Origin of the sequence: Bacillus sp. FDAARGOS_235, assembly GCF_002073415.2 — a bacterium.
Lineage (GTDB): Bacteria > Bacillota > Bacilli > Bacillales > Bacillaceae_G > Bacillus_A > Bacillus_A toyonensis.
This window is the reverse complement of the sequence record NZ_CP020437.2, coordinates 2,920,001-3,035,343: the sequence shown is the minus strand read 5'-3', so window position 1 is coordinate 3,035,343 and position 115,343 is coordinate 2,920,001. Positions and strand designations below refer to the sequence as shown.

Annotated in this window: 108 protein-coding genes, 4 tRNA genes, 1 pseudogene and 1 riboswitch (2 of these 114 running past the window's edge); of the genes and pseudogenes, 36 read left to right on the top strand and 77 right to left on the bottom strand. The window is 35.1% G+C overall.

The window, feature by feature from the left end; translation table 11 throughout:
• Positions 1 to 469: the 3' portion of an octanoyl-[GcvH]:protein N-octanoyltransferase gene (gene lipL, locus A6J74_RS17565; RefSeq protein ID WP_000071937.1), read on the top strand. Its footprint begins 377 nt before the window's first position; the window shows 469 of its 846 coding nt (coding positions 378-846); the start codon falls outside the window, past its left edge; its stop codon occupies positions 467 to 469.
• A gap of 49 nt (positions 470 to 518) precedes the next feature.
• On the opposite strand, the gene pta is transcribed toward lipL, so the two are convergent.
• Positions 519 to 1,490, bottom strand: a complete 972-nt coding sequence (pta, locus tag A6J74_RS17560; RefSeq protein ID WP_000067215.1) for a phosphate acetyltransferase — start codon at positions 1,488 to 1,490, stop codon at positions 519 to 521.
• A gap of 279 nt (positions 1,491 to 1,769) precedes the next feature.
• Between pta and hemQ the strand changes: the two genes are divergently transcribed.
• From hemQ to gerQ, 4 genes are all read left to right on the top strand, one after another.
• Complete coding sequence (hemQ, locus tag A6J74_RS17555; RefSeq protein WP_001287596.1) at positions 1,770 to 2,513, top strand: hydrogen peroxide-dependent heme synthase; 744 nt, start codon at positions 1,770 to 1,772, stop codon at positions 2,511 to 2,513.
• 203 nt (positions 2,514 to 2,716) lie between these two features.
• The gene (locus A6J74_RS17550) at positions 2,717 to 3,988 is read left to right on the top strand and encodes a serine hydrolase (protein WP_000722859.1); all 1,272 of its coding nucleotides are present in this window, start codon (positions 2,717 to 2,719) and stop codon (positions 3,986 to 3,988) included.
• Between the two features lie 328 nt (positions 3,989 to 4,316).
• The gene (gene cwlJ, locus A6J74_RS17540; protein ID WP_000538166.1) at positions 4,317 to 4,739 is read left to right on the top strand and encodes a cell wall hydrolase CwlJ; all 423 of its coding nucleotides are present in this window, start codon (positions 4,317 to 4,319) and stop codon (positions 4,737 to 4,739) included.
• 27 nt (positions 4,740 to 4,766) lie between these two features.
• Positions 4,767 to 5,195, top strand: a complete 429-nt coding sequence (gene gerQ, locus A6J74_RS17535) for a spore coat protein GerQ (protein WP_000068641.1) — start codon at positions 4,767 to 4,769, stop codon at positions 5,193 to 5,195.
• A 32-nt stretch (positions 5,196 to 5,227) separates the two neighbouring features.
• Here the strand turns inward: gerQ and A6J74_RS17530 are convergent, their stop codons facing one another.
• The 3 genes from A6J74_RS17530 to A6J74_RS17520 all read right to left on the bottom strand — a co-directional run bounded on the left by A6J74_RS17530 (position 5,228) and on the right by A6J74_RS17520 (position 6,956).
• Positions 5,228 to 5,596: a DUF423 domain-containing protein gene (locus A6J74_RS17530; protein WP_000688311.1), complete on the bottom strand. Its 369-nt coding sequence runs from the start codon at positions 5,594 to 5,596 to the stop codon at positions 5,228 to 5,230.
• 64 nt (positions 5,597 to 5,660) lie between these two features.
• Positions 5,661 to 5,957 carry a YwdI family protein gene (locus tag A6J74_RS17525; protein ID WP_001167342.1) on the bottom strand — a complete coding sequence of 99 codons (297 nt, stop codon included), beginning with the start codon at positions 5,955 to 5,957 and terminating at the stop codon, positions 5,661 to 5,663.
• Positions 5,958 to 5,963: 6 nt separating this feature from the next.
• Positions 5,964 to 6,956, bottom strand: coding sequence for a potassium channel family protein (locus tag A6J74_RS17520; protein ID WP_000994012.1), 993 nt, complete (start codon positions 6,954 to 6,956; stop codon positions 5,964 to 5,966).
• A gap of 95 nt (positions 6,957 to 7,051) precedes the next feature.
• Between A6J74_RS17520 and A6J74_RS17515 the strand changes: the two genes are divergently transcribed.
• The 3 genes from A6J74_RS17515 to A6J74_RS17505 all read left to right on the top strand — a co-directional run bounded on the left by A6J74_RS17515 (position 7,052) and on the right by A6J74_RS17505 (position 9,890).
• Positions 7,052 to 8,335, top strand: coding sequence for a purine/pyrimidine permease (locus A6J74_RS17515; RefSeq protein WP_000847016.1), 1,284 nt, complete (start codon positions 7,052 to 7,054; stop codon positions 8,333 to 8,335).
• Positions 8,336 to 8,563: 228 nt separating this feature from the next.
• Positions 8,564 to 9,385 carry a Cof-type HAD-IIB family hydrolase gene (locus A6J74_RS17510; RefSeq protein WP_000221386.1) on the top strand — a complete coding sequence of 274 codons (822 nt, stop codon included), beginning with the start codon at positions 8,564 to 8,566 and terminating at the stop codon, positions 9,383 to 9,385.
• 211 nt (positions 9,386 to 9,596) lie between these two features.
• Positions 9,597 to 9,890 (top strand): DUF3817 domain-containing protein, encoded by a 294-nt coding sequence (locus tag A6J74_RS17505; protein WP_000953396.1) that lies wholly within the window; start codon positions 9,597 to 9,599, stop codon positions 9,888 to 9,890.
• A 109-nt stretch (positions 9,891 to 9,999) separates the two neighbouring features.
• On the opposite strand, the gene A6J74_RS17500 is transcribed toward A6J74_RS17505, so the two are convergent.
• From A6J74_RS17500 to A6J74_RS17480, 5 genes are read right to left on the bottom strand one after another with little or no spacing between them, the layout of a single operon-like run.
• The gene (locus tag A6J74_RS17500) at positions 10,000 to 10,677 is read right to left on the bottom strand and encodes a uracil-DNA glycosylase (protein WP_000432532.1); all 678 of its coding nucleotides are present in this window, start codon (positions 10,675 to 10,677) and stop codon (positions 10,000 to 10,002) included.
• 19 nt (positions 10,678 to 10,696) lie between these two features.
• Entirely contained in the window at positions 10,697 to 11,689 is a 993-nt protein-coding gene (locus A6J74_RS17495) for an ABC transporter permease subunit (protein ID WP_001206471.1), read from the bottom strand.
• Complete coding sequence (locus A6J74_RS17490; RefSeq protein ID WP_000207726.1) at positions 11,682 to 12,599, bottom strand: ABC transporter ATP-binding protein; 918 nt, start codon at positions 12,597 to 12,599, stop codon at positions 11,682 to 11,684. The genes A6J74_RS17495 and A6J74_RS17490 overlap by 8 nt, the downstream gene beginning before the upstream one ends.
• Positions 12,596 to 13,477, bottom strand: a complete 882-nt coding sequence (locus A6J74_RS17485) for an SGNH/GDSL hydrolase family protein (RefSeq protein WP_002109204.1) — start codon at positions 13,475 to 13,477, stop codon at positions 12,596 to 12,598. The genes A6J74_RS17490 and A6J74_RS17485 overlap by 4 nt, the downstream gene beginning before the upstream one ends.
• Before the next feature lie 10 nt (positions 13,478 to 13,487).
• On the bottom strand, positions 13,488 to 14,465 hold the full coding sequence (locus tag A6J74_RS17480) for a LacI family DNA-binding transcriptional regulator (RefSeq protein ID WP_000181952.1): 978 nt from the start codon (positions 14,463 to 14,465) through the stop codon (positions 13,488 to 13,490).
• Between the two features lie 98 nt (positions 14,466 to 14,563).
• Between A6J74_RS17480 and A6J74_RS17475 the strand changes: the two genes are divergently transcribed.
• The gene (locus tag A6J74_RS17475; protein WP_000943407.1) at positions 14,564 to 15,190 is read left to right on the top strand and encodes a YczE/YyaS/YitT family protein; all 627 of its coding nucleotides are present in this window, start codon (positions 14,564 to 14,566) and stop codon (positions 15,188 to 15,190) included.
• A 170-nt stretch (positions 15,191 to 15,360) separates the two neighbouring features.
• Here the strand turns inward: A6J74_RS17475 and A6J74_RS17470 are convergent, their stop codons facing one another.
• The 3 genes from A6J74_RS17470 to A6J74_RS17460 form a co-directional block, all read right to left on the bottom strand.
• A complete protein-coding gene (locus tag A6J74_RS17470; RefSeq protein ID WP_000659113.1) occupies positions 15,361 to 16,656 on the bottom strand; it encodes a homoserine dehydrogenase in 1,296 nt (431 codons plus the stop codon).
• Positions 16,657 to 16,797: 141 nt separating this feature from the next.
• Positions 16,798 to 17,703, bottom strand: a complete 906-nt coding sequence (metA, locus tag A6J74_RS17465) for a homoserine O-acetyltransferase MetA (RefSeq protein ID WP_001121528.1) — start codon at positions 17,701 to 17,703, stop codon at positions 16,798 to 16,800.
• Positions 17,687 to 18,985 carry a bifunctional O-acetylhomoserine aminocarboxypropyltransferase/cysteine synthase gene (locus A6J74_RS17460; RefSeq protein ID WP_000504768.1) on the bottom strand — a complete coding sequence of 433 codons (1,299 nt, stop codon included), beginning with the start codon at positions 18,983 to 18,985 and terminating at the stop codon, positions 17,687 to 17,689. The genes metA and A6J74_RS17460 overlap by 17 nt, the downstream gene beginning before the upstream one ends.
• A 92-nt stretch (positions 18,986 to 19,077) precedes the next feature.
• A riboswitch (SAM riboswitch) is annotated at positions 19,078 to 19,182 on the bottom strand.
• A 312-nt stretch (positions 19,183 to 19,494) separates the two neighbouring features.
• Here A6J74_RS17460 and A6J74_RS17455 point away from each other — a divergent pair.
• Positions 19,495 to 20,724: a chloride channel protein gene (locus tag A6J74_RS17455; protein ID WP_000185592.1), complete on the top strand. Its 1,230-nt coding sequence runs from the start codon at positions 19,495 to 19,497 to the stop codon at positions 20,722 to 20,724.
• Positions 20,725 to 20,767: 43 nt separating this feature from the next.
• On the opposite strand, the gene A6J74_RS17450 is transcribed toward A6J74_RS17455, so the two are convergent.
• Positions 20,768 to 21,463, bottom strand: a complete 696-nt coding sequence (locus A6J74_RS17450) for a YjjG family noncanonical pyrimidine nucleotidase (RefSeq protein WP_000760209.1) — start codon at positions 21,461 to 21,463, stop codon at positions 20,768 to 20,770.
• Positions 21,464 to 21,569: 106 nt separating this feature from the next.
• On the opposite strand from A6J74_RS17450, the gene A6J74_RS17445 reads away from it, so the two are divergent.
• Entirely contained in the window at positions 21,570 to 22,241 is a 672-nt protein-coding gene (locus A6J74_RS17445) for a transcriptional regulator YeiL (protein ID WP_000868705.1), read from the top strand.
• Between the two features lie 59 nt (positions 22,242 to 22,300).
• On the opposite strand, the gene A6J74_RS17440 is transcribed toward A6J74_RS17445, so the two are convergent.
• The 3 genes from A6J74_RS17440 to A6J74_RS17430 form a co-directional block, all read right to left on the bottom strand.
• The gene (locus A6J74_RS17440) at positions 22,301 to 22,927 is read right to left on the bottom strand and encodes an FMN-dependent NADH-azoreductase (protein WP_000246728.1); all 627 of its coding nucleotides are present in this window, start codon (positions 22,925 to 22,927) and stop codon (positions 22,301 to 22,303) included.
• Between the two features lie 191 nt (positions 22,928 to 23,118).
• Complete coding sequence (locus A6J74_RS17435) at positions 23,119 to 23,766, bottom strand: response regulator (protein WP_000695807.1); 648 nt, start codon at positions 23,764 to 23,766, stop codon at positions 23,119 to 23,121.
• A 20-nt stretch (positions 23,767 to 23,786) separates the two neighbouring features.
• Positions 23,787 to 25,358 (bottom strand): GAF domain-containing sensor histidine kinase, encoded by a 1,572-nt coding sequence (locus A6J74_RS17430; protein WP_000488134.1) that lies wholly within the window; start codon positions 25,356 to 25,358, stop codon positions 23,787 to 23,789.
• A gap of 134 nt (positions 25,359 to 25,492) precedes the next feature.
• Here A6J74_RS17430 and pdxK point away from each other — a divergent pair, with 134 nt between their 5' ends.
• Positions 25,493 to 26,317 (top strand): pyridoxine/pyridoxal/pyridoxamine kinase, encoded by an 825-nt coding sequence (gene pdxK, locus A6J74_RS17425; protein WP_000174255.1) that lies wholly within the window; start codon positions 25,493 to 25,495, stop codon positions 26,315 to 26,317.
• An 87-nt stretch (positions 26,318 to 26,404) separates the two neighbouring features.
• On the opposite strand, the gene A6J74_RS17420 is transcribed toward pdxK, so the two are convergent.
• The 8 genes from A6J74_RS17420 to A6J74_RS17380 form a co-directional block, all read right to left on the bottom strand.
• A complete protein-coding gene (locus A6J74_RS17420) occupies positions 26,405 to 27,460 on the bottom strand; it encodes a diguanylate cyclase (protein ID WP_000942910.1) in 1,056 nt (351 codons plus the stop codon).
• Positions 27,461 to 27,607: 147 nt separating this feature from the next.
• Positions 27,608 to 27,811, bottom strand: a complete 204-nt coding sequence (locus tag A6J74_RS17415) for a YbdD/YjiX family protein (RefSeq protein ID WP_000914411.1) — start codon at positions 27,809 to 27,811, stop codon at positions 27,608 to 27,610.
• On the bottom strand, positions 27,804 to 29,879 hold the full coding sequence (cstA, locus tag A6J74_RS17410; RefSeq protein ID WP_000854304.1) for a carbon starvation protein CstA: 2,076 nt from the start codon (positions 29,877 to 29,879) through the stop codon (positions 27,804 to 27,806). The genes A6J74_RS17415 and cstA overlap by 8 nt, the downstream gene beginning before the upstream one ends.
• Before the next feature lie 122 nt (positions 29,880 to 30,001).
• Positions 30,002 to 30,718 (bottom strand): LytR/AlgR family response regulator transcription factor, encoded by a 717-nt coding sequence (locus A6J74_RS17405; RefSeq protein ID WP_000698261.1) that lies wholly within the window; start codon positions 30,716 to 30,718, stop codon positions 30,002 to 30,004.
• A 141-nt stretch (positions 30,719 to 30,859) separates the two neighbouring features.
• Positions 30,860 to 32,059, bottom strand: coding sequence for an MFS transporter (locus A6J74_RS17400; RefSeq protein WP_000521084.1), 1,200 nt, complete (start codon positions 32,057 to 32,059; stop codon positions 30,860 to 30,862).
• A 151-nt stretch (positions 32,060 to 32,210) separates the two neighbouring features.
• On the bottom strand, positions 32,211 to 32,951 hold the full coding sequence (locus A6J74_RS17390; RefSeq protein ID WP_000290753.1) for a WecB/TagA/CpsF family glycosyltransferase: 741 nt from the start codon (positions 32,949 to 32,951) through the stop codon (positions 32,211 to 32,213).
• Positions 32,952 to 32,966: 15 nt separating this feature from the next.
• Positions 32,967 to 34,067, bottom strand: a complete 1,101-nt coding sequence (locus tag A6J74_RS17385) for a glycosyltransferase family 4 protein (RefSeq protein ID WP_000865927.1) — start codon at positions 34,065 to 34,067, stop codon at positions 32,967 to 32,969.
• Between the two features lie 77 nt (positions 34,068 to 34,144).
• Positions 34,145 to 35,563 carry an O-antigen ligase family protein gene (locus A6J74_RS17380; protein WP_000943143.1) on the bottom strand — a complete coding sequence of 473 codons (1,419 nt, stop codon included), beginning with the start codon at positions 35,561 to 35,563 and terminating at the stop codon, positions 34,145 to 34,147.
• A gap of 271 nt (positions 35,564 to 35,834) precedes the next feature.
• Between A6J74_RS17380 and A6J74_RS17375 the strand changes: the two genes are divergently transcribed.
• The 3 genes and pseudogenes from A6J74_RS17375 to A6J74_RS30715 all read left to right on the top strand — a co-directional run bounded on the left by A6J74_RS17375 (position 35,835) and on the right by A6J74_RS30715 (position 37,898).
• On the top strand, positions 35,835 to 36,467 hold the full coding sequence (locus A6J74_RS17375; protein ID WP_000924369.1) for a trimeric intracellular cation channel family protein: 633 nt from the start codon (positions 35,835 to 35,837) through the stop codon (positions 36,465 to 36,467).
• A gap of 129 nt (positions 36,468 to 36,596) precedes the next feature.
• Positions 36,597 to 37,094: pseudogene (locus tag A6J74_RS30720) on the top strand (protoglobin family protein); the annotation flags it as partial.
• Positions 37,095 to 37,196: 102 nt separating this feature from the next.
• Positions 37,197 to 37,898 (top strand): methyl-accepting chemotaxis protein, encoded by a 702-nt coding sequence (locus A6J74_RS30715; RefSeq protein ID WP_370115450.1) that lies wholly within the window; start codon positions 37,197 to 37,199, stop codon positions 37,896 to 37,898.
• Positions 37,899 to 37,967: 69 nt separating this feature from the next.
• Here the strand turns inward: A6J74_RS30715 and A6J74_RS17365 are convergent, their stop codons facing one another.
• Entirely contained in the window at positions 37,968 to 39,281 is a 1,314-nt protein-coding gene (locus A6J74_RS17365; RefSeq protein WP_001015670.1) for an ArnT family glycosyltransferase, read from the bottom strand.
• A gap of 321 nt (positions 39,282 to 39,602) precedes the next feature.
• Here A6J74_RS17365 and A6J74_RS17360 point away from each other — a divergent pair, with 321 nt between their 5' ends.
• The 3 genes from A6J74_RS17360 to A6J74_RS17350 all read left to right on the top strand — a co-directional run bounded on the left by A6J74_RS17360 (position 39,603) and on the right by A6J74_RS17350 (position 42,870).
• Complete coding sequence (locus A6J74_RS17360; protein ID WP_000412115.1) at positions 39,603 to 40,115, top strand: acyl-CoA thioesterase; 513 nt, start codon at positions 39,603 to 39,605, stop codon at positions 40,113 to 40,115.
• 451 nt (positions 40,116 to 40,566) lie between these two features.
• Positions 40,567 to 42,021: an oligosaccharide flippase family protein gene (locus A6J74_RS17355; protein WP_002040054.1), complete on the top strand. Its 1,455-nt coding sequence runs from the start codon at positions 40,567 to 40,569 to the stop codon at positions 42,019 to 42,021.
• A 27-nt stretch (positions 42,022 to 42,048) separates the two neighbouring features.
• Positions 42,049 to 42,870 (top strand): glycosyltransferase family 2 protein, encoded by an 822-nt coding sequence (locus A6J74_RS17350; RefSeq protein ID WP_000672689.1) that lies wholly within the window; start codon positions 42,049 to 42,051, stop codon positions 42,868 to 42,870.
• 47 nt (positions 42,871 to 42,917) lie between these two features.
• Here A6J74_RS17350 and A6J74_RS17345 read toward each other — a convergent pair whose 3' ends face one another.
• Positions 42,918 to 43,853, bottom strand: coding sequence for an SDR family NAD(P)-dependent oxidoreductase (locus A6J74_RS17345; RefSeq protein ID WP_002046064.1), 936 nt, complete (start codon positions 43,851 to 43,853; stop codon positions 42,918 to 42,920).
• Between the two features lie 56 nt (positions 43,854 to 43,909).
• Positions 43,910 to 44,482, bottom strand: coding sequence for a TetR/AcrR family transcriptional regulator (locus A6J74_RS17340; RefSeq protein WP_000075002.1), 573 nt, complete (start codon positions 44,480 to 44,482; stop codon positions 43,910 to 43,912).
• Positions 44,483 to 44,651: 169 nt separating this feature from the next.
• Between A6J74_RS17340 and A6J74_RS17335 the strand changes: the two genes are divergently transcribed.
• Together A6J74_RS17335 and A6J74_RS17330 are read left to right on the top strand one after the other, a co-directional pair.
• Positions 44,652 to 46,205 (top strand): ABC-F family ATP-binding cassette domain-containing protein, encoded by a 1,554-nt coding sequence (locus A6J74_RS17335; protein ID WP_000055386.1) that lies wholly within the window; start codon positions 44,652 to 44,654, stop codon positions 46,203 to 46,205.
• 94 nt (positions 46,206 to 46,299) lie between these two features.
• Positions 46,300 to 47,757: a glycosyltransferase family 39 protein gene (locus tag A6J74_RS17330; protein ID WP_001191900.1), complete on the top strand. Its 1,458-nt coding sequence runs from the start codon at positions 46,300 to 46,302 to the stop codon at positions 47,755 to 47,757.
• Between the two features lie 74 nt (positions 47,758 to 47,831).
• Here A6J74_RS17330 and A6J74_RS17325 read toward each other — a convergent pair whose 3' ends face one another.
• On the bottom strand, positions 47,832 to 49,292 hold the full coding sequence (locus A6J74_RS17325; RefSeq protein WP_001048187.1) for a glycosyltransferase family 39 protein: 1,461 nt from the start codon (positions 49,290 to 49,292) through the stop codon (positions 47,832 to 47,834).
• Between the two features lie 324 nt (positions 49,293 to 49,616).
• On the opposite strand from A6J74_RS17325, the gene A6J74_RS17320 reads away from it, so the two are divergent.
• Together A6J74_RS17320 and A6J74_RS17315 are read left to right on the top strand one after the other, a co-directional pair.
• Complete coding sequence (locus tag A6J74_RS17320; RefSeq protein WP_002092954.1) at positions 49,617 to 50,000, top strand: GtrA family protein; 384 nt, start codon at positions 49,617 to 49,619, stop codon at positions 49,998 to 50,000.
• A 36-nt stretch (positions 50,001 to 50,036) separates the two neighbouring features.
• Positions 50,037 to 51,008 (top strand): glycosyltransferase family 2 protein, encoded by a 972-nt coding sequence (locus A6J74_RS17315; RefSeq protein ID WP_000413116.1) that lies wholly within the window; start codon positions 50,037 to 50,039, stop codon positions 51,006 to 51,008.
• A 30-nt stretch (positions 51,009 to 51,038) separates the two neighbouring features.
• On the opposite strand, the gene A6J74_RS17310 is transcribed toward A6J74_RS17315, so the two are convergent.
• Complete coding sequence (locus tag A6J74_RS17310; RefSeq protein ID WP_000659604.1) at positions 51,039 to 51,911, bottom strand: TetR/AcrR family transcriptional regulator; 873 nt, start codon at positions 51,909 to 51,911, stop codon at positions 51,039 to 51,041.
• 152 nt (positions 51,912 to 52,063) lie between these two features.
• Between A6J74_RS17310 and A6J74_RS17305 the strand changes: the two genes are divergently transcribed.
• On the top strand, positions 52,064 to 55,180 hold the full coding sequence (locus A6J74_RS17305; RefSeq protein WP_001033538.1) for an efflux RND transporter permease subunit: 3,117 nt from the start codon (positions 52,064 to 52,066) through the stop codon (positions 55,178 to 55,180).
• Between the two features lie 28 nt (positions 55,181 to 55,208).
• Here the strand turns inward: A6J74_RS17305 and msrB are convergent, their stop codons facing one another.
• From msrB to lytS, 6 genes are all read right to left on the bottom strand, one after another.
• Complete coding sequence (gene msrB, locus A6J74_RS17300; protein WP_080609546.1) at positions 55,209 to 56,174, bottom strand: peptide-methionine (R)-S-oxide reductase MsrB; 966 nt, start codon at positions 56,172 to 56,174, stop codon at positions 55,209 to 55,211.
• 91 nt (positions 56,175 to 56,265) lie between these two features.
• Positions 56,266 to 57,309: an AI-2E family transporter gene (locus A6J74_RS17295; protein WP_001166022.1), complete on the bottom strand. Its 1,044-nt coding sequence runs from the start codon at positions 57,307 to 57,309 to the stop codon at positions 56,266 to 56,268.
• A gap of 317 nt (positions 57,310 to 57,626) precedes the next feature.
• Positions 57,627 to 58,319 (bottom strand): antiholin-like protein LrgB, encoded by a 693-nt coding sequence (lrgB, locus tag A6J74_RS17290; protein WP_000168869.1) that lies wholly within the window; start codon positions 58,317 to 58,319, stop codon positions 57,627 to 57,629.
• A gap of 34 nt (positions 58,320 to 58,353) precedes the next feature.
• A complete protein-coding gene (gene lrgA / locus A6J74_RS17285; protein WP_000104898.1) occupies positions 58,354 to 58,785 on the bottom strand; it encodes an antiholin-like murein hydrolase modulator LrgA in 432 nt (143 codons plus the stop codon).
• A 132-nt stretch (positions 58,786 to 58,917) separates the two neighbouring features.
• On the bottom strand, positions 58,918 to 59,658 hold the full coding sequence (locus A6J74_RS17280; protein ID WP_000921837.1) for a LytR/AlgR family response regulator transcription factor: 741 nt from the start codon (positions 59,656 to 59,658) through the stop codon (positions 58,918 to 58,920).
• Positions 59,636 to 61,405 (bottom strand): two-component system sensor histidine kinase LytS, encoded by a 1,770-nt coding sequence (gene lytS / locus A6J74_RS17275; protein WP_000933603.1) that lies wholly within the window; start codon positions 61,403 to 61,405, stop codon positions 59,636 to 59,638. Before lytS ends, A6J74_RS17280 begins: the two co-directional genes overlap by 23 nt.
• Before the next feature lie 327 nt (positions 61,406 to 61,732).
• On the opposite strand from lytS, the gene A6J74_RS17270 reads away from it, so the two are divergent.
• Complete coding sequence (locus tag A6J74_RS17270) at positions 61,733 to 63,028, top strand: MFS transporter (protein WP_001028012.1); 1,296 nt, start codon at positions 61,733 to 61,735, stop codon at positions 63,026 to 63,028.
• Between the two features lie 59 nt (positions 63,029 to 63,087).
• Here A6J74_RS17270 and A6J74_RS17265 read toward each other — a convergent pair whose 3' ends face one another.
• Entirely contained in the window at positions 63,088 to 64,656 is a 1,569-nt protein-coding gene (locus tag A6J74_RS17265) for a BCCT family transporter (protein WP_001242403.1), read from the bottom strand.
• 365 nt (positions 64,657 to 65,021) lie between these two features.
• Complete coding sequence (locus A6J74_RS17260) at positions 65,022 to 66,092, bottom strand: nitric oxide synthase oxygenase (protein ID WP_000047638.1); 1,071 nt, start codon at positions 66,090 to 66,092, stop codon at positions 65,022 to 65,024.
• A gap of 215 nt (positions 66,093 to 66,307) precedes the next feature.
• Here A6J74_RS17260 and sodA point away from each other — a divergent pair, with 215 nt between their 5' ends.
• Entirely contained in the window at positions 66,308 to 66,934 is a 627-nt protein-coding gene (sodA, locus tag A6J74_RS17250) for a superoxide dismutase [Mn] (RefSeq protein ID WP_000094062.1), read from the top strand.
• Between the two features lie 88 nt (positions 66,935 to 67,022).
• Here the strand turns inward: sodA and A6J74_RS17245 are convergent, their stop codons facing one another.
• Positions 67,023 to 67,916: an NAD-dependent epimerase/dehydratase family protein gene (locus tag A6J74_RS17245; protein ID WP_000859782.1), complete on the bottom strand. Its 894-nt coding sequence runs from the start codon at positions 67,914 to 67,916 to the stop codon at positions 67,023 to 67,025.
• A gap of 94 nt (positions 67,917 to 68,010) precedes the next feature.
• Positions 68,011 to 68,601 carry an AmiS/UreI family transporter gene (locus A6J74_RS17240; protein ID WP_000542573.1) on the bottom strand — a complete coding sequence of 197 codons (591 nt, stop codon included), beginning with the start codon at positions 68,599 to 68,601 and terminating at the stop codon, positions 68,011 to 68,013.
• 372 nt (positions 68,602 to 68,973) lie between these two features.
• Between A6J74_RS17240 and A6J74_RS17230 the strand changes: the two genes are divergently transcribed.
• On the top strand, positions 68,974 to 69,375 hold the full coding sequence (locus A6J74_RS17230) for a hypothetical protein (protein ID WP_001128273.1): 402 nt from the start codon (positions 68,974 to 68,976) through the stop codon (positions 69,373 to 69,375).
• 167 nt (positions 69,376 to 69,542) lie between these two features.
• On the opposite strand, the gene galE is transcribed toward A6J74_RS17230, so the two are convergent.
• Positions 69,543 to 70,559 carry a UDP-glucose 4-epimerase GalE gene (gene galE / locus A6J74_RS17225; protein WP_000996154.1) on the bottom strand — a complete coding sequence of 339 codons (1,017 nt, stop codon included), beginning with the start codon at positions 70,557 to 70,559 and terminating at the stop codon, positions 69,543 to 69,545.
• Positions 70,560 to 70,780: 221 nt separating this feature from the next.
• Complete coding sequence (gene trhA, locus A6J74_RS17220; RefSeq protein WP_000995370.1) at positions 70,781 to 71,428, bottom strand: PAQR family membrane homeostasis protein TrhA; 648 nt, start codon at positions 71,426 to 71,428, stop codon at positions 70,781 to 70,783.
• Positions 71,429 to 71,592: 164 nt separating this feature from the next.
• Here trhA and A6J74_RS17215 point away from each other — a divergent pair, with 164 nt between their 5' ends.
• Positions 71,593 to 72,153 (top strand): DUF1836 domain-containing protein, encoded by a 561-nt coding sequence (locus A6J74_RS17215; RefSeq protein WP_000427895.1) that lies wholly within the window; start codon positions 71,593 to 71,595, stop codon positions 72,151 to 72,153.
• A gap of 42 nt (positions 72,154 to 72,195) precedes the next feature.
• Here A6J74_RS17215 and dbpA read toward each other — a convergent pair whose 3' ends face one another.
• Both dbpA and A6J74_RS17205 read right to left on the bottom strand, forming a co-directional pair.
• On the bottom strand, positions 72,196 to 73,641 hold the full coding sequence (gene dbpA, locus A6J74_RS17210) for an ATP-dependent RNA helicase DbpA (RefSeq protein ID WP_000037208.1): 1,446 nt from the start codon (positions 73,639 to 73,641) through the stop codon (positions 72,196 to 72,198).
• A 188-nt stretch (positions 73,642 to 73,829) separates the two neighbouring features.
• A complete protein-coding gene (locus A6J74_RS17205) occupies positions 73,830 to 74,861 on the bottom strand; it encodes an acyltransferase (RefSeq protein ID WP_000827026.1) in 1,032 nt (343 codons plus the stop codon).
• A gap of 240 nt (positions 74,862 to 75,101) precedes the next feature.
• Between A6J74_RS17205 and guaC the strand changes: the two genes are divergently transcribed.
• Positions 75,102 to 76,085, top strand: a complete 984-nt coding sequence (guaC, locus tag A6J74_RS17200; RefSeq protein WP_000432439.1) for a GMP reductase — start codon at positions 75,102 to 75,104, stop codon at positions 76,083 to 76,085.
• 137 nt (positions 76,086 to 76,222) lie between these two features.
• Entirely contained in the window at positions 76,223 to 78,040 is a 1,818-nt protein-coding gene (pepF, locus tag A6J74_RS17195) for an oligoendopeptidase F (RefSeq protein WP_000800001.1), read from the top strand.
• Between the two features lie 41 nt (positions 78,041 to 78,081).
• On the opposite strand, the gene A6J74_RS17190 is transcribed toward pepF, so the two are convergent.
• From A6J74_RS17190 to A6J74_RS17075, 24 genes are all read right to left on the bottom strand, one after another.
• On the bottom strand, positions 78,082 to 78,960 hold the full coding sequence (locus A6J74_RS17190) for a radical SAM/SPASM domain-containing protein (protein ID WP_000713626.1): 879 nt from the start codon (positions 78,958 to 78,960) through the stop codon (positions 78,082 to 78,084).
• 181 nt (positions 78,961 to 79,141) lie between these two features.
• Positions 79,142 to 79,621 carry a 23S rRNA (pseudouridine(1915)-N(3))-methyltransferase RlmH gene (gene rlmH, locus A6J74_RS17185; RefSeq protein ID WP_001027003.1) on the bottom strand — a complete coding sequence of 160 codons (480 nt, stop codon included), beginning with the start codon at positions 79,619 to 79,621 and terminating at the stop codon, positions 79,142 to 79,144.
• A gap of 59 nt (positions 79,622 to 79,680) precedes the next feature.
• The gene (locus A6J74_RS17180; protein ID WP_001052826.1) at positions 79,681 to 79,866 is read right to left on the bottom strand and encodes a CxxH/CxxC protein; all 186 of its coding nucleotides are present in this window, start codon (positions 79,864 to 79,866) and stop codon (positions 79,681 to 79,683) included.
• A gap of 53 nt (positions 79,867 to 79,919) precedes the next feature.
• Positions 79,920 to 81,095 carry a S1C family serine protease gene (locus A6J74_RS17175; protein WP_000008023.1) on the bottom strand — a complete coding sequence of 392 codons (1,176 nt, stop codon included), beginning with the start codon at positions 81,093 to 81,095 and terminating at the stop codon, positions 79,920 to 79,922.
• Positions 81,096 to 81,158: 63 nt separating this feature from the next.
• Positions 81,159 to 81,953 carry an MBL fold metallo-hydrolase gene (locus tag A6J74_RS17170; RefSeq protein ID WP_000061688.1) on the bottom strand — a complete coding sequence of 265 codons (795 nt, stop codon included), beginning with the start codon at positions 81,951 to 81,953 and terminating at the stop codon, positions 81,159 to 81,161.
• The gene (locus tag A6J74_RS17165; RefSeq protein ID WP_000383715.1) at positions 81,937 to 82,773 is read right to left on the bottom strand and encodes a two-component system regulatory protein YycI; all 837 of its coding nucleotides are present in this window, start codon (positions 82,771 to 82,773) and stop codon (positions 81,937 to 81,939) included. Before A6J74_RS17165 ends, A6J74_RS17170 begins: the two co-directional genes overlap by 17 nt.
• Positions 82,754 to 84,100: a YycH family regulatory protein gene (locus A6J74_RS17160; RefSeq protein WP_000061572.1), complete on the bottom strand. Its 1,347-nt coding sequence runs from the start codon at positions 84,098 to 84,100 to the stop codon at positions 82,754 to 82,756. Before A6J74_RS17160 ends, A6J74_RS17165 begins: the two co-directional genes overlap by 20 nt.
• Positions 84,097 to 85,938: a cell wall metabolism sensor histidine kinase WalK gene (gene walK, locus A6J74_RS17155; protein WP_000755358.1), complete on the bottom strand. Its 1,842-nt coding sequence runs from the start codon at positions 85,936 to 85,938 to the stop codon at positions 84,097 to 84,099. Before walK ends, A6J74_RS17160 begins: the two co-directional genes overlap by 4 nt.
• A 3-nt stretch (positions 85,939 to 85,941) precedes the next feature.
• Entirely contained in the window at positions 85,942 to 86,649 is a 708-nt protein-coding gene (gene walR, locus A6J74_RS17150; protein WP_000971864.1) for a cell wall metabolism DNA-binding response regulator WalR, read from the bottom strand.
• A gap of 283 nt (positions 86,650 to 86,932) precedes the next feature.
• Positions 86,933 to 87,005 (bottom strand) — tRNA-Phe (locus A6J74_RS17145).
• A gap of 41 nt (positions 87,006 to 87,046) precedes the next feature.
• Positions 87,047 to 87,122, bottom strand: a tRNA-Asp gene (locus A6J74_RS17140).
• Positions 87,123 to 87,143: 21 nt separating this feature from the next.
• Positions 87,144 to 87,215, bottom strand: a tRNA-Glu gene (locus A6J74_RS17135).
• Positions 87,216 to 87,228: 13 nt separating this feature from the next.
• Positions 87,229 to 87,304: transfer RNA gene (locus A6J74_RS17130), tRNA-Lys, on the bottom strand.
• Positions 87,305 to 87,444: 140 nt separating this feature from the next.
• The gene (locus A6J74_RS17125; RefSeq protein WP_000100232.1) at positions 87,445 to 88,734 is read right to left on the bottom strand and encodes an adenylosuccinate synthase; all 1,290 of its coding nucleotides are present in this window, start codon (positions 88,732 to 88,734) and stop codon (positions 87,445 to 87,447) included.
• A 216-nt stretch (positions 88,735 to 88,950) separates the two neighbouring features.
• On the bottom strand, positions 88,951 to 90,300 hold the full coding sequence (gene dnaB, locus A6J74_RS17120; protein ID WP_001286243.1) for a replicative DNA helicase: 1,350 nt from the start codon (positions 90,298 to 90,300) through the stop codon (positions 88,951 to 88,953).
• 27 nt (positions 90,301 to 90,327) lie between these two features.
• On the bottom strand, positions 90,328 to 90,774 hold the full coding sequence (gene rplI / locus A6J74_RS17115) for a 50S ribosomal protein L9 (protein ID WP_000864222.1): 447 nt from the start codon (positions 90,772 to 90,774) through the stop codon (positions 90,328 to 90,330).
• Complete coding sequence (locus A6J74_RS17110; protein ID WP_001113907.1) at positions 90,771 to 92,744, bottom strand: DHH family phosphoesterase; 1,974 nt, start codon at positions 92,742 to 92,744, stop codon at positions 90,771 to 90,773. The genes rplI and A6J74_RS17110 overlap by 4 nt, the downstream gene beginning before the upstream one ends.
• A gap of 78 nt (positions 92,745 to 92,822) precedes the next feature.
• Entirely contained in the window at positions 92,823 to 93,758 is a 936-nt protein-coding gene (locus A6J74_RS17105) for a YybS family protein (protein WP_000814850.1), read from the bottom strand.
• Between the two features lie 80 nt (positions 93,759 to 93,838).
• A complete protein-coding gene (rpsR, locus tag A6J74_RS17100) occupies positions 93,839 to 94,072 on the bottom strand; it encodes a 30S ribosomal protein S18 (RefSeq protein ID WP_000918874.1) in 234 nt (77 codons plus the stop codon).
• Between the two features lie 44 nt (positions 94,073 to 94,116).
• The gene (gene ssb, locus A6J74_RS17095; RefSeq protein ID WP_000981965.1) at positions 94,117 to 94,638 is read right to left on the bottom strand and encodes a single-stranded DNA-binding protein; all 522 of its coding nucleotides are present in this window, start codon (positions 94,636 to 94,638) and stop codon (positions 94,117 to 94,119) included.
• A gap of 26 nt (positions 94,639 to 94,664) precedes the next feature.
• Positions 94,665 to 94,955, bottom strand: coding sequence for a 30S ribosomal protein S6 (gene rpsF, locus A6J74_RS17090; RefSeq protein WP_001233781.1), 291 nt, complete (start codon positions 94,953 to 94,955; stop codon positions 94,665 to 94,667).
• Positions 94,956 to 95,146: 191 nt separating this feature from the next.
• The gene (ychF, locus tag A6J74_RS17085; protein ID WP_000524664.1) at positions 95,147 to 96,247 is read right to left on the bottom strand and encodes a redox-regulated ATPase YchF; all 1,101 of its coding nucleotides are present in this window, start codon (positions 96,245 to 96,247) and stop codon (positions 95,147 to 95,149) included.
• 114 nt (positions 96,248 to 96,361) lie between these two features.
• The gene (locus tag A6J74_RS17080; RefSeq protein ID WP_153580223.1) at positions 96,362 to 96,520 is read right to left on the bottom strand and encodes a DUF951 domain-containing protein; all 159 of its coding nucleotides are present in this window, start codon (positions 96,518 to 96,520) and stop codon (positions 96,362 to 96,364) included.
• 59 nt (positions 96,521 to 96,579) lie between these two features.
• Positions 96,580 to 97,461, bottom strand: a complete 882-nt coding sequence (locus A6J74_RS17075) for a mechanosensitive ion channel family protein (RefSeq protein WP_000365117.1) — start codon at positions 97,459 to 97,461, stop codon at positions 96,580 to 96,582.
• Between the two features lie 259 nt (positions 97,462 to 97,720).
• On the opposite strand from A6J74_RS17075, the gene yyaC reads away from it, so the two are divergent.
• Positions 97,721 to 98,317 (top strand): spore protease YyaC, encoded by a 597-nt coding sequence (gene yyaC, locus A6J74_RS17070; protein WP_001020736.1) that lies wholly within the window; start codon positions 97,721 to 97,723, stop codon positions 98,315 to 98,317.
• Between the two features lie 20 nt (positions 98,318 to 98,337).
• On the opposite strand, the gene spo0J is transcribed toward yyaC, so the two are convergent.
• From spo0J to rpmH, 10 genes are all read right to left on the bottom strand, one after another.
• Positions 98,338 to 99,189, bottom strand: a complete 852-nt coding sequence (gene spo0J, locus A6J74_RS17065; protein ID WP_001051819.1) for a stage 0 sporulation protein Spo0J — start codon at positions 99,187 to 99,189, stop codon at positions 98,338 to 98,340.
• On the bottom strand, positions 99,182 to 99,943 hold the full coding sequence (gene soj / locus A6J74_RS17060) for a sporulation initiation inhibitor protein Soj (protein WP_000516116.1): 762 nt from the start codon (positions 99,941 to 99,943) through the stop codon (positions 99,182 to 99,184). Before soj ends, spo0J begins: the two co-directional genes overlap by 8 nt.
• Before the next feature lie 188 nt (positions 99,944 to 100,131).
• Complete coding sequence (gene noc / locus A6J74_RS17055; protein ID WP_000799019.1) at positions 100,132 to 101,004, bottom strand: nucleoid occlusion protein; 873 nt, start codon at positions 101,002 to 101,004, stop codon at positions 100,132 to 100,134.
• Between the two features lie 105 nt (positions 101,005 to 101,109).
• Complete coding sequence (rsmG, locus tag A6J74_RS17050; RefSeq protein WP_001019628.1) at positions 101,110 to 101,829, bottom strand: 16S rRNA (guanine(527)-N(7))-methyltransferase RsmG; 720 nt, start codon at positions 101,827 to 101,829, stop codon at positions 101,110 to 101,112.
• A 21-nt stretch (positions 101,830 to 101,850) separates the two neighbouring features.
• Complete coding sequence (gene mnmG, locus A6J74_RS17045) at positions 101,851 to 103,740, bottom strand: tRNA uridine-5-carboxymethylaminomethyl(34) synthesis enzyme MnmG (RefSeq protein ID WP_000541048.1); 1,890 nt, start codon at positions 103,738 to 103,740, stop codon at positions 101,851 to 101,853.
• Positions 103,741 to 103,786: 46 nt separating this feature from the next.
• Positions 103,787 to 105,163 (bottom strand): tRNA uridine-5-carboxymethylaminomethyl(34) synthesis GTPase MnmE, encoded by a 1,377-nt coding sequence (mnmE, locus tag A6J74_RS17040; RefSeq protein ID WP_000393771.1) that lies wholly within the window; start codon positions 105,161 to 105,163, stop codon positions 103,787 to 103,789.
• A 225-nt stretch (positions 105,164 to 105,388) separates the two neighbouring features.
• On the bottom strand, positions 105,389 to 106,006 hold the full coding sequence (gene jag, locus A6J74_RS17035; protein ID WP_000111507.1) for an RNA-binding cell elongation regulator Jag/EloR: 618 nt from the start codon (positions 106,004 to 106,006) through the stop codon (positions 105,389 to 105,391).
• Positions 106,003 to 106,770 (bottom strand): YidC family membrane integrase SpoIIIJ, encoded by a 768-nt coding sequence (gene spoIIIJ / locus A6J74_RS17030; RefSeq protein ID WP_000727742.1) that lies wholly within the window; start codon positions 106,768 to 106,770, stop codon positions 106,003 to 106,005. Before spoIIIJ ends, jag begins: the two co-directional genes overlap by 4 nt.
• A 52-nt stretch (positions 106,771 to 106,822) precedes the next feature.
• A complete protein-coding gene (gene rnpA, locus A6J74_RS17025; RefSeq protein WP_000728890.1) occupies positions 106,823 to 107,170 on the bottom strand; it encodes a ribonuclease P protein component in 348 nt (115 codons plus the stop codon).
• A gap of 76 nt (positions 107,171 to 107,246) precedes the next feature.
• Entirely contained in the window at positions 107,247 to 107,381 is a 135-nt protein-coding gene (rpmH, locus tag A6J74_RS17020; RefSeq protein ID WP_000831901.1) for a 50S ribosomal protein L34, read from the bottom strand.
• Positions 107,382 to 107,945: 564 nt separating this feature from the next.
• On the opposite strand from rpmH, the gene dnaA reads away from it, so the two are divergent.
• From dnaA to gyrA, 6 genes are all read left to right on the top strand, one after another.
• Complete coding sequence (dnaA, locus tag A6J74_RS17015) at positions 107,946 to 109,286, top strand: chromosomal replication initiator protein DnaA (RefSeq protein ID WP_000428014.1); 1,341 nt, start codon at positions 107,946 to 107,948, stop codon at positions 109,284 to 109,286.
• A 178-nt stretch (positions 109,287 to 109,464) separates the two neighbouring features.
• Entirely contained in the window at positions 109,465 to 110,610 is a 1,146-nt protein-coding gene (gene dnaN, locus A6J74_RS17010) for a DNA polymerase III subunit beta (protein ID WP_001212897.1), read from the top strand.
• A gap of 127 nt (positions 110,611 to 110,737) precedes the next feature.
• Positions 110,738 to 110,950 carry a S4 domain-containing protein YaaA gene (yaaA, locus tag A6J74_RS17005; protein WP_000821369.1) on the top strand — a complete coding sequence of 71 codons (213 nt, stop codon included), beginning with the start codon at positions 110,738 to 110,740 and terminating at the stop codon, positions 110,948 to 110,950.
• Positions 110,951 to 110,962: 12 nt separating this feature from the next.
• Positions 110,963 to 112,090, top strand: a complete 1,128-nt coding sequence (gene recF / locus A6J74_RS17000; protein ID WP_000470741.1) for a DNA replication/repair protein RecF — start codon at positions 110,963 to 110,965, stop codon at positions 112,088 to 112,090.
• Positions 112,091 to 112,129: 39 nt separating this feature from the next.
• Positions 112,130 to 114,052 carry a DNA topoisomerase (ATP-hydrolyzing) subunit B gene (gene gyrB, locus A6J74_RS16995; RefSeq protein ID WP_000435980.1) on the top strand — a complete coding sequence of 641 codons (1,923 nt, stop codon included), beginning with the start codon at positions 112,130 to 112,132 and terminating at the stop codon, positions 114,050 to 114,052.
• An 88-nt stretch (positions 114,053 to 114,140) separates the two neighbouring features.
• On the top strand, positions 114,141 to 115,343 hold the 5' portion of the coding sequence (gene gyrA / locus A6J74_RS16990) for a DNA gyrase subunit A (RefSeq protein WP_001282862.1). The gene runs 1,269 nt beyond the window's last position; the window shows 1,203 of its 2,472 coding nt (coding positions 1-1,203); the start codon lies at positions 114,141 to 114,143; its stop codon lies beyond the right edge, outside the window.

The following is a 115,343-nucleotide window of genomic DNA, read 5'->3' as shown; positions in this document are numbered from 1 at the left end:
TTTAATTAAGGAAATGTTAAAAGATTACGACGTTATAATCGAGGCAAAAGAAATTGTTGGTTCTTATTGTCCTGGTAGCTATGATTTAAGTATTCGCGACCAAAAATTCGCAGGTATTTCTCAGCGCCGTATTCGCGGTGGGGTTGCTGTACAAATTTACTTATGTGCTACAGGAAGCGGATCGGAACGCGCTGCGCTTGTTCGCGACTTTTACAATGTAGCAATTCAAGGAGAAGAAACACGCTTCACGTATCCCGAAATTGTACCGAGTACAATGGCCTCACTCTCAGAATTACTTGGTGAAACAATTACAGTACAAGATTTAATGATGCGTCTTTTAAAAACATTACAGCAATTCGCTCCAAAGTTAACACCATCTCAATTAACAGTAGATGAAGTTCCTTTATATGAGACGAATTTACAGCGTATTATTGATCGTAATAATAAAGCACTTGGCTTAGAAAAATAAAAATGACCACCCTAAGGGTGGTCATTTTTCATAGCAATTCATTATAGAATTAAAGTGCTTGAGCTGCTGTAATTAAAGCTAACTTGTATACTTCTTCTTCGTTACATCCACGAGATAGATCATTTACAGGCATGTTTAAACCTTGTAAGATCGGTCCTACTGCTTCGAAGTTACCTAAGCGTTGAGCGATTTTGTAGCCAATATTACCAGCTTCTAAGCTTGGGAATACGAATACGTTAGCATCACCTTTAATTGTAGAACCTGGAGCTTTTTTCTCAGCTACAGATGGTACGAATGCAGCATCGAATTGGAATTCTCCATCTAAAGTTAATTCTGGAGCCATTTCTTTTGCAATGCGAGTTGCTTCTACAACTTTTTCTGTTTCTGGAGATTTCGCAGAACCTTTTGTAGAGAAGCTTAACATAGCAACGCGTGGGTCAATGCCAAATAGTTCAGCAGTTTTCGCACTTTCAATACCAATTTCAGCTAAATCTTGACTGTTTGGTGCAATGTTAATTGCGCAATCAGCGAATACATATTTCTCTTCTTCGCGTACCATGATGAATACGCCAGAAGTTTTTGTAACGCCTGGTTTTGTTTTAATAATTTGAAGTGCTGGACGAACTGTATCAGCTGTAGAGTGAGCTGCACCACTTACTAAACCATGTGCTTTGCCCATGTATACAAGCATTGTACCGAAGTAGTTTTCGTCTTTAAGGATTTTACGAGCGTCTTCTTCAGTTGCTTTACCTTTACGGCGTTCAACGAAAGATGCTACCATTGCATCCATTTCTTCGTATGTAGCTGGGTCATAAATATCAACGCCTGCTAATGTTAAATTCATGCTAGCAGCTTTTGCGCTAATTTCTTCTTTATTACCAACTAAAATTGGTTTTACTAACTCTTCTTTTGCTAAACGCTCTGCAGCGCCTAAAATTCTTTCATCAGTTCCTTCAGGAAGTACGATAGAAATGCCTTTTCCTTGAACTTTTTCTTTTACTGTTGTAAATAAGTTGCTCACGAATAAACCCTCCTACATATGTTAAAAAACTCTATCTTTAAGAATACTGCTTTTCCTCTATATTTTAAACTTATAGCTCCCAAAAAATAGATAAAATGAAAATGATTATATTTTCATAAAATTCAGCCGAAAAATATGTCCTACTTAAGCCTTATTTTCTCCCGATTTCTAATAAATATAAATGTGACAATTTTATGTGCCAGAACTTTATATAGATGATTTTAAAACTATATATGCTATAGTTAACGTGTAAAACTATCATTAACTGAGGTGAATAGAATGAGTGAAGCAACAACAACGTTAGATGGCTGGTATTGTCTACATGATTTACGTTCTATTGATTGGGCTGCATGGAAAACATTATCTAGCGACGAACGCGGACAAGCTGTGTCTGAATTTTTAAATGTCGTTGAAAAATGGAACGAAGTAGCTACTGCAAAAAAAGGTAGTCACGCAATGTATACAGTTGTTGGTCAAAAAGCTGATATTATGCTTATGATTTTACGTCCAACAATGGAAGAATTAAATGAAATTGAAACAGAATTAAATAAAACAACATTAGCTGAATATATGGTTCCTGCATATTCTTACGTATCTGTTGTTGAACTAAGCAACTATCTTCCAGCTGATGAAGATCCATACCAAAACCCACAAATTTTAGCTCGCTTATATCCTGAATTACCAAAAGCAAATCATATTTGCTTCTATCCAATGGACAAGCGTCGCCAAGGTGATGACAACTGGTACATGCTTCCTATGGAAGAACGTAAAAAAATGATGTACAGTCATAGTAAAATTGGTCGACAGTACGCAGGTAAAGTACGCCAAGTTATTTCAGGATCAGTCGGATTCGACGATTTCGAGTGGGGCGTAACATTATTCGCTGATGATGTTCTTCAATTTAAGAAACTTATATATGAAATGCGCTTCGATGAAGTAAGTGCTCGTTATGGTGAATTCGGAACATTTTTCGTTGGAAACATTTTACCGAACGAAAAAGTAGAAAAATTTTTACACATATAAATAGTGAAAAAGGAACGAATTTCGTTCCTTTTTTTATTATCCTCTATATTTCTCCTCAAAAAACTTCTTTTCTCCGCAAATTTGAACAAAAATCGACAAATTCTTTTCAAATTTCTTGTAAAATTGTAACCTTTTTATATATAAAATTATGCTAAAATGATACGAGCTATATGCTAAATACCGATGCGAAGGTGATAATCTATATGAAGAAAATCTTGTCTATTTTACTATTGCTTTTATTGTCAATTTCTTCCTTAGTAGTAACAACATCCCATGCGGAAGAAAAAATACATATTGAGGCAGCCGCTGCACTTCTATTTGATGCAGATACAGGAAAAATACTGCATGAGCAAAATCCAGATGAATTACTAGCTATCGCTAGTATGTCAAAATTAATTGTTGTTTATGCTGTTTTAGAGGCAATTAAAGAAGGGAAAATTACTTGGGATACAAAAGTAAATATTTCTGATTATGCTTATGAAGTCTCTCGTAATAACGAATTCTCTAACGTACCGTTTGAAAAAGGACGTCAATATACTGTAAAAGAATTATATCATTCTATCGTTATCTTCTCTGCGAATGGATCTAGTATTGCTTTAGCAGAACTTCTTGCAGGAAGCGAAAAAAACTTCTTAAATCTTGCAAATGACCATGCAAAAAAACTAGGGTTAAAGAAATATAAATTTGTAAACGCTACTGGGTTAAATAACGCTGATTTAAAAGGGAAACATCCTGAAGGAACTGATCCGAATGGAGAAAACTCCATGTCAGCTCGCGATATGGGTATTCTTTCAAAAACAATTATTACAAAGTATCCAGAAATGCTAGAGGATACAAAACAAAGATTTAGAAACTTCCCGGATAATCATCCGAAGCCAATTCGTATGGAAAACTGGAACTGGATGTTACCAGGTGCTGCTTTCGCTTATGAAGGGTCAGATGGTTTGAAAACAGGAAGTTCTGATACGGCTGGATATGGATTCACTATTACAGCAAAACGTGGTGATTTACGTCTTATTTCCGTTATTATTAAGACAAAATCAATGGACGAACGTTTCACAGAATCTCGTGCATTAATTGAATATGGATTTAATAGCTTCGAAAAACAAAAGCTGAAAATTGATAAAAATAATACAATCTCTGTAGTAAAAGGGAAAGCAGATCAAGTAACTGTTGCACCTGAAAAAGAAATAACAGTAATTGCGAAAAAGGGTGACAAGTCACCTTACAAAATTTCTACTGAAGCAGATAAGTCACTCGCTGAAGATGGACATTTAATTGCTCCTATTAAGAAAGATACAAAGGTGGGTTCCATCGTTTTAGAATCAACTGATAAATATGGTTTCTTAGATGGAAATAAGAGCATGAAGGTTGCTGCAAAAACGACAGAAGAAGTAGAAAAAGCAAATTGGTTCGTATTAACAATGCGTTCCGTTGGTGATTTCTTCTCAAACTTATGGTCCAAAATATTTTAATGATAAAAAGCTAGCACACGCTAGCTTTTTTATTTTCCTCTCTCAATGTAAAACTTCGTTTGGTTGTCATATCTGAGTCCTTTTCCTCATACGTATGAACTAGTAATTGTTCCACACTTCATCTAGAGATAAAGTGAAACTTTAATCAGTGGGGGTTTTGTTCATCCCCCACTGATTATTAGCCTTCACCAATCGAGCGTTTAGGGGCAGTTTGATCTCCCACCCACCTTCTTTGCTCCAGCCAAATTTCAAGGTGGGAGTCTTACTGCCCATTAATGCGGGATAAACCTCTTTCCAAAAGGTATTCCACAAAGAGAGGTGACACATAATGGGTGTTATTGCTTATAACGAAGAAGATGTAAAGTTATTAGCTAGACTGATGCGTGCTGAAGCCGAAGGAGAAGGGCAACAAGGAATGCTAATGGTCGGAAACGTTGGGGTAAATCGTGTCCGTGGAAATTGTTTAGATTTTAAAAGGATACGTAATTTACGTCAAATGGTTTATCAAAATCCTGGTGGTTTTGAGGCAACTCAAAAAGGATATTTTTATCAGCGAGCGAGGGAGCAAGATATCGCATTAGCAAGACGGACCATTCAAGGACAACGTTTTTGGCCCGCTAACTTTGCCTTATGGTTTTTTAGGCCTGAAGGTCCTTGTCCGCCAACTTGGTATGACCAACAAAATTCTGGTCGCTTTAAAAAGCACTGCTTCTTCCAGCCATCTGCCGGAGACTGTCCAAGCGTATATTAGGGAATGAAAATGAGGAGGGATTTTTGAATGGCACAGCAACAAAACCCGTACTATGGAACAGGTTTTTATCAACCATCAGGCACTTACGTACAACCGCAACAAATGACCGCGCAGCAACAGCAACAACAGCAAGCAATGCAACAACAAGCTGCTCAGGCTCAACTTGCAGTTTCTCAAGGGATGTTACCGCTCGAGCAATCATACATTGAAAACATTCTTCGCTTAAATAAAGGAAAGCAAGCTACAGTTGTAATGACTTATGAGCGTGGTAGCTCGCTCGGTACACAATCTTATACAGGGATTATCGAAGCGGCCGGACGTGATCATATCGTTATTAGTGAACCACAATCAGGGAAACGTTTTTTACTATTAATGATCTACTTAGATTATGTAGAATTCCCAGAAGAGATTACGTATTTACCTAGTCAACAAGCAACTTATGCTCCGAGACCATAAAAAAAAGCTGGCAAATGCCAGCTTTTGTTTTTTTATAACCCTTTTACTACTGCAGTTCCTACTAAAATCCACGCCACAATAAACGCTACACCACCAAGAGGTGTAATTGGACCAAAGAACTTAATACCTGTCGTACTTAGTGCGTAAAGACTACCTGAGAACATAATAATCCCAGCTACCATAAGCCAACCAGCAGTAGTTAAAAGTGATGATTGAATCTTATCCATCAATAGAGCAACTACGAATAGTCCACCTGCATGAAACATTTGATATGTAACGCCTGTTTTCCAAACTTCTAACATTTTCGCAGAAATTTTATTTTCTAAACCATGTGCCCCAAAGGCTCCTAACGCAACAGATAGCCCCGCTGCAATACAACCTAGTAAAAAGAAAATTTTCATCTTAATTCCCCTTTTTTACTTTTATCATAAGCAATTTTTTCATATAAGCCAAACGATTTAATCCTTAAAAATCAAATAAAGAATTACCATTTGCCCCTTCTTCTTTTATATACACAGGTTCTCCAGAAACCGGTATAACTGGTTGAACTGGTTGAACTGTTGTTATAGGCTGCGATCTAATTACTTGCGATTGAATTTGCGGCTCTCTATACGTAGAAGATTCAACCTGTTCATCTAATAGTAAATCGCATAAAGCACGCACAACTAATAAATGATCTTTTGATTTTTGTCCTTCACTACTTTTTGCCTTTGCAATTTCATTCGCCATTTTATTTAAAATCTTATCGCTCGATATTTGCATTCCTTATCACCTCGTACTTTGTAGTTCTTTCTCAAATTGCCCCAGCTTCTCTACTGAACCAAATACTATTATCATATCATGTTCTTGCAATTTTTCCTGCCCCGTCGGATTATGTATAATATCCCCACTTCTCAAAATCGCTAAAATTGTTACATCAAATTGATTTCTCACATCACTCTCTAGTAACGATTTATTGACTAAGATAGAATCGTTTCCGACTGAAATTTCTTCAATTACAAATGATTGCTCTATTCCATACAGTACTGTATCAATATAATGAACTGTTAGCGGATTCGCAATACCTTTTGCAATATGAATTCCTGCCATACTAGATGGATTAATAACCTTATTTGCACCAGCACGCCTTAATTTTTCTTCGGTTTCTTGCTTTTCCGCTCTTGCTACAATTTTAATTGCATCGTTTAATCCTCTTGCCGTTAATGTAATAAATACATTTTCAGCATCATTTGCAACAATAGCAACTAAACCAGCCGCTTTTGAAATTCCAGCATGATGTAAAACTTGATCCTCCGTCGCATCTCCATGTATATACAAAAGCTTTTCCTTCTCTAATATGCTTTCATCTTTATCGACAACAACAAATGGAATTTTCTTTTCTTGCAATTCATGTACAACTTGAAGCCCCACTCTACCGCAACCACATACTATAATGTGATTTTGTAACTGTGCTATTTGTTTATCCATCTTCTTCCTCCGCACTGCATGAAATAAATTCCCTTCAATAATTATAGCTGCCACTACTCCAATTGCATATGTAACAATACCAACACCAACAGGAATAATAAGGAGCGCAAATACTTTCCCTGCTTGCGTTACAGGAACGGCATCTCCGTATCCAACAGTCAATACAGTAATCATCGTCATCCAAAATGCTTGAAACAAACTAATCTCTTCAATTGTCATAAATCCTAGTGTTCCTAAAATTACAACAAAGGTCATACATACAACAGCTATCCATAATTGCTTACGTGCATTCATATCGTGTTTCAACTCTTTTCTCTATCTACAATCTTTGCCAGTGGAAATAAAATACGTATATACTAGATACGGAATCTATGAAAGAGGTTGATATAATGAAGACATTTCTTTCCGCCTTACAATGGGCACTATTTATTTTAGCAGGAAGCCTTATTGTACCAATTAGTGTCGCAACTAGTTATGGTCTTGATGGCGCTGAAGCTATCGCATTCATACAAAGAACATTATTTGTTCTAGGCTTTGCTGGTCTCTTGCAAGCTATATTTGGGCATAAACTTCCTATTCAAGAAGGTCCTGCTGGCCTTTGGTGGGGAATTTTCTCCCTTTACGCAAGTTTAGGCGTCATATTATTTGGATCAAGCAATGAGACACTTAAAGTTCTTCAATATGCTTTCTTATTAAGCGGTATTATTTGCATTATTCTTAGCGTTTTTGGACTCATTGATAAACTAGTTCGCTACTTTACACCGACAGTTATTGGAACATATTTATTTCTTCTTGTCACGCAACTCAGTGGCTCCTTCTTAAAAGGAATGTTTGGTCTTGATGGACAACATACAGAAGTACAACCAAAAGTATTTATTCTTTCACTCATTGTTATTTTACTATCCTTTTTCGTTATGAAGCTACCTATTATTGGACAATATTCCGTTCTCTTCAGTATTGTCTGCGGCTGGATTTTATTTGCATGCTTCGGATTATCTAATCCTGTAACACCTGTAACAGACATAATCCGGCTTCCATCTCTATTCGTTTTCGGAATGCCTCGCGTTGAATGGAACATGGCAATTACAGTCATTTTCGTTACACTATTACTTCTAACAAATATGTTAGCAAGTATTCGTGTTGTACAAAAGGTTGTTTCTAAATACGAAACAGATGCAGCTCCAGATCGCTTTAAACAAGCTGGCATTATAACGGGAATAAATCAATTGCTAGGCGGTCTATTTTCAGCTATTGGACCTGTTGCTATTTCTGGATCAGCAGGATTTATTGCAACGACTAATATTTATAAACGCCTTCCATTTATATTAGGATCAAGCTTTATTATTGCCGTTAGTATATTCCCAAAGATCACTTCATTCTTTGCAGCAATCCCAGTTGCAGTTGGTTATGCCGCTATTTATCCTGTATTCGCAAGCATGATTGGCCTCGCCTTTCGAGAATACGAAACTGTCCAGGATAAAGAACGATTATTTAAAGTAGCCGGTCTTTCCATCTTTACAGGAGTCGGGGTTATGTTTGTTCCAGCAGGAGCATATTCCACACTTCCACCATTTCTAGCATCTTTTTTAAGTAACGGTCTCGTTCTTGGATCTGTAATGGCAATCTTGCTAGAAATACTATTTTCTCGTTCCACAGCAAAACAACTATCGTAAATTGGAAAACTTACATTATTGCACTCTACCTTTAGAGTTGTTACGATAAAATCAAACTTTAATCATTGGGGTTTTATTCATCCCCAATGATTATTAACCAATATTATGAGCAACACACTCATAATAATTTATCTACTTCTTTTCAAAGAGGTTTGATGTCTTACTATTATTCCTCAACATCTTCATGAACATGTATTTTGATTTCAATTAAAGAAAGGAATTTTCTATATGACTTATAAAATGATTGTTTTAGATTTAGATGATACTTTATTACGTGATGACCATACTATTTCACCTCGTACGAAAGAAGCTTTAATGACTGCACAAGAGCAAGGGGTAAAGGTTGTACTTGCTTCTGGACGTCCAACGTTTGGTATGCGCAATGTAGCCAAAGAACTTCGTTTAGAAGAATACGGCAGTTTCATTCTATCTTTTAATGGTGCAAAAATTATTAACTGTAAAACAAACGAAGAAATCTTTAGTAGTACGCTATCTCCTGAAATCGTTCACAACCTATTTGAAATTAGTAAAACTGAAGATGTATGGATTCATACTTATATGGGCGATGATATCGTAACGGAAGAAAATAACCCTTATACTGAAATTGAGGGCGATATTACTGGTATGCCAATTGTTGTAGTAGATGACTTTAAAGCCGCAGTTAAAGAGCCGGTAGTAAAAGTATTAATGAATAAAGAGGCTGAACGTCTTGTTGAAGTTGAAAAGAAACTACAAAAACAACTAGAAGGCCAATTAAGCGTGATGCGTTCAAAACCATTCTTCTTAGAATTTACTGAATATGGTGTTACAAAAGGAACAAGCCTAAACCAACTCATCCAAAAACTTGGTATTAAACGCGAAGAAGTTATCGCAATGGGCGACAGCTATAACGACCAAGCGATGATTGAATTCGCAGGTCTTGGCGTTGCAATGGGTAATGCGCCAGATGATATTAAAGAAATTGCAAACTATGTAACAGATACAAATATGAACGATGGCGTTGCAAAAGTTGTAGAGAAATTCGTTTTAAAAACAGAAGTACTTATTTAATATTTTCATTCATAAAACCTATTTGAAGTCAAACACTTCAAATAGGTTTTTATTTAAATTCTCGTGCTTTTGTGACTATATTTTGAACTTTGCACTATTCTCGTAGTGTAAACTTTCTTTTTGTATATAATGAAACAAAATAGACTATTTTATTTTGAAAAAGAATACAAATTTACTATAAACAAGCATACGTTAAAGGAGGCTACTGTACATGTTATCTACACCAATCGGACGATTAAGAGCAATTGGACTAGTTGAAGGGATTTCTTTCCTATTACTATTATTTGTAGCAATGCCATTGAAATACTTCGCAGGATTTGCAACAGCTGTTAAAATTACAGGCATGGCTCATGGTGTTCTATTTATTCTATTCATCTTTGCAGTCATTCAAGTAACAATCGTACACCGTAAATCAATTTTATGGGCACTTGGGGCATTCGTTTCATCAGTTATCCCATTTGGTACTTTTGTACTAGATGCAAAATTAAAGAACGAGCAACAATGATAATAAAAAGGTAGTTAACGACTGTTAACTACCTTTTCTATTTACCCCGATTGGTGAGGGCTGATAATCAGTAGGGGGTGAACAAAACCCCACTGATTAAAGTTTCACTTTACAAATTTGGAATTTCCCAATCAATTTCTCTCTCATCCATATTAGCTAAAATCGTATTTACTTTAGAGTACGGCTTACTTCCAAAGAAACCACGTCTTGCTGACAATGGGCTTGGATGTACAGATTCGATAATATGATGATTTGGATTCGTAATTAACTTCTTCTTCGCCTGTGCATGGCGTCCCCACAATATGAAAATAACTGGTTTTTCACGTTCATTTAATAGCTCAATTACACGATCAGTGAAATACTCCCATCCTTTTCCTTTATGAGAATTTGCTTCACCTTGCCGAACTGTTAATACAGTATTTAATAATAAAACTCCTTGCTCTGCCCACTTTACTAAATAACCGTTATTTGGAATGTCATACCCATATTCATCTCGAAGTTCTTTATACATATTTAACAACGACGGTGGCGTTTTAATACCGGGTTGCACAGAAAAGCTTAAACCATGCGCTTGATCCGGTCCATGGTATGGATCTTGTCCTAAAATAACGACCTTTGTATTTTCATAACTTGTATACTCTAGAGCGTTAAAAATATCTTCTATCTTTGGATAAACAACATGTGTACTGTATTCTTCTTTCAAAAAATTAGCCAATTCGCGATAATATTCTTTCTCAAATTCTGGTGCCAATAACGGCCCCCAATCATTTTTTAAAACATTTTCCATACTGTCACTTCCTGTCTAATTAATTCAACATATCCTGTTTTGTAAATACTATGAACGAAATAATAAGGGAAACAACTGCCCAAACAGTTAAATTCATCAAAGAAAATCCCATCGATAAACCTTGTAATGCAGGTAATTTTCCTGATAAATAATCCGTTAATGATAGGTTCACACTAAAAATATATTTTGCGCCTTCCCAAGACGTTGCAAATGAACTTAAAATACCACCTGCAATTAATGCAGCTAACATAACACCCATACCAGCTGGTGTATTGCGAATTAAAACAGAAACCATAAACGATATAGTTCCGACAACGATAGCAACAAACCAAGCTAATCCGTACGCCATTAAAATATATTGCCACTGCGGAATAAGATGTACAAAATTCGTATTTAACGTTTCCTTATCAATGACAAATCCAGTTAAAACAGGTAAATTCCATCCCGAGTACCCAAATACAAGCCCTGATAATATGTAAGCAAACAAACCTACAAGAAACAGTATGAGCGAAATGAAAAATAACATCGTCACGTATTTACTAAGTAGTATTTTCCAGCGCCGAATCGGCCGCGTAAGTAACATCTTCATCGTCCCATCACTTCGTTCTCCCGAAACGATATCAATAGCGACAATCATCACGAGAAGCGGAATAAACAATGTAATTCCTTGTTCAATAAATGCTCTGACAAAAGTCGGTGCACCCGGTGCCATCGGGTTAATATCATGATCTAAATAATATTGTTGTTGCTCAACTCTTACTTTTAACCAATCACGCCATTCTTCTGGCAACCTAGAATTGTTCAACCGGTTCTGGGAATCAACAATTTGCTGTTGTAATGAAACTTTCCAATCCTTTGTACCGAGTCTTTTTTGTGTCGTTTCTATTTCACGATACTGCGCATACACAAAAAGCGGGATCAAGATTGCTAAAATAAGCATGACAACAAAAATACGTTTCTTACGGTAAATCTTTTCTGATTCATTTAAAACTAGATTCGCAAATTCACGCATGCTGCTCACCCCTTGTGAGTTCAATAAATAAATCTTCTAGCGTAAATACAAGCTCCTTAACGCTATGCACATCTATCTCATTTTCTACAAAGTGTTTATTCCAACTACTTATAGATGCAATATCCATGCGGCATAGTAATCGCTCGCCTTCTACACTCACTTCTCTTACTTCCTCGGCCGCTTCTAGCATATCTTTCGCCTTAGAAATTGGTGTAACAATCCATTCTACACGATCACTTGCTGTTTTAATTAACTCTTCAACCTTGGCAACTGTTATCATTTTTCCTTTATGAATAATTGCAACACGATCACATATCATTTGTACTTCACTTAGCAAGTGACTTGAAATAAACACGCTCATATTTTCTTCTTTCACAAGCGTATGTATAAATTCTCTAAGTTCTCTAATCCCGGCTGGATCTAAACCATTCGTTGGCTCATCTAATATGAGCAACTTCGGATTCCCAAGGAGCGCCTGCGCAATTCCAAGGCGCTGTTTCATACCGAGTGAGTACGTTTTTACCTTGTCATGAATTCTTTCATCCAAATGAACCATTTGAGCAATTTCAATAATACGTTCATCTGATATATCACCTAACATACGAGCAAATTGCTTTAAATTTTCCCATCCTGTTAAATATGTATACAGTTCTGGGTTTTCAACGATACTCCCAATTTGACGCATCGCTTCTCTGAAATTTTCCTTAATTGAATAACCACCGATAGAAATCGTACCTTCTGTCGCCTTAATCAATCCGACTAACATTCGAATGGTAGTCGTCTTTCCAGCACCATTCGGTCCTAGGAACCCGAACACTTCTCCTTGCTTTACATCAAAGGAAATATTCTCTACAAGAGTCTTCTTTCCAATTACCTTCTTCAAGTCTCGCACGGAAAGTATCGTCGTCATTTTACCCCTCCTTGTTCTAGTTTTAACTTACTCACAACATTTTGAACTAATCGTTCTGCCATATATGTGTACCCTACTTCATTCGGGTGAAAATGATCAGAGTATAATAAATCTTTTCCACGGTTTTGGAATAAATCAAATGTCGGTGTAATATATACATTTTTATCATTTAACGCTAACTTCTCTAAAGAAGCGTTCCAATCCACAACAATGTTTGAAGACCCTTTTAAATCTTCTACATCTTCAAAAGGATTATATAAACCTAGCCAAAAAATAGGGCTATCTGTATTTAACTTACGAATTTGTTCTATAATTTTCTTAGCTTCATTTTGGAACGTTTCCGTATCAGGACGGTATGTTTCTAAATCTATCTTTCCAAGCGATTCCCAGCCTGGAAATAAATCATTTCCGCCAATTGTTAAAACGATCACATCTGCTTGCTTAATTGAATATTGAGCACCGCTGCTTTCAATTTGTTTTAATAAATCAGGCATTTTCGCACCACTCACTGCCAAGTTAGTTAGTGCAACCTTTTGCTTATAATCTTTTTTTAAATCTTCTTTCATTCGTCCAATATAGCCAATGCCTTCTTTATCACCGACGCCGCGCGTTAACGAATCACCTAAACTAACGACTTGCAATGTTCCCGTTTTCTTTTTCTCTTTTGCTACTACATCCGTTTTCTTAATTAAACTTGAAGCTTTCGGATTTAATACATCATTTACACCTGAAACAAAGCCATATGCAAATAAACAAAAAGATGCAATTGTAATGAGTAGGATTACTTTTACTACTTTTGATCTCATGTCAAAACCCCTTTTAGCCCTCTTAGATTGTCCATAATTATACCAAACGAAATTTTGAAAAGCGATTTTCACACCTTCCCTATCACGTTGTTTCTCTATTTACTAACTTTGGTAATAACTCTATATGTTTCACATCTAATTTCTCTGCATTAATCTTTTCATATAATAATTCAAACGCTTTTATCCCGACATTTTTACTAGGATGAGAAATTGTTGTTATACCTAATATATCTGCTACCTCTTGATCGTCACATCCGATAATCGTCATATCTTCTGGAATTCGAATTCCTTGTTTTTTTGCTTCTGTTACCATTCCCGCTGCAATATGATTACAAGATACAAGAAACGCCGTCGGTTTTACAGACATACGAGCCCATTCTCTAATTACGTTACGTCCATCTTCCACCGTAAAACACTCTTCAAATTTCCAAGTCTCTAACGGTGTTACGGTACTCTGTTGAAGCGAATCTGCATACGCCTTTTTTCGTCTTTGGCTATTAATGCTATTACTTCTTCCAATGCAATATCCAATACGTGTATGACCGACATCTATTAAGCTTTTCATCCCATGCGAAAATACTTTGTAGTAATCAATATGCACACTTGAAATGCATTTCGAATCTATTTCTTCACACATAACAATCGGGCCGAATTTCGTATATTCTTCAAGTTTCTCCTTACTATTGGCACGGGAACATATAATAACCCCATCAAGCTTTTTCATTTTTAACATATGTAAAATTTCTAGTTCTCTTTCTTCGCTGTAATTTGTCTGGCAAAGCATCATATTATAATTATTCTTTGCCGTTTCTTTTGATATCCCCTCAATAATAGCACTATAATATTGATCATTTACGTGTGGCAATAAAACGCCAATTACATTCGTTTTTCCTTTCACTAAATGAATCGCGTTCACATTTTGCGTATAATTCAATTCCTCTATAATCGCTAAAATTTCTTTTCGTTTCTGTTCATTCACGTATGGATGATTATTTAGTACACGCGAAACGGTTGAAACCGATACCCCGGCAAGTTCAGCAATCTTTCTTATATTCGTCATCTCATTTTCCCCTTCCCCTCAAAAATTTTCACTTGACCTGGTAAGCTTTCCACAATATATCCTTTCCTAGCAAATACATTTAGAAAGGATATGCAACTATGCTTCGATTCAAATTAGAATATATATTTTTCATTGGCGGTTTACTCATTCTTGCCATCGGTATTAATATGATGACGACAATTACTTCCTTTGGACTTAGCCCTTACGATTCCTTCTTTATTGCACTATATCAAAATTTCGGGATAAGTATTGGTTTTTGGATTTTCATGATTAACTTTGCTTTTACACTTATCGTACTCTTTTGGAATAAAAAACAAATTACAATCGGCACAATTGTAACGATGATTCTTATTTCTCTTTTTGTTGACTGGATTGGTTCCATTACAATTATTATGGACGCTATCCGCTCTCTTCCAAAATATATAACACTTATTTGTGGAAATCTATTTGTCGGAGCTGGCATTGGCCTTTATGTCTCAACAAACCTTTGCGCAGCACCTCAAGAAGCTTTCGTTTTAACAGTTGCTGAGAAGAGAAAATGGACGTTTAGAAAAACAGAGATTTCATTGGCTTTTCTATTTTTAACATTAAGCTTCTTATTAGATGGACCCATCTATTTTGGAACAATTATCTTATCCTTTACAACAGGTTGGATCATTCAAGCATTTATTCAAATTGGTACGCAGATTTTAAATAAAAAAGAGCCTATTAAGCAAGCTGCTTAATAGGCTCTTTTTTATTTTATCCCGTTATTTGTGGGCAGTAAAACTTCCACCTCAAAGTCCAGCAAAGGCAAAGAAGTTAGGCGGGAGATAACTTCCCCTAAATGCCCGATTGGTGAAGACTAATGATCAACTTAGGATGGACACCCCGTTTCACTTTATGATAAGAGATACTACTTAGCATCCCCTTCAATTCGATAATTTGCTTTCACGCAATCAATTTCTTCATACCCTTGCAATGTATGTAGAATGTACTCGTAATCCGCAAGAGAAGCACGATGCGTTACAATTACAATTTCTGCTTTCCCTTTCTCTTCAAGCGGCATTTGAATAATTTTCTCAAAGCTAACTCCGCGCTCAGAGAACAATGAAGTAATTTTTGCAAATACACCAATTTCATCTTTTACATGCAGTCTTAAAAACTTTTTCACGACAATTTCGTCTGGCTCTTTTAATACTTTTTGATATTGCGGGACTACAGCACTATTTCCTGTTACCCCTAGTCTAATATTTTGCATCACAGCAACCAAATCCGAAACAACCGCTGTTGCTGTCGGTAAGCTTCCTGCTCCCGGCCCATAAAACATCGTTTCTCCTACCGCTTCACCGTACACATACACAGCATTATATTCATTTTGCACTGCCGCAAGAGGATGTGTATTGGGAAGTAAAGTCGGTTCAACTGTAACCTCTAATTTTTCGCCATCTCTCTTTGCAAGACCAATTAATTTAATTGTATAACCTAAGCTCTTACTATATTCAATATCTTCTTCTGTAATAGAAGTAATTCCTTTTACTTTCACATCTCCAAGCTCTACGTTTGTAGAGAAACCGAGAGTAGCTAAAATCGTCATTTTTCTTGCCGCGTCTAAACCTTCTACATCTGATGTTGGATCTGCTTCTGCAAATCCAAGTTGTTGGGCTTCTTTTAACACGTCGTTATATGCTCTCCCTTCATCTGACATTTTCGTCAAAATAAAATTTGTCGTTCCATTTACAATTCCCATTACTTTCGTAATAAGATCTGAAGAAAGTCCTTCTACGATGCTTCGCAAAATCGGGATTCCTCCAGCTACACTTGCTTCATAAAACAAATCAGCCTTATTATCCTTTGCTACTGCTAATAGTTCCGCTCCGTGTAACGCCATTAAATCTTTATTTGCAGTCACAACGTGCTTCCCACTTTGTAAAGCTTGTAAAATATATGCCTTTGCATCATCAATGCCACCCATCACTTCGATGACAACATCAATATTTGGATTATCTAAAATTTCATTTGCATTTTGTGTTAATAGAGTAGAAGGTACCTCTACCTCTCTCTCTTTCTCAATGTTTTGCACCAATACTTTCGTTACCTTCACTGGACAACCTACTTGGTGTATAAGTCGCTCTTGATGATCTGTAATAATACGAACTACACCGCTACCAACTGTCCCAAGACCTAATAGACCAACCTGAATTTCTTTCATAATACTGTCCACCCCTCAAAAATTGTGTTTAGATGAAATTATATGAGTAAAAAATCTGAAAAACAATGTATTTTGAACATTCGGAAAAATAAAGAGTAATCCTTACAAAGAAAACGTTGCCACGTGTTACACAATCTTTTTTTACAATACATAAGGGGTTTCTTGATACACGTAATAATTCAACCAATTAGAGAATAATAAATTCCCATGACTCCTCCACCTAACAAGCGGCTTTTCATCTGGATTATTATGTTTAAAATAATTTTTTGGCACGTCAATATTTAACCCTTTGTCACGATCTCGTTCATATTCTTGTTTTAACGTCTCACAACTATATTCACTATGTCCGAGGGCGAAAACTTGCCTTCCTTCTTGCCCAATAACAAGGTGAACACCAGCTTCTTCAGAGTTTGCTAACAACGTTAATTCTTTCACCCCTCTAATATCACTCTCTCGTACTTCTGTATGACGGGAATGCGGGGCAAAAAACAACTCATCAAACCCCTGTAACAGTTTCACATGTTGCTCACAGACTTCATGTTCAAATACGCCGAACATTTTTTCCTTAAGGGGATACTTCGGAACGCCGTAATGATGATACAAACCAGCCTGTGCCCCCCAGCAAATATGAAGCGTGGATGTTACATTCGTTTTTGAATACTCCATAATACGTTTAAGCTCTTCCCAATAATCTACTTCTTCAAAAGAAAGAGTTTCAACTGGTGCTCCTGTAATAATGAGCCCATCAAATTTTTCATTTTCAATATCACGAAACGTTTTATAAAAGCTTGTTAAATGGTCCTGCGCTACATTACGAGACAGATGTGATTCCATATGAAGCAAATGAACATCTAATTGCAACGGTGTATTTCCAATTAATCGAAGTAATTGTGCCTCTGTGTCTTGCTTCGTTGGCATTAAATTTAATATAGCAATTTTCAATGCCCGAATATCTTGTGTTTCTGCTCGTTCCTTCGTCATTACAAAAATATTTTCTTTTTGCAATACTTTACGAGCTGGTAAGTCTTTATCAATTATGATCGGCATGTTGTTTGCCTCCGACTAATGCCGCTTCTAAATCTGCAATAATATCAGAAACATCTTCTATACCAACCGATAAACGAATTAAATCAGATGTAACACCAGCTAAACGCTGATCTTCAGCACTTAATTGTCTATGCGTCGTACTAGCAGGATGTATAACACAAGTTCTTGCATCAGCTACATGCGTTACGAGAGTCGCTAGTTTTACATTTGCGATAAATTCTTTTGCTGCTTCTAATCCACCTTTAATACCGAAAATTAAAACTCCACTAGCACCTTTTTTCAAATACTTTTGTGCTAACGAGTAATTTTCATTACTATCTAACCCCGGATAATTCACCCATTCAATACGTTCATGGTTAGCAAGCCACTTGGCAACTGCGAGAGCATTTTCGCTATGACGCTCCATTCGTAAATGCAGTGTTTCTAAGCCTATATTGCTAATATACGCATTGAATGGGCTCATACAATTTCCATAGTCTCTTAACAGCTGAACACGTGCTTTCACAATATAAGCTGCTGCCCCGAAGTTTTGAACATAGCTTACGCCGTGATAACTTGGATCTGGTTCAACAAGCTCAGGATATTTCCCTTTTGTCCAATCAAAATTTCCTCCGTCAATTACAATGCCACCTAAAGAGCTTGCATGCCCATCAATATATTTCGTCGTAGAATGAACAATAATATTTGCTCCATGTTCGAACGCTTGGCATAAATAAGGAGTCGCTAATGTGTTATCAACGATAAAAGGTACTTCCAGCTCCTTGGCTGCATCTGAAAATTCTTTGAAATTTAAAACGTTCATTGCTGGATTTCCTAACGATTCTGCATAGATGAGTTTCGTCTTATCATTAGCAAGTGCCACAATTTCATCTGCTGCTAAATTTGGATTAAAGAACGTAACATCAATGCCAAGCTTACGTAAACTTACTCCAAATAAATTAAACGTCCCCCCGTAAACTGTTGAAGAACAAAGAAGATGATCTCCACTACTACAAATATTTAAAACTGCTAGCATAATGGCTGCCTGCCCAGAAGCTGTTGCAACCGCTCCTACACCGCCTTCTAAATCTGATAACTTCTGCTCGAATGCAGCTAGAGTAGGATTGCCAATACGCGTATATATATATCCTTCTGCCTCTAAATTAAATAGTGCTGCTAAATCATCCGACGTATCGTATTTATACGTTGTACTTTGATAAAGCGGCAAAACACGTGGTTCACCATTCTTTGGTGTATAGCCACCTTGCACACAAATCGTTCCTTTTCCCCATGATTCTCCCATCTCTCATTCTCCTTTCTTTTATACAAAATAAAAAACTGCCCCTTTCCTGAAAATAAGAAAGGAGCAGTTTGAAAACACGCTCTAAAGGCTCTTTCTTATCTCTCAGGATTATTACCTGCAGGATTTGGCACAATTCCGTTATACGGCTGTTGCCAAGGTTTCATCGGGCCTGTCCCTCCACCTTTTCTTGATAAGACTATGCAATTACCGTTGATTTTATAGCAATAATTTCCTAATGTCAATCGATTTTTCCGAATGTTCTAAAATAAACGTTAACAGTTTTTATAGAAAGCAACAAAAGAAATATATTCCATTCTATTTCAAAAAAGACCTTTAAAAAACTCAAATCAATCTATAAAATTAAATAAGTAACTTAAACTATAAATTCAAAAAATCGCCCTACATGTTGAATAAGCAATCCTCTCAAAAAGATACTATACATATTCAATCCATTTCACACTAACATCTGCAACCTTTTCCTACTAAAACTTGCATAACGGAGGTATAACATGACAAATACAAAAGACATGCATTATATAATCGTCTTATATGGCATTCTTCTAGGATCCATAGTAGGCGCTACAGTCTGGCTATTTTTAGTTACGATAAATATCGGGATCCATTTTATTTGGGGTTATTTACCTAGCGTTTTCTCTTCCCCCCCTTATTACACCCTTTGCGTAACCACAATCGGCGGGATTCTTGTTGGTTTATCACAAAAATACTTTGGTACATATCCACGTCTTATGCCAGAGGTTATGGATGAATATAAAAAAACAGGTAGGATTGAATACCGTTTTGTCCATCAAGCTACTTTAACTGCGATTATTGTCTTAATATTTGGGGCTAGTCTCGGTCCAGAAGCCGCACTTGTTGGAATTATTGGCGGACTTTGCACATGGGTTGGTGATCGCTTTAAATTTGCTTTAAAGGGAATGAATGAACTAACAGAGGTTGGAATTGGTGCTACTTTAAGTGTCATTTTTAATGCACCATTATTCGGTTACTTGGCCCCAAATGAAAATGAGAGTGAGCAAATTAACGAATTTTCTAAAGGAAAAAAAGCAATAGTATACTTAACTACTACTTTTGCAGGTTTTTCTGTTTATTTACTACTGAGTAAACTCGATAATCGAGGATCCTTTATTGTTGATTTTGGAGAAGGTTCACTTTCTTTCAATGAATGGATCGCATTTCTCCCGCTTGCTAGTATTGGTGCTATAATTGGTTTCTTTTACTTCAAATTAGAATTCATATTAGAGAAGTTAATTCATCCTTTTACAAAGTACAAAATTACACTTGGAATTATCGGTGGTATTTTATTAGGAATTGTAGGCACTTTTCTTCCGTACACATTATTTTCAGGGGAACATCAATTAAAAGAATTAGTTGTTGAATGGGGGCATTTATCCTTTTGGATACTACTTCTTTCAGGAGTTTTAAAGCTATGCATTACTGCCGTTTGTTTAAATACGGGGTGGCGTGGTGGACATATTTTCCCAATTATATTTTCAGGGTCAAGTATTGGATACGCTATAGCTTCTATTCTTCCTATAGATCCAGTAGCATCTGTGGCCATCGTAACGACAGCGATTTCGAGCTATGCGTTACGAAAGCCAATAGCTATAACTTTGCTATTACTTATGTTTTTCCCGCTTAATTTACTATTACCAATGCTCGGGGCAGCAGCGATTGGTAATGCATTTCCGCTTCCTAAACGGAACGAAACTACAAATTAATAAAAGTAGGCAGTAGGGACAAAAATTCCACTGCCTATTTTTGTTACACATGCCGCTTCAATAGAGCGTATAAATCTTCAAAACTATGCACTTCATATGTTGGCACAATCTCGCTATCATTTAATTTCTTTTCTGGATTAAACCAACAAGTATCAATTCCCGCTACATATCCACCTTTAATATCGGCGCTTAATGAATCCCCAATAATAAGCCCTTCCTCAGAAGCAAAGTTAGGAATCCGTTCAAAAACATAATCAAAATACTCTTTCATCGGCTTTTGAAAACCTGTATCTTCAGAAACAAAAATACCTTTAAACAATGAATGTAACCCTGCATTGCGTAAACGTTTATCTTGCGTCTTAGAAACGCCGTTTGTCACTATATATAAATCATACTCATTTTGAATTTGATTTATAAATTCAAATGCACCTTGTATGAGTTGATTTCCTTCTTCTAAGTAGCTACGGTAATTATTTTCGAATAATATCCCATCTACTTCTTCCCCGTACTCTTTGAATAAAATGGAAAACCGTGTATTTACAACTTCATCGCGGTTGATTTCGCCTTTTTCAAAAACATCCCAAAGACCTTTATTAACTTTTTTATAACGCGCTTCAACCTCACTAGTTAGAGGAATCCCTTTCTCCTCAAAAAGCATACGTAATGCCACTTTCTCCGTCTTCTGGAAATCTAACAGTGTATCATCTACATCAAACAACAATGTTTTATATTTTTTCATAAACCCCTCACACTCTCTTTTCTACAAAAACAAATTTAAGTAAATCGTATCATTCTTTCTTGTAAAAATAATAGGCGATATCTCATACTAAATATGAGGTGAAAATATGAAAGTCAGCAAAAACAACGAAGAAATTTCTCATTACATGCAAACTTACAATCTCCACACTCTTTTTTCTTTTGATGTCTTACCGTATGCTGAGCTACATTCCTTTCAAAAGAAAGAAAAGATATGTACTGAAGGGGTTGATTTCCCTTATCTTTATTATTTAATTTCTGGGAAAGCAAAAATATATATGAGTCACAAAAACGGAAAGGTTTCATTAATTAACTTTATTCAAGCACCTTCGTTCATTGGAGAATTAGGATTAATTGGTGTAGAATCCTTTACTAAAGCAGTTGAGGTAATCGATGATTGTATTTGCTTAGCACTTCCTCTTAAAGATTGTCAGCATCTTTTATTGCAAGATGCTACCTTTTTACAGAAACTATGCAAATTCATTGGCGAAAAAACAATTGCCCGAACAGAAAGTTATGCAAAAAACAATAGTTATCCGTTCGAAAATCGATTAGCGGCGTTTATTCTATTAACAGAACAAAATAATTGCTATACCGAAAAACATACCGAAGCCTCAGAATACTTAAACGTCAGTTATCGTCACCTTTTATACGTATTAAACCAGTTTTGCCAGCAAAATTATTTAAAAAAAGAAGGCCGAACATATTATATACAAGATCGAAGTCAATTAGAAAAACTTGCTGATGAGTTAAAAATATAAAGAAACAGCATTAACGTTTATGTTAATGCTGTTTCTTTGAGTGGCGATTATAATTTCAATTAAAATTTGCTTGCTACTTTAGCTGCTTCTTCAAGACCCGCAGTAATGATTTCTTCTGCTTTATCTGGGAATTGGTTATGTCCTTCAATAACCACTGTTTCCATGTTTGTTGCACCGAAGAAGCCCATCATACTTGCTACATATTTAACAGCCATTTCTACTTCAGTCGCTGGACCTTCAGAATATACGCCACCGCGTGCGTTTAATAATGCGATTTTTTTATCTCCAATAAGTCCAACTGGACCTTCTGGTGTATATTTAAACGTTTTACCAGCACGGTTTAAATAATCAATATACGTGTGCAATACTGCTGGAATCGTTAAGTTCCATAATGGGAAACCGAAAACAACTTTATCAGCTTCTAAAAATTGATTTAAGTACTTATCAGCAACTGCTACTGCCTTTGCTTCCTCTTCCGTTAAATCAAATCCTTTACCTGCTTTGAATGTACCATTAATCATGTCTACGCCTACATATGGTAATTCTTCTTTATATAAATCAAGTTCTACTACTGTATCATTTGGATGTGCTTCTTTATAGTTTGCTAAAAATGCCTCATATAATTTCACACTAACTGCTTGTTCCGCTGGACGATTGTTTGCTTTTACGAATAAAACTGTTGCCATTATTTCTTCCTCCTAATACTCACTCTTACGTTGTTATATGTTTTTAAAAAAGGTATCCCTTGTAATTGTTGTTTTGTTGCTTACAAACATATTTTATCTTTATATCAAGACAATTTCGTCCTCACATAGACGTATTTTTCCATAAAAAAAGTCCACCTCCTAAAGGCGAACTAGGTCTTACGACTTTCGTCTTATACAATCCCATTTTTCACTGCATATAATGCTGCCTGCGTGCGATCAGATAAGTTTAATTTACTCAAAATACTACTTACATGTGCTTTAACCGTTTTTTCTGTAATAACTAAAACAGAGGCAATTTCTTTATTGCTCATCCCTTTTGCTAATAGTTGTAACACTTCGTTTTCTCTTGCTGTCAATACATCTACATGAACGAAATGTTCCTCTGCTCTCTCTTCTTGAGGCAATGTTTGAGAGATAAGGGCGCTCGCAATATCGGGATGTAATTGAATATTACCTTTATATGCGCTTCTAATAGCTTCAACAAGTTGATCCGGTTCTACATCTTTTAAAATATAACCACTTGCTCCTGCTTTTAATGCCGGTAAAACATGTGCCTGATCAGAAAAGCTAGTTAATACGATTACTTTCACATCTGGATATTCATTTTTTATACAAGCTGTCGCCTCAACGCCATCCATTTCAGGCATATATAAATCCATTAGTACAACATCAGGATTTGTTTCTCCTACTTTCACTAATGCTTCTTTCCCATTATTTGCTTCTCCAACTAACTCTAAATCTTCCTGTGTACTCAAGAAAAATGCTAACCCTTTTAAAACGACTGTATGATCATCAACTAACAATACTTTTATTTTCACAAACTTCCCTCATTTTCACATCATAATGGTACATTTACTTTTACGCTCGTTCGTTTCTTGCTACTTACAACTTTAATTGTTCCACTAACTAATTCTACTCTTTCACGCATCGTAGTCATACCGAGTGATTTTTTCTCTTTTATATCTTTTTCTACAAAGCCATTTCCTTGATCAACTATTTCTAATGATACATTTTTCTCAGTCACTGTAAAATAAACCGTCGCTTCTTTTACACCTGCATGCTTACTTACATTGTTTAACGCTTCTTGTCCAATGCGCCATAATGCCTCTTCTACCACACGAGGTAAGTCACGAACACCGGTAACTTGCTCCCTAATTTTCAATCCTAAGTTTTCACCGTACTGCTTTAGAGCAGGTAATAATCCTTTTTCTAATCCTGCCGGACGAAGCTGCCAAATTAATGTCCTCATTTCTTTTAATGCCCCTTGCGCTAGTTCACGCATGTCATGCAAAGATCGATCCACTTTTTCGTTTTGACCTTTTAAAACTGCCTCAGCACCTTTTGTCATAAAGGTTAATGAAAATAATTTCTGTGAAACAGAATCATGTAAATCTCTTGCTAATCGATTTCTTTCTTCCATTCGTACAAGTTCACGACGCTGCTCGTTTAATCTTAAATTCTCTATTATTAACGAAATATGATTCGATAGCGCTTGGATTACATCTATTGTATTCACATCAAATTCTCCATTATTTAAACTTACACATAAAACACCAAATACATGGCTTTGAATATGTATTGGCGTAGCAATAACAGCTCCATTTAGATGTACATTATGACCAATTTGACGTTTTAAAAGAACCGATTCACCTTTTACTAGCGCCTTCTTTGCCGCTTCTTTTACATCTTCTTGTAACTCTTCCTGACTAAAAGACGCTCGCAAAGATAATTCTTTTTCTTCTCTAATAAAAAACGCCACTTGATTCCATTGAAATACTTCACCTACGTGATTTACAACTTTTTCAGGTAATACATTAAACCTATGAATTGTTTTTAAATCTTGAATAAAACGTTCCAATTTCACATAATAATGTGCTCTTCGTTTTTCATTTTCATATAATTTCGTTCGTTTTAAAGCCGTCCCAATTTGGAAAGCAACGGATTGGAGCAATACTAATTCTTCTTCTGAAAAATGTGTTTTACCTGGACTCGCTACATTTAATAAGCCAAACTTTTCTCCTCCTGCTTTTAAAGGAACTGTAGCATGATGAAGAATTCCTTCTGTATCTCCCCAATTGTATTCAATTGCATTATTAATTCTTTTACATTCAATAATGTTAACAGCTCGTTCTAATTTCCCATCTACAAATCCACGTAAACACCAACATTCACCTTCACACATCGGGCGTTTGTTTTCATATGTCAGTGCCTCTGGTAACTGGTAATCGATCAACTTCGTATACTTCCCATTTTCATCCGCAAGAAAGATCCATCCTGTCGTCAAACCTGTTACACTTAGCAATTTTTCTAGCACCGCTTGCAATACATGATATGTATCATTTGATGTATTCAGTGTTTCTGCAATTTCTTTTAATATAACTAATTCATTTGTACGATTATCTCGAAACATGCTCAATCTCCTACATACAAGATTTTAAATCGCCTCTAAAGTAAATCATCTACTTTTCACTTTGTACTTATTCGTAACATTGATATAATGGTGAAAACATAGTTTTCATTATATCACTTGAGGGGGATTTCATAATGACATTAAATAAAGCACTTACTATCGCTGGTTCTGATACAAGTGGCGGTGCTGGTATACAAGCAGATTTAAAAACATTCCAAGAACTTGGCGTATATGGAATGACATCTCTTACGACGATCGTAACGATGGATCCACATAACGGTTGGGCACATAACGTATTCCCAATCCCAGCTTCTACATTAAAACCACAATTAGAAACAACAATTGAAGGTGTTGGCGTAGATGCTTTAAAAACGGGTATGCTTGGATCAGTAGAAATTATTGAAATGGTTGCAGAAACAATTGAAAAGCATAATTTCAAAAACGTAGTAGTTGATCCTGTTATGGTATGTAAAGGCGCAGATGAAGCATTACATCCTGAAACGAATGATTGCTTACGTGACGTTTTAGTTCCAAAAGCATTAGTTGTAACACCAAACTTATTTGAGGCTTACCAATTAAGCGGCGTGAAAATTAATTCCCTTGAGGACATGAAAGAAGCAGCGAAGAAAATCCACGCTTTAGGTGCTAAATACGTCCTAATTAAAGGCGGTAGTAAACTAGGTACAGAAACTGCAATCGACGTCCTATATGACGGAGAAACATTCGATCTTCTAGAATCAGAAAAAATTGATACTACAAACACACACGGCGCTGGTTGTACATATTCTGCTGCAATTACAGCAGAACTTGCAAAAGGAAAATCTGTGAAAGAAGCAGTAAAAACTGCTAAAGAATTTATCACAGCTGCTATTCGTTACTCATTCAAGATTAACGAATACGTAGGACCAACTCATCATGGTGCATATCGTAAATTCGTTGCACCGAAAGAGCTTGTCTAGCGTATAAATAAAAACACCCGCAGAGCTAATACGTTCCCTCTGTGGGTGTTTTTTTAATAAACTTTACATCTTCTGGTCATCTTACCTTTAAGATGCAGAATTGACCTGATTTCTACCATTTCTTTTTGAGTAATATAACGCGTCATCAGCCGCTTGAATAAGCTGTTCCTGTGATCCTTTATACTCTGAAATCCCTACCGACACTGTGATTTTTATTTTCGTTCCATCTAACAATTGAAATGAATGTTTTTCAACAGCTATACGGATTTGTTCCCCAAGATGAATACCATAAGATAGTCCCCTCTGCGGTATCAAAAGTGCAAATTCCTCTCCACCCTTTCGAAAAACCAAATCCGGAAATGTTGAAATCCCTCTTAAAATACACCCTATTTGTTTTAACACTTCGTCTCCTGCAGGATGCCCATACGTATCATTTACATACTTAAAGTGATCAATATCTATAAGTAGTAAACAAAGTGAATCATTTTCCATGTGTTTATTACCAATATGATGATTCATCTCTAGATCAAACTGCCTTACGTTTCCTAAACCTGTCAATGCGTCTATCGTTGCGTATTGCTTCATCGTTTGAAATAGCTCATTGGATTGTAAAACATAGTTTGCACTTACGAATGTTATGTAGCCTGTAGTAATACTTGAAATTAAATACAGTACAACTACAGATATATCGTTAAATAATATATACATCGGTACTACTAAAATAGAAAGGCAGTATACGTGTAACCATATCAACTTTAACATAATGGAAATTTGCATTCTTGCAATAAAGATAACACCAATTCCACTTAATACAATTGTATAGCAAGCCAATTCAGAGGCTAAAGAGTACTCAGTAAAAACTATCCTTGTAATTAAAATCATAATAACTGTTATACTACTAGCTATCGGGCCTCCAACTATAATTGCTAAAATAACAGCTAGATAGCGTAGATCCAACATAATATCTTCAATATGTACACCAAAATGCATTAGTAATATACCTAATATTCCAGTAAAAATACCTACTACACATTTCTGCCAGAAAGAGAATCCTTCTTTTAATGGACTATCTCTTAAAAGCTGACCTCCAATAAAGATAAAGGAAAGAATGATTGTTGTGTTTACAAATAAATCCCTTAACATAAAATAATCTCCCTACTTTTTCGTCTATCCCTTTCCTTACTTTATTGTATACGAACTCCCTATAATTCCCAAAGCTTTTTATTTATTTTTGCTGTTCCACGTGAAACAGCAAAAAATAAAAAAGGACGAAGATTCGTCCCTTTTTTATTAACAACAACGTGATATCTTGCCGCCTTTCGCATTAAATCTAGCTTCTTGCGCCTCAGCGAAAAATTGCTTCTGACATACAATCTCTTCTTCTGGATGATGCTTTTTCATATGCTCCACATATGCTTCATAACTTGGTACCCCTACAAGTAAACTAATAAACTGTTTCCTTTTACCCCATACTTGCCGTAGTTTTTTAAGCATAATTCCTCGACTCACTTTCATCCCTAGGAATATATGGTGCCTCTTTTAACGGCATCGGCTTATTTCTTAATACTTGAATCCAAATTCGAATTGCAGAAATTAATACGGCGATTACAACTATCATAAAAATCCCACAAAGTGCAGCATCGATATAATCATTGAAAATAATTTGTTTCATTTGAGCGACATTTTTAGCTGGAGCTAACACTTTCCCCTCATCTAATGCTCCCTGAAACACCTTTGCATGAGATAGAAATCCTATTTTTGGATTTTCATGAAATAGCTTTTGATAACCAGCTGTCATTGTTACAATTAACAATCCGACAGTCGGGATAAGTGTCACCCAAACATACACCTTTTTCCCCATTTTGAATAAAATTGTCGTCCCAAGTAATAATGCAATACCCGCTAACATTTGGTTTGCAATACCGAACAATGGCCATAATGTATTAATTCCACCAAGTGGATCTATTACTCCTTGGTATAAGAAATATCCCCAACCTAATACACATAACGTTGTAGCTATTACATTCGCTAATGTAGAATCTGTTTTCGCAAACGGCTTATATACATGTCCTAAAATATCTTGAATCATAAAGCGACCGACACGCGTTCCTGCATCAATCGTTGTTAAAATAAATAGTGCTTCAAAAAGAATGGCAAAATGATACCAAAATGCCATCATTGCGGTCCCACCTATTACTTGTGAGAAAATATATGCCATACCTATCGCTAACGTTGGTGCGCCACCTGTACGTGATAAAATCGTTTGTTCTCCAACGTTTACAGCAAGATCTTTTAATTCATTTGGTGTAATAGCAAATCCCCATGAAGAAATAACTTGGGCCGCCTGAGATACATCCGTACCGATAAGTGCTGCCGGACTGTTAATTGCAAAATAAGTTCCTGGTGTTAATACACAAGCCGCAATCATAGCCATCGCTGCTACAAACGACTCCATCAACATTGCTCCATAACCGATTGGCTGTGCATGCCCCTCTTGCTCAATCATTTTTGGCGTCGTACCAGATGAAACAAGCGCATGGAATCCAGACACCGCCCCACAGGCAATCGTAATAAATAAGAACGGGAATAAGTTACCTGAGAAAACAGGGCCTGTTCCATCGATAAATTTTGAAACTGCTGGCATTTGTAAATCTGGTGCTACAATTAAAATACCGATTGCCAATCCAACAATTGTCCCTACTTTTAAAAATGTACTTAAATAATCACGCGGTGCCAAAAGCATCCAAACTGGTAATGCCGATGCAATAAATCCATATACGATAAGCATAATAGCAATTGTTTCACCACTAAACGTAAACATACTTGCAAGCGTTGGGTTTTCAGCTACATACTGACCTCCAATAAGAGATAGAATAAGTAGAATAATACCAATTACCGATCCTTCACCAACCCGGCCAGGTCTAATGTAGCGCATGTATACTCCCATTAAAATAGCGATAGGAATCGTTGCCGCTATCGTAAACATTCCCCAAGGGCTTCCGATAAGTGCCTTTACTACAACTAATGCTAATACTGCTAATAAAATAATCATAATGCCTAAAATACCTATCATGGCAATGAGCCCAGTCACAGGGCCTATCTCATCTTTAATCATTTCACCTAACGATTTACCATTACGTCTCATCGAAGCAAATAAAATTACAAAATCTTGTACAGCTCCAGCGACCACTACCCCGACAATAATCCAAATTGTCCCTGGTAAATATCCCATCTGTGCTGCCAAAATAGGTCCTACTAAAGGCCCTGCCCCAGCAATTGCTGCAAAGTGATGCCCGAATAATACCCACTTATTTGTCGGCACATAATCTTTTCCATCATTCAATGTATGGGCTGGCGTTTGCCGATTATTATCTAAATCAAAAACCTTTCTCGCTATAAATCTACTATAAAATCGATAAGCAACTGCATACACACATACTGCAGCTACTAAGAGCCACACAGCATTAATAGTTTCACCTTGTGATAAAGCTATTACACCAAAAGCACCTGCTCCTACTGCCGTAATAACCCCCCAAAGTAAAATCGACTTCAACGTCTTCACATACAATCCCCCCAATACTACTTCTTAGTGGAGATTGTACTAAATTTTCTGAATATTTAAGTTGAATCCTCCTTATCATGAAGGATTTTTAGTTTATCATGTTAAAATACTCTCATTACCTACTATAATTCAATTTTATTTCGAAGGCGCTTTACATAATTACGGCTGACTGGAATCGGTTGCTCATCATACCTGTCTAAATATAAATTATACGTGCCGTTATAATATGGTTTCAGTTCTTGTACATATGACATATTAATTAAATAGCTTTTATGCACACGTAAAAAATCATATACATTTAGTTTATTTTCCAATTCCTGAAGTGTATATGTTGAAATATACTGATTATTTGTTGTATAAATTGAAACCGTCTTATTCTCCTTATTTTTACTCACATATACAATATCTTCTGGGAAAACATATCTAATTCCCTCTTGACCTTCTATCGGTAGTTTTCGCAAATAACTCTTTGCTCTCTCTCCTTGCTCTTTACCCATTCTATATAAAAGAAATTGTAAATCTTCTTCACGAAATGGTCGTAATAAATAATAAAATGCTTGAAAACGAAATGCTGTAATGGATTCTTCTATATCCTCACCCATAAAAATAAATTTCGTATAGCAATTTACTTCTCGTAATAAACTCGCATATTCAAAACCAGTACCATCTATTAATTGCGAACTTAAAAAAACAAAATCTGGTGTATGTTTTTTCATTATTAACAAAGATTCTGTTCCTGTATTCGCTTCAAAACATTCTATATTTCGAATATTCTCAGTAAAGTTCTCAACTAATTTCCTTCGCTCTTCTGCCTCTTCCATGATAAGTAAAATTTTCATTTATCCAACCACCTAATTCCTTTGTCCGTATGTCCTGTTGTATACATTCTCTTTAATAAGAAACAATCCCTTTTTCTTACTATACCATTATTTATCTAAAAAAACAGAAAAAAGGAAACCACCTCGGTCCCCCCTTTCCTTTTACGCTAATTCTCGTTGCTTCGTTTCTTGCCCAAGTATAACTACAGCAAATGCTCCAATTAAAATTGATCCACAGAAGATCGTAAATATTAGCGAAAGTGAAGCTTGTGCAGCAACTAAATAGCCTACTAATAACGGGCCAATAATACCACCAATACGGCCAAATGCGGCCGCCATTCCTGCACCTGTACCACGAATAGCTGTCGGATACTGTTCAGGTGTATAAGCGTATAATGCCCCCCAGGCACCTAAATTAAAGAAGGATAGTAACATGCCTGCCACGATTAAAACTGTTAATGAATCTGCAACTCCAAACAAGTAGGCACTGCACGCTGTACCGATTAAATACGTAACTAAAACAAACTTTCGCCCAAGACGTTCAATAAACCAAGCGGCTGTGAAATACCCTGGAAGTTGAGCTAATGTCATAATAAGTACGTACTGGAAACTTTTTATTAAACTAAATCCTTTTAATACCATTACACTAGGTAACCAAAGGAACATTCCATAATAGGAAAAGACAACACAAAACCATAAAATCCATAACATAATTGTAGCTTTACGATATTCTCCAGACCAAACTGACTTTATATTTTCGATAACAGACGGTCTTTTCTCGACCTTTTCAAATCTCGGAGAATCTGGTAAATTCCATCTTAAATATAAAGCATATAGTGCCGGAACCGCACTCAACACCATCGCAACTTCCCAACCATATTTCGGAATAACGAAATATGAGATAAGAGCTGCAATTAGCCAGCCACCTGCCCAAAAACTTTCTAATAGCACAACTATTTTACCTCGTTCATGTGCTTCAACACTCTCTGATACTAGTGTAGAGGCAACCGGAAGCTCACCGCCAAGCCCCATACCAATTAAAAATCTTAAAACGAGGAACATCGCGAGTGTCGTCGTTAAAGCAGTTAAACCACTACCGATAGAAAATAGTAATAATGTAATAATAAAGACTGATTTTCGGCCTATTTTATCCGATAGTATCCCAAAAAGGAGCGCTCCTACTGCCATACCAATTGAATTAATACTACCTATCCATCCCATTTCTTGCGTACTTAATCCCCAATCTTTTTGGAGTGCCACCATTACAAATGAAAGCATTCCAACATCCATTGCATCAAATAGCCATCCAAGCCCCGCTATGCCAAGTAGCTTTCGCTTCGAAATTTCTTTTACCTTGCCCACAAGAAGTCCTCCTCACACAGGTGTCTTTACACATCATTTTACATGTGTGAATTACATAAGTAAAATACTTTCGTGTAAAAAATTCTCCTTCATCATTCCCAAAATTTAAAATATTTATCAAAAATCAACAAAAAAAAGTAGCGAGATTTCGCTACTTTTTTGAACGCATTACTTCTTTTAAAAATTCCGCTAATACTAACTGACGACGCCAGCGTGTTGGATTACTACATAACCTGTAAAACCACTCTAAATGAATCGCTTGAATCCACTTTGGTGCGCGTTTTACCTCTCCCGCCCATACGTCTAAACTTCCACCTACTCCAACAGCCATTTTCGTTTCTAAACGATGCTTATTGTTTTGGATAAAGTTCTCTTGTCTTGGGAAACCAAGTGCAACAAGTAGTAGATCTGGTTTTGCTTCTTGAATACGAGAAACGATATTCTCTTCTTCTTCTTGCTTAAAATACCCATCTTGCGTACCGACAATAGATACAGCTGAATATGTCTTCTTTAAATGATCTGCTGCAGCTTGTACAACATGTAGTTTTGCTCCTAATAAGAAAACGGATACTGGTTTATTCTCTTCTGATAACTTCGCAAACAAATTACACATTAAATCAAAACCTGCTACACGCTCTTTTACAGGTGTACCAAGCATACCACTTGCTTTTACAACCCCAATACCATCAGGTGTAATTAAATCTGTATTTAATAATGTTTTATGGAACTTTTCATCCTTTTTTGCACACATAACAATTTCAGGATTCGCTGTTACTACCTGAAAGGTATCATTTTGCTCCGATTCTAGTTGTTCCTTTAAATATTGGACTGTTTCATCCATTGTCATTGTAGAGAAAGGAACGCCTAGAATATCAACTGTTTGTACTGCCATAATTAAATATCCTCTCTATTTCAATAAAAGTTTTTTATATGCACTACGAGTATCTTCATACAAATTCTTTAGTGAGAAATGAGTAGATGCGTAATCATATAAACGATTTCCCATCTCTTCTAATTCCCCATTCAACCACTTTTCATAAGCATTTTCTAATGATTTTGCTAACGAATCTGCATCACCAATCGGTACAATCCATCCATATGTATCATCAACTATTAGCTTTCTCATATCCCCCACATTTGTTGCAATCGATGTTAAGCGTTGATTAGCTGCTTCTAATAAAACAAGAGGGAAACTTTCACTATAAGAAGTTAACAAATTAATGTGTGCAGATGCATATAATTCTTTTGAATCTGTACGAAAACCTAGAAAAATCACCTTATCCTCTAAGTTTTTTTGTTTCACCACAGCTTTTAATTCTGCTTCTATAGGTCCATCACCAAGCAAAAGTATCTTTATATTTTGGATTTTAATTTTTTGTAACGCTTCAAATAAAATACTATGTCCTTTAACAGGATGAAGACGAGCTACTTGGATCGCTGTAAATACTCCTTCATCGATACCAAATTCACTCTTATCATAAGCCTTTGCTGGAATATTATCATACTCAATTCCATTATAAATTGTACAAATTTTCTCTTCTGGTACCCCAAGCTTTATTATATTTTCCTTAAAGTTTTCCGTAATTGCAAAAAACAAATCTACCTTCTTGAAAGAACGTAAATTTAATTTCGTAAATACCCATCCTTTTAATCCCCCCTTCATAAAATCTAAGGTTGGATCACTATGAACGGTCATTATCCATTTCGCTTTTATACCTTTTTTCAAGAGGGAGAGGTAGAAATTCGCTCGTGCGCCATGTGTATGCACAATGTCAAATTGATTTTCATTAATAAATGATTTTATTTTTGAAAGAATTGATAGGTCGTACCGAGATGACTGAGTAAAAACATGTACTTGAATACCAAGGTTCCTCGCTTCTCTAGCAATCGCCCCTTCTTCAAATACCATTAATTCCACTTCTTTCTGTGGAAACTGAGATAAGAGTGAAATAATATGTGTTTTCCCCCCACCTTCTTCTGCACCAGCATTAATATGCAACACTTTCATTTCTTACATCCTCCATTTTTATTTTTATTTACTATAACAAAAATAAAAGCTAACATATGCTAGCTTTTATTTTTCTATCATTCAATTTCCAAGTCAACTATTAAATATGCCATGAGTAATACTAAGTAAAAACTTACTCCAGGTGCCATTAAAATATGCCCAGCGATAAATGAGATACCTAACCCTAACAGGATTGCTGCAATTACCATTGCGTACCTCACTGTAAATATTTGTTTAAACTTAGTAAATACACATGCGATGAATTTAATACCAAAGTATACGAACGGAACTACCAGTAAAATAAATCCTATAATTCCGAATGAATAGAACCAATCATGAAAATCACGTTCAATTAATTTCGGATCTGCTTTATAGTTACCAGCATACCCCATACCTAATAATTTTTGAGACATTGGGGCTTCCTTATAAAAATCTTTATACATTTGCTCGAATATTTGACGCCCACTAAAAATAATAGCTTGAGTTTCTTCCTTTTTCTCAGCTACTTTTTCTTTCTCTTTTTCTTTCTCTCTTTCTTTTTCTTGTTCCTTTTCTTTCTCTGTCACTGGAGGTTTATGCTCTTTCGCTTCCTCTTTCTTTCTCTCTTCATTTTTCGCACTCTGTTGCTGTTCAATAAATTGGAAATGGAATCCCATATTTTTCATGAATGGCGAAAAAGGTGTATATGCCATTATGCCTACAAAAACAGTCATTGCAATAAAACCATTTAATAAATAGACATTTTTCTTTCCATCTTTACGCTGTGTAAATGCCTGGATAAAGCACATAACAACTGCAATAGCCATTGCCACAAAGATGGCTCCTACACCAACTTTCGTTCCAATTGCAAATAGTGAATAGACAACTAAAACTGAAGGAATCCAATAATATACTTTACCTATACTTTTTGTTTTTTCAATTGAATACAAAATAACAATTGGGCACATGATGGCTAAAATAGATCCTAGCTCGTTACCTGCATAAAACCAACCACGAGACCCTAATTTCAACCACGTATAACTATTGTAATCTGTTCCCGTTGCAATCGAAACTACCATTACTATTCCTATGATTAACGATGCATACGTAATATATTCAAGCATTTTTGAATGTCTTTTTTCTTTTAAAGATTTAAAAACAAACACATAACAAGTAAGCATAACAAACGGATATAAAGCTTTTGCTATAAACTTAACTTCTTCTGTAAACACCATAGGGTTCTTTGTAAATTTATTATTTATTAACCCAATAGTGAAAACAATTCCAACTAGAATTATATACGATATATATTTTATACTCTCTCTCTTCTTTGTTTGAATTAAAATATATATCCCACCTAGAAGCATAACGAATAAACGTGTAATAACTCCAATAGTCGTATCAATTTTTAAAACCATTATACAAAATGCTGTAAGCAAATCTAAAATGGGTTGCAACAAAATAAAGATTAATAGAAAATTTTCAAATTTATTACTTGTACTATTTTCCCTTAACATCTAGAACCTCCATAACTTATACCTAAATTCACTCTATACAATTATTATTATTTTTCTCATCTCAAATATGTATTATAACATATATTTTTTAATTAAACGTCTCACATTTCTATCCAACCTTACCTCATAAAAAAAGTAAATTTGCATTTTCAAACGCTTTCCTTCCTTATTTTTTCTTTTTTTCTACATGTAACGAAAATGCATTGTTATTTACATAACTTTAGTGTATATTTTTTCTCTGGAACATCTTTAGGAGGAAGGGATTACAGCCATGTTATTAATCGACATATTTACGTTTCTTGGCATTATCGCCGCTGCTATTTCTGGTACATTAGTTGGTTTAAAAAAAGATTTAGATTTATTCGGTGTCCTTTGTTTAGCTGTAGCTACTGCGCTCGGCGGCGGTATTATTCGTGATATTATGATCGGTAACCTGCCTCCTGTCGCATTTGTAAAACCTATTTACTTTTTCGTAAGCGTATTATCAGCACTATTTACTTGTATGTTTTTTGAGCGTATCAATAAACTTCAAGTCGTTATTATGCTTTCTGATGCTGTTGGCTTAGGTGTTTTTACAGCCATTGGTGCAAATGCGGCAATGTCACATCATGTTGATGCCTCATTTTTAGTTGTTTCAATGGGAGTCATTACGGGGATTGGAGGCGGTATTTTGCGTGATATATGCGCCCAAGATATCCCTTACGTATTCCGAAAAGAAATTTACGCAATCGCTTCTATATTAGGAGCAATTAGCTTCTTAATCACACATGCAATGGGGGCGCACGTATTAGCTTTCTATGTTTGTTTATTAGTAACATTCATTATTCGTGTCGTCACTGTAATATATAATGTACATTTCCCTGTTTTCTTTAAAACACATGCTAAAATTAATAAAGGTCATTAAGAGAATTCTACATAGAATTCTCTTAATTTATATACTATTCTATACACAGATATAGAGTAATCGAATATAAAAATATATAATTATATTAGAAACAAAAATGAAAACGCTTCACAAACAGGGGGAAGAACGATGCTTGGGGTTTTTAAAAAACATACTCATAAAACAAACACCAGTATAATTGAATTAAGTAAGGAACAACAAATAACCTTTAACGTACCTGCTAATTCCGAATTAAGGATTCAAATGGATATGCTACATATTTCAAAGGAAGATTTACAAATTGTAAAAGTACTACAGCCCTTTATTTATGAGGAAATAGATTGGATTACAGAAAAATTCTATGCCAATATTACAAAACAACCTAATTTAATTACTATTATTGAACGTTACAGCTCTATTCCAAAACTAAAACAAACTTTAAAAACACATATTAAAGAATTATTCAGTGGAGATATGCACGAAGATTTTATTGAACAACGTGTCAGAATTGCCAAAAGACATGTTCAAATTGGCTTACATAGAAAATGGTATACGGCTGCCTATCAAGAATTATTCCGTTCCATCATAAAGATTTTACAAACAAAGATTACAATAATCGATGATTTTTCATATTCTATAAATGTAATAAACAAATTATTCACACTTGAACAAGAGCTTGTTCTTGCAGCTTATGAATCTGAGTATGAACAAATTCAAAAAGAACATGAAAAAGAAAAAGAAATAACGGCTATGACAATTACACATATTGCAAATGAACTAGCAGCTGTATCTGAAAAAACAAGCTCTTCTATTCAAAAGTTAACTGCTAAATCCGAAACTATTGTAGAGATTGCCAAAACCGGTACATCATTAGCAACCACATCAGAAGAAAAAGCTAATAAAGGTAAAGAACAATTAAATCAGCAAAACAAACGAATGGGATACATTCAAACAAATATGGAAACTATCATTACAGATACTCATGAACTTCTCAATATTTCTAACAAAATTAACGAAATCATAGATATCGTTAAATCAATTGCAGAGCAAACAAATTTACTAGCACTAAACGCTGCTATTGAATCTGCACGTGCTGGAGAGTTTGGCAAAGGTTTTTCTGTTGTAGCTGGAGAAATCCGAAAATTATCAGAGCAAACGAAAGAATCTATCTCCAACGTTACAAAACTCGTTGAAAAAACAAATGAACAGATTATTCATGTTTCTTCTTCTGTAAAACAGATTAGTTCTCTCGTATCTGAAGGAACTGATAGTATGTACGCGACAGATCAATACTTCCATGAAATCGTAAAAGATATGTCTAATTCGAAAGAACAGAATAAAAAAATTGAAAATGAATTAGAAGCTATTTCGCAAGTAATGAAGGGCATTCAAGACGATTCTTCAAAAATGGCTCTAACAGCTGATAGTCTACAACTAGAACTAAACCGATAAGGCGAAGCTTATATTAATAACGATTTTTCATCATCTAACAATAAAAAAAGAATCCATTTTGGATTCTTTTTATTTTCTAAAAAATATTTTTTGACAATACACATAACTCATATAGACACCAAAGCTTTGTAAAATAAACAATGCTGGCATAATAATATTATAGTATGCCATATCTACTTGAAAGATTTTTAGCAATACATATCCGCTAATCAACAATAAGAACAACATGTATCCTTCATTCTTTTGTTTCTTAATAAGAAAATGTAATAAAGCTATAGCCATGAATAATGTTATTGCTATATATATCAGCTTTTCACATTTGAATAGGATAGAATTTATCCCCTCATCTGAAAACTGATTCATTACTGGTTTTAGCAGTTTAAATCTTTCACTCTCAATCTCTTTTAACTTTTGATCAATATGTTCTATTACAGTTTGATTTCCCGGTATTTTTTCCTCTTTTTGATTTTTACCGATTAAAACCGATTGAACATACGTCTCATTCGAAATCGTATATTGTGACATTCCCATCGTCTTAATTCCGTAACTCACGCCAAAATGAACACTATAAAATAGAATAAGCATCCCTATCATCTTTAATAGTATTTTTTGTTTCGTTGCGGATTGAAACAATTCAATTAACAACACATATACCGCAATAAAAATAGGAAGAAATAACCCCATTGGGAACAGCATATTGCTAAATGCAAATAAAACCGCTGAAAGCACCCACATATAAGGATGATCTAATCCTTTATATAAAAGTATGTAACAAGCAAAATAAAATAAGCATATTGCGAGCGATTCAGGCGCTAATAAGGAACTCATAAATATATTTGGAATATATAAAGCGTAAAATACGGACGCAACGCGACCACATTCTTCCCCAAAAACCATAGCGGCAATACGATAAATTAAAAACGCAGTTCCTGTACAGAACAAAATATTAAATAACTGTAAAACAAATGCCGTATCACCAAATATACGAATAACTATCGATTCATAAATGATAAAGGGTAACTGTGTTATATTCTCTATATTATTGCCAATTGCAATCTGCTTTGCAGACTCATACATCGCTTTCATATCACCGATAATCGGAACATCTACAATTAAAACCATACTAACTCTCACAACTATAGATACGCTCATAAGAAAAATAAAAAATTGTTTATCTGTAAAACGATATTGTAAAATTGATGCCACTAACAATATGAGGATGACGAAAATTGCCAATACGATTGTTACACTCGTTGTACTTCCTCCAAAAAATTGCTTACTTGTTTCAAACGCTGACCAACAACTATAAACAAAAAATGTGAGCATCGCACCAATCATTATTTTACTGAAAAAAGACGAAAAATTTGTTTGTATATGATTCATATGTCCATTGCACCTCTATCTCCATTCATAACAAAACGATTCTATCATGAATAGGTACACGGCTGATAGGGAATTTCTATGACAAATATATAGTCATTACTTTTTCACTTGCAATGTAAGCGAATCCTCTTTTACACTACACTTTAGACAAAATAAATTTTCTTTCAGTTACATGAATATACTTTCAAAAGTATTATTACTCCTCTACTCATACATTTTACTTGTTTAAATACCCGGTAAAATCAAATAGGAACTAACCTTCCTTTTATGTCATAAAGAACATGTCACTCTGATTGAAAATGTACACTAGGGGCTGAATATATGGAAAAGAAATTTATGAGAGAATCAAAAGCAATTAAAACAACACGTGTTTTTCCAAATGATTTAAACAACCATCAAACATTATTTGGTGGCAAATTATTGGCTGAAATTGATAGTATTGCTTCTATTGCAGCAGCAAGGCATAGTCGCAAGCATTGTGTGACAGCATCCATTGATTCTGTTGATTTTTTAACACCTATTCATCAAGCTGACTCTGTTTGTTATGAGGCATTTGTTTGCTATACTGGTAAATCATCTATGGAAGTCTTCGTAAAAATAATTGCAGAAAATTTATTAGAGGGAGAACGCCGTATCGCCGCTACTTGCTTTATTACATTCGTAGCATTACAAGATGGCAAACCTTCTTCTGTACCTCAAGTATTACCAGAAACTGAGGAAGAACATTGGTTGCATAAAACTGGTTCCGAACGTGCTGAGACCCGAAAAAAAGGACGTTTAAAAAGCAAAGAAATGGCTGAGGTATTAACTTTAAATAAGCCTTGGAGTGTATAAAATTTCAATATCGAAAATACCTTCTGAGCGGATAACTAACTTGTATTCGCTCATTTCTTTATAAACAGTTCAAGTCTCTCATACAATCTCTACGTCTTTTCACAAATACTATGTAATATTTTTATACATATCTTGGCTAGGCTATTTCAATATTAACTTTTTCTAGTGTATAAAGTTCTATTTATAACTCGCTTCTAATCGAGGAATAGTTGCTTTACAAAGTTTATGTAAGGTACACTTATACGGGCGGTCAGCAAACTAATTTAAAAATTTGCAAGTTGTGTAGAAAACGCCTTGTTTTTTACTATATCAAAATACAATAAAGAACGATCATTATTCTTTACCAACTAAAAACAATTTCATTTTAGTTGAAGTAATTATCCCTACTTAAAAACTTTAATATAAAACGCATTTTAATTAAATTGTATTACTTTAATGGAAAGGTGAAACTATGCAAAAGTCTATTGTTTCAAATATTTTTTATAAAATACTACTCAATACGTTTAACATTATACTTCCAATCTTAGTTGGTCCATACGCATACCGCATGCTAGGAGCCAATTCGATGGGAACCGTTAACTTTGCTGAAACTATTTTTAATTACTTTTTCATATTCGCGGTTTTTGGTGTATATCAATATGGCTTACGTGAAGTTAGCTTAATTAAAAATGATAAAAAGAAAGTTTCTCAATTATTCACAAGTCTCTATGTAATTAATGTTACAACTAGCCTTTTAGCTTTATGTGCTTTTTTAACCTTTAGTTATATTGGATATGGAAATGAAAGCTTATTTCCTGTTCTTCTTATTTTTGGCTTCAATTTTATTTCCAATCTATTTTATGTGGAATGGTTCAATGAAGCGTATGAAAATTATGACTTCATCACTAAAAAAACAGTTATTGTTCGACTAATTTATGTTGTACTGCTTTTCTGCCTAGTTCATGGAGTGGATGATTATAAAACATTCGCAGGTTTATTAGCACTATCAACATTTTTAAATCATTCTATTAGCTTTGTATATGTGAAACGCCAAGTAAAGTTTGATTTTTCTAACTTAACCATTATCCCGCATTTAAAACCGTTGCTATTAGTCGTCATTTTTTCAAATGCTAATATTTTATATACACAATTAGATCGTCTTGTGTTAGGTGAATACGCCGGAAAAGCAGAGGTCGCTTACTACGTTATGGCTTTTCAAATTATGACCATTATTAATACACTTATGTTAAGCGTTGTACAAGTAACGATTCCACGGCTTTCTTACTTATCAGGAAATGCATCTGAAAGTGAGTATGAATCTTTGTTAAACAAAATTTCAAAGGTGTATTTTATTACCCTATTTCCCGCCGCAATTGGTTTAATGCTCATTGCTCACGGAGCTGTTGTCATTTATGGTGGATCAGAATTTGCTGGGGCTGGTAATACATTAATTGTGTTCGCTTTCTATATGATTACAGTTGGTATTGAATCTATTTTATCGAATCAAATTATTTATGTTAAAAAGAAGGAAGGTATTTTAGTACGCTTTTTATTCATTTGCGGGTTTATTAACCTAGCATCCAATATTGCACTAATATTCTTCCATGTGCTTACACCAGCGACAGCAATTTTCACAACTACAATTGCTAACAGTTTATTAATTGTACTTGAATATATTTATGTTAAAAAGAAATTAAAAGTGAATTATACATTATTTGATATGCAAAAACTTAAATATCTATTTTATTCACTAACATTTGTACCAATAGCATTCGTTATTCGTATGTTCGTATCTGGGCAAATACTACAAGTTCTCCTAGTCATGGTAGCATGCGGATTAACATATGCTCTTATCCTTTTCTTAACAAAGGATGAAATTCTCTTTACTCTAATAGAAAAAATACAAGCACGATTTAAAAAAGCTTAAACGTAATTCTTAAAGGAGCTGTTAAAATTGAAATTCTCTTTAATCATGGCTACTTGTGGCAGACGTGATGATATTCTTGACTTACTAAAATCACTTGAAAAACAAACTTACCAAAACTTTGAACTCATCGTAGTAGATCAAAATGATACTCCAATCTCGGATCTCTTTGATGAATATAAAGAAAAATTTTCTATTAACTACATTTATACACCTATTAAAGGGTTATCTAGAGCTCGAAATACTGGATTAAAAGTAGCGGATGGCGATATCATCGCTTTTCCAGATGACGATTGTATTTATGAAACAAATGTTTTAGAAAGTATATTAGAAACTTTCAACTCTAATAACGATGTTCAGTTTATATCAACAAACACTACTAATGTTGAAGGAACTGGTTCTTTAATACTTGCACCTAATACAGACATTATTCTTAATAACAAATATGGATTTTTAGGTCCCTCTTTTACACTATTCTTTACAAAACAATTTGTACAAGATGTAGGTACATTCGACGAGGATTTAGGTGTTGGCTCTGGAACGATTTATGGAGCTGGTGAAGAAACCGACTTTGTTCTACGCGGTATGAAAAAAGACCACACTGGTTTATTTAGAAAAGATCTGTTCGTATACCATCCTGTAAAAGAAGAAGTTATAAATGAACAATCATTAAAACGTGCCATTTCTTATGCTGGCGGTTTTGGCAGAGTGATTCGCTTACATTATGGATTCCCTTATTTCTTACGTGCTGTTGCTGCTGCCACATTCCGTATGACACAAAATATTTCTAATGATAAACGTAAATTCCATGCAAATCGTTTACGCGGGATTATTCGTGGATATTTAAAATAAACTCATATGAAAAAGGTGTAACCATTTCTATGAAATGGTTACACCTTTTATTTCTTTTGCATAGATAAGATTGTTTCCTCTAATCCTTCGCGATAAGATGTTTTAGGTACTTTCCCAATGAGCATTTCATATTTTTCTCCACTTAATACAACCGGTTTTTCTGTCAAATAGAGCATTTCTACATATTCTTTCATCTGCTTATCAAATAAACCCATTAACTTTATTATTCCTCTTTTTACGGTCATAACTTGTTTTGTATATCCCGTCAATTCACGTATATATTGCATCATCTCTTCTCCGGTAATGACACCGCAACCTGGTATGTTCCACTGTTGTCCATAAGCCTCCTCACATAACGCTAATTCAACCATCGCTTTTGCACCATCTGGCGTAAAAATATACTCGCGTGCAATTCTCTTATCTCCAACAAAGCTAGACACTTTATTTGCAAGTACGCCATGTAAAGTATGATGAACAAGTGTGCTTTCCGCATTTGGACCGTAAAAATCAGGAAAATGAGCAATAAACATTTTGACGCTACTCTGCTTTGCCATCGCTTCAAGTTGTAATCGTATTTTCCCCTTCTTCGTATGAGGATTCTTTTCAGCATCTTCTTTAACCAGCCTTTGATTTTGCCTTCCATATGCATAAATATTATCAACGATCCCTAACTTACTATCACTCTCTTTTGCTACTTCCAATATGTTTCTTAATAGTTTATGTTGCTTCTTTTCCCAATCTGAATATGGGATATTTACAGCATGGAATATAACATCTACACCTTTCGCAGCATCTATTATATCCTCTTTTACAAATACATCTCCTGCTACTGTTTGTATATGTTCCTCTCCTTGAAATAAATTCTCCAACTTCTCCTTATTTCTTGCAAAGGCAACTACATCAATCCCTCTATTACATAACTCCTTTGTAATCGCATAACCCATTGCTCCTGATGCTCCCAGTACTAACGCTTTTCTCATCATAAGTTCCCCCTCCAATTAATTAACCACTGTTCAATTAATAACAAAAAGAAAATCACCTACATTAGAAGCGATTTTGAAATAAACTCTACATGCACTTGAGCAAGCCCCTTTAATTCTTCAAATGTTTGCCCACTTCCGCAATAATGTGCGACAAACCCATGTAATGATAAAAAGACAGACCATATCGTCATTGTATCTATTTTTTTATTACATAAAGAAAAAACAACCTTTGCAAATTTTTCATAACTAACATTTGGGCCGTCTGCCAAACATTCCTTTAACTCATCGTTTTTAATTAAAAACATCATTTCATAATGACTTTGATTTTTCAAACCAAACTCTATAAAACCAAATAAAACTGCTTTTAACTGCTCTTCTCGAGATAAGTTTCTTTTACTAATTTCATCTAACTTTTCATTTAACAATTGAAAGTCTTGTTCTACCATCGCATAAAAAAGTTCAGCTTTATTTTTAAAATGGTAATAAATTGAACCATGGCTATACCCTAGTTCCGTCGCAATTTTACGCATTGAAGTGTGCTGATATCCTTGTTGTACAAATAAATTTCTTGCTACGTTCATAATCATTTCTCTTGTTAACTCTTGTTTGACTGCTCTTCTTGGCGACATTTTTTATACCTCACGATTTAATTAACCACTGTTCAATTATATTATATATTTTTTCCAAAATAATGCAAATCCTTATTTGAAAAAATATACATTTTTGAAATGATAGCATTATATCGAAGAATTTAGTATCATGATTCAAGACACTATTTAGAATTGAACGGAGGACATTATGAGCTTATTAACTGTTGAAAAATTAGGCCATACATTTGGTGATCGTACATTATTTAAAGATGTATCCATGCGCTTACTCGCAGGAGAACACGTTGGATTAGTTGGAGCAAACGGTGTTGGTAAATCAACATTTATGAATATAATTACTGGTCAACTTATCCATGATGAAGGCCGAGTTGAATGGACACCTGGTACAAATTATGGTTACTTAGACCAACATACAATTTTAACACCTGGCCGCACAATTCGTGACATATTAGCAGATGCGTTTTTACCTTTATTTGAACAAGAAAAAGCTTTAAATGAAGTTACAGAAAAAATGGGAACTGCTACACCTGAAGAATTAGAAGAGCTTCTTGAGCAAATGGCAGAAATACAAGATGCTCTTGAAGCAGGTGGTTTCTATTTATTAGATATGAAAATTGAGGAAGCAGCGCGTGGTCTTGGAATTGACGCAATTGGTTTAGATCGTGATGTTGCCGCATTAAGTGGTGGGCAACGTACAAAAGTGTTACTTGCAAAATTACTACTTGAACAACCAGAAGTATTACTATTAGATGAACCTACCAACTATCTAGACGTTGAACATATTCATTGGTTAACAAATTATTTAAAAGAATATCCACATGCATTCCTATTAATTTCCCATGATACGGAATTTATGAATAAATGTGTCGATATTATTTTCCATCTAGAGTTTACAAAAATGACGCGTTATACAGCGACATATGAAAAATTCCTAGAACTTGCTGAAATTAATAAAAACCAACATATTAATGCTTACGAAAAACAAAAAGAATTTATTAAAAAACAAGAAGATTTTATTGCGAAAAATAAGGCTCGCTACTCAACGACAGGTCGTGCAAAGAGTCGTCAAAAACAACTCGATCGTATGGAACGTATTGATCGTCCTGAAACAGCAATTAAACCTGAATTCTCATTTAAAGAGAGTCGCGCAAGTAGCCGATTCGTCTTTGAAGGAGAAAATGTAGAGATTGGATATACACATCCGTTATTACCAAAATTAACGATGACAATCGAACGTGGTGAAAAAATTGCAATCGTTGGATGTAATGGGGTCGGTAAGTCAACACTATTAAAGACAATTTTAGGTAAGATCAAACCATTAAGCGGAAAAACAAGTCTTGGTGACTTCTTAAATCCATCATACTTCGAACAAGAAGTAAAAGCTGATAATATAACACCAATTGATGATGTTTGGAATACATTCCCTAGCATGGACCAACACCAAGTACGTGCAATGCTAGCAAAATGCGGTTTGAAAAATGAACATATTTCTCGTCCACTGAACCAATTAAGCGGTGGTGAACAAGCAAAGGTTCGTTTATGTAAGCTAATGGGAGAAGACAGCAACTGGTTACTATTTGACGAGCCGACGAACCACCTTGATGTTACAGCAAAAGAGGAACTAAAAAAGGCGATGAAAGCATATAAAGGAACAATTCTTCTTGTATGCCACGAACCCGATTTTTATGAAGATTGGATAACAAAAACTTGGGATGTAGAAAAATGGGCCCAAGAAAATTCTTAATCACCTGAAATCATCCCTTTACACCACCACTTAGTGTGTAAAGGGATTTTTCCTTGAAATAGCCATAAAATTCAATAAGGAGTTTTTAATTATAATGCAAAGTTCATTTTTTCTAAAACTCAATACATTTTTTGTGAAATCATTGTTAGTGCTATGTCTCATTATTTCTGGAGCTATTACATGGCACTCAGTATATGTAGTTAGAGAACAGGCCAACACTCGTTTACTTATTATAATCCCAAGTATTATTCTAATAGGGATTTTATTTTTACTAATTGGCTATATTTCCAATAAATATATGTCAAAATTAATGTTCGCCATTTCACTTATCATTTTAGCTTTCTCTATTCGATTAATCTGGATTCTTAATATCCAAACTCCTGTCGAATCAGATTTTGGTATGATGTACAATGGTGCTTTGCAAGCGACTAAAGGAGATTTTAGTTTTGCTCAAAGCATATATTATACTTCGTGGGTTTATCAACTTGGATTTACAATGTACGAAGCTTTTATTGTTAATTTATTTGGTGAAGGAACCTTCCTTCTAAAGCTCTTAAATGTATTCTATTGCACTGGAACAACATTTCTCGTTTATAAAATAACTTCTCACATATTTAATGAGTGGTCCGGACGCGTGGCTGGATTACTATATGCAGTATATATCCCAAGTATTGTGCTGAGCTCAGTCCTAACAAATCAACATCTTGCCACGTTCCTATTTTACCTTGGATTTTATTTATTAATTACAAAAGGATTAAGCCATAAATATATGTGGATTTTTATAGGAGTTTCACTTTCCTTAGGGGACATCATGCGTCCACTTGGTGGTATAATCTTGATTGCAGTAACTATTTATGTCTTTTTACACGGTATGTTAGGGAAATCAAAGCAAGATATTTTCACTTCTATAAAAAAACTTTGTGGAATTTTCGTTGTATTTTACCTTGTTCATTACATTATAAGTTATTCGTTTATATCTGCGGGAATTACACAATATCCACTATCTAACCGTGATCCTCTCTGGAAGTTTACAGTAGGATTTAATCACGAAACAAAAGGTGGCTATTCTGCAGCAGATGCGGAATATATTATGTCCCTTGAGATTGGCGAAGAACGAAAAGCTGCTGAAAAGAAACTGATTCAAGAACGATTAGCTGATCCACAAAAGGTTTTATCGTTATTTGGTGATAAGTTCATACTCATGTGGGCAGAGTACGACTCCGCCCCAGTATGGAGTCTACTAACACTTGGGAACACAGATAATGATATGATTACTTTAAAAGACGACCTTACGAAATATGAAAAGTATATATATACTACATCTATGCTATTCAGTACATTAGCACTTCTTTATCTCATATTGACTAAGCAAAACAACACGCATTACACACTATTTTTATTATTAATAATTGGTTACGTAACTGTTCATTTCTTAATCGAATACCAAACAAGATATCGATACTTCATCATGCCTAGCTTTACAATCATTCAAAGCTATGGGCTATATTTATGCTATCGATTTATATCAAATAGAAAAACCTCAAAAGTATAAAATACAGTAAGGTTTTAATCATCAAAACAAATTAAAACCGAATAAAAAGGCATGAGCCCGGTACAATACCGAACTCATGCCTTTTCATTTATATCTATATTCTCTTTTTTATTGAAAGCATGATTTATACCAAAAGCAGCCAAGATTACCATTGATATTGTAGCTGAATAATGATATCTTGATGCCACTTCTACTAACAACTGTGCCATTGTTAGCCCTATTGCAAATAAGCAAATAATAAATAGAGAAGATTTATTTTTATTTTTTATAGCCACTAATACACCTAGTATTGAGGTAGCAATTAAGAAGTAATAAAACATATTCGATGCTACAGTGTATCGTACTATATTATCTAATACAGGCCCAGCATAGTCCACTGCTGAACTATCATCACCTAAAAACGAAAAGAATTTATCGGAGAATAGTTTCACAAAGTCGATATTACCACTTTGCACCCTTTCTTTTGCTTCTTCTAGCATTTTCTGTTGAGCATCATCAGCAGTCCATCCTGGTTTATCACTATAATAAAACAATAGTTCAGCATCTGGCTTATTCCATTTCCCCGAACTTTCCTCATTAAATCCTACATAAATATTATAACCCGGGGTTGATGCTATTTCTTCACCTAAACGTAATGTTATATACTGATTTATCGCCGAGGAAAAAATAAGGTATCCGACAACGATAACCCCTACATATGTTATCTTATTTAACCATATTTTTTTATTCCCAATTTGCTTTATATCTATAATAAAGAACCATATCACTAGAGCTATAATTGGAACTGCTGCAATTGGTCGTACCATATTCATAAATGCAAGTAACGCTGCTATTAAAATGGAATAAACAAGTAATCTTTTTATATTTATATTGGCGATTTTCTCATGAACGATTATCATAATCATCCAAATCAACAACAGTACTGTACAATAGAGCGGCTCTGACAATGCAAACATATTATACATGGTTTGCGAAGGTAACGCGATCCATAAAACACTTGCTGTTATTGCAGTTTTTACCCCACCAATTTTTCTAGATATAGCATATATTAATCCCATTGATATTGTAGTTAGGATAACATTCAAAATAGGTGGTATCATATAACTAGAGCCAAATATCTTCAAGAAAATACTTAAGACTGACGCATAACCAAAAATATGTGGAAATAATGCTATGTATCTCTTATTAATAACGAAGCTTTCACTTAATTCTTCTGCAGTATAATAAAACGTAGCATAATCAACTAATGGCTGAATTTGATAGCTGAGCACCCATGTTAATTTAACTGCTAAACAAACGATTACTAAAACGAAAAAGCATTTTTTTTCATTTAATTTTTCTAGATACAGCGAGCCTTTTCTAAGGATAAAACTTCCTACTATAGATAATAATAAAACACCCGTTAATAATATTACGTAATTATATTTTTGTGTATCTGAAAAATAATTAATAAATAATACCGAAGCAAAAAATCCATATATGATATATACCGCTCGTGTAGAGAAAGTAGACATTCCTTTTAAAAATAAGTTCAATACAATTTACTCCTTTATACATTACTATAAGAATAGTGGTATCTCCTTTACAAAAACGTAATGAATATGTAGGGCCCTTCATTTCCACCCAAAAACCTAAAATACCCATTTTTTTTTTTGCTCACACTATACCTCTTCTAATTGTCGATCCGTAAATCAATCATACCATATATATAACTAGACTTTACATATATCGCTCGTTCTTTTCATATTTTCCCTAATTAAAACAAATAACGTTTCAGCATAAAATATGTTATAATATGTATTTGTTATGTATGAATAATCTTTCTACATTTTCTATTTTATAAAAATGAGGATACTATGATGGAAAAACTCTTAAAGTTTGGTTTAGTAGGAATCTTTAATACACTCATTACAATTATTAGTTTTGGGATATTGGTAAAGCTCGGGATGAACTATCTTGTTGCGAATACCATTGCCTATTTAATTGGTGTTGCCAATAGCTATTATTGGAATAAAAATTGGGTGTTTAAACCTAATAATAAAAGCATGTCAATGTTCTTTAAGTTTCTAACTGTAAATTTAATTGTATTGGCTTTTAATACATTATGTTTGTTTATATTAGTAGATAAACTTACCTTTAATGCATTTATTGCACAAATCTTCGCAATTGGTGTTGGAATGGTTATAAATTTTATCCTTAATAAAATTTGGACATTCAACCAAACTGAACAGGCTACCAATTAAACTTAAGCAACTTATTAAAACTACGGAGGATACAACATGGAAAAATTAATTTCGGTTGTAGTTCCTATGTACTTCGAGGAAGAAGTAGCACAGGAATGTTATAATCGTTTAAAGTCCGTTATGCTTCAAAATAATATTAATTATGAATTTGTCTTTGTAAACGATGGCAGTACGGATCGTACAATGGACATTTTATCTGAGATTGCAGCAAATGATTACCGTACAAAAATTGTTAATTTTGCACGTAACTTCGGACATCAAGTAGCTGTTACAGCGGGTATTGCTGCTGCAAAAGGTGACGCTATTGTAATTATAGATGCAGATTTACAAGATCCACCAGAAGTTATTCCTGAGCTTATTGCCAAATGGGAAGAAGGATATGAAGTTGTTTATGCAAAACGTAAACAACGTAAAGGTGAAACTTGGTTTAAACTTTTAACTGCTAAATATTTCTATAAATTCTTAAACTATATGTCTGATATCGATATCCCAAAAGATACAGGTGATTTCCGAATCATCGATCGCAAAGTTGCTGATGTGTTCAATCAAATGACAGAACGAAATCGCTTTATTCGCGGTATGATGTCTTGGGTTGGCTTCCGCCAAACGTATGTTGAATATGAACGTGACGAGCGTTTTGCTGGCGAAACAAAATACCCATTAAAGAAAATGATTAAATTTGCATCAGACGGTATCATTGCCTTTTCGACAAAACCGTTACGAATTGTTATGTCTTTAGGCTTATTATCAGTTCTCATTTCTATAATTGTCTTGCTTTATACAATTACTGTGAAAATCATCGGCGATGGTACTCAAACAGGTTGGGCATCCATTATGGTTGCTATTACATTCTTTAGCGGTATTCAGTTACTTGGTCTTGGAATCGTCGGTCAGTATATTGCTCGTATTTATGACGAAAGTAAAAACCGTCCGATTTATATCGTGAAAGAAACGATCAATATTGAACAAGAAGAGGCTGCACAGAAAAAAGAAAAAGTGAATGCATAATAAAAAAGGTAACAATGAAAACTATCATTGTTACCTTTTTATATTGTAATACCCCATAAGTCTCAAACGGAACTCTTTTAAATTTGGGTATACATCTAAATTAGACAACATCCCTTGAATGACTGGGACCCTTGGATTTGGCAATCTCATTTCTGCCTCTAAAACATCTAGCGTAATAAGTAATTCATCATCTTCTAATTGATCAGCTAATGTACGCTTAAAAACAATTATTTCTTTTAAAAAATGCTCCTTAACTTGTTCTTTAATAAGCTCTGATTTACAAAGAAACTCTCCAAGTCTTTCTTCATGTAAAACAGGTTCTTCCGAAGATTCTATAAGTCCATCTACTAAATGATCCACCCTTTTTAAAATAAAAGCCGATACATAGGACAAATCAATTTCTGGCGCTTGTAAAATAATTAATTCTAAATATCCACGGCAGATCCCTTCTACCATAATTACTAAATCTAATAAATACGGCATAACCTTGTCACCATAAATAGACAACAAACTATTTCGATAAAATGCATGAGATTCCAATTTCATCCTCATCATAAATTCTTCTACTTCTTTATTAAATGGAATAGCATTTTCCCTCGCATGCATAATAATAAATTCCTTATGCTTTTGTATATCATTAAACTGACAGCACAATTGTTTTTCAAATTTTTCACGGGGTAATAGTGATTCTTTTTCAATATCCATCATTTTATTTTGAATCTTGTCATAATAATATCGAAGTGTTGCTAATAAAAGCTCATCTTTCGATTTAAAGTATAAATAAAAAGCTCCCTTAGATATACCACAAGCTGTCACAATTTCCTGCACTGATGTCGCATTTACACCCTTAGTCGCAAATAACTTCATAGCCATCTCTATAATTAAGCGCTCTTTTTCTTTCATATCTTCTCTCCTACGTTTAATCTCGCATCATATTATAAACTCGAATTTGATTTTATTATATCATCTCTTTTCATTGACTACTGACCAACCAGTCAGTTATATTATGTATTAGACTGACCAGTTGGTCAATACAATATAAAGGGAGCGCAAACATGAACAAAATCATCAATTTCTCATTAAAAAATAAGTTCGCAGTTTGGCTACTAACCATTATTGTTACCATTGCAGGGATATATTCTGGGCTTAATATGAAACTGGAAACAATTCCTGATATTACAACACCTGTTGTAACAGTAACTACGGTTTATCCTGGTGCTACACCAGAAGAAGTAGCTGACAAAGTTTCAAAACCGATGGAAGAGCAATTGCAAAATTTAAGCGGTGTAAACGTTGTTAGTTCATCATCTTTTCAAAACGCATCTTCTATTCAAGTAGAGTATGATTTTGATAAAAATATGGAAAAGGCCGAAACAGAAATTAAAGAAGCTCTCACGAATGTAAAACTTCCTGAAGGCGTAAAAGATCCGAAAGTTTCACGAGTAAACTTTAATGCTTTTCCTGTTATTTCGTTAAGTGTAGCAAGTAAAAATGAATCTTTAGCTACGTTAACAGAAAATGTAGAAAAAAATGTTGTTCCAGGATTAAAAGGACTTGATGGTGTTGCATCTGTTCAAATTTCAGGTCAACAAGTAGATGAAGTACAACTTGTTTTCAAGAAAGATAAGATGAAAGAATTAGGTTTAAGTGAAGATACTGTAAAAAATGTGATTAAAGGATCGGATGTATCTTTACCACTTGGCTTATATACATTTAAAGACACGGAAAAATCAGTTATTGTAGATGGAAATATTACAACAATTAAAGCATTAAAAGAGCTAAAAATCCCAGCTGTACCTTCAGCACCTAGCGCTCAAGGTAATCAAAATGCTGGAGCCGGTGCACAAACGCCGCAAATGAATCCAGCCGCTATGAATGGAATTCCAACAGTTACATTAGACGAAATTGCTGACATTAAAGAAGTTGGGAAAGCAGAATCTATTTCTCGAACGAATGGAAAAGAAGCCATTGGAATTCAAATTGTGAAGGCTGCTGATGCAAATACGGTTGATGTTGTAAATGCAGTGAAAGATAAAGTAAAAGACCTTGAGAAAAAATATAAAGACTTAGAAATCATCTCAACATTCGACCAAGGTGCACCGATTGAGAAATCGGTTGAAACAATGCTTAGCAAAGCAATTTTCGGGGCTATCTTTGCGATTGTTATTATTATGTTGTTCCTACGAAATATCCGAACAACATTAATCTCTGTCGTTTCTATACCACTTTCTTTATTAATTGCTGTTTTAGTTATAAAGCAAATGGATATTACGCTTAACATTATGACGCTTGGAGCAATGACAGTCGCTATCGGACGCGTTGTCGATGACTCAATTGTTGTTATTGAAAATATTTACCGAAGAATGTCGTTATCAGAAGAGAAACTACGCGGAAAAGATTTAATTCGTGAAGCTACGAAGGAAATGTTTGTCCCAATTATGTCTTCTACTATTGTAACCATTGCTGTATTCTTACCTCTTGGACTTGTAAAAGGTATGATTGGTGAAATGTTCTTACCATTCGCCTTAACTATCGTCTTCGCTTTATTAGCATCGTTACTAGTAGCAGTTACAATCGTACCAATGCTAGCTCATTCTTTATTTAAAAAAGAGAGCATGAGAGAAAAAGAAGTACATCATGAAGAGAAACCAAGTAAATTAGCAAACGGTTATAAACGCATACTTGCATGGGCTTTAAATCATAAAATCATTACATCAAGTATCGCTGTCCTTCTATTAGTTGGTAGTCTCGCACTTGTGCCGATTATCGGTGTAAGCTTCTTACCTTCTGAAGAAGAAAAAATGATTATTACAACATACAATCCAGAGCCAGGTCAAACATTAGAAGACGTTGAAAAAATTGCAACGAAAGCTGAGAAGCACTTCCAAAATAATAAAGACGTCAAAACAATTCAATTCTCATTAGGTGGCGAAAACCCAATGAGTCCTGGTCAATCAAATCAAGCAATGTTCTTCGTTCAATATGATAACGATACGAAAAACTTTGAAAAAGAAAAAGAACAAGTCGTGAAAGATTTACAAAAGATGTCTGGAAAAGGCGAATGGAAAAACCAAGATTTCGGAGCAAGTGGCGGTAGTAATGAAATTAAACTATACGTTTACGGAGATAGCTCGGAAGACATTAAGCCTGTCGTAAAAGATCTTCAAAATATCATGAAGAAAAACAAAGATTTAAAAGACATAGACTCTAGTATTGCAAAAACATATGCAGAGTACACTTTAGTAGCAGATCAAGAAAAGCTAAGTAAAATGGGTCTAACGGCCGCTCAAATTGGAATGGGTCTTTCTAATCAACATGATCGCCCTGTTTTAACAACAATTAAAAAAGACGGTAAAGATGTAAATGTATATGTAGAAGCTGAAAAACAAAATTATGATACAATCGATGATTTAACAAATCGAAAAATTACAACACCACTTGGCAATGAAATTGCTGTTAAAGATGTGATGACTGTAAAAGAAGGTGAAACTTCTAACACAGTAAAACATCGTGATGGTCGCGTTTATGCAGAAGTTAGTGCGAAATTAACATCGGATGACGTTTCAAAAGCATCTGCTGCAGTTCAAAAAGAAGTAGATAAAATGGATCTTCCTTCTGGTGTAGACGTTTCTATGGGAGGCGTTACAAAGGATATTCAAGAATCATTCAAACAACTTGGCTTAGCGATGTTAGCTGCGATTGCCATTGTATACTTCGTTCTTGTCGTTACATTTGGTGGTGCCCTTGCACCATTTGCGATCTTATTCTCGCTACCATTCACAATCATTGGTGCACTCGTTGCCTTACTAATCTCTGGTGAAACGTTAAGTGTATCTGCAATGATTGGTGCGCTTATGTTAATTGGTATCGTTGTAACAAACGCAATCGTGCTTATTGACCGTGTTATTCATAAAGAAAATGAAGGTTTATCCACACGTGAAGCATTACTAGAAGCTGGTGCTACACGCCTTCGTCCAATTTTAATGACTGCAATTGCAACAATCGGGGCTCTTATCCCGCTTGCATTAGGATTCGAAGGCAGCGGCTTAATTTCTAAAGGACTTGGTGTAACAGTAATTGGTGGATTAACAAGTTCAACGTTATTAACACTTCTTATCGTTCCAATCGTTTATGAAGTATTAAGCAAGTTTAAAAAGAAAAAAGTAAAATAATAAAAAAATAACCTCGCAATTAGCGAGGTTATTTTTTATCTCCAAACAAGATTAGGCAATCCCCATATCCTTCTTTCTCTAACTCCCGTTTTGGGATAAATCGAAGAGCTGCTGAATTTATACAATAACGAAGGCCATTTGGTCCTGGGCCGTCTGGAAATACATGCCCAAGATGTGAATCTCCTTCCTTACTTCTCACTTCCGTGCGCGTCATATTATGACTAACATCCATTTTTTCTTTCACACTAGCTGACATCACCGGTTTCGTAAAGCTCGGCCAGCCACATCCACTATCAAATTTATCTATAGAAGTAAACAATGGCTCGCCTGAAACGATATCTACATAAAGACCTTCTTCTTGATGGTTCCAATACTCATTTCGAAATGGTGGTTCTGTACCGTTTTCCTGTGTTACATAAAACTGCATCTCATTGAGTTTTTCTTTTAAATGAGCATTATCCTTTGGCCAATGTTGCTTAATAAAAGCATCTCGTCCCGATCCTTTACGATATAACTCATAGCGGAATGTATTTTTCTTATGATATCCTTGATGATATTCTTCAGCTGGATAAAATGTAGCAACTGGCAATATTTTTGTCGCAATTGGCTTTGAAAAGCGCTCACTCTTCGCAAGTTCTTCTTTTGAAGCCTCTGCCTTGTTCTGTTGTTCTTCATTATGATAAAAAATCACTGTTTCATAAGACTGTCCACGGTCATGGAATTGTCCGCCGACGTCAGTTGGATCAATTTGTCTCCAATATATTTGAAGCAACTCTTCATACGGCATTTTATTTGCATCAAATGTAATTTGTACCGCTTCATAATGTCCCGTCGTTTCTGAACAAACTTCTTTATAGGTTGGATCTTCTTTATGACCACCTGTATAGCCAGAAACAACCTTTATAATACCTTCCATCTCTTCAAATGGCGAAACCATGCACCAGAAGCACCCGCCAGCAAATGTAGCCAATTCTATCTTTTCATTTACAGCCATTATTTCACCCCTATTCTATATTCTTCTTACAGTATGGCATAAGAAACATAATGTTATAAAAGAAAAAGCATCGAATATCGATGCTTTTTCTTTACTTCACTCTATTTTTTTCAATATCCCTCTCCATTTCATCACTCGTTACATCTAAAACATCTAATAAGAAAATGAAGATCGGAATACCGATAATAAGTCCCCACACACCTAAAAAGTGCTCTGAGAATATTAATACCATAAACGTATAGAAAATCGGTAAATTTGTTTTTTGGGACATAAACTTCGGATTCAATACGTAACTTTCAAGTGCATGAATAACTGTTACGATAATTAAAATATAAACAACGTACATAATACCGCCGATATTGTAAGCAATCATACAAAGCGGGAATAACGAAATAATAACCCCAGCTACTGGAATTAAACCAAGTAAGAAGATCATTAACGCTAAACCTAATAATTGTGGAAATCCTAATATCCATAATGCAATAACAGATAAAACACAGTTAACAACCGCAATTAAAAATTGTGCTTCAATTACTTTTCCAAATGAACGTGCAAATTTCTTTCCGAAGTACTCAATTTCATGATAGAAAATTGCAAGCCTGCTTTCTTTAAACTTTGCAGTAAAAGCAACGATACGGGCCTTTTCCAACAAGAAAAATAAACTTAAAATTAAAGAAAGTAAAACTTGAAGACCGAACTTCCCAACATTCGTAATAGATTTATACAAAATGTCTACGCCTTGTCCTACATATTTCGAAAGTTCCATATGATTGACAGCATTAACCGCATACTTAATCAATTCACTATCCGGTGGATTTCTTAAAAATACGTTAAATTGATAAATCAATTGTGAAATTTGTATCGTTAATACTGGTAAATATTTAAATAGTGTAATAGCAATTCCACCAATTAACATTACGTATAGAAATGCTATAATGAGTTTTCGATTAATGGGCATAAAATTATCTAATTTGCGAGAAATAAACTTTTGGAATCGATCCATTAAATACGTAAGAATAAACGTAATTAATATTAAATTCAACATACTTTGCAACCCATATAACACGAGAGCAAGTATTACTAATACGAGTAACCTCTGAAATCCTTTGCTTTGAAACAGGTTTTTTATTTGCATAATCGACGAGTACTCTCTCCTGTCCTATAAAGTAAAACGTTAATAAGTAGATTTCTCTCTATTTTCTACCTATAATTTATTCATTCATATGAAGATGAGCTATCATATAATTCCTAAAACCATACAGTAGCTTACTTCTTATTTTACAATACAATGACCTAATTCAAAACGTATTCTACACAGTATTAATGAAGATTTAAGGAAACTTGCATTTTGCTAACAATAGGTCTTACCACTACTGTAACATAAAAAGCAAGCCATCAGTAGGAATGTGTCCTACAAATAGCTTGCTTTTCTCATTTTTTAAGTAAGTTTTACTATCCAATGAATGGCATGAACATCGGTATGACGACAACTGTTACAACCCCAACTACTGTTACAGCAATACTTGCCATAGCTGCCTCTACTTCACCCATTTCAATTCCTACCGCAACACCTAATGCATGACCTGCTGTTCCAAGTGCTAGACCTTTCGCAATTGGATGTTTCACTCTAAATGTTTTTAAAAATAATGCTCCTAATGCGTATACGATAACTGCGTTAAAAATAACTGCAAACGATGTTATGGCTGGAATACCACCAATACTTTCAGAGATTGGTAATGCAATTGCTGTTGTTGCTGCCTGTGGTAACATTGAATTCATTACTGCTGTATCTAAACCAATTGCCTTTGCTACAATGAATACGACAATTACTGAACAAATAGATCCAACCACGATAGCCGATAAAATTTGCCACCAATATTTTTTTAACTTATCAACTTGTTTATATAATGGAATGGCAAATGCGATTGTTGCTGGCTCTAAGAAGAAACTAATCATTTTTCCGCCAGTATTATATTCTTCAAAAGTAAAATTACCTACCTTTAGAAAGACAATCCCTAATACCATTGCCACGAATAACGGTGTAAATAAGAAGAATCCTTTTGAGTGCTTAAATAATAATGTGCCGATTCCGTATGCGATTAATGAAACGACGATTCCGAAATATGGAGTCATTGTACTTGCCATGTTCATTACCCCCTAACAATATATACTAAAATGGTTACGCAACTTTTCCGTGCTTGCGTCCTTTATTGACTACTTTCAATTCTTTTGTATCTTTTGTTTCTTTGTCATCTTTTCCTAAAATAAATTGTGCAAATAACCCTGTTACAGCGAGTAAAATAATTGTTGCGACAACAATTACAGTTAGTATTTGTACAAAATATTGTCCCATTACACCAAGAGAATTAATAACTGAAATACCTGATGGGACGAAAAGGAATCCGATAATACCTGTTAAAGCTGTTCCGAGTGATTCAACCTGCTCTAATTTAATAACTTTTAAGCATAATAGACTAAATAAAATGACTAACCCGATTACCGATGAAGGCATCGGAATTGGTAAATGTGTTGCAATAATATTAGAAATTAACATAATAGCTGAGAATATGAATGCTTGTGATAAAAAACTATATACTTTTTTCGTACTCATTTTGGCCACCTCTTTCGATTTGGTACCTTTATTGTATAAGATGTACACGTTTTGGTAAGCGTTTACAAAACAGAGCGTCACATATACAGAATCAGTTACAAAAATAAGAGGATGAAATACAAAAGCTGCTTCTTAAATACGAAGCAGCTTTTTAAGTTCTTTTGCATATGTACGGCTAACAGGTACTTTTGATCCTTCTTTCATAATTAAATTATAAGTAGAATTGAACCACGGCTGCACTTCTGTAATATGATTAATATTTGCAATAAAACTACGATGAACACGCATAAAACTTGTTTGTGGTAACTTCTTTTCCAAAATTACAAGTGTATCGTGTGTTACATATGTTTCCCTCATTGTTTTTACTGTTACTTTCCCATCTACGAGTCCTACATATATAATATCTTCAATATTTACAAGTACGATTGATTCCTCAATTGGCAATGCTAATTTATGCATCTCTGCTGTTACATCTGTCCCCTTTATTTCTTGCTTCGTTTCTATTTTCGCTTGTTTTTGCTTTTTATATTTCTTCAATGTCTGTACAATGCGTTCTTCATCGAATGGTTTTAAAATATAATCTAACGCATCTACTTCAAATGCTTGTAATGCGTATTGATCATAGGCCGTTGCAAATACAATCGCAGGAGGATTTTTCATCTTTTTTAATATATTTGCGATTTCAAATCCATTATCATCGGATAATTGAATATCCAGAAATACAATATCTGGTTTATGGTTCATTAGTTCCTCTAATGCGTCTTCCACACAATCAGCCTCACCAATTATCTCAACTTCTTTCGTTCTTTCTAATAAATATTTTAGCTCATCACGTGCTAACATCTCATCATCAACTACTAATACTTTTAACAACCCGTTCTTCCTCCCCTACTTTTTTTGGAATTATAAAGGTAACCTCCGTCCCCTTATTTAATTCACTTTCAATATGAAGCATCGTGTCTTTCCCAAATAAACCGACTAGACGTTCATTAATATTATATAAAGCTGTTCCAGTCCCTTTCTTTGATGAAACTACCATTTTCCCTAATTGTTCTAAACGTTCTATCTCAATTCCCTGCCCATTATCCCTCACTTCAAAGTGAACCATACCTTCTCTTTCAAACACATGCACTTCTACTTCGCATACTGGTTGTTTCTTTGGAAAAGCGTGCCGCAATGCATTTTCAACCAATAATTGAAGAACAAATGGTGGTACTAGAGTTGTCTTTAGCTCTTCCTCAATATACAGCTTTACTCCATACTTATTTGGGAACCTTGCTTGTTCTAGTGATAAGTATGCCTGTACATGGTTTAATTCTTGTTCTAGTGGAATCAATAACTGACGTGCCCCTTGCAAATTACAGCGGAAATACACACTAAGCTGTAATAATAACTTCCTTGCTTTTTCTACATCGGTTCGGCATAAAGCTGATACTGTATTAATCGCATTAAATAAAAAGTGCGGGTTAATTTGTGCTTGTAATGCTTTTATCTCCGCATCTTGCAATAATTTGCTTTGCAATTCAGCTTCACCTAATTCAAGTTGTGTAGAGAATATTTTTGCCAACCCTTCTGCTAATTCCTCTTCCACACGACTTAATTGGTTAGGATTTTTGAAATACAGTTTTAATGTCCCTATCGTATTTCCATGTGAAGTGAGTGGAATAACGATCGCCGCTTGCAAGGGACAACCTTCATGTTGACAATTAATAACCTCACGTGATTTTGCTTTCATTATTTTCCCTGTGTTTAACACTTCTTTCGATAAACCAGTTATTAAACTATGTGAAGGAATATGGTGATCTGATGCTAATCCAACATGAGCTAATATTTTCTCTGTATCTGTTAAGGATACCGCATCTGTTCCTGTAAAGCGGTGAATAATTTGTGCCACATGCTTACACGATTCTTCTGTTAAGCCTTGGCGAAAATACGGTAACGTTTTATCAGCAATACGTAATACCTTATGGGTCTGAAGTGCCTTTGCGTTCTCTTCCTGACGCAAAATAGCTTGTATCATAGAAAGTAAAATAAAACTTCCAAAACTATTTACAAGGATCATTGGTATCGCAATTGTTTTCACAATACTAATTCCATCCTCTACAATTAATAGGATCATAATCATTTCTAAAGAAACGATAACAACACTTAAAATTGCTGAAAACTTAGGTGTAATTGTACGGTTATATTTTTTGAAAATGTATCCGATATACCCTGTTATAATCCCTGCTAAAATAGAAGAAATTGCACAACTTAGCGCTGTCGTACCACCGAGCATATAACGATGAATACCAGCGATAACTCCTACCCCAACTCCTACGATTGGTCCACCAAGTAAACCACTAATACCCACACCCATAATACGTGTATTCGCAATGGTACTTGATGAAGAAACACCTTGTAGCCAATTTTCATTCATAATCGTATTTCCTGCTATTTCAATACCGGTGTAATTGCTTACAATTGTAAACACAGAAAAAATACAAATAAGCTTAAGCTTATCTACATATCCGTCCTGCCTATGGAGAAGGCGCCTAAACGTTTTAATATGAGAGAGTAAAAATCCTAAAATAACGATAAGTCCGACGCGTTCAATCATCATGAGTACTAAATTTAACATCTTTGATTCATTCCTTTTTATTTAGTTAGTTTTATTATGGGAAAATAACGAAGTAGGCGTCAAGAAGAATGAAATGTTTTTTGAAATATTTTACACATGGAAATCTCCTCTTTATTTGACAATGTAATAGAAGAGTGCTAAAAATAAAGTAATATCATACAGTCCTTTAACCCAACCCCGTGAGGTTGAGAAGGAAGTCGGAATACTATATACGTATGTTCTTTTTTAGAGATACGTATGCTTTTTGGGCCTTCTCATCATATCAGGTGAGAAGGCCTTTTGTTATTCTTCCATAGCGACTGTAGAAGAAAATAAGGAGGAATAATAATGAACATCACCACTGATGTACAAACAACAGAGGAGACGAAAGAGAAAAGATATAAAACACTGTTTGGTTCTGCACTAGGATACGCCGCAGAAGGTTTAGATATGCTGCTCTTATCTTTCGTACTCGTCTATATTTTAAAAGAGTTTCATTTAAGCCCTGTTGAAGGTGGGAACTTAACATTAGCTACGACAATTGGTATGCTAATTGGTTCTTATTTATTTGGGTTTATCGCTGATTTATTTGGTCGTATCCGTACAATGGCCTTCACCATCTTACTATTTTCACTAGCAACAGCACTCATTTATTTCGCAGCAGATTACTGGCAATTATTAATTCTTCGCTTTTTAGTTGGAATGGGAGTTGGTGGTGAATTCGGAATTGGAATGGCCATCGTAACTGAAACATGGTCAAAAGAAATGCGTGCTAAGGCAACATCGGTCGTTGCACTTGGATGGCAATTTGGTGTTTTAGTAGCTTCACTTCTTCCAGCATTTATTGTCCCGTATTTTGGATGGAGAGCTGTTTTCTTATTCGGACTAATTCCAGCTTTACTAGCTGTTTATGTACGTAAAAGTTTAAGTGAACCGAAAATATGGGAGCAAAAACAACGCTACAAAAAGGAATTGTTACAAAAAGAAGCTGATGGTATTTTAACAACTACTGAAGCAGAACATCTAAAACAACTAAAAAAATTCCCACTTAAAAAGTTATTTGCAAATAAAAAAGTAACAATAACAACAATTGGTCTTATTATTATGTCGTTTATCCAGAACTTCGGATATTATGGGATTTTCACATGGATGCCAACTATTTTAGCAAATAAATATAACTATACATTAGCAAAGGCGAGCGGTTGGATGTTCATCTCTACGATTGGCATGCTCATTGGAATTGCAACCTTTGGTATTCTGGCTGATAAAATTGGTCGTCGTAAAACTTTTGCAATCTATTATATCGGTGGTACTATATACTGTCTTATTTACTTCTTCCTATTCACAGATTCAACATTATTATTATGGGGAAGTGCATTGCTCGGATTCTTTGCAAATGGAATGATGGGCGGATTCGGAGCCATTTTAGCTGAAAACTATCCCGCCGAAGCTCGCTCTACAGCGGAAAACTTTATTTTCGGTACAGGACGTGGTTTAGCTGGATTTGGCCCTGTTATTATCGGTTTACTCGCTACAGGCGGAAATTTACTTGGAGCATTATCCTTAATTTTCATCATCTATCCAATCGGATTAATTACAATGTTATTATGTGTGCCAGAAACAAAGGGAAAAGTATTAGACTAAACGAAAAAGAGGAAGCATCTCATTTAAAATGCTTCCTCTTTTCAGTGTTTATTTATCATTTATTTTGATTTACTAGCTTTCTGGAATAAGAAAGCAGTTTTATCTTTTTCTTGTACAATGCCTTGCTTCAATGCTAATTCTCCTGCAACTTTAGGTGCCAGCCACAGCATCGGGAATAACAAAATTGATACCGGAACAGCTGTCACTACAATGAAAGATTGTAATGCATTAATGCTTCCTTCTCCCATATATAAAAGAATTGCTGCAACTGCTCCCATAATAAGCGACCAAAAAATTCGCAAGCTAATTCTAGGATCTCCATCTCCAGTCACTGCCATTGAAATGGAATAAGCCATTGAATCTCCTGTTGTTACTACAAATAAAATCGTTAATAAAAGAAATGCCGGTCCAATAATATTAGATAGTGGCAGTTGCTCTGTAATTGCAATCATAGCTGCTGGCATACCAGATTCACTTAAAGCGTTCGAGATAGATCCAGGCTTCATTAATTCATAAAATACACCCGATCCCCCCAATATAGTGAACCAGAACGTTGTAATAATAGGTGCAATAATTCCAATTGCAACGATGATTTCGCGAATCGTTCTTCCTCTTGAAATTCGACTTACTAAAATTGCCATCATTGGTCCATATCCAATAAACCATCCCCAGAAAAAGATTGTCCAAGATCCTAACCAACCTGTATCCCCGCGGTATGTGCTCATTGGTATAAACTCATTTATATAAAACCCAAACGAAGAAACAAATGAATCAATAATAAATCCACCTGGTCCAAAGAATAACACAAACACCATCAATAAAATCGCTAGTTTAACATTTAAATCACTTATTATTTGAATCCCTTTATCAATACCCGTTACCGCAGATATAGTAGAAACAACTACCACACAAATAATAATTGCTAATTGAGTAGTAAACACGTCGGAAATTCCGAATAATGCTTGTAAGCCATAACTTGCTTGCAAGCCTAAAAATCCGATCGGACCAATTGTTCCTGCAGCTACTGCAATAATTGCAAATGCATCAATCATCGTTCCAAGCAAACTCTTTCGCAATTTCTCTCCAAAAATAGGATATAAAAGCGTACGAGGTTTTAACGGCATACCTTTATGATAATGTCCATACATCATAACTACCGCACTAATTGTACCTAAAATCGTCCAAGCTAAAAATCCCCAATGCATATAACTTTGTGCTAAAGCAGGCATGACTGCTTCTTTCGTTCCAGCAGATATACCTTCATGTATTGGTGGCACCGTCATCAAATGGTACATTGGCTCTGCCGCTGCCCAAAAAACGCCACCTCCGGCAAGTAGTGTAGACATAATAATAGCAAGCCACTTTGCCGTACTAATCTCAGGTTTTTCTAAATTACCTAGTTTGACCTTCCCATATTTCGAGAATGCCATACACATCGCAACAATAAATGTACCTAACAATAAAATCTGCCAAAAAGCCCCGAAGTACTTAATTGAAAATGCAAAACTGCGATTAATAGCTCCCTCTACATAACCTTTATTTAAGAAAACTGCGATTACAAATAATAAAAGCGAACCACCACTAATAAGAAATACAGGCCAATCTGTTTTTTGATTCTTCATCCTCATTTACACATCCTCCTTCCTCAGCAATCTAAAAAAACAACTTTATTATGTTTTCTTGTTTAAATCCAAAACACAATTATTATATAAATATAATAATTCATCAATTTTCCACATACTTATGTTGTCCCTAAAAATATGCTAAACCCCTTATTTAAAAGAAATATTCTATTCCTCTTACATAAAAAAGCAAAACAAAAGACCTTATATGTCTATAAGGTCTTCGAAACAGAAATTTGATTATAACATAAGGAACTCCCTGGTTCAAAAAGCTCCTGCCAAAAATAACCGAGAGTAAAGGCTTCCATTTGCTACATAACAGTAATTAAAAAAATTTTATATTTTACAGGAAATCCCCCCTATACTAAATATTATTTATGAAAGAAATTTGGCTTCAAAATATCATTCGGATACGGTTTATGATAAATATGAGTGGCAGCTGGCGATAATGGCGGTATTAACCATACCCAATTTCCTGTTACAACGCGACCACAGGCAGCTTCTTGCTTCTCAAATTGCTGAAATTGTTGTGCAGCAGTATGGTGGTCAACAATACTAATTCCTTGTTTTTTAAATGAATATAATACAGCAATGTTCAACTCAATTAATGCCTTGTCTTTCCATAACGTGCTATTTCTTGATGTATCTAAATTCATCATTTCTGCAACTGCTGGAAGTAAATTATAACGATCCTGATCAGCTAAGTTCCGAGCTCCAATTTCCGTCCCCATATACCATCCATTAAACGGAGCTGCCGTATAAGAAATACCACCAATCTCTAAACGCATATCTGAAATCATCGGCACTCCATACCATTTCACTTCTAAAGATGAGATTGGGTAATCTGGATGCTCAATTGGTACTTCTTTTACTTCTTCTTTTGGAATTTCTTTATATATAGGCTCTTTTCCATCAACAGAAAATACAAGCGGTAATACATCAAAATTCGTACCTTCTCCTTGCCAGCCAAGTTCCTGACAAAAATCCGTAAATGTAGCGGAATGAGAATCACCGATTACTCCCATTTCTGTTTTATATCCTGCATATCGAATTAATTGATGATTATAAATTCGTATATTATTTTCTTCACTTTCATATTGCTTAAAAATTGTAATTGTCGGTTTAACTTTCCCGTCGTTCGTTGCATATTTAATGTGATGAATTAACGCATTATATACACCTTCTTCATCATTCACTTCACGTGCATCTAATATGTGCATCTTACTCCAGAATAACCTTCCAATACATCTATTACTATTACGCCATGCCATTCGCGAACCATGAACAAGTTCTTCAAATGTATGCTCATACGTTCCCGTTCTCTCTATTTCCATGTGAATTTCTTTTATACGCTCTTCTATGAATTGCTCTTTATTAAGCTCTTTATAGCAAGTAGTAATAAAATTACTCGCTTCCTCTATTAATTGTTTCGTTTTACTCATAAACAATCTCCTTCTATTTCAACAAACGCTACTAATTTACAGTATAAGCAAAAAGGATAATAGTCACAAACGAAAGTGAAAGTGTTACTTTTATTGTAATATTTTCAGAAAATTATAGAAATCCCTCTTGACTTCTATGAAAAATAAGTGTATTTTTGACTCAGGTAAAATATTTTTACCTAGGCCAACTTTTAAACTAGAAAGGAGGTAATATTATGTCTTCATTTCAATTGCCAAAACTTTCATATGACTATGATGAATTAGAGCCATATATTGATAGCAATACACTTTCTATCCATCACGGAAAGCACCATGCGACATATGTAAACAATTTAAATGCTACTTTAGAAAATTATACTGAATTACATAATAAATCTTTAGAAGAGTTACTATGTAATTTGGATGATTTACCAATGGAAATTATTACAGCAGTTAGAAATAACGGTGGTGGTCATTATTGTCATAGTCTTTTTTGGGAAGTGATGAGCCCTCGAGGTGGCGGCGATCCTAATGGAGACGTTGCAAAAGGAATTGATTATTATTTCAATACCTTTGACAACTTAAAAGACCAACTGTCCAAAGCGGCCATTAGTCGTTTTGGAAGTGGATATGGATGGCTTGTTCTTGACGGTGAAGAACTTTCTGTTATGAGTACACCGAATCAAGATACACCTTTGCAAGAAGGGAAGATCCCGTTACTCGTCATTGATGTATGGGAACATGCCTATTATTTAAAGTATCAAAATCGGCGCCCAGAGTTTGTTACCAACTGGTGGCATACAGTGAACTGGGACCGGGTAAACGAGAAATATTTACAAGCAATTCAATCACAAAAACATTAGTCGTGCGTATAAGGTAAATTTGGTAATGTAAAATCAGTATTGTCGAAATCCTCCAGAATCCCCCGGATTGCCACCGGGGGATTTATGATTACTTCATTGTATTTATGTAATGGCGTAAAATATTTTTCATTTCTAGTTTCAACTCTCGGAATGGAAATCCCAATTCACGAGCCTTTTCATTATGTAACGTACAATTAATTACTTCATTATAAGGCGCTTTATTATCTCCTACTTCTTGAATGAGAGCTTTTATCCCCGTATTTTCTTCTATGAAACGAATAACTTCTCTGGTAGAAACTACCCCGTTGCTACAAGCATTAATCGGCCCTTCTATGTTTTCCATCCCACACCAAGCTAAAAACTCTCCTGCTTCTTTCTCATGTATAAATGCCAAATCTCCATCTACATGATCCACAACGATAGGCTCTTGTTTCACAACATGTTCAACGTAAAATTGTAATCTTTTCGTATAATCATTTTCTCCAATAACAACTGGAAAACGCACTGCAACAACTGGGAATGCTGCATGTTGAAATACAACTGCCTCAGCTAATCTCTTACCTTCACTATAATTAAAATCATTCCTATCTCCATACGTGATTGCATACTCATATGGATTAAAGTCCTCTTCTAACAGACCTAGCGCAGGCTCATAGACAGCCATTGAAGATGTCATAATATACTTCTTAGTTTTTCCTTTTAACACTTCACATGCTCTCTTCGCTGCATTTGAGCTATAGCATAAATTATCGTATACAATATCATAACTTTTACCTTCTAAACGCTTTGCTAGTTCTTTTTCGTCTTCTCTATCTACGATGATTCTTTTTACTGCACTTCCAAAGGAATCTTTAGTAACTCCCCTCGTCGCAATCGTTACATCATGTCCAACTTGCAACAGCACTTCTACTAAATGTTTACCAAAAAATCTTGTTCCCCCTAGTACCAATACTTTTTTCACCTTCATCATCACCGTTTTCATAAATTGTAAAATACTACCTCCCTTATTATAAATGCTAAAATAAAAAAACATGGAATCAGTTTAACGATTCCATGTTTTTTCTACATATGACGCATTAACGTACTCGATATTTAAAAATACAATAACAGAAATATAAAATAGAAATTACTGATACATAAACCCATAGTTCATATACAAATCCCTCTCCCCAAACTCCCATAAAATAAAAGAGTGAAGGCAGTGTCAATGTTACCCATGATTGTACGAAAGCAATTCTTCCAAGATATTGATTGATATTCTTTTTTTGTGTATTTAATACAAAGAATAAATACCAAAGTAATGCCCACATAAACCATGTTAACGCATTAACAACATCGTTGAATTGAACAAATGAAACGACCATATAGAATAAAGCAATAATCGCTACCCAAATACAGAACCATCCTAGACCACTACTATCCATTCCCTTTATAAAAGTAACACCTACATATAAATAGGTTAATCCAAATAAAAAGGTAGCTGCATATGAATATACCGTCCAATTACTTTGATCAGAAATCATAATCAAATAGAACGGAATGATAATTTGTAATGCCCCCACAAATAAATTAAAAACACCTGCGCTTTTCATCTCTGCTTTTCCTAATATAACAAGACTATTTAAAAATAAAGCTGCACCTGAAAGTAATAATCCTACATAACCCATATATATTCGTGTGAAAATCTTATCTTTTCACACTTTTAACCTCCCCACACTTTAAAGTGATACCTATATTATTTTTCTTCCCATTTAAAACTACATACATAATTTTTCATCTGAATAAGTCAGACTTCCTACCTTAAAAAAGAGCAAACTTAAAACGCTTTCAATAATAAATAACCCTATCAAAATATGCAATAGGATTCCTTGATTATAAACGGACTCAAACAAGGATACAAGTGTTGGAATACTTTTCAATCATACGTTTTTAATTTCTATAAAAAATGAATAGAATGATACATTTTCCCTATCTCATTCTACTAATGCCTAGCATAAAATATAGTACAATCATATCATTTTAAGGAAGGTTTGATATTTATGCCTCTTCATTATCCAAATCAACCTGTTTTTCACTCCACAGGTGTATTAACAAGAGAGCCTGCAACTGTTTCAGCAGTAGTAAACATTGTAAATTTAGATGCATTTTACGCACACTATGTAAGTATAGAGGTTTGGGATTGGTCTAACTATTCTAATCCTGTAAAATTACCTGTACTAATTGGTGAAAATGCGGAAGTAGTATTTCCATATATTTTACAAGGGAACAACTTAGCAGTTTTTTATGCTGATTTAGGTGACGCTGTTGACTTGTATGAAATTCGTATTTCTTATCCTAGCCACTCCAATATTATCGCAAATTGTTTTGGACGAAGCATACCGCCATACGCAAGCCAAGAAGGTAATACCGTATATCATAAACAACTTGTTCGAATTCATTAAGTTCTCTTTCCAAATCACCAATTTATAAAAGCATTCAATAGATTAAATTCCTATTGAAGTGCTATGGTCAGTAATACTCTCTTTCATTTTCTTTTCCTCAACGAAAACTATTACTGACCTTTGGTTCCTTTATTATACATAAATACAATAAAAATAAAGTATCCTCCTTAAATCATTTGATAGCCATTTTTATTATTTACCTGCCATCTCCAAGAATCTAAACACATTTCTTCTAATCCATATTCCGCTTCCCATCCTAATTCTCGCTTCGCTTTAGATACATCAGCAAAACATATCGCTACGTCCCCAGGACGACGCCCGATAATTTTATACGGTATTTTTTTGCCCGAAACCTTCTCAAAAGCATTAACCATCTCCAATACACTATACCCTTTCCCTGTACCAAGGTTATATGCATCTATTCCTGTAGTTTCAAGCACTTTCTCAAGTGCCTTTACATGTCCTTTTGCAAGGTCAACAACGTGAATATAATCACGAACACCTGTCCCGTCTTTTGTTGGATAGTCATTTCCAAATATATTTAATTCCTTTAACTTCCCTACCGCTACTTGTGTTACATATGGCATTAAATTATTAGGAATCCCATTTGGATCTTCTCCAATACGACCACTTTGATGCGCCCCAAATGGGTTGAAATAACGAAGTAACGCGATACTCCATTCACCATCAGCTTTTGCAACATCACGCATAATTTGCTCTATCATTAACTTTGTTTGCCCATATGGATTTGTCACGCTTAATGGAAATTCTTCCGTAATTGGTGATGTTTTTGGAATTCCATATACAGTTGCAGACGAACTAAAAATAAATTTTTTCACATTATGTTTTTGCATTACATCACATAATATAATCGTACTTATAATATTATTATAATAATATGTAAGCGGAATTGTAGTAGATTCCCCAACTGCTTTGAAGCCAGCAAAATGAATAACTGCTTCAATGTTATTTTCCAAAAAAATCTCATTCATTTTTTCACGATTTAAAACACTTTCATTATAAAATTTAAATTGTTTCCCTGTTATTTCTTTTACTCGGTTTAAAGACTCTATTGAACTATTTGAAAGATTATCTACGACTATAATTTTATAATTATTATTTAATAATTCTATACACGTATGACTACCAATATATCCTGCTCCACCCGTTATAAGTATCGCCATATATATAGTCCCCCACTTATCATCAATTATAAAATTTTATAATCTCAATACACATCTATCCTATCATATTCCAAGATATAAATTCTAAATATTTTAAATTTTCTTTTATATAAAAAGCTACATAACCTTTAAGTTATGTAGCTCTTCAACATCTATATTTTTCTATATCATTTTTTATTACCCAAAAATTTTAGTAAAAGCTATCCAAACGTTCTGATTTGTTAAATTACGTAACAATATACACTTAAAAAGTGTGCCAGGCTTCCTAATAATACGAAAACATGAAAAATTTCATGGTGTCCCATATATTTAAACTCCAACCATTTTGGCTTAGCACCGTAAATAAACCCACCAATTGTATAAAAAATACCTCCAAGTATTAAGAAAAGGATACCTCCTGTACTTAAATTCTCAGCTAGCGGTGCAAAGAATAGAACAATTAACCAACCCATCAGAAGATAAATTCCTGTCGATAACCATCTTGGGCAATTAAACCAAAACATTTTAAAAACAATACCACAAATCGCAGTTGCATAAACCAAACAAAATAGTAGTAAACCATTTGCCGAACTTAATGTAATTAAGCAAAAGGGTGCATATGTACCTGCAATTAATATAAAAATCATAGAATGATCTAACTTCCTAAAGAAATAAATAACACGTTCACTGGCTACAACACTATGATACACAGCTGATGCCATATAAAGGACCATCATCCCAATACCGAATAAAATAACAGCTGTAATTGCAGCAAAAGATGGCATCTTAACAGAAACTTTCACAAGCATGGCTAATAATGCAATAAATGCTAATACAGCTCCTCCTAAGTGAGTAAATGCATTAACCGGTTCTCTTACATAAGCATTCATATAAACACCCCTCATATAATTACATGTAGTTTTAATAACTACATGTAATTATATACACATTATTTATACTAGTCAACATTTACAATTCACTTGTTTCGTAATACCATATTTAAAGATATACTAAACATTCAGTTCCACTAAGTTATAAAAGTGAGGGGTTTTACGTGGAAAATATAAATAAATTACTTGAATCATTACATTTAGAAAAAAATATTAAACTTGAGGATATCCCAAATGTCGACTTATATGTAGACCAAGTTGTTCAACTATTTGAGAATACTTATGCGGATACAACAAGAACTGATGATGAAAAAGTATTAACAAAAACAATGATTAACAATTACGCAAAAGGGAAACTATTCATCCCTATTAAAAATAAAAAGTATTCAAAAGAGCATATGATTTTAATTAGCTTGATTTACCAATTAAAAGGAGCCCTTTCCATTAATGACATAAAAAGCTCCTTAGAAAATATAAATGTACCTTTACTAAACGATGATACATTCGAATTAAATACTCTCTATAAAGATTATCTTGCTCTTACTGAAACCAATGTGGAAACCTTTAACCAGGACGTAAATAACCGTATTAGGGAAGTAAATGAGATTTCCTCCTTAGAAGATCAAAAGCTAGAAAAGTTTTTATTACTAACATCCTTCGTGACGATGAGTAATATGTACAGACGATTGGCAGAGAAGTTAGTGGACGATTTAAAAGAATCGTAAATAAAAAAACTATCCACCTGTTACAGTGGATAGTTTTTTTATTTACTTAATTGCTTCATGGACTTTTAATTGTTTCCCTTTAATCGTTGTATTTTTCATGGTCTTTAAAACAATTGGTCCTTTTCCATTTAATATTTCAACGTAAGAAACATTGTCCTGTATCGTAATAATTCCTATATCTTCTGCTGTAACACCTTTAATTTTAGCAATTGTGCCGACAAAATCTACCGCTCTAATTTTCTTTTTCTTCCCACCATTAAAGTACAGCTTCATAATCCCTTTGTTTAAGTCTGCACTTTTATCTTTCTTTATAATTGGTTTAGCATGTATTTTTTCCTCAAATACTGCCTTCCCTTTCATAACCTCTTCTTTTGAAGGTGCATATGCCTTTGGAATTTCAAAGCCGATGTACGCCTCAATTTCTTCTAAAAATCTATTTTCATACGGAGTTATGAATGTAATAGCTTTTCCTTTATTGCCAGCTCGTCCCGTTCTTCCCGTACGATGTACATAACTTTCTTTTTCTAACGGAATATCATAGTTAATAACATGTGTAATATTATCAATATCAATTCCTCTAGCAGCTACGTCTGTCGCTACTAAATAACGGAACTTTCCTTTTCTAAAATCGTCCATAACTTCAAAACGATCTTCTTGCACCATACCACCATGTATTTTGTCACAAGGATAGTTAACACGGTTTAACTGTCTAAATACGTGATCTACATTTTCTTGTGTACGGCAAAAAATAATACAACTATCTGGATTCTCAATTGTTGTTACATCTTTAAGAAGTGAAAGCTTCTCCTCTTCTCTCGTCTCAAAAAGTGTATGTTCAATTTTGTCTGTGGTAATCCCGGCAGCCTTAATTTCAATATGCGTTGGCGAATCCATATACGTACGGGATAACTTTTCAACATCTTCTGGAAGTGTTGCCGAAAATAGCATTGTCATTCGCTTTGTAGGTAATTCATCAATAATTGCCTCTACTTGATCAATAAAGCCCATATTTAGCATTTCATCTGCTTCATCAATGACTAAATACTTCAGACATTCTAAAGAAAGGGTACCTTTTTCAATATGATCTAACACACGGCCAGGAGTCCCTACTACGATATGTGTCTTTTGTTTTAACTCTAATTTTTGACGTGCAAATGGAGACTTACCATAAACGGCCGCAGCCTTAATTCTTTTGAAGCGGCCTATATTCGTAATATCTTCTTTCACTTGAACAGCAAGTTCTCTCGTCGGCGTCAAAACTAATGCTTGTGGCTTATTCTCTTCCCATTCCACCATTTCACAAAGTGGAATACCGAATGAAGCTGTTTTTCCACTTCCAGTTTGCGATTTTACAACAAGATCCTTCTTTTTCAATGCAACTGGAATAACCTCTCCTTGCACTTCTGTTGGATGTTCATATCCTAAACCAGTAAGTGCTCGTATTATTTCTTTACTTAATGCATAATTACTAAATTCCTTTTTACTCATATACTAACCTCATTTGAATTTTATATTTAAATAACTATACTCTCCATATCTAACGTCAAGTTATACCAAGATACTATATTAAATCAATGTTTTCAATTCATTTAAGTTTCAATTTATCTACGTATAATTCTTAAATAATAAAGGACAGCCTTAATTATAAGTCTGCCCCTCTAAATTGTATTCATCTTTTATGGAACTAATTTTTTTACAACTGGTATTCTTTGCAATACTAAAGTAATTACCATACTAAGAACAATTGTGATTGTTACATTAATAGGTATTGCCAATATTGCATGTGCATGTTCATTCACCTTTGGAAATACTCTGTACAGATAGTTATTTAATAAGAAATAGTGAAGGATATAAATACCAAGGCTCGCTTGATTTATACCGCGTAATACAAATGGTAATTTTCTTTCTGAATTTCCGAAAGAATATTTGAAAAATACAAATAAACTAATCGCCATAAGTACAACACCTGGAGAAAAGTATCCATACCAAAACTGATCCAATTGTCCGTTTGCCTGAACTGTATAATAATATGTAACAAAGAATGTAATAATAAATCCTACAATTCCTCCAATGTAAGCCAAATTCCTCCACTTTTTCACAATATCATAATTGGATAAATAATAACCAAGAAGGAAATAGCCTACATAATTTGTAACGTAAAATAATTCAATATTAAAGTTGATAGGATAATAATATTTTGCCAAATTAACGACAACAGATGCATATAACCATAAAATTAAAAAATACTCTATCTCTTTCTTTTGAGCATTCTTCACAAAAATTTTCAGTAAAGGTGTAATTAAGTATATCCCTACAATCATGTACATGAACCATAAATGTCCACCAATACTATCTGTTAGAAAATATTTTATCCCCTGTTTTATAGAACGCGGGAAATATCCTGCATAAGCTCCGTATAAATAAAATAAAACACTCCAAGCTACAAAAGGTATAATTACCTTACTTGCACGTTTCTGTATAAATTCTCCAATAGAAATATCTTTCGTACCCTTTAATAATAAAGCTCCACTAATCATCACAAAGATTGGAACGCTAGCGCGTGAAAGTGACTCAAAAAGATTCCCAGACAACCAACGCGAAACGTTATTTGCATCCAATGTGGAAACATAACCAGCGGAGACATGAATTGTAACTACTGCGATTGTCGCTAACACACGCAACCAGTCCATATACACTAATCGTTTCATTAACAGCTCTCCTAAATTTACATATTTGATTTTTCCTATACCACACATAATTTTACATTAAATCATGTTATGTTAAAACAAATTTTGACGATATAAACCTACAGTAGACTTAAATCAACTTAATTTTTTTATATAAACATTAAAACCTTTGACTTATTAGTGAAAATAATGTAAATTATCCTTTGGACGAACATTTTCAAACGAAACAAATAAAATATTCGTATTTTAGGGGTGTAAATGATGGAAAACGTATTTGACTATGAAGATATTCAATTAATTCCTGCAAAATGCATTGTAAACAGTCGATCTGAATGTGATACAACTGTCACTTTAGGAAAACATAAATTTAAATTACCTGTCGTACCTGCAAATATGCAAACGATTATAGATGAAAGAATCGCAACTTATTTAGCTGAAAATAATTACTTCTATATCATGCATCGTTTCCAACCAGAGAAACGAATCTCATTCATTAGAGATATGCAATCACGTGGATTAATTGCTTCAATCAGCGTTGGTGTTAAAGAAGACGAATACGAATTCGTACAACAATTAGCCGCTGAGCAACTTTCACCTGAATACATTACAATCGATATCGCACACGGTCACTCTAATGCTGTGATCAACATGATTCAACATATTAAAAAACATTTACCAGAAAGCTTTGTTATCGCTGGAAACGTTGGAACTCCAGAAGCGGTAAGAGAATTAGAACACGCTGGCGCTGACGCAACAAAAGTTGGTATTGGACCCGGTAAAGTTTGTATTACTAAAATTAAAACAGGCTTTGGAACTGGTGGTTGGCAGTTAGCTGCACTTCGCTGGTGTGCAAAAGCTGCAAGTAAGCCGATTATTGCTGACGGTGGTATTCGTACACACGGTGATGTAGCTAAATCTATTCGATTTGGGGCAACTATGGTTATGGTCGGTTCTCTATTCGCTGGTCATGAAGAGTCTCCAGGGGAAACAATCGAAAAAGATGGAAAGCTTTATAAAGAATACTTCGGTTCAGCTTCTGAATTCCAAAAAGGTGAGAAGAAAAACGTTGAAGGTAAGAAAATGTTCGTGGAGCATAAAGGTTCTTTAGAAGACACTTTAATCGAAATGGAACAAGATCTTCAATCTTCTATCTCTTACGCTGGTGGAACAAAATTAGATGCTATTCGTACTGTAGATTATGTTGTCGTGAAAAACTCTATTTTCAACGGTGATAAAGTATATTAATTCTTATATTGAGCTCGAAGGACAAGCATGTGTATGCCTGTCCTTCTTTTTTATGTATAAAACCGTTAAATATTTTTATTTTACTGAATTTTCTAGTATCATATTTTTAAATACTTAAAATAAGGGGGCTATAATAAATGAAAAATGTAATTGAAAATCGCCTTATTCGCGCAGAAGTTCCTACTGAACTAACATGGGATCTTTCTGATTTGTATAAATCTGATGCCGAGTGGCACGCTGCATTAAACGTATTAGAAAATGATATACAGAAACTTGGTGCATTTAAAGGACGCTTGCATACTAGCTCCACTACTTTACTAAATTGCTTACTTATAGAGGAAGAGCTTTTAATGAAATTAACAAAACTGAGCTCATATGCAAACCTAAAAGAATCTGCTGATCGGACAGATCCAGTTATTCAAGCGAACTCTTCCAAAGTTTCTGCTCTAGGAACGAAAGTACATACAGCACTATCCTTTATTCATAATGAAATTCTCTCATTTGAAGAAGGCACGATTGAAAAATATTTAATTGAGGAGATAAAACTCAACCCTTTTCGTAAATCATTACTAGAAGTGCTGAGCAAAAGGCAGCACACTCTTTCACCTGAAACAGAAGAAGCACTTGCTGCACTTGGCGAAGTTCATAGTTCTCCATACAAAATTTACGGCATGACTAAATTGGCCGATATGGATTTCAATCCTATACAAGACGAACAAGGAAACGAATTCCCTTTGTCATTTGCATTATTTGAAAGCAATTATGAATTCTCTCCAAGCGCATACATACGTAGAAAAGCATATGAATCGTTTGTTTCCACTTTGAAGCGATATAAAAATACAGTTGCCACAACATATGCTACTGAAGTAAAAAAACAAGTGACACTTTCTCGTTTACGCAAATATGAATCCGTTACTCATATGCTTTTAGAGCCGCAAAAAGTTCCACTTGAAATGTATAACAATCAACTTGATATTATTTATAAAGAATTAGCGCCTCATATGCGCCGTTTTGCAGATTTAAAAAAGAAAGTATTAGGACTCGATCAAATGCTTTTCTGCGACTTACATGCACCTTTAGATCCTGAATTTAATCCAGCAATTACTTACGAAGAAGCAGGCAAACTCATTCAAGATTCTTTAAAAGTATTAGGAGATGAATATAGTTCCATTATCGAAAAAGGCTTCAAAGAAAGATGGGTAGATCTTGCAGATAATGTAGGCAAATCAACAGGAGCATTTTGTTCAAGTCCATATGGTTCTCATCCATATATTTTAATTACATGGCAAAATACGATGCGCGGATGCTTCACATTAGCACATGAATTTGGTCATGCTGGGCATTTTTATTTAGCAAATAAAAACCAGCGCATTATGAATGTACGTCCATCTATGTACTTTGTTGAAGCACCATCAACAATGAATGAATTATTACTAGCCCAACATTTACTTGCAACAACTAACGATAAGAGAATGCGCAGATGGGTCATTCTACAACTACTTGGCACATATTATCATAACTTTGTTACTCACTTACTTGAGGGCGAATACCAACGAAGAGTATATACTCTAGCAGAAGAAGGACAAGCACTTACAGCTAAAAGTTTAACCGAAATAAAAACAAATGTCCTTTCTACATTCTGGGGGGATTCTGTAGAAATCGATGAAGGTGCCGGCTTAACTTGGATGCGCCAACCTCATTATTACATGGGCTTATATTCTTACACATATTCTGCAGGTCTAACTGCATCTACCGCAGTAGCCCAAATGATTAAAGAAGAAGGGCAGCCCGCCGTTGATCGCTGGTTAGATGTACTTCGCGCTGGTGGTACAATGAAACCACTTGAATTAATGAAACATGCCGGAGTAGATATGTCAAAACCAGATGCAATCCGTAAAGCTGTTTCTTACGTTGGCTCCTTAATTGATGAATTAGAGCGTTCTTATCAAGAATAAAAAAATAAGCCCTCGCTTCTTTATGAGGGCTTATTTCATATTTACTTTCCAAATCTTTTACGGTATCCACATTTCCTACATAACTCTTCGACTGCAACTCTTTTCGAAAATCCATCGACAATGTTTGTTGCTCTTTCACCTTCTATAATGTTAGAAAATGAATCATTATTAATATTCCCAAGATTAATAATCCCTTCACCGTCTAAACAGCAAGGAATAACCGTTCCATTTGCTAAAATACCCGCTTGATTTCGAAGACCATGACAGAATCCTTTTCCATCATCCTCTTCTTCATGCAATGCCGGCCATTGAAATTCATAATCTTGATTAATAAAGACACGTTCCGCAATTTTTATACCTTTTCCTGGTGTAAGCTTCTCTTCAATTTGATAAGGCAGATCAAACTCATTTTCAATTATGGATAATAGCTCTCTATTTTTCTGGATTTCAGCATTTGTCTTATTATCCTGAGTTAAATTCCATAACCTTAGCGAAACAATTAAATCTGATTGACTTGTTGCTTCCCTAATGAAGGCAAGTATACTTCTTACATAGCCCTCTTTATCTTGCGAACCTGGATGTCCATCAAAACTGTGCAGGGAAAAGTTCATTTGTCTTAGAGCAGGCTTATTTAACAGTCTATGCCTTCTCTTATTAATTAACGTTCCGTTCGTTGTAATATTAACTTTAAATCCTTTTTCATGGCTTAAATCTAGCAGTTGATCTATTTTTGGATGGAGCAACGGCTCACCCTTCACGTGCAAATAAATGTAGTCTGTGTGAGGTTTAATTTGGTCTAATCTTTTAGCAAAATCCTCCACAGAAATGAATTGCTTCTGCCTTTCCGTCGGCGGACAAAAGCTGCACGCAAGATTACATACACTTGTAATCTCTAAGTAAAACTTCTTAAACTTCTTCACCTTTAATTCCTCACTTCTCTGACTACTTATAATTTTTTCCTCTTCATATTACAGCATACTTTTTTAGAAATAGAAACATACTTATTTTAGGAAATCTGCATACCACCTATTAATGTTTAAAAGACCATCGGTGATTTTTATCCAATGGTCTTTTTTACTCTTTTTATATACAAATGGAAATTTACTTATGATATGGTTCACCACGATTAATACGAAACGCTCTATACACTTGCTCAAGCAATACTAATCGCATTAATTGGTGTGGTAATGTCATTTTCGAAAAAGAAAGAGATTCATTGGAACGCTTCATTACTTCTGAACTTAGTCCAAGTGATCCACCAATTACAAAGGCAACTTTACTCTTTCCATATGTAGCAAGACGATCTAGGCTTACTGCAAATTCTTCTGATGACTTTTGTTTTCCTTCTATCGCTAATGCGATCACGTGCGTATCATCAGAAATTTTATCCAGTATACGTATACCTTCTTTTTCTTTTACAATTAACATTTCGGCTTCACTTAAATTTTCTGGTGCTTTTTCATCTGGCAATTCAATTACTTCTACTTTTGCGTACGCAGATAATCGTTTTAAATATTCTGCTATACCTTGTTTTAAATACTTTTCCTTTAATTTTCCGATTGAAATAATCGAGATATTCACATTTATTCCCCACCTTACAAACATGTTATCCACATAACTTATCCACATATCCACAAATGTTACCCACATATTGTGTGAGAATCTGTGTTCGATACAACATATGTCGCCTCATTTTGACAAAATTCACATGTTTTTTTATCTTTTTCTGAGTTATCCACATTGTTAATAACCGGTGCAACTTCACATTCATCAACAATAATATCTAACGCTAATTCAACATGTTCTAAACAACAAGGTAAATTCATATTCTTCACCTCACTTTTCTACAATAGAAAACAGGAGGTAGGCCCTCCTGTTTTTAATATTTTTGAATGCCTAATTTCACCGTTGTTGTTGCTCTTTTTGTACCACGATAAAACGTAAGAGTCATTTTATCATTAATTTTTTTATCATATAAGGCCGTACGGAACCCAATAATATCGTTTACTGGTTTTCCATCTACCGCTACAATAACATCATGTTCTCGCAAACCAGCATCCGCGCCTGGTGAAGGACTTTTCACATCTAAAATGCAAACTCCCTCTGCTACATTGCCTGGTAAATGTAATGTTTTGGACCAATAATAATTCGGAATCTCATTTAATGATCTAAGTTCAATTCCAACATAAGGTCTTCTTACTTTCCCGTACTTCTCAAGTTCATTCATAATCGGAACGGCTCTAGTAACCGGAATAGCTAATCCGATTCCTTCCACTTCTTTTGCAGCAATTTTCATTGAGTTAATACCAACTAATTGTCCTGCCGCATTTACAAGTGCACCACCACTATTACCTGGATTAATCGCTGCATCTGTTTGTAATACTTCTACTTGCCAATCGTAATGACCATCTTGGTCTAAGTCTACAGGAACAATACGCTCGTTAGCTGAAATAATGCCTTGTGTAACGGTCCCCGAAAATTGCAGTCCGAGTGGATTTCCAATCGCAATGACCGGTTCTCCTCGACGAACTTTATTAGAATCGCCAATCTCAATTATTTTTTTCACATGCTTCGCATCTATTTCTAGTACAGCTAAATCTGTGACTACATCGGTTCCTAATACTTTCCCTGGGACCTTCTTACCGTCACTTAGACTTACTTCAATACGATTTGCTCCAGCAACGACATGGTTATTTGTTACAATGTAAGCTTGTCCATCTGTCTTTTTATAAATGACACCAGATCCTGTACCGGCTTCTGAATCTGCCTCTGAAAAATTGTCTCGTTGAATATTAATAATACCAACAACAGCTTCAGAAGCGCGATCAACAGCGTCTACAAAGCTAACCTGTTTAATCCCTTGAGCTTCAGCCATGTTACTTCCACTTGCTTCAGCTTGCGGAAGCGCGCCAGCATGATTCGAAAATAAAGGCGCCCCAAATGCAAATAATGAAGCCCCTACAATTGTTCCTGCTATGCTAGAAATGACAATACCTTTATGCTTCTTTTTACCTGCACGTTTTATACGATACTTTTCTTCATCAATAAAGGACATATTTGTTCACCTATCTTCCTGAAAACAACTATATTCACCTTTATTGTTTACTAAAATGAAGAATTATACGTATTGAATTTTCGTAGGCATTTTTGGATCTGTATCATGAATTTCAAAGGATTCTCCCACTCCAAATCCTTTTTCCTCTAACACTTGCGATACTGACATACGCGCTAGTTCTTTCATATTGTTATCTAAGCTTAAATGTGCTAAATAAATATGTTTTGTCTCATCTGTAATTACATCTGCCATCGCTAACGCAGCATCCTCATTACAAACGTGACCAACGTCGCTTAAAATACGTCTTTTAATGCTCCACGGATAACGTCCCATACGAAGCATTTCCACATCATGATTACTTTCAAATACGAAAGCATTAGCTCCCTTAATAACACCTTTCATACGGTCACTCACGTATCCTGTATCTGTAATAAGGGCTAATTTTCTATTATTGTTATGAAAAGCATAAAACATCGGCTCTGCCGCATCATGGGAAACTCCAAATGACTCGACCTCAATATCACCGAATGTTTTCACATCCCCAACTGAGAAAATGAACTTTTGCTCAGTTGGAATATTTCCTATTAAATGTTCCATTGCATTCCATGTTTTCTCGTTCGCATAAACTGGTAAATCATATTTACGCGCCAATACACCTAATCCTTTAATATGGTCACTATGCTCATGTGTGACAAGAATACCTGATACATCATTTATATTCAGTTCTGCTTGTTTAAATAAAGCCTCTGTTGCTTTACCACTTAAACCTGCATCGACGAGTAATTTTTTTTCATCCGTTCCTACATATAGCATATTCCCTGTACTTCCACTTGCAAGCACACTAAAATGCATACTCATTCTTTCTCACTCCATTATGTTCTTCCGGCACTTGAGTTTCCCCTAATTCCATAACTTGTCCTTCAATTGCATTCACAAAAAAGTCCTTTTTCTGCTCTGTCTTTAAGTTCCAAGTTGGAGCTAGCACTTGTATATTAGAAGATGATTCAGCTAGAGCCGCATATCCAATCTGCGCCTCTTTCACGTGCGTATTTTCTGCAATTTTATTTTTTAAATATATATTTTCCAAAGCTGTTTGAGCAGTGATAATTTCTTGTTCTTTCGTTTTTTCACTTTCGCCCATTTCCTTCAAATCCGTTAACATTGTTTGTGTATACGAAACAAGCTCGTTTTTTTCATTTAAATCCACAACAATCATTGCATGATTATTGTGGAAAATCGGCTTATCCTTATACTTTTGGAAGAAATAAATTTTAGAGTCTTTCATTGCTCCAAATTCGTATTTCTGCCCATCAAGGACACTGTTTTTTAAGAAATCATTATATTTATCCTTAGATAATGATTTTGCATTTAAAAATGGCTCTTTCAACTTACCTTCTATCGTATATTCATTTTGCAGATGCGCTGTTTGATTTTTTAAAGATTGCACATCTTCTTCTTTAAAGTTTTTATTTTTCGCCATAATAAATGACTCTTTTTTCGGCTCTTTAGGAAAACTCCCCATAGTAATTTTAGATTCTTTTAATTGTTGATCAATTTTTGTTTCTGTCACAATTTCCAACTGATTACTATCTTGCTTTTGAATGAACTGAAAGATAAGAAAGAGGTCTAAAACAAAAAAGGTCACAATAAATATCGTTTTAATTCGATCCCAATCCATTTAGTCCTCCCTCACTCCACTCATATATTTTTTGTTTACCCTCTTCATCACATTTTACATACCATATCGGCTGTAAAATACTGATCTCTCCTCCGTTCACAGGACCTCCGTTCACGGAAGATTTCAATGACATTTTATAACCAATACCAACATCCTGAATTGAATTTTTGTCAATTTCCGGATTATTCTCTAATGATGTCATCACTGTACGACCTGATGCAAGAGAAGTGGGTGTACTAGGTAAAGGAATATTGAAATCAAAAAGAGATCTCTCATACTGCATGATTTCGCCTGAACCCCATGCTTGTTTTAATTCAGCCATTCCATCTGCATTAAATACAGGTAAACCGCCCTCGTATAAACGGAATGAGGTTTTCCCCTTATTAATATAATCAAGACGATAAGAATTTAAGTTACCACTGTGCCCACTTACAAAGTCGAAGCTTTTCTTCAAAAGCATCGCATTATCTGTAACTTTATCACTATATACTGCGGAATTTTTATATTTCAACATTAAATTCAACTTATCAATTTCCATAGATCGAATACCATCTGTAAATGTTTCCTTTGATTTCTCGGTAATAGGACTTAAATAACGCGGATCACTAAATAAAACATTTTTAAATGAATCCACATCTAACCCAGACACAAAATACTCTATCTGATTTAATTCCGTAATTCCATCTGGTAAAAACAGTTTTTTCGTATCATTTACTTGATATTCAAAATATGGTTTTGCTAATGTAATAAATCGATTTTGGTCGTTTATAACATCCTTTACATAAGCACCACTCAACATCGCTTGATATATTCTACGAGGATTATCATAAGAAATAAAATTAACTTTAATTTCTTGGTCCTTGCTTCGAGAAGGATCGATTACAATGCGATTAAAACCTCTATTAGATTCTAAATTTTTATCTTTAATATTGAACATGTCTTTAATCGTCTCAAGTGGCACATTTGTAGGAAAAACAAATTCAATCTTTTCTTCTCCGTGTACATAAGAAAGAAAATCCCCTTTAGGAACTGTGCCTGTTATTTCCCTAAAATCATGTAATTCTCCATTTTCAAGAATTTTATAAAGTGAGTTCACGTTGTTCGTATTCTCACTTACGTAATGATTTTTTTCTTTATGAACAATAACAGAGGATGGGCGAACAACTCCTGAAATCTTTATCGGATTTATCTCTTCATTACCTTGAACAAATTTTGTATTTTGCACAGAAGTGGAATCGGGAACATATGTCCATAAATTAAAAGTTAAAAATAGACTAATAACAACTAAATTAATTAGAACTATCGTTTTAAAGTTTTCCATACTCATTCCCAATCGTCCTCTTCATCTGGTGCCAGTGGCAGTGTGAAATAAATCGTCGTTCCTTTTCCTTCCTCACTCTTCGCCCAAATAGAACCACCATGTGCCTCAATCATTTCTTTTGCAATAGCTAATCCAAGACCTGTACCACCCATTTGTCTTGAACGGGCTTTATCCACACGATAAAAACGTTCGAAGATTTTATCTACGTTTTCTTTCGGAATACCCATACCTTGGTCACTTACACTAATCTCTAATAACTCCCCTCGATCACGTAAACGATATGTTACTGTTCCACCTTCTGGCGAATACTTTAATGCGTTAGAAATAATGTTATACAACACTTGTGTAATTTTGTCCGTATCCATATCAATAAATCTAGATTTTTTAGAGAAAGATCGTTTGAAACTTACATTTTGCTCTTTAGACATTTCAAAGCGATCAATAACATTATTAAAGAAGTCAGTAAAGTCGACCCACTCTTTCATCAAACGATGTTCTGTACTATCAAGCTTAGATAGTTGCAACAGCGCATTTACAAGCCTTATCATTCTTTCTGTTTCCTCTTGTGTAACTGTTAAAAATTGCGGTGCAATATTTGGATCTTGCCATGCACCATCTGTCAGCGCTTCTAAGTAACTACGCATCGTTGTTAATGGTGTTCTTAATTCATGAGAGACGTTCGCCACAAACTCGCGGCGTTCCCCTTCTATACGCTCCTGCTCCGTTACATCGTATAATACAGCAATTAAACCATTTGCCTTCCCCGTCTCTTTTTGAATAACAGAGAAACTAGCACGTAAAATGTATGGTTCATTTCTCGTACTAAAATCTAATAAAACAGAATCAGGCTCTTCGTATAAATGATCGAGCGTAAATTCTTCCTGTATCCCCAATACTTCTAAAACCGATTGATCCAGCGCCGTTTCACGCGAAACATTTAGCATCTTTTCCGCAGGGTCATTTAATAAAATAATATCCCCTTTTCGGTCAGTAGCAATTACTCCATCTGTCATATGTGATAAAACAGATGATAATTTACGTCTTTCGCTTTCTGTTGAAGAACGAGCTTGTTGTAGCTTTTTTGATAAATTATTGAAAGATAATGCTAATTGGCCAATTTCATCATGACTATGGACCTTTACTTTTCTCGAATAATTTCCTTTTGCCATTTCAATTGCTTGCCTTCGCATATCTGAAATTGGTCTTGTAATTGTTTGAGCTAGTAAAATCCCAAGTACAGCCGTTACTAACAAAGCAATCACTGTTCCGGTAGCAAAAATTTGATTTATATCCTTCATTTGTTTGTATACATCTTCCATAGATGCAACAATACGAATGACACCAAGTACCTCCCCAGCTTTATCGCTTTGAATAGGAGTAATCATCACTTGAACTCGATGGCCAGTTCCTCCATCTTTCTCAATTTTTGATTCTAGTTTATTTTGTACAATTACCCGTTGAACAGCTATATCTGTCGATGTTCTGCCTATCTTATTTTGCTTAGCCGTGTCTGAAATCGCCATTAATTTTCTATTAGAATCAAATACACTTACTTCTTGAATATCTTTCTTACGATCCGATGCAAACTTTTGAATCGAATTTTTTATAGCGTCATCTAATGATTCTGGATCTGTTTTTTCACGACTTTTTGTAAATTCTTGCTTTAAATTATACGATAGTAAATTCGTTTGTTGTGTCAGGGAATCCTTAAAGCCTTGTACAAGACTTTTTTCTAATTCTCTTACGAAATATACACCGATTACTTGCATCGCTATTAATATTAATAGCATATATATGAGCACAAACTTTAAATGAATGGATTGAAAAAAACCAACCTTTTTCATATATTATTCCTGCTCTGGGTCACGCAAGTAATACCCTACCCCACGTCTAGTTACAATTAAAGTAGGATGACTTGGATTATCTTCAATTTTTTCACGTAAACGACGTACTGTTACATCCACTGTACGCACATCTCCAAAATAATCATAACCCCAAACTGTTTGCAATAAATGTTCACGTGTCATAACTTGTCCTAAATGTTTTGCTAAATAATGTAGCAATTCAAATTCACGATGTGTAAGCTCAATATTTTCCTCACGCTTTGTTACACTATAAGCATTTGGATTAATAATAATTGGTCCAATAACCATTTCAGTATTTTCTTCTTTTTCTGCTGCACCACCTTGTTGATGGCGGCGTAAATTCGCCTTCACACGAGCAAGTAATTCCCTCGTACTAAATGGCTTCGTTACATAATCATCTGCTCCAAGCTCAAGCCCTAATACCTTATCAATTTCAGAGTCCTTCGCTGTAAGCATAATAATCGGCATTTCTGAGTTTTTACGTATTTCACGACAAACCTCTAAACCATCTTTTCCTGGTAGCATAATATCTAATAAAACCATATCTGGCTGTTCTTCATTAGCTTTCTCAATTGCTTCATCACCATCATGTGCCATTACAATTTCAAAACCCTCTTTTTCTAGGTTGAACTTCAAAATGTCTGCAATCGGCTTTTCATCATCAACTACTAAAATTTTCTTTCCCATCATCGTCTATTTCCTCCTCATAAAAATATGGTCAATGATTCTTAAATATATTGATGTTTCTATAGTATATCCCTATATGACAGCAACCTTTATTTAAGTGTTCTCTCCTCTATTCTCATAGACTCATGTATGATCCACCTTTACACGGAATCCTATACGATCTACAGAAAAACCTCTAGCTTCAACTGCTAGAGGCTCCTCATCCTATTGTAAAATAACTACCCACATTTGTAAAACTACACAAAATAAAAAGGATATTAAGTGGGCCCACTTAATATCCTGAGAGTGGCTCGGGACGGAATCGAACCGCCGACACGAGGATTTTCAGTCCTCTGCTCTACCGACTGAGCTACCGAGCCAAAACTATATATAAAACCACTAATGGTGGTATAAACAAAAGTGGCGGTCCCGACCGGGGTCGAACCGGCGATCTCCTGCGTGACAGGCAGGCATGTTAACCACTACACCACGGGACCAAAAATAAACATAAAAAAACATGACCCGTACGGGATTCGAACCCGTGTTACCGCCGTGAAAGGGCGGTGTCTTAACCACTTGACCAACGGGCCACGAAAAATAAAATGGTGAGCCATGAAGGATTCGAACCTTCGACCCTCTGATTAAAAGTCAGATGCTCTACCAACTGAGCTAATGGCTCATACTCACCAACGTCATATTTTCGTGACGACAAGATGTATCATAACATATCATCTTTCACTTTTGCAATACTTTTTTTGTTTTTTTTATAAAAGATAAGAAAAAACTCATGCGGACATGAGTTTTTCTTAAAAATATCAATTAAACTTCGTATACGTTACGAACGATATTCGTTTGGTTACGATCTGGTCCAACTGAGAACATAGATAATTGGATTCCTGTTAATTCAGAAACACGCTCTACGTATTTTCTTGCATTTTCAGGAAGCTCATCTAATGATTTCACACCAGTAATATCTTCTTCCCAACCTGGAAGCTCTTCATATACAGGCTCACATTTCGCTAAAATGTTTAAGTTTGCTGGAACTTCATCTATAACTTCTCCGTTATATTTGTAAGCAACACAGATTTTAAGAGTTGGAATACCTGTTAATACATCAATAGAGTTTAATGATAAATCCGTTAAACCACTAACACGACGCGCATGTCTTACAACAACGCTATCGAACCAACCTACACGGCGTGGGCGACCAGTTGTTGTTCCGTATTCACGACCAACTTCACGAATTTGATGACCAATTTCATCATTAAGTTCAGTAGGGAATGGACCATCACCAACACGGCTTGTATATGCTTTACATACACCTACAACGCGAGTAACTTTCGCCGGACCAACTCCAGTTCCAACTGTTACACCACCAGCAATCGGGTTAGAAGATGTAACAAATGGGTACGTACCGTGGTCAATATCAAGCATAACACCTTGTGCACCTTCAAATAATACACGGTGATTGTTATCTAGTGCATCATTTAATACAACAGATGTGTCGCATACATATTGTGCGATTTGTTGTCCATATTCGAAGTACTCTTCAAAGATTTCTTCTACGCTGAAACCTTCTGTATCGTACATTTTTTCAAATAAACGATTTTTCTCTACTAAATTGCGCTCAAGCTTCTCTTTAAATGCTTCACGGTCTAAAAGATCAGCCATACGGATACCAATACGAGCAGCTTTATCCATATATGCAGGACCGATACCTTTTTTCGTTGTACCGATTTTGTTATCACCTTTACTAGCCTCTTCTAACTCATCTTGTTTTAAATGATAAGGTAAAATAACGTGTGCACGGTTACTTACACGTAAATTATCAGTACTTACACCACGGTCGTGTAAGTATTTTAACTCTTCAAGTAATGCTTTTGGATCTACTACTAAGCCATTTCCGATTACACAAATTTTCTCTTTATAGAAAATACCAGATGGAATTAAGTGTAACTTATATTTAACTCCGCCGAAAACAATTGTATGTCCCGCGTTATTTCCACCTTGATATCTTGCAACTACTTCCGCATGCTCAGAAAGAAAATCAGTGATTTTACCTTTTCCTTCGTCGCCCCATTGTGTTCCTACAACTACTACTGAAGACATTATTAAAGCACCTCCGCAATTTTCAAACGATCTATTCAAACAATATAATTGTACCAAAACCGAAAAAGAAGTCAACCAAAAAAGCGAACATTTTTTTATTAAAAATCATTTTCGTTCGTAAGAATTATATTTTCACCTTATGAAAGCCTTATCTTTACTCTATAAAAAAAGAAACACATCTTATTATAAGAAATGTGTTTCTTTTTTATACTGCCTTTATGCCCCATCCTCAAAGCGTCGTTCTAAGTTAACGAACTTATTAAATTCTTTAACAAACGCAAGCTCTACTGAACCTACCGGACCATTACGTTGTTTTGCGATGATAATTTCAATCGTATTTTTATTTTCCGTTTCACGGTCATAGTAATCTTCACGATACAAGAATGCTACAATATCAGCATCCTGCTCAATACTCCCCGATTCACGAATATCAGACATCATAGGGCGTTTATCTTGACGAGATTCAACACCACGGGATAACTGTGAAAGGGCAATAACAGGCACTTGTAATTCACGCGCAATCCCTTTTAATGTACGCGAAATCTCAGATACTTCCTGCTGACGGTTCTCGCCCGACTTCCCACTTCCCTGAATAAGCTGTAAATAGTCAATTAAAACCATCCCAAGACCTTGTTCCTGCTTTAATCTACGGCATTTTGCTCGAATCTCATTTACCTTAATCCCTGGTGTATCATCAATATATATACCGGCATTTGAAAGGCTTCCCATCGCCATTGTTAACTTCGCCCAATCATCAGAAGTTAATGACCCAGTACGAAGTCTTTGCGCATCAATATTACCTTCTGCACAAAGCATACGCATAACAAGCTGATCAGAGCCCATCTCCAAACTAAAGATCGCTACATTTTCATCCGTTTTCGTCGCTACGTTTTGTGCGATATTTAATGAAAATGCAGTTTTCCCTACTGACGGACGCGCCGCTACTATGATTAAATCATTTCGTTGGAAACCTGCGGTCATCTTATCTAATTCAGTAAATCCAGTTGGTATTCCTGTAACTTCACCTTTTTGATTATGCAAAAGTTCGATTTTATCGTAAGCATCCACAAGAACGTCTTTAATATTCTGGAATGCTTTAGCGTTCGTTTGATGAGATACTTCTAATATTTTTTTCTCAGCCTCATTTAAAAGGCCGTCCACATCATCTTCTCTCTCATATCCATCAGACACGATATGAGTCGCCGTTCGAATTAAACGACGTAAAAGCGCCTTTTCAGCGATGATTCGTGCATAATACTCTACGTTAGCAGCAGTTGGAACAATCTCTGCTAACTCTGCTAAGTAAGAAACCCCACCAACTTCTTCTAGTAATCCTTGATCAGCCATCGCTGACGTCATCATTACTAAGTCAATTGGCTCTCCCTTATCAGACAAGCCAAGCATCACTTCAAAGATCTTTTGATGTTTCGTTCGATAAAATGAGTCAGGTACCAATAGTTCTGATGCTGACGTTAACGCATCTTGATCAATCAATATGGCACCTAAGACTGCCTGCTCAGCTTCTATATTATGCGGAGGGGTACGATCAGCCATTACATCACTCATACGCAATCCTCCTTGTTTAATTTATTTTTATTGTTCACTAACATGAACTTTTACTTTTGCTGTTACTTGCGGATGCAATTTTACAGTCACATTTGTATAACCTAATGCACGAATTGCATCATCCATTTCAAATTTACGTTTATCAAGTTTGATTTTATGTGATTTTTGCATTGCGTCTACGATTTGTTTGCTTGTGATAGAACCAAATAAACGGCCACCTTCTCCAGATTTCGCCTTCAGTTCCACAGTTAATTTCTCTAAAGTTTCTTTCAGCTCTTTTGCATTCTCAAGCTCTGCTGCTGCATCTTTTTCTTCTTTACGCTTTTGAGCTTCTAAAGTTTTCATACTGCTGTTTGTCGCTTCAGCAGCTAATCCTTGTTTTAGTAAAAAGTTATTTGCATAACCATCTGGTACGTTTTTTATTTCTCCTTTTTTACCTTTACCTTTTACGTCTTTTAGAAAAATTACTTTCATGATTGTGTGCCTCCCTGTAAATAGTCATCAATAACAAATCGAAGCTTCTCCTCAGCTTCATCTACTGTAACATTTTTCATTTGTGTGGCTGCATTCGTCAAATGCCCGCCACCTCCTAGATTCTCCATAATTAGCTGCACATTCACTTCACCTAAAGACCTGCCGCTAATTCCAATGAAATTCTCCCCACGTTTCGCTATAACAAATGATGCAATAATACCCGTCATCGTTAATAGCGTGTCCGCTGATTGTGCAATAAGCACTTGATCGTAATAGTCATCACTATCAACTTTTGCAATAGCAATTCCATTTTTATAAATGTACGCATTTTTAATAGCTTTTGCAACTCGTAAATACTGATTCATATCTTCTTTTAACAATTCTTGTACAAGGACAGTATCTGCACCATGCGAGCGTAAATAAGAAGCTGCATCAAACGTACGAGCACCCGTCCGGAATGTAAAACTTTTCGTATCAACAATAATACCAGCTAACAATGCCGTCGCTTCTAACATTGTCATCTTTAAATTTTTCGGTTGATACTCAAGTAATTCTGTAACAAGTTCTGCCGTCGAAGAAGCATATGGTTCCATGTAAACAAGTAATGGATCTTCAATAAAATCTTCTCCACGACGATGATGGTCAATCACCACTACATTTTCAATTTTACGAACCAGTTTTTCCTCCATCACCATAGAAGGCTTATGTGTATCCACAACAACAAGTAAGGACTCATCATTTGCAAATTCCATCGCTTGATCTGGGGTAATAAAATGAGACCATAGTTCTTCATTTTGTTTCACTTTATCCATCAGACGTTTAATTCCCTTATCGGAATCATTTTCATCTAACACAATATATCCTTTGCGCTCATTTAATTGAGCTACCTTTAAAATACCAATCGCAGCACCAATTGCATCCATATCAGGGGCCCTATGTCCCATTATAATGACATTACTACTTTCTAATACTAAATCCTTCAATGCATGCGAAATAACTCTAGCACGTACACGAGTACGCTTTTCAACTGGATTTGTTTTACCGCCGTAAAATTTAACTTTACCTGTCGCTTGTTTAATAGCTACTTGATCCCCACCACGTCCAAGCGCAAGGTCTAAACCAGATTGAGCCATTGCTCCAAGCTCTGATAAAGGCATATCACCTGATCCGACACCCACACTTAACGTAAGTGGTATATTCCTTTTAGATGTTTCTTCACGCACTTGATCTAAAATGTTAAACTTGCCTTTCTCCATTTGTGCTAAAATACTTTCATTTAGTACAACGAAGAACCTCTCTGAAGATGCACGTTTTAAATAAGCGCCATACTTAACAGCCCATTCATTTAGACGTGACGTCACAAGACTTGTTATATTCGTACGTAATTGATCATCTAATCCTTGTGTAACTTCATCATAGTTATCTAAATAAATAACAGCTAAAACAGTGCGTTGATCTTCATACATCTTTTCAATTTCTGTTTGTTCCGTTACATCAAAGAAATAAATTAGCTTTTCTTCTTTCCTTACAAAAACACGGAACTTTCGATTATTTAAAGAAACTATATCGTCAGAAGTTTCCCCCTTAATAAAAAGGAGTAATGTTTCTGATACATCGTAAAGGTGCCAACCGGCTAATGCATGCTGTCCCAAACATGATGATAAATAAGGATTTGCCCAATCAATCCCATAATCCTTATTGTATAACAAAATACCAATTGGCATTTGGTTAAATGCTTCATTACTCACTTTCTTTACCCTTGTAATCATATCTGTCGTATGTTTTTCAAAATTTCTTTGGAAAGTAAGTTCGAATCGTATAACGACAAAAAGTACAATACAAAAGATAAAAAAGGATGATATTCCCATAATTAAATGAAAGTAACAGAGGAGTGAAATTAGCACAAATACAAAAAATGCCAATACATAAACAGGATATAAAAACCACTGTTTCTTATAAAATTCAGGCATGTATACAACTCCTATAAAGTAAAACTAACTCACCTTCCAGTTAGTTTTACAGATTAAAATAGTATAAGGAATATTATTTTATCCCCCTATTTTAGAACGCAATGAAATCCCTAAGTCAATTATACCTAAGATTGTTACAAGAGGAAACATCATCGGAATAAACATGCATACAATAAAACTAATAATAGGAACACCTTTAGTAAATCCTTTTCTATGCGCTAAAAAGGTGATAAATGTCAGACCTTGCAGTACGAGCAATAGTGCAAATATGACATATAGGTTGGAAAATACCATATATAAATATGATGCTGGTTCTACCTTTATAAAAGTTGCTAACAAAATAAATATAACGTAATACCAGACAATGCTCTTTGGCAATTGTATATCTTTAAATTTAGGCCAAGATATAACGTCATACTTTAACTTCCTCAAGACACTACCCGATAGGAGCACTGTAATCCAAGAAAAACAAACAGAAACCATTACAAGTAAACTCGGGAATAGTGTTTGTAATATCTCATTGAATTGTCCAAATAACTCTTTTTGTTCTTTACTAATTGGCATACCTGCAGCGCTTACCATCTTTTCACTTTGCGCCATACTTTCATTAAACATATTTTGTATTTGCTTCATTAAATCTATGTTAAAAAACTTTATACTTGCAACATAAATGAGCACAAAACCAATTAAATATGCAAGGGTTCCTGCCATCAAGATCTCTATTGGCTTTTTTCTTTTTTTATACATGGATCCTAAAACAATCCCTATCAATCCAAACATTATTGTCTTCACTAGATTCAAGGGCTGGCTCACAATAACGGTAATAAAAAGCGCAGCTGTAAAAATTATAAAAGCATTGGATAACCTATATTTTATCGTAAACAATATAAACGGTAATGGTAATGCGAAAGTTACAACTGTACCTAAAACCGGAACGTATAAAGACACAAGCAATAATATCGCGTATATAGCTAATAACGCTGCGCCTTCAGTAATAAATTTTGTTTGTTTCATGATTTAACCTCTCTTTCAAAAAAGAAAAGCATAGCAAAATGCACAGTAGAGTCCGACTCTACTGTGCATTTCATACGCTATTATTCACCAACATATGGTAAAAGTGCCATTTGACGAGCACGTTTAATTGCAACTGTAAGTTTGCGTTGGTATTTTGCGCTTGTTCCTGTTACACGACGAGGTAAAATTTTACCACGTTCAGAAACGAAACGTTTTAATAAATCAACATCTTTATAGTCAATGCGAGTGATGCCGTTAGATGTGAAGAAACACACCTTACGACGTTTCGCACGTCCACCTTTGCGTCCTGCCATGTCTATTCCCTCCATTCTTTGTTAAAAATAGCCGATTCATACCATTAAAATGGTAAATCGTCGTCCGAAATGTCAATCGGTTGACCAACATTCGAAAATGGATCGTCATTCTTCGTAAATCCAGAGTTTCCAGTGTTACCTGAGTTGCCTGAATTACTAGATTGACCAAATGGGTTAGAGCTTTGGTTACCGAAACCAGCTCCTGATGGTTGCTGATTGAATGAACCACGTTGCTCCCCACCGCCATTACGCGGCTCTAAAAATTGTACGCTCTCCGCAAGAACTTCTGTTACATATACACGTTTACCATCTTGTCCATCGTAATTACGAGTTTGAAGACGTCCGTCTACGCCTGCTAAGCTACCTTTTTTCAAATAATTTGCCACGTTTTCTGCTTGTTTACGCCATATTACACAATTAATAAAGTCAGCTTCACGCTCACCTTGTTGATTCGCAAATGCGCGATTCACAGCTAACGTAAAAGTAGCTACTGCAACACCATTGGGCGTGTAACGTAAGTCAGGGTCCTTAGTTAAACGACCAACGAGGATAACACGATTCATCAATCGAACCACTCTCCCTTATATATCAATTATTTTTCTTCTTCTTTAACAACGATATGACGAAGGATATCTTCGTTGATCTTAGCTAAACGGTCGAATTCGTTAATCGCTTCTGCGTTAGAGTTCACGTTTAAGATCATGTAGAAACCTTCACGTAAGTCGTTGATTTCGTAAGCTAAACGACGCTTACCCCACTCTTTCGTGTTAATGATTTCTGCACCATTGTTTGTTAAAACACCTGCAAAACGTTCAACTAAAGCTTTTTGAGCTTCTTCTTCAACGCCAGGACGAATGATGTACATAATTTCGTACTTTCTCATTACACTTTCACCTCCTTTTGGTCTAAACGGCCCATAATGGGCAAGGAGCAATTAATTTATAGTAATTACTCACGAGTTTAGATTATATCATAGTAAGTTATATGAATCAACTCACCAATACGTAAAAAACTTGGCAAACACATAATATATTTGCCAAGTTCATATCTTTATTTTTCCTAGGAAATATTAAATTAAACGTTAAAACGGAAGTGCATAACATCTCCGTCTTTTACGATATACTCTTTTCCTTCTAAACGTACTTTTCCAGCTTCTTTTGCAGCTGTCATAGAACCGTTTGTCATTAAATCATCATAAGAAACTGTTTCTGCGCGAATAAATCCACGCTCAAAGTCTGTATGAATTACGCCCGCACATTGTGGTGCTTTCATACCTTGTTTAAACGTCCATGCACGCACTTCTTGCACACCAGCTGTGAAGTAAGTAGCAAGTCCTAATAAGTCATATGCAGCACGGATTAACTGATCTAAACCAGATTCTTCAATGCCTAGTTCTTCCAGGAATACTTTTTTCTCTTCCTCATCTAACTCAGCGATTTCTGATTCAATTTTTGCACATACAACAATTACTTGTGAATTTTCATTTGCTGCAAATTCTTTTACCATTTGTACGTATTTATTTTCAGAAGGATCCATAATATCATCTTCACTTACGTTTGCTACGTATAGCATTTCTTTCGTTGTAAGTAAATGAAGGCCTTTAACAATCTTCATTTGCTCTTCTGTAAATTCAACAGTACGAGCTGGTTTCCCCTCTTCGAAAGCTTCTTTTAAACGCACTAAAATTTCATGCTCATATACTGCTTCTTTATCTTTTTGTCTTGCTAATTTCGCAACACGCTCGATACGTTTATCAACAGACTCTAAGTCTGCTAAGATTAGCTCTAAGTTGATTGTTTCAATATCATCAATTGGATCTACTTTTCCTGAAACGTGCGTAATATTTTCGTCTTCAAAACAACGAACAACTTGGCAAATTGCATCTACTTGGCGAATGTGAGATAAGAATTTATTTCCTAACCCTTCGCCCTTACTTGCACCTTTTACGATACCTGCAATATCAGTAAACTCAAATACAGTCGGAACAGTCTTTTTCGGTTCTACTAATTCCGTTAATTTATTTAAACGCTCATCTGGTACTTCTACAATTCCTACGTTTGGATCAATTGTACAGAATGGATAGTTCGCAGATTCTGCTCCTGCTTGTGTAATTGCATTAAATAAAGTGGACTTCCCTACGTTAGGTAATCCAACAATCCCAGCCGTTAATCCCATATTTTTCACTCCTATGTCTCAATCTTTCATCATTATAGATAGTAACGAAAAAAATGACAAGTTTCCTCCAAACGAAAAAAGCAACAGCCACCTACTGCAACTGTTACTTTTTCTCTATTCTTCGTGCTTCACAAGTATTTTTTTCACCTTACGATCAAACTCTCTTCGAGGAATCATTACTGAATGGTCACATCCCTCGCACTTAATGCGGATATCCATTCCCATACGAATAATTTTCCAACGATTCTCACCACATGGGTGGGCTTTCTTCATTTCCACAACGTCGTACAAGTTATATTCCTTTTGCTCCACTCTCCAAACCCCTCTCGATACTAAAGTGCTTTTCCACTAACCAGTTCTTCACGATTATATAAAACCATACGTGGATATGGAATTTCAATTCCATGTAAATCTAGACGATTTTTAATCTCTTTACGAAGTGCTCTTGCAATAACTGCATGTTGCATCGGTTCTACTTCAGCAATAACGCGTAATATAACTTCTGATGCAGCTAATGTTTGCACACCTAATAATTGAGGCGTCGTTACCATTTTTTCGTATTGTGCAGGTAACTCTATTAATAAATCCTCAATAACTTGCTCTGCTTTCGCAATGTCAGCCTCATATGAAATAGATACATCAACAAATGCTACACTATTACTAACTGAGTAGTTAGTAACTTGAACAATACTTCCGTTTGGTAAAGTATGAATTTCACCTGTCCAACTCTTTACTTTCGTTGTACGAAGTCCAATTTCTAAAACGACTCCTTCAAATTGACCGATTTTAACATAATCGCCAACTGAAAACTGATCTTCTAGCAAAATAAATAAACCTGTAATAACGTCTTTCACTAAACTTTGAGCACCAAATCCGACTGCTAAACCAATTACCCCGGCACCCGCTAATAAACCTGATGCATTAATATTAAACACACCTAAAATCGCAATTAGCATAATGAACATAACAACGTATGCTACAATATTTTCAAGTAATTTCGCTACCGTAACTGTACGACGTTCTGAAATTTGGATTGGAGAACGGCTCCCCATGCGAAACGCATTTCGTACAACCGCTCTTGCAACTCGCACAACAACTGCACCAATTGTTAAAATAATACATATTTTTAATGTCGCAACTCCAATATGAGCCCAACGATCAGCATCCAATAAATACTGTTTCGTAGAATTAAACCACTTCGTTAATAAATCCATGTATCTCTACCTCTCCAGCCAAAATTTCTTTTTAGTTATTCTTCTTATTGTATCAGAAGTCTCTCTGATTGCTGAAAAAATTTATAACTTTAATTGCATTTGTTAACTTCTATCCAGGTATAAAATGGAACGAATATATATATACTAGTACTATTATTTCCGTTTTCATTTACATTTTGCAAAAAGTACGCACTTATAGTTTTCCATTTTATTCGCCATATAACATATTTTGAAAATTTATTAAAAGGATGGGTGCTTCATGAATATTGGAAGTTTTCGCTTACCTTTTTTCGAAAAAGAAACTCAAAATGTTATGCACCAAGACTTAGAAGCCTCCGAGACAATCAGTAACTTCTTGCTTTCCCATATTCCTATTCAAACTAATATACCACTTATTCTCGTTTGTATCGGAACAGATCGTTCCACCGGTGATGCACTCGGCCCATTAGTTGGCACTAAGCTAGAACAAGTAGAAATCAAAAACTTCCAAGTGTTCGGTACACTAGATGAACCAGTGCATGCACTGAATCTAGAAGAGAAAATTCAAAATATACAGAAAGAAAATCCTACTTCCTTTATAATTGCCGTTGATGCATGTTTAGGAAAGTCTCAAAATATCGGTTCAATTACTACTGGAAAAGGACCTAGTAAACCTGGTGCTGCGATGAATAAGAAATTACCTGCAGTTGGTGATTTGCATATACACGGCATCGTCAATTTAAATGGTTTTATGGAGTTTTTCGTTCTTCAAAATACGAGATTAAGTTTAGTGATGAAAATGGCCGATGTAATCGCACAAAGTATAAAAGAGACGGATCAAAAATTATCTGCATTAAAAAAAGCAAACCATCTATAAATAATAAGATGGTTTGCTTTTTAATTTTTATGTGATAATAATTCTAAAATACGATTTAAATCTTCTTTATTAAAAAATTCAATTTCGATTTTACCTTTTTCTTTTTTCGTCTCTTTAATTTTCACATCTGTGCCAAACTTTTCTCTTAAGAACGTTTCACGTTCTACGAAAAATATATTTCGCTCTTTTTTCACTTGTTTTGTTTCACGTGAAACGTGTTGATTAATCTCTTGGACGATTTTCTCTAATTGACGAACATTTAATCCTTCTTTTTCAATGCGTTTCAATAAGGACTTCAATTGTTCTTCATCTTTGATTGTAAGTAAAGTTCTCCCATGAGCCATTGAAAGTTGACCATTTGCAATCATATCTTGTACGAAAGAAGGGAGGCTTAATAACCGAGTATAGTTTGCAATGTAAGGTCTACTTTTACCAAGACGTTTCGCTAATTGTTCTTGCGTTACATTTAGCTCATTCATTAACATCTGGTATGCCATTGCCTCTTCCATCGGATTTAAATCTTCTCGTTGTAAGTTTTCTAACAAAGCAAATTCCATCATTTGCTGCTCGTTTAATTGCCTTACAACGGCAGGTACCTTTTCAAGTCCAGCCTCTTTGGCAGCACGATATCTTCTTTCACCTGCAACAATTTCATATCCTTTAATACTCTTTCTAGCAATTAACGGTTGTAATATGCCGTGTTCTTTAATAGAAGCCGCTAATTCCTCAATCGCAGCTTTATTAAAGTGCTTACGCGGTTGGTATGGATTCGGCCTTAATTCAGTTACGATAATCTCCTGAATCGTTTCTTCTTCTTTCACATCTAAATCAGGAAAAAACACATTAATCCCTCTTCCTAAACCTTTAGCCACCTGCAATCACTTCCTCTGCTAAATCTATATATACTTCTGCCCCTCTTGATTTAGCGTCATACTGCATAATCGGTTTCCCATGACTTGGTGCCTCACTTAAGCGAACATTACGTGGAATAATGGAACGGTATACTTTATCCCTAAAGTATTTCTTCACTTCATCTATAACTTGAATCCCTAAATTTGTACGGGCATCTAGCATTGTTAACAATACACCTTGAATTGCTAGATCTTTATTTAAATGTTTTTGTACAAGTCGAACTGTATTTAATAGCTGACTTAATCCTTCGAGTGCGTAATATTCACACTGAACAGGAATAATAACAGAATCTGCTGCTGTTAATGCATTAATCGTTAATAACCCTAAAGACGGGGGACAGTCGATAATAATGTAATCATATTCATCACGAACTGGCTGTAATGCCCTTTGCAAACGTACTTCCCGGGAAATAGTCGGTACCAATTCAATTTCAGCACCAGCCAATTGAATTGTAGCGGGTAGAACATCTAAGTTTTCAGTTGCGGTTTTCCGTATAACTCCCTGAACATCTGCATCTTCCACAAGAACATTGTAAATACATTGGTCTAATTCTGACTTTTCAATTCCCACACCAGTCGTTGCATTTCCTTGAGCATCAATATCTACGAGAAGGACTTTCTTACCTACTTGCGCCAATCCAGCCCCTAAATTAACAGATGTTGTTGTTTTTCCAACACCGCCTTTTTGATTAGCAATAGCAATGATTTTTCCCATGATGTCACCTACTTTCAACCTTTCTATCTTATTCTAGTAACAATTACGTTTATTGTAACATGAAATAAAAGTTTTTCTTTTCCGTCCTTATTAAACTTCAAAATTTATTTCTAAACTCCTTCTTCATTAACAAGAAAATATAGCAAAAGAGACCTCTCCAGTAGGATAAGGTCTCTAACACATCATTATTATTTTTTCTTCGGAACTTTAATCGTAATTTGATAGTACTCATCAAATTCTTCTTCCTCAGAATTAACATTTAAACCACTGTCAGCCACCATTTGTAATGATTGCCTAATTGTATTCATAGCAATTCTCGCGTCTCGGCTTACTGCTTTTTGCTTCGCCTTGCGCTTCGGTTTTACTTCTTCTAGTAATTTCGCGATTCGTTCCTCTGTTTGTTTTACATTGAGTTGTTTTTCCACAATTTCTTGTAAAACTTTCAGTTGTAATTCCTCATTTTTTAAAGGAATGAGAGCACGAGCATGACGTTCTGTAATACTTTTTTCTAACAATGCACTTTTTATTTCTTCAGGCAACTTTAACAATCGCAACTTATTTGCGATTGTAGATTGTCCTTTTCCAAGTCGTTGTGCCAATGCTTCTTGCGTTAAATTATGTAACTCAATCAGCTTTTGATATGCCACAGCTTCCTCGATTGCTGTTAATTCCTCACGTTGCAAATTTTCAATTAACGCTACAGAAGCCGTCTCTGTATCATTTAAGTTCTTTATGATCGCAGGGACCTTTTCCCAGCCTAACTTCGTTGCTGCGCGAAAACGTCTTTCTCCAGCAATAATCTCGTACTTATCATCCTCATACTGCCTCACAACAATCGGCTGAATGAGCCCGTGTGTACGAATCGTTAATGCCAACTCGTCGATACGTGCATCGTCAAAAACCGTTCGTGGTTGATAACGATTAGGAGTAATATTTACGATCGGAATTTCTTGTATTTCTTCATATACCTTTTTATCTATTTCTTCATGGCTTTCGTCTTGTAATTCGAATTCGCTCTCTTTATCTCCAAAGCCAAATAAACGAGAAAACGTATTTTTCATACATATTCCACCACCTTTTAGGCCTATTGACTATTCTACATAAAATGTTTCCTATGAAACATTTACGTTTTCATTTATATAATTTAATCTTACGTCTAATAAGATTTATTTTTCAATAGGTAATTTATTGGGTGTTCCCGGTTTGCGTGGATATTTCTTTGGTGTCTTGCGCTTTTTCTCGATTAATAAAATATTACGTTCACTTTCTTCAAACGGTAATTGGAACGTAGACATCTCTTTTAACTCTCCGCCAAGCACCTCTAAAGCATACTTGCCATTTTCAATTTCTTCGTTTGCTGCTGCACCCTTCATCGCAATGAATGTTCCTCCGACTTTTACAAGTGGTAAACATAGCTCACTTAATACAGAAAGACGCGCAACTGCACGTGCCATTACAATATCGTACGATTCACGTACACCTTCTTTTTTCCCAAATGTTTCAGCACGATCGTGACAAAATGCAACGTCACTTAATTCTAGCTTTTGTGCTAAATGATTTAAGAAATTAATACGTTTTTGCAATGAGTCTACAATTGTTACTTTTAAGTGCGGGAAACAGATTTTTAAAGGAATACTTGGGAATCCAGCCCCTGCACCAACATCACAAATTGAGAATGGTTTTGAAAAATCATAATAAAAAGCAGCTGTAATAGAATCAAAAAAGTGTTTTAAGTATACTTCTTCTTTTTCCGTAATAGCCGTTAAGTTCATTTTTTCATTCCACTCTACTAATGTTTCAAAGTAGATTTTGAACTGCTCTAACTGCCTAGAAGAGAGGGTAATACCCTTCTCTTCTAGCATAGATTGAAATTGTTCTATGTTCATCTAGCGATAGCTCCTTACTATTTATTGGTTCGATACGCGCGCAATTTTTCCTTGTTCAATATACACAAGTAAAATGGAAATATCTGCTGGATTTACGCCGGAAATACGTGAAGCCTGCCCCATTGAAAGTGGACGAACATCTTTCAATTTCTGTCTAGCTTCTGAAGCAAGGCTAGAAATTGCATCATAATCAATATCCACAGGGATTTTTTTATTTTCCATTTTCTTCATACGCTCTACTTGCTGTAATGATTTTTCAATATATCCTTCGTACTTAGTCTGAATTTCAACTTGTTCCGTAACTTCATCACTTAATTCTACTTCGCTTGGTACTAAAAGATGAATATGCTCATATGTCATCTCTGGACGACGTAATAAGTCACTTGCACGTATTCCGTCTTTCAATTCACTTCCACCAATGCTACGAATTAATTCTTGAACTTCAGGACGTGGTTTAATAATAATGCTACCTAAACGTTCCTTTTCCTGTTCAATTTGTAACTTTTTATTTGTAAATCGCTCATAGCGCTCTTCTTTAATTAATCCGATTTCACGACCAACTTCAGTTAAACGAAGATCCGCATTATCGTGGCGTAATAATAGACGGTACTCTGCACGAGATGTTAATAAACGATATGGTTCATTTGTACCTTTCGTTACAAGATCATCAATTAAGACACCAATATAAGCATCCTCGCGCCCTAAAATAACTTCTTTTTTACCTAAAGATCGACATGCCGCATTAATTCCAGCCATAAGCCCTTGTCCTGCCGCTTCTTCGTAACCAGAAGTTCCGTTAATTTGTCCTGCTGTATATAAATTTTTAATGTTTTTCGTTTCAAGTGTTGGCCATAATTGCGTTGGCACAATTGCATCATACTCAATTGCATAACCTGTACGCATCATTTCGACATTTTCCAGCCCCGGGATTGTTCTAAGCATGTCACGCTGTACATCTTCTGGTAAGCTTGTAGATAGACCTTGTACGTATACTTCTTGCGTATTGCGTCCCTCTGGCTCTAAGAAAATTTGATGACGTGGTTTATCATTAAATCTTACTACTTTATCTTCAATAGAAGGACAGTATCTAGGTCCTGTTCCTTTAATCATACCAGAATACATAGCTGAACGATGTAAATTTTCATCTATTAAACGATGTGTTTCCGTACTTGTATATGTCAACCAACATGGAATTTGATCCATAATAAATTTCGTCGTTTCAAAAGAGAACGCACGTGGTTTATCATCACCCGGTTGAATTTCTGTTTTACTGTAGTCAATTGTATTGCTGTTTACACGAGGAGGTGTACCTGTTTTAAATCTAACAAGATCAAATCCAAGCTCCTCTAAATGCTCAGATAATGTAATAGATGGTTGCTGATTATTTGGACCGCTCGAATATTTTAAATCACCCATAATAATCTCACCACGTAAAAATGTTCCAGTTGTAATTACGACTGTTTTTGCTGTATATTCAGCACCCGCTTGCGTAATTACCCCTTTACATACGCCATCTTCAACGATTAAACGCTCTACCATTCCTTGGAACAAAGTTAAATTTGGTGTTTCTTCAATTGTTTTCTTTAATTCATGTTGGTAAGAGAACTTATCTGCTTGTGCTCGAAGTGCACGTACAGCTGGTCCTTTACCTGTATTTAACATACGCATTTGAATATGCGTTTTATCAATATTGCGTCCCATTTCTCCGCCTAATGCATCAATTTCACGAACAACAATCCCTTTTGCTGGTCCACCAACAGAAGGGTTACATGGCATAAACGCTACCATATCTAAATTAATTGTTAACATTAATGTTTTGGAGCCCATTCGTGCTGCCGCAAGACCAGCTTCACATCCTGCATGACCTGCACCGATTACTATAACATCGTATGAACCGGCATTGTATCCCATTATTTATTCCTCCTAATAATCTCTATCTTTCTGAAACATCGCCATATTATTTTCCTAAACAAAATTGAGAGAACAACTGGTCAATTAAGCTTTCATGGACAGTATCACCAGTAATTTCACCAAGTATTTCCCACGTTCTCGTTAAATCAATTTGTACCATATCAATCGGAACACCATTTTCTATTGCCTCAATTGCATCTCCAATTGTCTTTTCTGCTTGTGTTAATAGTCCGATATGCCTTGCGTTAGAAACATATGTCATATCTGCAGAATCAATTGTTCCTTCAAAGAATAGCTCAGCTATCGCCTGTTCAAGCTCATCTATTCCTTGCTCCTCGATTAAGGATGTTGTAATAACACGATTTCCCGCAGCCAATTCTGCAACACGTTCCATATCAATTCCTTGCGGTAAATCCGTCTTATTCACAATAACAATGAAATCTTTTCCTTGTACCGCACGGAATAAATCTTCATCTTCATTTGTTAAAGCCTCACTATAATTTACGACAATTAACACTAAATCTGCTTGGCTCATCATTTCTTTTGAACGTTCTACCCCAATTCGTTCAACAACATCTTCCGTTTCACGAATCCCGGCTGTGTCTATAAGTTTAAGTGGTACACCACGCACATTAACGTACTCTTCAATAACATCACGAGTTGTTCCTGCAATATCAGTTACAATTGCCTTTTTCTCTTGAACGAGACTATTTAATAGCGATGACTTCCCAACGTTAGGTCTACCGATGATTGCAGTAGCAATACCTTCACGTAAAATCTTCCCTTGCTTCGATGTTTCTAATATTTTTGCAATTTCAGCACGAACATGTGTCGCTTTCTCAATTAAAATATTATGTGTCATCTCTTCCACATCATCATATTCTGGGTAATCTATGTTTACCTCAACATGAGCTAGCGTTTCTAATATGTCCTGACGCAGGCGGCCAATTAATTTAGATAATCGCCCCTCCATTTGATTAATCGCTACGTTCATTGCACGATCTGTTTTTGCACGGATTAAGTCCATGACAGCTTCTGCTTGTGATAAATCAATACGACCATTTAAAAAAGCACGTTTTGTAAATTCACCAGGCTCTGCTAATCGTACTCCTTGCGCTAAAATAAGCTGCAATACTTTATTTACCGAAACAAGTCCACCGTGGCAGTTAATTTCTACTATATTTTCGCGTGTAAAAGTTCTTGGTGCACGCATAATAGACACCATAACTTCTTCAATAACTTGATTTGTATCTAAATCAACAATATGACCATAATGAATTGTGTGAGAAGGAACCTCTGTTAAGTCCTTCCCTTTAAAAATACGATTAACTTTTTCAACCGCATCATCCCCACTTACTCGAACAATGGCAATTGCGCCCTCTCCAAGCGCTGTGGAAATCGCAGCAATTGTATCAAATTCCATGTCCTTTCACCTCACTTGCTTATTTATCTCTATTTCAACACGATTATTTTCTTCACTAAATTATTAGAATACCATAACGAACCTATCTACAAAAGAATAATAACTCATTTTATTATGTCCTCATGTAAAAAACACTAAACTTATTCACAGTGGATAAGTTTAGTGTTTTTAGTTATCCACATCTGTTTTCCCCTCAAAAAAACCGGCACTCATTTGAGTAACCGGTCATTTGGAAGATATTACAACATGCCGATGTGGTTCATTTCCTTCAGAAGTTGTATTGATATCTTGATGATTAGATAATGCTTGATGGATAATTTTTCGTTCAAAAGATGGCATCGGCTCTAAAACAACTCTTTTTTTCGTTTTAGACACTTGTTTTGCTAATCGATAAGAAAGCGATTCTAACGTACTTTTTCTTTTACTACGATAATTTTCAGCATCTAGTGTGATACCAATATACTGTTTCGTATGGCGATTCGCGACAAGTTTTGTCAAATACTGTAAAGAGTTCAACGTATTACCTCTTTTTCCAATTAAAACACCTACATTATCACCAGAAATTGTAAATTCAACTTCGCGTCCCTTTACAATTTTACTAATCTCGACTTCCACACCCATGTTGCGAATAACATTTTTTAAATACTCTTCACATTCTTGAATGGGATCTTTCTTCAATACAACTTCTACTACTGCAGGACGATTCCCAAATAAGCCTAGGAATCCCCTTTTACCCTCATCGATAATATTTATATCAACTTGATCTTTTGAAGTGTTTAATTGCCTTAAAGCATCTTCTACTGCCAGCTCGACTGTTTGTCCTTTAGCAGTAATTACACTCACTTACCTGCTCCTCCAGCCTTACTAGCCTTAATTTCTGGCCCTTTGATAAAGTACATTTGAGCGATACCAAAGATATTACCAACAACCCAGTAAAGTGATAATGCCGCTGGGAAGTTAATTGCAAAGATTAAAATCATAATCGGCATAAGCCAAATCATCATTGCCATTTGTGGATTTTGACCAGCAGTTCCTGCCATTGCAAGCTTTTGCTGAATAAATGTCGTAATCGCTGCAACAACCGGTAAGATATAGTAAGGGTCTGCCTGTCCTAAATCAAACCATAAAAATGTATGTTTACTAATTTCTGATGTTCTCATAATCGCATGATAAAATGCGAATAAAATAGGCATCTGAACAAATATTGGTAAACAACCGGCTAATGGATTTATACCATTTTTTTGATATAACTGCATCATTTCTTGTTGTAATTTTTGCTGTGTTGCTTGATCTTTAGAGCTATGTTTTTCTTTTAACTTCACCATTTCTGGTTGTAATGCTTGCATTGCTTTCGTACTCTTCGTTTGTTTGATCATTAGTGGTAATAATGCAAAACGAATGATAAGAGTTGTAACGACGATTGCTAAACCATAATTCTTACCGAATAATTCAGCAAAATACGTAATTAACTGAGATAGTGGATATACAAAATATTCATTCCAAATCCCAGTGCTTTTCGGTGTAATTGGCTGATTTACTTCACTACAGCCAGCAGTAATTGCCATTAACGCAACAACCATGGCTAGTAAACCTAATTTCTTTTTCAAAGCCTACTCCTCCTTGTATCGGTATGTATATAGTGTAATTCATTTCCTTACGCTACTTTTTTATTTTTTTCATACCAGAGCGTTTAAAGACATGAATTAAGCTTTTCTTTACTTCTTCATATGTCATCTCTGCACAAGGCTTCCTTGCTATTATAACAAAATCTTTTCCAGAATCTATCTCATCTTTCAATTCTGTAATGGACTGACGGATCATACGCTTAATTCGATTACGAACTACTGCGTTTCCTATCTTCTTGCTAACAGAAAGACCGATGCGAAAATTTGGCTGTTCTTCTTTATTTAGTTGGTATACAACAAACTGACGGTTCGCATTTGATTTTCCTTTTTGAAAAACCTCCTGGAATTCATCATTCTTCTTTATACGATTTTTTTTCTTCATATCAATTGACACTCCTGTATTTCATCAGCGGAAATTCACTATTATTAGAAAAAAAGACCACTGAACGATCAGTGGTCTACGCAGATAATACTTTTCTTCCTTTACGACGACGAGCTGCTAGCACTTTACGTCCGTTCGCTGTGCTCATACGGCTGCGGAAACCATGTACTTTGCTGCGCTTACGTTTATTTGGTTGGTAAGTTCTTTTCATTATATGACACCTCCCTGAGGAATATCTGTTAAAGACAGTCTTATAAATTATAGTTAATCAACTAGGAAAATGTCAATGGTTCTCGAAATTTTCATCAAATATTCATTTTGAACCTGTTCACATTCTTTTTCACAGTTCTTATATTTCCTTGTGGATAAATGTTTTTTTATGTTTTTTATATCCACAAACTTTTTTCTTACTTTTACACAGTATATCGTATTGTGGACAAGTTTATTCCACAAGGTATTGATTTTGTGGATAACTTTCTTAATTTCATTGCTATAGCTACTTTTTTTTGATATTATAGTTGTGTTTTCACTTTGAATAAGTTTCCCACATGTTTATTTTATCCACAATTTGTGTATAACATGTGGACAGTTTTAATCACATGTGGGTAAATAGTTGTCCACATTTGCTTTTTTTGTCGAAAACCCTATCTCATATACAAACGACGTTTTTAGGTTTTAAAAGACGTTTCGTATAAATATACATTTACTATTTATTGGGTTGTACATTTGTTGCGCAACCTTATTCTTTTACCATCTTAGTAAAGGAGGGACACCTTTGGAAAACATCTCTGATTTATGGAATAGTGCCTTAAAAGAACTTGAAAAAAAGGTCAGTAAACCTAGTTATGAAACGTGGTTGAAGTCAACAACAGCACATAACTTAAAGAAAGACGTATTAACGATTACAGCTCCAAATGAATTTGCTCGTGATTGGCTAGAATCTCATTACTCAGAACTCATTTCGGAAACACTTTATGATTTAACAGGGGCAAAATTGGCTATTCGCTTTATTATTCCCCAAAGTCAAGCTGAAGAGGATATCGATCTTCCTCCTATAAAAAAAAATCGAGCACAAGATGATTCTACTCATTTACCACAGAGCATGTTAAATCCAAAATATACATTTGATACATTTGTTATTGGCTCTGGTAACCGTTTTGCCCATGCTGCTTCATTAGCTGTAGCTGAGGCTCCAGCTAAAGCATATAATCCTCTCTTTATTTACGGGGGCGTTGGGCTTGGAAAGACGCATTTAATGCATGCGATCGGTCATTATGTAATTGAACACAATCCAAACGCGAAAGTTGTATATTTATCATCCGAAAAATTTACAAATGAATTCATTAACTCTATTCGTGATAATAAAGCAGTCGATTTTCGTAATAAATATCGCAATGTAGATGTTTTATTGATAGATGATATTCAATTTCTTGCTGGAAAAGAACAAACTCAAGAAGAGTTTTTCCATACATTTAATGCATTACACGAAGAAAGCAAACAAATTGTAATTTCAAGTGATCGGCCACCAAAAGAAATTCCAACTTTAGAAGATCGCCTTCGTTCTCGCTTTGAATGGGGACTCATTACGGACATTACGCCACCAGATTTAGAGACGCGAATTGCGATTTTACGTAAAAAAGCAAAAGCTGAAGGACTTGATATACCAAACGAGGTTATGCTGTATATCGCAAATCAAATCGATTCAAACATTCGTGAATTAGAAGGTGCGCTCATCCGAGTTGTAGCTTATTCATCTTTAATTAACAAAGATATTAATGCTGATTTAGCAGCTGAAGCACTTAAAGATATTATTCCAAATTCTAAACCAAAAATTATTTCTATTTATGATATCCAAAAAGCTGTCGGGGGCGTTTACCAAGTAAAATTAGAAGATTTTAAAGCGAAAAAGCGTACAAAATCAGTTGCGTTTCCTCGTCAAATTGCAATGTATTTATCACGCGAACTTACAGATTCCTCTTTACCTAAAATAGGTGAAGAATTTGGTGGACGTGACCATACAACCGTTATCCATGCCCATGAAAAAATTTCTAAGCTACTAAAAACGGATACGCAATTGCAAAAACAAGTCGAAGAAATTAATGATATTTTAAAGTAGTAGCTGAATAGTGTGAATAACTCTCCTTGTTTTACGCACAGTCTATCCACATGTAGATAGACTGTTTTTACATCTTTCAACGGGGTTATCCACATATCCACAAGCCCTATTACTATTACTACTATTTTTTATCTTTATTAATTAAATAAAATCTTATACTTACCGGAGGTTTTTCTTTATGCGTTTTACAATACAAAAAGACTATCTTGTAAGAAGTGTACAGGATGTAATGAAGGCTGTTTCTTCTCGTACAACAATTCCAATTCTTACAGGAATTAAAGTTGTCGCTACTGAAGAAGGGGTTACATTAACAGGAAGCGATGCAAACATCTCTATTGAATCCTTTATTCCCGTCGAAGAGGACGGAAAAGAGATTGTAGAAATAGGACAATCAGGAAGTATTGTTTTACAAGCAAAATATTTTAGTGAGATCGTAAAAAAACTACCGAAAGACACTGTCGAAATTTCTGTGGAAAATCATTTTATGACAAAAATAAAATCTGGAAAATCAGAGTTTAACTTAAATGGTTTAGATTCTGCTGAATATCCATTATTACCACAGATTGAAGAACATCATGTTTTTAAGATTCCAACAGACTTACTTAAACATATGATTAGACAAACTGTATTTGCAGTTTCTACTTCGGAAACAAGACCGATCTTGACAGGTGTAAACTGGAAGGTATATAACAGCGAATTAATTTGTATTGCAACAGATAGTCACAGACTAGCACTTCGAAAAGCAAAAATCGAAGGATATAATATTGCAGATGCGTTTCAAGCAAATGTTGTAATTCCAGGTAAGAGCCTAAATGAATTAAGTAAAATTCTAGATGAGTCGGAAGAAATGGTAGATATCGTTATTACGGAGTATCAAGTATTATTCCGTACAAAACATTTATTATTCTTCTCAAGATTGTTAGAAGGAAATTATCCTGATACAACACGTCTAATTCCAGCAGAGAGTAAGACGGATATTTTTGTGAATACAAAAGAATTTCTACAGGCTATTGATCGTGCTTCACTATTAGCAAGGGACGGCCGCAATAATGTTGTAAAATTATCAACGTTAGAACAAAAAATGTTGGAAATCTCTTCTAATTCTCCGGAAATCGGAAAAGTAGTGGAAGAAGTTCAATGTGAAAACGTAGATGGAGAAGAATTAAAAATATCTTTTAGTGCAAAATATATGATGGATGCATTAAAAGCTTTAGATAGTACAGAGATTAAGATTAGCTTTACTGGGGCAATGAGACCATTCTTAATTCGTACAGTAAATGATGATTCAATTACTCAATTAATTTTACCAGTTCGTACTTACTAGATAGAAAATAAGGGTTGCTAGTTTAAAGATGCTAGTAGCCCTTATTTGATTTTGGGGTATTACTTTCCTAATGCTAGTTTATTTAGTACAATGAAAGAATGAACACTTTGAGAAAGTGAGCGATTTTATGAAACGTATTAAAATTTCAACAGAGTATATTACACTAGGACAATTTTTAAAGTTAGCTGATGTAATCGATACAGGTGGCGCTGTAAAATGGTTTTTACAAGAATATGAAGTGTACGTGAATCAAGAACTTGAAAACAGAAGAGGTCGCAAGTTATATGCGAACGATATTATTGAAATTCCGGGTAGCGGAACTTTCCAAGTTCAGGCATAAAGGGGGAGCCCTTTGTTTATTTCAGAAATACAATTAAAAAACTATCGCAATTATGAAAAATTAGAGCTTTCCTTTGAAGATAAAGTGAATGTAATTATCGGCGAAAATGCGCAAGGGAAAACAAATTTGATGGAAGCTATTTATGTGTTAGCGATGGCGAAATCTCATAGAACCTCCAATGACCGCGAGCTTATCCGTTGGGATGAAGATTTCGGTCAAATTAAAGGGAAATTACAAAAGAGAAATAGTTCTTTGTCTTTAGAATTAAATATTTCGAAAAAAGGTAAAAAGGCAAAATTAAATCAACTTGAACAACAAAAGTTGAGTCAATATATTGGCGAAATGAATGTTGTCATGTTTGCCCCAGAAGATTTAAATCTTGTAAAAGGAAGCCCTCAAGTAAGAAGACGCTTTTTAGATATGGAATTAGGACAAATAGCTCCTGTTTATTTGTATGAATTAAGTCAATATCAAAAAGTGCTCACGCAACGAAACCACTTGCTAAAAAAAATGCAAGGGAATAGTAAAAATGAGGAAACGATGTTGGATGTATTTACACTGCAACTGATTGAACACGGTGCAAAAATATTGCAAAAGCGTTTTGATTTTTTACATTTACTGCAAGAATGGGCAGCCCCAATTCATCGTGGTATAAGCCGTGGATTAGAAGAATTAGAAATTATTTATAAACCAAGTGTAGATGTATCAGAATCAATGGATTTGTCGAAAATAAAAGAAGTATACTATGAAAGTTTTCAATCTGTGAAACAACGTGAAATTTTCCGTGGTACGACTTTAATTGGTCCTCATCGTGATGATTTACAATTCTTCGTTAATAGTAAAAATGTTCAAGTCTTTGGTTCGCAAGGACAACAACGAACGACTGCACTATCCCTAAAATTAGCTGAAATTGAATTGATTTATTCAGAGGTTAAAGAATATCCAATCCTTTTGCTGGATGATGTTTTATCAGAATTAGACGATTATCGTCAATCACATCTGTTAAATACAATTCAAGGAAAGGTGCAAACATTTGTTACAACGACGAGTGTCGACGGAATTGAACACGAAACATTGAAAGATGCGAAAACAATTCATGTAACGAACGGCACGGTAGATTGTGAAATAGATAGGGCATAAACCCCTGTTTAAATGGAAAAGTAGGTGATCTTTGTGTCAATGGAACAAAAACAAATGCAAGAAAATGCATATGATGAAAGTCAGATACAGGTACTTGAAGGACTAGAGGCAGTTCGGAAACGTCCAGGTATGTATATTGGATCTACGAGTGGGAAAGGACTTCACCACCTTGTATGGGAAATTGTTGATAATAGTATCGATGAAGCATTAGCAGGATATTGCGATGAAATTAACGTTAGTATTGAAGAAGATAATAGTATTCTTGTAACGGATAATGGCCGTGGTATCCCAGTTGGTATACAAGAAAAAATGGGACGTCCTGCAGTTGAGGTTATTATGACTGTCCTCCACGCTGGTGGTAAATTTGGCGGTGGCGGTTATAAGGTTTCTGGTGGTTTGCATGGTGTTGGTGCATCTGTTGTAAATGCCTTGTCAACAGAACTAGAAGTATTTGTACATCGTGACGGTAAAATTCATTACCAAAAATACGAAAGAGGTATTCCGGTTGCAGATTTAAAAGTCATCGGTGATACAGATAAAACTGGAACAATAACTCGCTTTAAACCGGATCCAGAAATTTTTAAAGAGACGACAGAATATGAATTTGATACGCTAGCGACTCGTATGCGTGAGTTGGCGTTTTTAAATCGTAATATTAAATTAACAATTGAAGATAAACGTGAACATAAACAAAAGAAAGAGTTCCACTATGAAGGTGGAATTAAGTCATATGTTGAACATTTAAATCGTTCAAAACAACCAATTCATGAAGAGCCTGTATATGTAGAGGGTTCAAAAGATGGTATTCAAGTTGAAGTTGCGCTTCAATATAACGAAGGATATACAAATCATATTTACTCATTTACAAATAATATTCATACGTATGAAGGTGGTACACATGAGGTAGGATTTAAAACTGCCCTAACACGTGTGATTAACGATTATGGCCGTAAAAATAACATTTTAAAAGATGCGGATAGTAATTTAACTGGTGAAGATGTTCGTGAAGGTTTAACAGCAATCGTGTCAATTAAACATCCAAATCCACAATTCGAAGGGCAAACGAAGACGAAACTTGGAAATAGTGAAGCGAGAACGATTACGGAGTCAGTATTCTCAGAGGCTTTTGAAAAGTTCTTACTGGAAAATCCCAATGTTGCACGTAAAGTTGTAGATAAAGGAACGATGGCAGCGCGTGCGCGTGTAGCAGCTAAAAAGGCTCGTGAGCTAACTCGCCGAAAGAGTGCTTTAGAAGTTTCAAGTTTACCAGGGAAATTGGCAGACTGTTCTTCTAAAGATCCCGCAATTAGTGAAATTTATATCGTAGAGGGTGACTCTGCGGGTGGATCTGCAAAACAAGGACGCGATCGTCATTTCCAAGCGATTTTACCGCTGAAAGGTAAAATTATTAATGTTGAAAAAGCACGCTTAGATAAAATTTTATCAAATGATGAAGTTCGTACAATTATTACGGCGATCGGTACAAATATCGGTGGAGACTTCGATATTGAAAAAGCACGCTATCATAAAGTTATTATTATGACCGATGCCGATGTTGATGGTGCGCATATTCGTACCCTATTATTAACGTTCTTCTATCGTTATATGCGTCAAATCATTGAGTGTGGCTATATATATATTGCGCAGCCACCTTTGTTTAAAGTACAACAAGGTAAAAAAATTCAATATGCTTATAACGATAAAGAACTTGAAAAGATATTAGCTGAGCTACCAGCCCAGCCGAAACCAGGAATTCAACGTTATAAAGGTCTTGGAGAAATGAATCCAACTCAGCTATGGGAGACGACAATGGATCCAGAAGTACGTTCGTTACTTCAAGTTTCTCTTCAAGATGCAATAGAAGCAGACGAAACGTTTGAAATTTTAATGGGTGATAAAGTGGAACCACGTCGTAACTTTATCCAAGAGAATGCAAAATACGTGAAAAACCTTGATATTTAAATGAGTAATGACAGGAATCTAAGTATTCCTGTCTTCTACATATAAATCAATGTATGTGTAACGGAAATGTAAGAGGAGGTGCTCGTTGATGTCAGACAATCAACAACAAGCACGAATTCGAGAAATTAATATTAGTCATGAAATGCGTACCTCATTTTTAGATTACGCAATGAGTGTTATCGTATCTCGTGCATTACCAGATGTTCGTGATGGATTAAAACCTGTGCATCGTAGGGTTTTATATGCGATGAATGATTTAGGAATTACAGCTGATAAAGCGTATAAGAAATCAGCACGTATTGTTGGTGAAGTAATTGGTAAGTATCACCCCCACGGTGATTCAGCTGTTTATGAAACGATGGTACGTATGGCGCAAGATTTCAGTCAACGTTATATGCTTGTTGATGGGCATGGTAACTTCGGTTCTGTAGATGGAGATTCAGCAGCGGCAATGCGTTATACAGAGGCAAGAATGTCTAAGATTTCTATGGAATTAATACGTGATATTTCAAAAAATACAATTGATTATCAAGATAACTACGATGGTTCGGAAAGAGAGCCGATTGTATTACCAGCGCGTTTCCCTAATTTATTAGTAAACGGTACGACAGGTATTGCTGTTGGTATGGCAACAAATATCCCGCCGCATCAGCTTGGCGAAGTAATTGATGGTGTGCTGGCATTAAGTCATAACCCTGATATTACTATCGCGGAATTGATGGAATATATTCCTGGGCCAGACTTTCCGACGGCAGGTTTAATTTTAGGGCGAAGTGGAATTCGAAGAGCTTACGAAACAGGTCGCGGTTCTATTATGCTTCGTGCTAAGGTTGAAATTGAAGAGAAGTCAAACGGTAAACAATCTATTATCGTAACGGAACTACCTTATCAAGTTAATAAGGCACGATTAATTGAAAAAATCGCAGAATTAGTTCGCGATAAGAAAATTGAAGGTATTACAGATTTACGTGATGAATCAGATCGTAATGGTATGCGTATCGTTATGGAAGTACGTCGTGATGCTAATGCTAATGTACTATTAAATAATTTATATAAACATACAGCGCTTCAAACAAGTTTTGGTATTAATATGTTATCTCTTGTAAATGGAGAGCCTCAAGTACTAAATTTAAAACAAAACTTATATCATTATTTGGAGCACCAGAAGGTAGTAATCCGTAGACGTACTGCTTATGAATTAGAAAAAGCAGAGGCACGTGCTCATATTTTAGAAGGATTACGAATTGCTTTAGATCATCTTGATGAAGTTATTACGTTAATTCGTAGTTCA

Coding starts and splice junctions, on each gene's coding strand:
- hemQ (WP_001287596.1), top strand. CDS start 1,770: ATGAGTGAAGCAACAACAACGTTAGATGGCTGGTATTGTCTACATGAT.
- A6J74_RS17550 (WP_000722859.1), top strand. CDS start 2,717: ATGAAGAAAATCTTGTCTATTTTACTATTGCTTTTATTGTCAATTTCT.
- cwlJ (WP_000538166.1), top strand. CDS start 4,317: ATGGGTGTTATTGCTTATAACGAAGAAGATGTAAAGTTATTAGCTAGA.
- gerQ (WP_000068641.1), top strand. CDS start 4,767: ATGGCACAGCAACAAAACCCGTACTATGGAACAGGTTTTTATCAACCA.
- A6J74_RS17530 (WP_000688311.1), bottom strand. CDS start 5,596: ATGAAAATTTTCTTTTTACTAGGTTGTATTGCAGCGGGGCTATCTGTT.
- A6J74_RS17525 (WP_001167342.1), bottom strand. CDS start 5,957: ATGCAAATATCGAGCGATAAGATTTTAAATAAAATGGCGAATGAAATT.
- A6J74_RS17520 (WP_000994012.1), bottom strand. CDS start 6,956: ATGAATGCACGTAAGCAATTATGGATAGCTGTTGTATGTATGACCTTT.
- A6J74_RS17515 (WP_000847016.1), top strand. CDS start 7,052: ATGAAGACATTTCTTTCCGCCTTACAATGGGCACTATTTATTTTAGCA.
- A6J74_RS17510 (WP_000221386.1), top strand. CDS start 8,564: ATGACTTATAAAATGATTGTTTTAGATTTAGATGATACTTTATTACGT.
- A6J74_RS17505 (WP_000953396.1), top strand. CDS start 9,597: ATGTTATCTACACCAATCGGACGATTAAGAGCAATTGGACTAGTTGAA.
- A6J74_RS17500 (WP_000432532.1), bottom strand. CDS start 10,677: ATGGAAAATGTTTTAAAAAATGATTGGGGGCCGTTATTGGCACCAGAA.
- A6J74_RS17495 (WP_001206471.1), bottom strand. CDS start 11,689: ATGCGTGAATTTGCGAATCTAGTTTTAAATGAATCAGAAAAGATTTAC.
- A6J74_RS17490 (WP_000207726.1), bottom strand. CDS start 12,599: ATGACGACGATACTTTCCGTGCGAGACTTGAAGAAGGTAATTGGAAAG.
- A6J74_RS17480 (WP_000181952.1), bottom strand. CDS start 14,465: ATGACGAATATAAGAAAGATTGCTGAACTTGCCGGGGTATCGGTTTCA.
- A6J74_RS17475 (WP_000943407.1), top strand. CDS start 14,564: ATGCTTCGATTCAAATTAGAATATATATTTTTCATTGGCGGTTTACTC.
- A6J74_RS17470 (WP_000659113.1), bottom strand. CDS start 16,656: ATGAAAGAAATTCAGGTTGGTCTATTAGGTCTTGGGACAGTTGGTAGC.
- metA (WP_001121528.1), bottom strand. CDS start 17,703: ATGCCGATCATAATTGATAAAGACTTACCAGCTCGTAAAGTATTGCAA.
- A6J74_RS17460 (WP_000504768.1), bottom strand. CDS start 18,985: ATGGGAGAATCATGGGGAAAAGGAACGATTTGTGTGCAAGGTGGCTAT.
- A6J74_RS17455 (WP_000185592.1), top strand. CDS start 19,495: ATGACAAATACAAAAGACATGCATTATATAATCGTCTTATATGGCATT.
- A6J74_RS17450 (WP_000760209.1), bottom strand. CDS start 21,463: ATGAAAAAATATAAAACATTGTTGTTTGATGTAGATGATACACTGTTA.
- A6J74_RS17445 (WP_000868705.1), top strand. CDS start 21,570: ATGAAAGTCAGCAAAAACAACGAAGAAATTTCTCATTACATGCAAACT.
- A6J74_RS17440 (WP_000246728.1), bottom strand. CDS start 22,927: ATGGCAACAGTTTTATTCGTAAAAGCAAACAATCGTCCAGCGGAACAA.
- A6J74_RS17430 (WP_000488134.1), bottom strand. CDS start 25,358: ATGTTTCGAGATAATCGTACAAATGAATTAGTTATATTAAAAGAAATT.
- pdxK (WP_000174255.1), top strand. CDS start 25,493: ATGACATTAAATAAAGCACTTACTATCGCTGGTTCTGATACAAGTGGC.
- A6J74_RS17420 (WP_000942910.1), bottom strand. CDS start 27,460: ATGTTAAGGGATTTATTTGTAAACACAACAATCATTCTTTCCTTTATC.
- A6J74_RS17415 (WP_000914411.1), bottom strand. CDS start 27,811: ATGCTTAAAAAACTACGGCAAGTATGGGGTAAAAGGAAACAGTTTATT.
- A6J74_RS17405 (WP_000698261.1), bottom strand. CDS start 30,718: ATGAAAATTTTACTTATCATGGAAGAGGCAGAAGAGCGAAGGAAATTA.
- A6J74_RS17390 (WP_000290753.1), bottom strand. CDS start 32,951: ATGGCAGTACAAACAGTTGATATTCTAGGCGTTCCTTTCTCTACAATG.
- A6J74_RS17385 (WP_000865927.1), bottom strand. CDS start 34,067: ATGAAAGTGTTGCATATTAATGCTGGTGCAGAAGAAGGTGGGGGGAAA.
- A6J74_RS17380 (WP_000943143.1), bottom strand. CDS start 35,563: ATGTTAAGGGAAAATAGTACAAGTAATAAATTTGAAAATTTTCTATTA.
- A6J74_RS17375 (WP_000924369.1), top strand. CDS start 35,835: ATGTTATTAATCGACATATTTACGTTTCTTGGCATTATCGCCGCTGCT.
- A6J74_RS30715 (WP_370115450.1), top strand. CDS start 37,197: ATGACAATTACACATATTGCAAATGAACTAGCAGCTGTATCTGAAAAA.
- A6J74_RS17365 (WP_001015670.1), bottom strand. CDS start 39,281: ATGAATCATATACAAACAAATTTTTCGTCTTTTTTCAGTAAAATAATG.
- A6J74_RS17360 (WP_000412115.1), top strand. CDS start 39,603: ATGGAAAAGAAATTTATGAGAGAATCAAAAGCAATTAAAACAACACGT.
- A6J74_RS17355 (WP_002040054.1), top strand. CDS start 40,567: ATGCAAAAGTCTATTGTTTCAAATATTTTTTATAAAATACTACTCAAT.
- A6J74_RS17345 (WP_002046064.1), bottom strand. CDS start 43,853: ATGATGAGAAAAGCGTTAGTACTGGGAGCATCAGGAGCAATGGGTTAT.
- A6J74_RS17340 (WP_000075002.1), bottom strand. CDS start 44,482: ATGTCGCCAAGAAGAGCAGTCAAACAAGAGTTAACAAGAGAAATGATT.
- A6J74_RS17335 (WP_000055386.1), top strand. CDS start 44,652: ATGAGCTTATTAACTGTTGAAAAATTAGGCCATACATTTGGTGATCGT.
- A6J74_RS17330 (WP_001191900.1), top strand. CDS start 46,300: ATGCAAAGTTCATTTTTTCTAAAACTCAATACATTTTTTGTGAAATCA.
- A6J74_RS17320 (WP_002092954.1), top strand. CDS start 49,617: ATGGAAAAACTCTTAAAGTTTGGTTTAGTAGGAATCTTTAATACACTC.
- A6J74_RS17315 (WP_000413116.1), top strand. CDS start 50,037: ATGGAAAAATTAATTTCGGTTGTAGTTCCTATGTACTTCGAGGAAGAA.
- A6J74_RS17310 (WP_000659604.1), bottom strand. CDS start 51,911: ATGAAAGAAAAAGAGCGCTTAATTATAGAGATGGCTATGAAGTTATTT.
- A6J74_RS17305 (WP_001033538.1), top strand. CDS start 52,064: ATGAACAAAATCATCAATTTCTCATTAAAAAATAAGTTCGCAGTTTGG.
- msrB (WP_080609546.1), bottom strand. CDS start 56,174: ATGGCTGTAAATGAAAAGATAGAATTGGCTACATTTGCTGGCGGGTGC.
- A6J74_RS17295 (WP_001166022.1), bottom strand. CDS start 57,309: ATGCAAATAAAAAACCTGTTTCAAAGCAAAGGATTTCAGAGGTTACTC.
- lrgB (WP_000168869.1), bottom strand. CDS start 58,319: ATGGCAAGTACAATGACTCCATATTTCGGAATCGTCGTTTCATTAATC.
- lrgA (WP_000104898.1), bottom strand. CDS start 58,785: ATGAGTACGAAAAAAGTATATAGTTTTTTATCACAAGCATTCATATTC.
- lytS (WP_000933603.1), bottom strand. CDS start 61,405: ATGTTAAATTTAGTACTCATGATGATTGAACGCGTCGGACTTATCGTT.
- A6J74_RS17270 (WP_001028012.1), top strand. CDS start 61,733: ATGAACATCACCACTGATGTACAAACAACAGAGGAGACGAAAGAGAAA.
- A6J74_RS17265 (WP_001242403.1), bottom strand. CDS start 64,656: ATGAGGATGAAGAATCAAAAAACAGATTGGCCTGTATTTCTTATTAGT.
- A6J74_RS17260 (WP_000047638.1), bottom strand. CDS start 66,092: ATGAGTAAAACGAAACAATTAATAGAGGAAGCGAGTAATTTTATTACT.
- sodA (WP_000094062.1), top strand. CDS start 66,308: ATGTCTTCATTTCAATTGCCAAAACTTTCATATGACTATGATGAATTA.
- A6J74_RS17245 (WP_000859782.1), bottom strand. CDS start 67,916: ATGAAAACGGTGATGATGAAGGTGAAAAAAGTATTGGTACTAGGGGGA.
- A6J74_RS17240 (WP_000542573.1), bottom strand. CDS start 68,601: ATGGGTTATGTAGGATTATTACTTTCAGGTGCAGCTTTATTTTTAAAT.
- A6J74_RS17230 (WP_001128273.1), top strand. CDS start 68,974: ATGCCTCTTCATTATCCAAATCAACCTGTTTTTCACTCCACAGGTGTA.
- galE (WP_000996154.1), bottom strand. CDS start 70,559: ATGGCGATACTTATAACGGGTGGAGCAGGATATATTGGTAGTCATACG.
- trhA (WP_000995370.1), bottom strand. CDS start 71,428: ATGAATGCTTATGTAAGAGAACCGGTTAATGCATTTACTCACTTAGGA.
- dbpA (WP_000037208.1), bottom strand. CDS start 73,641: ATGAGTAAAAAGGAATTTAGTAATTATGCATTAAGTAAAGAAATAATA.
- A6J74_RS17205 (WP_000827026.1), bottom strand. CDS start 74,861: ATGAAACGATTAGTGTATATGGACTGGTTGCGTGTGTTAGCGACAATC.
- guaC (WP_000432439.1), top strand. CDS start 75,102: ATGGAAAACGTATTTGACTATGAAGATATTCAATTAATTCCTGCAAAA.
- pepF (WP_000800001.1), top strand. CDS start 76,223: ATGAAAAATGTAATTGAAAATCGCCTTATTCGCGCAGAAGTTCCTACT.
- A6J74_RS17180 (WP_001052826.1), bottom strand. CDS start 79,866: ATGAATTTACCTTGTTGTTTAGAACATGTTGAATTAGCGTTAGATATT.
- A6J74_RS17175 (WP_000008023.1), bottom strand. CDS start 81,095: ATGTCCTTTATTGATGAAGAAAAGTATCGTATAAAACGTGCAGGTAAA.
- A6J74_RS17170 (WP_000061688.1), bottom strand. CDS start 81,953: ATGAGTATGCATTTTAGTGTGCTTGCAAGTGGAAGTACAGGGAATATG.
- A6J74_RS17165 (WP_000383715.1), bottom strand. CDS start 82,773: ATGGATTGGGATCGAATTAAAACGATATTTATTGTGACCTTTTTTGTT.
- A6J74_RS17160 (WP_000061572.1), bottom strand. CDS start 84,100: ATGAGTATGGAAAACTTTAAAACGATAGTTCTAATTAATTTAGTTGTT.
- walK (WP_000755358.1), bottom strand. CDS start 85,938: ATGAAAAAGGTTGGTTTTTTTCAATCCATTCATTTAAAGTTTGTGCTC.
- walR (WP_000971864.1), bottom strand. CDS start 86,649: ATGATGGGAAAGAAAATTTTAGTAGTTGATGATGAAAAGCCGATTGCA.
- A6J74_RS17125 (WP_000100232.1), bottom strand. CDS start 88,734: ATGTCTTCAGTAGTAGTTGTAGGAACACAATGGGGCGACGAAGGAAAA.
- dnaB (WP_001286243.1), bottom strand. CDS start 90,300: ATGAGTGATGTAATGGCTGATCGTACCCCTCCGCATAATATAGAAGCT.
- rplI (WP_000864222.1), bottom strand. CDS start 90,774: ATGAAAGTAATTTTTCTAAAAGACGTAAAAGGTAAAGGTAAAAAAGGA.
- A6J74_RS17110 (WP_001113907.1), bottom strand. CDS start 92,744: ATGCCTGAATTTTATAAGAAACAGTGGTTTTTATATCCTGTTTATGTA.
- A6J74_RS17105 (WP_000814850.1), bottom strand. CDS start 93,758: ATGAAACAAACAAAATTTATTACTGAAGGCGCAGCGTTATTAGCTATA.
- rpsR (WP_000918874.1), bottom strand. CDS start 94,072: ATGGCAGGACGCAAAGGTGGACGTGCGAAACGTCGTAAGGTGTGTTTC.
- rpsF (WP_001233781.1), bottom strand. CDS start 94,955: ATGAGAAAGTACGAAATTATGTACATCATTCGTCCTGGCGTTGAAGAA.
- ychF (WP_000524664.1), bottom strand. CDS start 96,247: ATGGGATTAACGGCTGGGATTGTTGGATTACCTAACGTAGGGAAGTCC.
- A6J74_RS17080 (WP_153580223.1), bottom strand. CDS start 96,520: ATGAAGAAAGCCCACCCATGTGGTGAGAATCGTTGGAAAATTATTCGT.
- A6J74_RS17075 (WP_000365117.1), bottom strand. CDS start 97,461: ATGGATTTATTAACGAAGTGGTTTAATTCTACGAAACAGTATTTATTG.
- yyaC (WP_001020736.1), top strand. CDS start 97,721: ATGAATATTGGAAGTTTTCGCTTACCTTTTTTCGAAAAAGAAACTCAA.
- soj (WP_000516116.1), bottom strand. CDS start 99,943: ATGGGAAAAATCATTGCTATTGCTAATCAAAAAGGCGGTGTTGGAAAA.
- noc (WP_000799019.1), bottom strand. CDS start 101,004: ATGAAAAATACGTTTTCTCGTTTATTTGGCTTTGGAGATAAAGAGAGC.
- rsmG (WP_001019628.1), bottom strand. CDS start 101,829: ATGAACATAGAACAATTTCAATCTATGCTAGAAGAGAAGGGTATTACC.
- mnmG (WP_000541048.1), bottom strand. CDS start 103,740: ATGGGATACAATGCCGGTTCATACGATGTTATAGTAATCGGTGCAGGT.
- mnmE (WP_000393771.1), bottom strand. CDS start 105,163: ATGGAATTTGATACAATTGCTGCGATTTCCACAGCGCTTGGAGAGGGC.
- rnpA (WP_000728890.1), bottom strand. CDS start 107,170: ATGAAGAAAAAAAATCGTATAAAGAAGAATGATGAATTCCAGGAGGTT.
- rpmH (WP_000831901.1), bottom strand. CDS start 107,381: ATGAAAAGAACTTACCAACCAAATAAACGTAAGCGCAGCAAAGTACAT.
- dnaN (WP_001212897.1), top strand. CDS start 109,465: ATGCGTTTTACAATACAAAAAGACTATCTTGTAAGAAGTGTACAGGAT.
- yaaA (WP_000821369.1), top strand. CDS start 110,738: ATGAAACGTATTAAAATTTCAACAGAGTATATTACACTAGGACAATTT.
- gyrB (WP_000435980.1), top strand. CDS start 112,130: ATGGAACAAAAACAAATGCAAGAAAATGCATATGATGAAAGTCAGATA.